Raw genomic sequence first — 81,875 nt, forward strand, 5'->3', positions numbered from 1 at the left:
CGGCGTCCCCGCCCGCCGGATCGGCTGGGTGGGACGGGCCGGCGTCCGGCTGGCCGAGCGGCCGGACCGGCCCGGCACCTGGGAGTGCCCGCAGACCGGCGAAGTCTATGTCGAGGCGCCCGCCGGGGACGGCCCGGAACTGACGCCCCTCGTTGAGAAGGAAGCATGAATCTCAAGATCCTCAGCATCGTCGGCGCGCGCCCGCAGTTGGTGAAGCTCGCGCCGATCGCCGCCGCGCTCACCGCGGAGGGCCACCGGCACGTCATCGTCCACACCGGTCAGCACTACGACGCCGACCTGTCCGACGTGTTCTTCACCGGGCTCGGCATCCCCGACCCGGACGTCCATCTGGGCGTCGGGTCCGGCAGCCACGGAGTGCAGACCGGTGCCGTCATGGCGGCGCTGGACCCCGTCCTGGAGGCCGAGCGTCCCGACTGGGTGCTCGTCTACGGCGACACCAACTCGACGCTGGCGGGCGCCGTGTCGGCCGTCAAGCAGCACCTTCCCGTGGCGCACCTGGAGGCGGGTCTCCGCTCGTTCAACCGGCGCATGCCCGAGGAGCACAACCGGGTCCTCACCGACCACGCCGCCGACCTGCTGCTCGCCCCGACCGACGAGGCGATGCGGCACCTGGCCGCCGAGGGTCTGGCGGATCGGGCGGTCCGCACCGGGGACGTGATGGTCGACGTGTGCCTGCGGGTCCGCGACGGTGTCCTGGCCGACGGGAGCACCCCGCCGGCCCTGCCCGAGGGCATCGACCCCGCCGAGCCGTACCTCGTGGCGACGCTGCACCGCGCGGAGAACACCGACGACGCGGACCGGCTCGCGATGCTCGTCGACGCGCTCGCCTGCCTGCCCGTGCAGGTCGCGCTGCTCGCGCATCCCCGGCTGCTGTCCCGCGCCGAGACGCACGGAATCAAGCTGGAGCGCGGCGCCGTCCGCGCCGGCCGCCCGCTGCCCTACGCGGGCATGGTCGCGGCCGTCCTCGGCTCGCAGGGCGTGGTCACCGACTCCGGCGGCCTGCAGAAGGAGGCGTTCCTCCTCGCCCGTCCCTGCACGACCCTGCGGACGGAGACCGAGTGGCCGGAGACGCTGGAGAACGGCTGGAACGAACTCATCGCCGATCCCGGCGCGCTCGGCGAGGCCCGGTGGACGGCGATCGCGACGCGTCCGGCGCCGGACGCCGCGCGCGGCACCCCGTACGGTGACGGCCGCGCCGCCGAGGCCGTCGCGGCGATCCTCGCCGAACGCGCCCGCCGCTGACCGCGCCGGGACCGGTCACACCTCGGGTTCGAGGGTTTTGAGCTGCCGCGTCGTCACGGTGAGGTCCGCGTGGCGGCGCGCCAGCCGGTACCCGAGCGGCACCGACACGTCGTCCATCACGATGACCCGCTTGACCTGGGCCATGTCGATGTCGCGCAGGACGCGCCGGCGCGCGATGCGGGCCAGCAGCAGCGGCCGGACATGCCGGTAGAAGGGCAGGAACAGCCGCCGGTGGACGGCGCCCGACACGCGGCGCTGCAGGCCGTCCACGATCGCGCCGGCACGGCCGAGCCTCCGCAGCGGCCACAGCAGGGCGCGCGGCGCCCGGCTCACGACCGTGTGCTCCAGCCAGGGCAGCGGGTGCCTGGCCTCGGCCCGCTCGAGCCGGTGCAGCCGCGCCCGCTCGTCCAGCCTGCCCCAGCCCCGCGCCTCGGCGGTCACCACGTCGACCAGCGCGCCCTCCTCGTCCAGGAAGTGGGCGGCGAGCCCGGCGACCCTCTTGTAGCCGCGCTTGTGGCTCCTCGGGTCCATGGCGAGGATCAGCACCCGGGGGGACGCCTGGTCGTTCACGTCACTCGCTCCCAGTGGGGTCATCGGGCGGCCAGTTCGGTCAGCCGCCGCACCAGCGGCTCCAGCGACACGCTGCGCTCGAAGCGCTGCGCGTAGGCGCGCGCAGCGTCGATCTGCCGCTGGTCGAGCCCGGCCGCGGCCTTCGCGGCGGCCACCATCGAGCCGGCGATGGCCCGCGGCTCCAGTCCGTCCGGGTTGAACCACAGCGGGTAGTCCCGCAGGACCTCCTCGGCCGCCGACCCGGGCGCGTGGACCGACACGATCGGGCGTCCGGCCGCCATGTACTCGAAGATCTTGCCCGAGGTGACGTAGCGGGCGCCTCCGGCGAGGAACACGAGGACGTCGGAGTCCCGGTAGACCTCGTGCAGCTCCGTCTTCGACGCCGGGCCGCGATACCGCACGCCCGGTGCGAGCTCCTGCTCGTCCGCCTCCGGCCCCGCGTCCTCTCGCGCGCCGGCCTCCGGCCCGTCGCCGTCCTCCTTCTCCTGCACGGCCGCGATCCTCTTGCGGAGCTTGCTGTCGGCTCCCCTGAAGAACCCCATGTACCCGTGCAGGTCCAGGACCGCGCCGGACAGATCCGGGTGCTCGCGGGCACGGTCGAACCCGTCGATCATCGCTTCGATGGGCTGCTTGCCGGTGAGCGTGCCGACATAGGAGAAGCGGGGGCGGCGTTCCTCCCGCCCGTCCAGGATCTTCGCGGGCGGCTCGACCGTGCTGGGGAGCGTGTCGGAGTCCCAGCCGTTCGGGACGACCAGCATCCGGTCCGCCACCCTGGGATAGCGCTCGGCGTGCCAGCCCCGCAGCGCCTCGTTCACGAAAACGACGTTGGCCGCCGACTTCAGCACCCGCTTCTCCCAGGCGTAGGCCGGGTGCCCGTCCTCGAACGCGGGCTCCTCGTTGAAGAGGTCGAGGGTCCAGGCGTCGCGGTTGTCGAGGATGTAGGGGGTGCGGGTCAGCTTGTGGAACAGCCACGCCGCCGCGAACGAGGCGAACGGGTTCCCCGTCGCCAGCACGACGTCGAACCTGCGGCGCATGTGCATGCGCAGCGCCTTGCGGACGCTCGCCCGTGCCCAGGACGCGTAGTTCTCGGGAAAGACGTGCCGCTGCCCCCAGTCGTACGCCGAGCGGGCCAGTTCGGGGAACGTCCCGCGAAATCTGCTGTAGCCGCGGAGGTTCTTCTCCCAGGCGAACAGGTTCAGGTACGGCCGCTCCACGGCCACCCGCGGATCGACGGAGTCCAGCAGCTTCTCGTCGAACGAGCCGATGGCGTCGCGCAGGAACGGCAGCGGCGCGGCGAAGACCGTGACGTCCCAGCCCCGCTCGACCAAGAGGTTCGCGGTCGCCCGCGGCCGGTAGACGCCGCTGGCCCGCGACGGAGGGAAGTAGAAGGCGAGGTAAAGCAGGCGTGGACGGCGTTCGGCCATGGTCATCATCCTTTGACGCGGTCGGCCGGAGGCTGCACGTGGGCCGCGGTGTAGGCGAGCGTCGCGCCCGAGCCGACGAACACGTCGCGCAGTTCGGACGCGGTGACCATCGACTCCGCGTCACCGACGACGACGAAGTCGATCGATCGTCGGCCCACGAGTTCGCGGTGGGCGACGCTCCGGCGGACCTTCGCGGGATTCCGCTGGTAGAAGCCCGCCAGCCGGCGGTGGATCGGACGGGTGACGCGGCGCCGGTAGAAGGACTGCAGGCGCGCCCCGAACCCGCGCAGGGGGCCGCGCAGGCAGACGCGCATCAGGAACAGGGGAATCCGGTCCAGCAGCAGCCGGATCAGGGCGGGCCGGTGGCCGCGCAGCAGGCGGCCCCATTCGACCAGGTCGGCCCCTTCGGGCAGCGGATGCTTCCGCCACTTGCCCGGCTTGCCGACGAGCACGGTCGCGGATCCGCCCGCGGCGATCACGTGTTCGGCCTCAGCGACGATCACCTTCTGGCGCGAGCCGCCCAGGGCGAGGAAAAGGACGTTCACTTATCCCGTTCTCCGTTCGCGTCCGTCTCCGGGAACCAGTACCGGTAGTGGGCCTCGGCCACGGCGCGGTACCCGAACCGGGCCTCCAGCACCCGTCTGGCCTCGGTCAGGTCGAGGTCGTAGGGGAACCGCTCGCGCAGCCGGCGATACCCCTCGATGATCGACTCCGCGTCCTCCCTGACCTCGATCATCTCCCCGACGGCGCTCTCGATGCCGGCCAGGGTGCGCTCGGGTCCGCCGCAGCGGGTGACGAGCAGCGGCATGCCCGCCGCCACCGCCTCGATGATCGACACGCCGAACGTCTCCCAGCGCGCGGCGTGGACGAGGAGGTCGTGCTCGCGCATGAGCCGGGTGGACTCGTCGGGAGGAACCGGGGCCATGAACGTCACCGCGTCCTCGACCTGGAGTTCGGCGGCCCGCTGCGCGAGCTCGGCGCCCAGCTTGCCTTCGCCGACCATCGTCAGCGTCAGCTCCGGGTCCTCGGCATGGCACTTGGCGAACGCCTCCAGCAGCCAGCCGACGCCCTTGCGCTCGATGAAGCTCCCCACGTACAGCCAGCGGCGCAGCTCGGTGACCGGCCGGGCCCGGGTCCGCTCGAAGGAGATCGGGTTGGAGATCACCTCGATCTTGTGCGCGAACGCCGGGAACGCCTCCACCAGCTGCTCCCGGAGCGCGTCCGTCACCGCGAAGAACCCCGTGCAGCGGTCCAGAACCCGCTCGTACAGTTCGCGCGAGTCCTCCTGGGCGAGGACCTCGTGAAGGTAGGAGGCATGTTCGGTGACGAAGACGCGCGCGTCCGGGCGGGCGTTCTCCAGCGCGGGCCAGCCGCCCCGCAGCCCGACGTGCGCGTGGACCACCGGTGCCGGGATCGGCTCGCCGTTCAACGCCCAGCCCAGCCCCCTCGCGTGCTCGACGGCCTGGGACGCGAACGTGCGCCCGCGCATGAGGATCGGGACGCGCAGCTGCGTCGCGCCCGCGACCGTCGGGGCGCGGTGGAGGGCCTCCGGCATGAGACGGCGGTGCGCATCCTCGGCCGCGCTGTCGTCCTCCGCCGCTCGCAGCCTCCAGCCGTCGGTGTGGTAGAGGGTGACCTCACGGCATCCCGGTGCGGTCGCCTCGACCATCGCCTGGACGAACGCCCCGGAGTACTTGTGATTCGGGGAGGGATACCAGGGCGTGAGGACGGCCACATCCCTGTCGTCGGCTTTCTTCATCATCACCTCTGCGCACTTTCGGAGACCGGCTTCGCGGCGGCGGGCAGCAGTTCCGTGTAGACACCGTCCAGGATCTCGGCCTGCGCCTCCCAGCTCCACGCGCGGAGCAGGTCCGGCCGGTCGTCGTACACGGCGCGGTACCGCTTCGGGTCGTCCAGCACGGCCTCGACGGCCCGCACGTACTCGTCCTCGTCCTCGGCCCGGAACACCTCGCCCTGCCCGGTGTCCCGCACCACCTCGCTCATCGCCTTGACGTCGCTGACCACGATCGGCAGCCGCGCGTGCGAGTACTCGAAGAACTTGGTGATCAGTGCGATCTCGTGGTTCGGCCAGTGGTGGATCGGGATGACGCCGAGGTCGGCGGCCGAGAGGAACGGAACGACCTGGTCGAAGGGAACATAAGGCAGGATGTGCACCCGGTCGCGGACCCCGAGTTCGTCGGCGCGGGCGAGCAGGCGCTTCACCTCGTCGCCGCCGGGCCTCGGGACGATCAGGGCGACGTGCAGCGCGGGCAGCCGCGGCAGCGTCTCGATCATGATGATCAGGCCGCGGTGCTGGGGGGCGCCGCCGCTGTACACGGCGACCGGCGTGTCCGCATCGACGCCGCACAGTTCCCGCAGGTCCGGGACGGGGTCGTCCGTGGACGGCTCGCCCTCCATGATCGGGGCGTTGAGGACGACGGCGGGTTTGTGCCGGAGGCCGTGATGCTCGACGAGCATGTCGGCGAGAGGCTGCGAGACGGTCACCACGGCATCGGCCGCGCCGGCGTACTCGCGCTCGTGCGCGCACACCGCGGGGTGCCAGCGCGGCTCGTCGTGCCACGGACGGATGCCCGGCAGGAACTCGTGCGCGTCCCACACGAGCTTCACCTCCCGCCCCTTGGCGCGTGCCCGCCACACGGCGCGCGCGCCGACGCCGAGCATCCGGAAGTCGTTGGCATGGATGATGTCCGGCTGGAGCTTGTCGACGGCTCCCCGGTAGGCGCTGTCCCAGTCCCACAGACCGCGGTCGAGGACGCGCCAGGCCCGGTCGCCGAGCAGCTTCTGCCAGAACGCGATGGTGAACCGCTCCACCGGGGAGTTCCGGTCCATCCGGGCCTTGGCCAGGGAGTCCGTCTGCCGCCCCCGCACGGCGATCCAGCGCTGCTGGATCTTCGCCGCAACACGCCGCGCCGTCAGCCACGCCGTCCGCGCCGGACCGCCGAAGCCGGGCGCGAGGCGGCTCGCGGCGATGTCGGCCCGCCGGGTCTGGATGAGCCGCCGCCGGTACGCCGCGACCTCGGGATGCGGGTAGGCGAGCGGGCGCCGGACCGCGGCGCGCACCACGCTGTACCTCGAACCGGTACGCCGGACCGGCTGCGGCACGAGCAGCACGTGCGCCCCGCCGAGCATCCAGCGCTTCTTCTTGCGGCCCGGAACGCACCCGACGAGGTGCACCTCCCACCCCGCGGCGGCGATGGACGCCGCCGCCTTCTGCACCCGAGAATCGCCGCGGACGCCGTTGTCGACCAGCATGACGATCCGGCCGCGCGACTCCGGGGGGTCACTCCCAGCTTCGGTCTGCATCCGGTCTTCTCCGTTCGATTCAGCCGAGGTCATTCGGTATCGAGATGCGGGGTGAAGCGGACATCCCGGTTGTTCAGTCGGCGGGATGCGCCGGAGCGTCCCCATGGTCGGGGGCGCCGATGACGGTGTGGTGGACGCCGGGCCAGCGGGACGGGTCGGTGATGCGGCGGCCGTCGACGAGGGCCTTGACGCCCGGCAGGTCGGCCGCGCCGAGGTCGCGGTACTCGGCGTGGTCGGCCTGGATGATCGCGGCGGTCACCGGCTCGCCCCGGTGCGGGGGCAGGTCGAGGGCTTCGAGCTCCTCCGCCGTGTACATCGGGTCGGACACGTAGGGGACGGCGCCGCGCTTGCGCAGGGACTCGACGGTCGGGAAGACGCCGGAGAACGCCGTCTCCTTCACCCCGCCCCGGTAGGCCGCGCCCAGCACCAGGACCGGGGCGCCGTTGAGGTCGCCGTAGGCGTCGGCGAGGAGGCCGACGGCGTAGTCGGGCATGGCCGCGTTGGCCTCGCGGGCGGCGCGGACGACCGTCGCGGACGGGTCGTTCCACAGGTACATCCGCGGGTAGATGGGGATGCAGTGGCCGCCGACGGCGATGCCCGGCCGGTGGATGTGGCTGTACGGCTGGGTGTTGCACGCCTCGATGACCTTGGTGATGTCCACCCCGGCCGTGTCGGCGTAGCGGGCGAACTGGTTCGCGAGGCCGATGTTGACGTCGCGGTAGGTCGTCTCGGCGAGCTTGGCGAGTTCGGACGCCTCCGCGGAGCCGAGGTCCCAGACGCCGTTGGGGCGGTCGAGGTCGGGGCGGTCGTCGAAGTCGAGGACCTGCTCGTAGAACTCGACGCCGTGCTTCGCGGACGCGTCGTCGATGCCGCCGACGAGCTTGGGGTAGCGGCGCAGGTCGGCGAAGACCCGTCCGGTCAGCACGCGCTCGGGGCTGAACACCAGGTGGAAGTCCTCGCCGGCGGTGAGGCCGGAGCCCTCCGCCAGCATCGGCGCCCAGCGGTTGCGGGTGGTGCCGACGGGGAGGGTCGTCTCGTAGCTGACGAGCGTCCCGGGGCGCAGGCCCTCGGCGATGGCGCGGGTGGCGGCGTCCATCCAGCCGAAGTCGGGGGTGCCGGCCTCGTCCACGAACAGTGGGACGACCACGACGACCGCCTCCGACTCGGCGACCGCTGCCGCCGTGTCGGTCGTCGCCGTCAGCAGGCCCGCCTCGACCGCCTCGCCGAGGTGGAGCTGCAGGTCGGTCTCGCCGGGGAACGGCTCGCGGCCGGCGTTCACGTCGGCGACGACCCGCTCGTTCACGTCGGCGCCGACCACCCGGTGGCCCTTGCGGGCGAACTGCACCGCCAGCGGGAGACCGATCTTGCCGAGCGCGACCACGCAGATCCGCATGTGCTACTTACCTCCAAGGGACGCCGCGCGCTTGATCCGCCGGGCGGCCGCGCGGGCCGGGCGGACCGGGCGCGTTTCGATGACCGTGCCGTACCGGTCGTCGCCGGTGACCGACAGCCGGTGGGGCCTGGCGCGGTGCCAGACCAGCTCGCCGCCCGACTTCGGCAGGTCGGCCGGGACGGCGACGTCGTGCGTCTCGCCGGACGCGGTGAAGACGAGCCGGAGGTCGTGCCGCGTCCGGGCCGGGCCGGTGAGCAGCGCCACGGGGATCCTCGCGGTGAGGTGCAGGCCGTCCTCACGGGCCTCGCGGGTGACGACCGCCTCGTCCAGGTGGACGCGCTCCTTGCCGGCGCCCTTGCCGGTGCGCGGGGCGAGCGCGAGCCGGACGACCGCCGGGTCGTCGGCGTCCGGGCCGGTGAACGGCGTCCGGACGGTCACCTCGACGGTGTCGCGGTCGCGGCGCGCGGCGACCGTCCGGACCTCCTGGGAGAGCCGCTTGCGCATCCCCTTGGTGATCTCGAACAGCTCGTCCGGCAGGTCCAGCTCGGGGTCCTCGAACCCCTGGTAGGCCAGGTAGGTGCGGCCGTTCTTCACGGCGATCGGGTAGGGCCGCTCGTCGACCGCCGCCCGGATCGCCTCGCACAGCAGGTCGATCCGGCCGTGCTGGGCGAGCCGCAGCCGGGCCCGCCGGACGATCGGCAGCGTGTACAGGACGCCGTCGGTCACGTACTCCTCGACGAGCCTCCCGACGCGGGCGCACACGTCCCGCTGGGCGTCGCGGTCGAGTTCGAGGAACCCCTCCCGCGTCGGCATCGTCAGCTCCCAGCGGGTGTGGCGCGTCAGGATCGCGTCCCGCTGCGGCCCGGGTTCGAGGAGGCCCGCGACGACGCCGAAGAGGCTCTCCGCGCATTCGAGGCGGGTGTAGACGTCGACGGCGCCCTGCGTGATGTTGCCGCCGTCCTCGCGCAGCACCGCGTAGTAGCAGGTGTAGTCGGCGAGGACGGAGATCCGCTCGGCGCGGACGCACGCTTCGAGGGTGAACGGCTGGTCGCTGCCGATCCGCATGTGCTCGGGGAAGCGCAGCTTGTACCGCTCGACCAGGTCGCGGCGGAACAGCTTGCAGTTCGACAGCACCCAGGGGAGCACCGAGTCGTACAGGTCGATCTCGGGGCGGTTCTCGGCGAACAGCTCGGGGCGGCGCACGGCCCGCCCGTTGACGCCCTCCATCTTGCCGACGAGGACGTCCGAGCCCCATTCGTCGGCGGCGGCGACCATGCGCTCCAGCGCCTCGGGGCCGAGGTGGTCGTCGGCGCCGACGAAGTACACGTAGCGGCCGGACGCGACGTCCAGGGCGCGGTTGCTCGGTGCGGCCGGGCCGCCGGAGTTCGGCTGCCGCAGCACGGTGACGACGTCCGGGTACTCGGCGGCGAACCGGTCCAGCTCGGCTCCGCTGCCGTCGGTGGAGCCGTCGTCGACGGCGACGACCTCCATGCGGCCGGCGCCGATGGTCTGCCCGACCAGCGACTCCAGGCAGGTGGTCAGGTAGGGCATCGTGTTGTAGACCGCGACGACCACCGTGACATCGGGAGCCGCGGCCTCAGACGGCACCTGCCACCTCCGACGCCCGCAGCGAGACCGTCGTCCCGAGCTTGGCCGACTCCAGCACGGCGGCCGAGACCTCGACCGTCCGCAGGCCCTGCCGCAGCGTCACGATGTCGGCGTCGCCGCCGGGCCCGGCGAGGACCGCGTCGCGGAACCGCTCGTGCTCGGTCAGCAGCGGCTCCCGCTTCGGGATCGCGTACCGGATCATGTCGCCCTCGGACACGCCGCGGAACGCCCGCAGCGCCTCCCACTCGGTGCTCATCTCGCCGTTGGCGTAGAACGTCAGGTCGGCGGTGAGCGTGTCGGCGACGAAGCAGCCGCGGTCGCCGGTGACGACCGTGGTGCGCTCCTTCAGCGGGCTCAGCCAGTTCACCAGGTGGTTCACCATGGAGCCGTCGCTGAGGCGCCCGACGGCCGCGACCATGTCCTCGTGCGGGCGGCCGCTGCGCGCCACCGTGTGCGCGGAGACCGACACGTAGTCCTGGCCGGTCACCCACGCGGTGAGGTCGATGTCGTGGGTGGCGAGGTCCTTGACGACCCCGACGTCGGCGATCCGGTGCGGGAACGGCCCCTGGCGGCGCGTGACGACCTGGAACACCTCGCCCAGCTCGCCCGCCTCCAGCCGGGTCCGCATGCTCTGCAGCGCCGGGTTGTAGCGCTCGATGTGGCCGACGCCGGCGACCAGGTCCCGCGACTCGAACGCCTTCACCAGCCGCTGCGCGGCCTCGACCGACTCGGCGAGCGGCTTCTCGATCAGTGCGCCGACCCCGGCCTCGGCGAGGGCGAGCCCGACCTGCTCGTGCAGCGCGGTCGGGCAGGCGACCACCGCGTAGTCGACGCCGAGCGCCAGCAGGTCGTCGAGCGACTCCAGCAGCGGCACCCCGTGCGGGGCGCCGCCCGGTCTTCCCGCCGGGTCGACCACGCCGACGAGGTCCACGCCGTCCAGCCCGGACAGGACGCGCGCGTGGTTGCGTCCCATCACGCCGAGCCCGACCAGGCCCGCGCGCAGCGGGGCGCTCACGACGCGGCCCCGTTCACGGCGTCGGCGACCCGGGCCAGCTGCTCGCCGGTGAGCGACGGGTGCACCGGCAGCGACAGCACCTCGGCCGCCGCCCGCTCCGTCTCGGGCAGGTCCCAGCGCGGATCCGGCAGGCCGTCCTTCAGGAACGGCCTCAGCCGGTGGACGGGCGTCGGGTAGTAGACGGCGTTGCCGACCTTCCGCTCGTCCAGGTGCTTCTGGACGGCCTCCCGCTCCCGCACCCGGACGGTGTACTGGTGGTAGACGTGCCGGGCGCCGTCCGCGACCGGCGGCGTCACCGCCCCGGTGATCTTCGCGTTGAGGACGTCGGCGTTGGCGCGGCGCCGCTCGGTCCAGCCGTCGAGCTGCGTGAGCTGCACGCGGCCGATGGCGGCGGCGACGTCGGTGAGCCGCATGTTCGCGCCGACGATCTCGTTGGCGTAGCGCTGCTCCATGCCCTGGTTGCGCAGCAGCCGCAGCGTGCGCGCCGTCTCCGCGTCCGCGGTGGTGATCATGCCGCCCTCCAGGGCGTGCATGTTCTTGGTCGGGTAGAAGCTGAAGCAGCCGACGGTGCCCATCGCGCCGGCCGGGGTCCCGCCGAGGGCGGCGCCGTGGGCCTGGCAGGCGTCCTCGACGACCGCGAGGCCGTGCTGCTCGGCGAGCGGCCCGATCCGGTCCATCGCCGCCGGGTGCCCGTACAGGTGCACCGGCATGATCGCCGCGGTGCGCGGCCCGATCGCCGCCGCGACGGCGTCGGGGTCGAGGCAGAACGACCCCGGTTCGATGTCGGCGAACACGGGGTCGGCGCCCACCAGGCGGACGGCGTTGGCACTCGCCGCGAACGTGAACGAGGGCACGATCACCTCGTCCCCGGGGCCGATCCCGAGCGCCATCAGGGCGAGGTGCAGCGCGGACGTCCCCGAGTTGACCGCGACGCAGTGCCGCCCGGCCACCACCTCGGCGAACTCCTCCTCGAACGCGGCGACCTCCGGCCCCTGGACGACCCGCCCGCTGCGCAGGACGCGCACGGCCGCCTCGATCTCGGCGTCACCGATCACGGGACTCGCCGCCGGGATGGGCCCCTCCGATTCCACGGGCATGCACGGACTCCTTATGCCAGCACGGTGTGAGAGTGGGGCTTCCTCGCGTACGGAGCGCGACCACATGCGCACATCATGGCGGAAGCCTCGCCTAACGGACGGATTCTAGCCAAGTCAGTCGATCGTCAGGACGTTCGTTGATCTATCCGCCGCCCATTCGGCCCGCGACCGCCCGTCAGCGGCGCCCTTTGACGCGGAGATGACTCCAGTAGAGGAGCGCGAAGAGGATGAGCCCGGAAAGGATCAGACCCGACCCCGCGCTCCACCCGGAGAACGGCAGTTCGTCCACGATCCCCCAGGCCACCCCGGCCGCGATCAGCGCGAGTCCCGTCAGGATCGAGCCGGTCAGCCGCCACCAGGAGGTGACGCTCTCCTCGGCCGCCTGGATCGCCCGCTCCCGCACCGGTTCGACGTACTTGTCCACGGCCGGGAACTCCCGCGCGAGGATGAGCAGCCCCGCCAGCACCAGCAGCAGCCCCGGCCCCGGCAGGACCAGCAGCGCCACCCCGAGCGCCAGCACCGCGCCGCCCCCGATGAGCACCAGGACGCGTCTCGTGGACCGCCCGTACGACATCCCGCCCCTCCGTCCCCCACACCACCGTGCACCGCCACGCTAGATCTTGCGCACAGCACACCGCCCAAACCCCGGGACGGCCCTTCGGAAAATCTCCGCCGCGGCGCGAGGCCGGGGGCGGGCATGGAGCGGCCCCGTCCCGGGGGCGTGTATCGGGACGGGGCCGCGGGCCGCGCGGGACCGGGCGACGGTCGCCCGCGCGGCGGGTAGGGGGCCGGCCGGATCAGTCCTTGGCGGCCGTTTCGGCGCCCGCTCCGGTGAGGGAGCGGACTTCGATCTCGGCGTACTTCGCCGCGTTGTACTCCTTGCTGAAGATGGTCCCGAGGAACCCGCACAGGAAGCCGATCGGGATCGACAGCAGGCCCGGGTTGCTGAGCGGGAACCAGCTCCAGTCGTGGTCGGTGAACAGGGCCTTCTCGTCGCCGGACACGACCGGCGAGAACGCCACGAAGAACATCGCCGCGCCGAGGCCGCCGTAGATGGCGGAGGTGGCGCCCGCGGTGTTGAACCGCTTCCAGAACAGGCTGTAGAGGATCGCGGGCAGGTTGCCGGACGCGGCCACCGCGAACGCGAGCGCGACGAGGAAGGCGACGTTGAGGCGCTGCGCGTAGATGCCGAGGACGATGGAGACGGCCCCGATCACCAGTGCGGAGATGCGGGCGACGCGGACCTCGTCCCGCTCGGTGGCCTTGCCCCGGCGGAACACGTGGGCGTACAGGTCGTGGGCGAAGGACGAGGACGAGGCGAGGGTGAGGCCCGCCACGACCGCGAGGATCGTCGCGAACGCGACGGCGGCGATGACCGCGAGCAGGATCGTGCCGCCCGCCTCGCCGAACACGATCTCGCCGATGCGTTCGGCGAGCTGCGGTGCCGCGGTGTTGCCGGCCGCGTTGACCTTGGAGATCTCCTCCGAGCCGACCAGGGCGGCGGCGCCGAAGCCGAGCACCAGGGTGAACAGGTAGAACACCCCGATGAGGCCGATGCCCCACATGACGGACTTGCGGGCGTCGCGGGCGGTCGGGACGGTGTAGAAGCGGATCAGGATGTGCGGCAGCCCGGCGGTGCCGAGGACGAGCGCGAGGCCGAGGCTGATCAGGTCGAGCTTGCCGGTGAGGCCGGAGTCCTCGGTGGCGTAGCGCTGGCCGGGCTGCAGGAACTTGTCGCCCTTGCCGCTCTGCTCGGCGGCGTCGTTCAGCAGCGAGGAGAGGTTGAAGCCGAACTTGCCGAGCACCAGCAGGGTGATCAGGGCCGCGCCGGTCATCAGCAGGACGGCCTTGACGATCTGCACCCAGGTGGTGCCCTTCATCCCGCCGAACACCACGTAGATGATCATCAGGACGCCGACCAGCGCGATCGTCGCGCCCTTGGCGAAGTCGCTGGTGAAGCCGAACAGCAGCGAGACCAGGGCGCCGGCGCCGACCATCTGCGCCAGCAGGTAGAAGATCGACACGACGATGGTGGAGACGCCGGCGGCGGTGCGGACGGGCCGCGGGCTCATCCGGAACGCCAGCACGTCCGCCATCGTGAACCGGCCCGAGTTGCGCAGCAGCTCGGCGACCAGCAGCAGCGCCACCAGCCAGGCGACGAGGAACCCGATCGAGTACAGGAAGCCGTCATAGCCGTACAGCGCGATGAGCCCGGCGATGCCGAGGAACGACGCGGCGGACATGTAGTCGCCGCCGATCGCGAGGCCGTTCTGGGCGCCGGAGAAGGAGCGTCCGCCGGCGTAGAAGTCGGTGGCGTTCTTGGTGTTCCGGCTGGCCCACACGGTGATCGCGAGGGTCGCGGCCACGAACACGACGAACAGGGTGATCGACAGGGTCTCGTTGCTCATCGGGCCTCCTCCGCGGTCTCCGCGGTCTTCGCGACTCCGGCGTCCGCGGCGAGGATCTCGGCGCGCAGCTTGTCGGCCGCCGGGTCGAGGCGGCGCTCGGCGTGCCGGGAGTACAGGTAGGCGATGCCGAAGGTCGAGACGAACTGCAGCAGCCCGAAGACCAGGGCCACGTTGATGGAGCCGAACAGCTCGGTGCCCATGAAGCCGCGCGCCCACCCGGACATGACGACATAGAGCAGGTACCAGCTGAGGAACGCGGCGGTCATGGGGAATGCGAATCGGCGGAATCTGCGTCGGAGTTCCTGGAACTCCTCGGTGCCCTGGAACCGTTCATAGACGGTGCCGGCGGTTTTCTTGTCGATGGACACGACCGCCCCTCCTCTTGTGTGACGCCAATCACGCGCCACCGTAAAGACCCAGCTCGGAGGGGACGAGGGGTCGGCGGCAAGGCTGCGGCAAGGTGCCGTCCATCGTCGCCGGGGTGCGGAGACCGTCGCCGAACGGTCCATCTGGCGCGGTGAACGGTCAGACCCGGCGGGGCCGCCAGGTACCGCGATCGACGTTGAGCGACTCCGGAGTGTGCAGGCGCACCATCATGCGGGCGACGCCCTTCGGCACCCGGCGCTGCGTGCACAGCGACACGATGATCATGACGGCGAACGCGATCGGGACCGTCCAGGCGGCGGGCTGGGCGAGCAGGGCGCCGGCGAGCCCGGACGGCGGCCCCGCGGCGATCGTCACGATCACGGCGGAGCCGGCCAGCGCGCCGCCGGTGCCGAGCCCCGCGAGCGCGCCCGGGACGGTGAGCCGCCGCCACCAGACGCCGAGGACGAGCAGCGGGCAGAACGTGGACGCGGCGACGGCGAACGCGAGCCCCACCACGTCCGCGACGGCGAGGGAGCGGGCCGCGATCGCCAGGGCCAGCGGCACGACGAGCGCGAGCAGCGTCGCGACCCGGAACGACCTGACCCCGCCGCGCAGGATGTCCTGCGCCAGCACCCCGGCGACCGACACGGTGATGCCGGACGACGTCGACAGGAAGGCCGCGACCGCGCCGCCCGTCACCAGCGCGCCGAGGAGGTCGCCGCCGAGCCCGCCGATCAGCCGCCCCGGCAGGGTGAGGACGACGGCGTCCGCCCGCCCGGTCATCAGCAGTTCGGGGGTGTAGAGGCGGCCGAGCACCCCGTACAGCGCCGGCAGCAGGTAGAACGCGCCGAGCAGCGACAGCACCATCACGGTCGTGCGGCGCGCCGCACGACCGTCGGGGTTGGTGTAGAAGCGGACGAGGACGTGCGGCAGCCCCATCGTCCCGAGGAACGTCGCGAGGATCAGCGAGTACGTCGCGTACAGCGAATGCTCGCGCCCGCCGAGCGGCATCGCCCATTCCCGGTCGGTGGTGACGGGGCGCCCGCTGACGTGCGGCACATCGGCCCCGGCCGGGAAGGTGATGGACGTGTCCTGGGAGATGCGGTGCGGGCCGGGGTCCAGGGTCAGCGCGGCGCCGGGGTGGTCGCGGCCGTCGACCCGTCCGTCGACCGTGACCCGCACGGGTTCGGTGACGTTCACCGTGACGGCGACGCCGACCGCGACGGTCGTCCGGTCGGCGAACCGCGGCGGAGCGTCCGACGACAGGCCGGGCGCGCCGTCGCCCCGCCAGGCCAGCAGCAGGAAGACCAGCGGGACGGCGAGCGCGGTCAGCTTCATCCAGTACTGGAACGCCTGCACCAGCGTGACGCTGCGCATGCCGCCGCCGAGCACGTTCACGGCGACGACGACCGCGATCAGCACGCCGCCCGTCCACACGGGGGCGCCCGTCACCGTCCGCAGCACGAGCCCGGCGCTCTGGAACTGGGGCAGCAGGTAGAGCCAGCTGATCAGGACGACGAGGACGCTGGCGAGGCGCCGCACCGCCATCGACTCCAGCCGCGCCTCGGCGAAGTCGGGCAGCGTGTAGGCCCCGGACCGCCGCAGCGGTGCCGAGACCAGCACGAGCAGGACGAGGTACCCGCCCGTCCAGCCGACCGGAAGCCACAGCATGTCGGCGCCGTAGGCCAGGATCAGCCCGGCGATGCCGAGGAAGGAGGCCGCCGACAGGTACTCGCCGCCGATCGCGGACGCGTTCCGCAGCGGCGTGACCGTCCGGGACGCGACATAGAAGTCGGACGTGGTCCGCGAGATCCGCACGCCGAGCACGCCGATGAGCACGGTCGCGACGACGACGAGCAGGACCCCGGCCAGCCCGTAGGCGGCGTTCACGGCCGGTCCTCGGCCCGGTCGACGAGGTCGGCGAAGTCGTCCTCGTTGCGCTCGGCCATCCGGACGTACCACCACCCGCACACCACGAACCACGGGTAGATCAGCGCGCCGAGCACCACCCACGGCAGCGGCAGCCCGAGCACCTCCTGCTCGCGGACCTCGGGGACCAGCGCGAACAGCAGCGGCAGCCCGAGCACCACGACCGCCAGCACCAGGCACAGCCGGAGGGCGAGCCGCAGCTGGGTGCGCAGCAGCGACCGCATGTACGCCTCGCCGAGCCCGGTCTGCTCGTCGATCTCGCGGGTCACGGGATAGCGGGGCCGCCGGACCGTCCGGGTCCGCGGCCCGGTCACCAGCGTCCGGCCGGGCGCGATCTCCCGCGGCCGCTCCCCGGTGCTCAGGGGGCCCGCCTCGCCCGCCGCACCAGCAGGTCGCGCAGCTCCCGCACGTGCCGCCGCGCCACCGGCAGCTCCGCGCCGCCGACGACGATCGTGCAGCGCCCCGAGTCGAGCCGCAGCTCCTTGATCGCCGACAGCGCGACCAGATGGCTGCGGTGCACCCGGACGAACCCGGCACCGCTCCACCGCTCGCTCAGCGAGTTCAGCGGGATGCGCACGAGATGGCTGCCGCCGGAGGTGTGCAGCCGCGCGTAGTCGCCCTGCGCCTCCACGTACAGCACCTCGGCCGGCGTGACGAACCGGGTCACTCCCCCCAGCTCGACGGGCATGGGCTCGGGCTCCGCGGGCGCGGCGCTCGCACCGGTGTCCGCCCATCCGGCCTCTTCGGCCGCCTCGGTCACCCGCGTGATCGCGAGGCTGAGCCGCTCCGGGCGCACCGGCTTCAGGATGTAGTCGGTCGCCTTGATCTCGAACGCGTCGACGGCGTGCCCCTCGTACGCGGTGACGAAGACGATCTGCGGGGCGCGGGCGAACTGGGCGAGGACGCGCCCGAGCACGGTGCCGTCCAGGCCGGGCATGCGGATGTCGAGGAAGACCGCGGCGACGGGACGCCCGTCGGCGAGGGCCCGGTCGAGCTTGCGCAGCGCCGCCGCGCCGTCCCGGGCCGTGTGGATCTCGCCGATCCGCGGATCGGCGCGCAGCAGGTGGACGAGGTCGTCCAGTGCGGGCGCCTCGTCGTCCACCGCGAGGACACGCAGGCCCACCGCATCGTCCTTTCCCCGTCCCGTCCGCCACATTTCAGTCAACGGAGCAGGGACAAGTCAAGAGGCCGTCACTCCGGGCCGGTACTTCGGAACGCGCACGATGACCTTCGTCCCGGCGCCCGGCCCCGTCTCGACGGCCAGCCCGTACTCGCCGCCGTACACCTGCCGGAGCCGCTCGTCGACGTTGGCGAGCCCGATCCCGGCCTCGTCGGACGGCGTCCGCCGCTCCCCCGCCAGCAGCCGCCGGACCTCGTCCGGGTCCATGCCGATGCCGTCGTCCTCGACGCTGATGACGCAGTCGGACCCGGCGTCCTCCGCGACGATCGTGATGAGCCCCGGCTCCGACCGGTCCTGGAGCCCGTGCCGGACGGCGTTCTCCACGAGCGGCTGCAGACACAGGAACGGAACCGCCACGGGCAGCACCTCGGGCGCGATCCGCAGCGTCACCCGCAGCTCCTCACCGAACCGGGCCCGCTGAAGCAGCAGGTACCGGTCGATCGACCGCAGCTCCTCGGCGAGCGTCGTGAAGTCTCCGTGGCGCCGGAACGAGTACCGCGTGAACCCGGCGAACTCCAGCAGCAGTTCCCGCGCCCGCTCCGGGTCCGACCGGACGAAGGAGGCGATCGTGGTGAGCGAGTTGTAGATGAAATGCGGCGAGATCTGCGCCCGCAGCGCCCGCATCTCCGCCTCCATCAGCAGCGCCCGCGAATGGTCCAGCTCGGCGAGCTCCAGCTGGGCGTCGACCCACTGCGCGACCTCCTCGGCCGCCCGGATGAGCCCGGCGGGAACGTCCTCCCCGTACGCCGCCAGCGCCCCGACCACCCGGTCATCGGTGGCGAGCGGGACGACCACGACCCGCCGGATGGGGCAGTCGATCCGGTCGCACGCCACGTCGTGCACCTGCGTGCGCCCGTTCCCCAGCGTGACCTCGGCGTGCGAGAGCCCCTCGGCCGCGTGGTGGTCGTGCTCCCCGTCCCAGGCCAGCAACCGCTCCCCATCGGTGATCGCGAGCGCCCGGCAGTCGAGCAGCGCCCGCAGATGCCGCGCCGCCTTCTGCGCCCCCTGCTCGGTCAGCCCGGCCCGGAACGCCGGCGCGGCCCGCGACGCGGTGTGCAGCATCTCGAACGTCGCCCGCCGCGCGGGCCCCCCGAGGTCACCGCCCCGCCCCTGCCTGCGCCACCACAGCAAGGCCGGCACCCAGGTCACCACAAGCGTCGCGACAACGGCGACGACCACGTCCATCCGCCAAACCTATGCCCGCCCCTCCCCGTTCCGGGAGGTCGTCGCGCTCGGTCAGTAGGGGACTCGCAGTCAGTAGGACTTGCAGGTGGTTCCGTCGGCCTTGACGTTGGAGCTGCCCGGGTACTTCCAGCGGCAGAGCTGGGTGATGGTGACGGTCACCCTGCCGGGTGCGCCGTAGCACGAGTAGTTGCCGTCGTACTGGTTGACCGCGCCGGCGTATCCGCGGGACCTGCAGTAGGTGCTTCCGTCGCTCGCCGAGATGGTTCCCAGTGTCTTCGGGGTGGAGGGCGCTTCCTCCTGCCCACCACCGCCGCCGGGCGGCTGGGATGGTCGGGCCGTCCGGGAGCCCTGGTCGCCCGGTGCCTTGCCGGTCGCGGGGGCGCTTCGCCGTCCGGCGTCGCCTGCCGTTGATTTCGAGGGCGCCGGAGTGCGCTCTCCGCTCGGGGTGTCGCTCGGGCTCGCCGTGGGTCCGTCGGTGGGGGCGACCGGGGATATCGCCGCCTCCGGGGTCTCGGACACCTCGGACGTCCCGTCGCCCTTGCCGGACGGGAGCACGGTGTAGGCGCCGCCCGCCATGGCCGTGATCAGCGCCGCCATGCCGGTGCCGATCAGGAGCGCGCGCCGGCGCCTGCGCCGTCCCGGGGCCGTGTCCGGTTGCGGATCCGAGGCCGCCGTTTCGTCGTGCCTCGTGGGGGCGGACCCTTTGGTCTCCCAGGCGGGCGCCGGGAGGGCGCGCAGGCGGTCGCCGACCTCGGCGGCGGTCGGGCGGCGGGACGGGTCCTTGGCCAGGCAGTCGCGGACGATCGCGCGGAGCGGGCCCTGCAGCCCGTCCAGCTCCGGTTCCCCCCGCAGGATCGCCTGCATCACCGCCGGGATCGAGGTGCCGCGGAAGGGGCGCTCGCCGGTGGCGGCGAAGACCATGGTCGCGCCCCAGGCGAACATGTCGGCGGCGGGCCCGACCGCCTCCTCCGCGATCTGCTCGGGCGCCATGTAACCGGGGGTGCCGACGGCCTGGCTCGTGATGATCGACTGGTTGAGGTCCAACGCGCGGGCGATGCCGAAGTCGATGACGACCGGGCCGTCCGGGCCGAGCAGGACGTTGCCCGGCTTGAAGTCGCGGTGGACCACCTCGGCCCGGTGGATCGCGGCCAGCGCCGTCACCGTGTTGATCGCGAGCCGTTCCAGCGCCGCCCCGCCGCGCGGGCCGGCCGCGCGCACCGAGTCCTGCAGCGACGGGCCGTCCACGAACTCGCTGACGATGTAGACGTGGCCGTCCGCGACACCGCTGTCGAGGACCTGCGCGGTGCAGAACGGCGCGACCCGCTCGGCGATCTGCATCTCGCGGACGAACCGCGTCCGCGCGACCTCGTTGCCGATGAGGTGCGGGTGCAGCAGCTTGACCGCCACGGACGCGCCGGTTCCGTCGGCGCCGATGTAGACCGTGCCCTGCCCGCCGGTGCCCAGCCGGTGCCGGAGGCGGTACGGGCCGACCGAGTCCGGATCCGTGGGCAGCAGGTCCGTCCGCTCGGCCACGACCCCTCCTCCTGCGTCCCCCGGGCAGGCGATCATATCGACTCGGGCGGCTTAACGATCTTCCTGGCGCGGGCGGGCGCCCGGCCGGATTCGGTCCCGGCCGGGCGCCGCTCGCCGGTTCAGCGCAGGCCCAGGCCGTCGGCCAGGTTGTCGTAGTGCAGGTCGGCGTCGCCGAAGGAGAGGGACGCCGCCATCGCGTGTTCGGAGAACAGGTGCAGGTCGTGTTCGTGGGTGAAGCCGATGGCGCCGTGGACCTGGTGGCCCAGCGCGCACACCCGTTCGTACGCCTCGCTCACCCACGCCTTGGCCATCGCCACTTCCTGCGCCGCCTCCCGGCCCGCCGACAGGAGCCAGATGGCCTCGTAGGCGATGAAGCGCGAGCCGAGGACGTCGATGGCCATGTTCGCGCAGTGGTGCTGGACGGCCTGGAACGACCCGATCGCGCGGCCGAACTGCTCGCGCTCGGTCGCGTACTGGACGGTCATGTCCAGGACGTGCTGCGCCGCGCCCACCATCTCGGCGCAGGTCGCGGCGGCCCCGAACAGGGAGACCGCGTCGGCGGCCTCCCTGCCGAGGGTGTCGAGCGCCCGGACGCCGTCCAGTTCCACATGGCACGGACGATCGGCGCCGATCGTGTCGAGCGGGTGCAGGGTGGCGTCCGAGGCGTCCACCCAGAAGGCGTGCGGTTCGCCGTCGAGCCGGGCCACCACCAGGATGTTCTCCGCGGAGGCCGCGTACGGCACGAACGTCGCCGTCCCGTCGAGGACGAACGCCTCGCCGTCCCGCGAAGCCGCCGGCCCCTCGCCGGGACGGTCCCAGGCGAGCGGCGCGGCCGTCACGACCCGGCCGTTCGCGATCGCGTCGAGCCAGCGCCCCTTCTGCCCGGACGTCCCGAACCGGGCGACCGGCATGCCGCAGCAGGCCACCGACGCCAGCAGCGGGCTCGGCACCCGGGCGTATCCGAGCTGCTCGAACAGCAGGCACACGTCCAGGAAGTCGCCGCCCACGCCGCCGTACTCCTCGGGGAAGGCGAGGCCCGTCCAGCCGAGTTCGACCATCTCCTTCCACAGCGCGGCGGAGTGGCCGGCCGGGTCGCCGTCCAGCGCCCGCGCCCCGGCGGCGGCCGCCCGGGAGGCCAGGACCTCCCGGGCCGTGGAGGCGATCAGCTCCTGGTCCTCGGTCAGGCTCAGGTCCATCGCGGCGGCACCTTGTCGGAGCGGACCCACACGCCCGGCCGTTCCTCCCAGAACAGCTGGACCAGGACGCCGCCGGTCTTCTTCGGATGGATGAACGTGTGCTTCCAGGCGGCGCCGTCGGTGACGCCCTCCTCGTCGTCGAAGGTCGGCGTGCCGTGGTGCTCGCAGGCCGCCATCGCCGCGTCCCAGTCGGCGACCTCGAACGTGACGTGGTGGGCGCCCGGCCCGCCCTTGGCGAGGAACCGCTCGATGAACGAGTCCTCGCCGCGCGGCATGATCACCTCCCAGCAGATCGCCGACCCGGGGATGTTCAGCACGAGGTCGGCCATGTCGGGATGCTCGTCGTCGGCGGTCCGCCACACCTGCACGAACCCCGCGAGGTCGTGGTACCAGCGGGCCAGCTCGTCCCGGTCGGGGAACGCCTGGCAGATGTGGTCGAGCGCCACGATCCCGAGGGACGGCCCGTCCGGGGAACCGCTCACCGGGACGGACGCGGCGGGCGAATCGCCGCACATGTCCAGGCTGCCCGGCCCGCGGAGCCGCCACAGGACGCCCGGCCCGTGCGAGGGCGGGCTCAGCGACGCCTCCAGCCACCGTCCCCGCACCCCGTCGGTCGCCTTGATGCCGCGCACCTCCAGCTCCGCCTGGACGGCCTCCAGATCGGGCACCTCGGCGCCCACATGGTGCAGCCCGGGACGCCCGCCGTGCTCGTCCAGCCAGGTCCGCAGCGACGAGGCGTCGCCCGAGGGGGAGACGACCTCCCACGCCTGCCCCCGGCTGCCGGGGATCTCCAGCCGGGCGCCGCGCACGCCCTCGTCCGCGTTGTCCCAGCCCCGGACGCGCCGGAACCCGAACAGCCCCTCCAGCAGCGCGACCTGCGCGTCGAGGTCGGGGGCCACCTGCGCGACATGGTCGATCCGATAGATCTGCACAAGTCCTCCTAGCCCTAGCTCGGGTGCGGCTCGATCCAGTCGTAGCCGTAGGTGACGAGTTCCTTGACGAGGCGCAGGTTGTAGCGGTTCATCGCGGCGATCCGCTCGGCCAGCTCGCCGATCCGCTTGTCGAACTCGTCCGCCGGGTACACGTCGTTGACCAGGCCGAGCCGCAGCGCGCGGTCGGCGCCGATGCGGGCGCCGGTGAACAGCAGCTCCTTGGCGCGGGCCTTGCCGATCCGCTCCGGCAGCCGCTTCACCCCGCCCCAGCCGGGCGCGGACCCGCCGAACTCGGGCTGGTCCGGGTCGCCGTCCTCGGTCATCTTCGGCCGGTACGGCGGGCGTGCCGACAGCGTGATCTCGACCAGCCCCATCTTCGCGTCGTCGGAGGCGATGATGAAGTCGGCGGCGAGCGCCAGCTCCAGGCCGCCGCCGACCGCGTACCCGTGCACGGCCGCGATCACCGGCACCGACAGCCGCTCCATCATCGCGAACGTCTTCTCGCCGAGCCTGCCCTGCTCGATCCGCTCGCGCGGGGTCAGCTTCTCCGACCAGGCGAGGTCCATCCCGGCGCAGAACGCGCGCTCGCCGGCGCCGCGCAGCACCACCGCGCAGACGTCCTCGTCGTCGTCGACGCGCGTGAAGATGTCGCGCAGCTCCGTCATCGTCGTCGGCGTCAGCGCGTTGAGCTTCTCCGGCCGGTTCAGCGTCAGCCAGGCGACTCGCTCCTCGATCCGCAGGTCGACGGTCTCGTAGGCGTTCTCGTCGGGCATACGGGTTCGCTCCTCCTCGTGTCCAGGTGCTTCAGCGGGGCAGGTTCAGGCCCCGGGTGGCGATGACGTTGCGCTGGATCTCGGTCGTGCCGCCCAGGAAGGTGGACGCCACCGAGTCGCGGCGCATGTGGGTGAACGCGGCGCTGAGCGGCGCGTCCGCGCGCGCCCAGAGCGCCGCGGACCGCCCGAAGGCGCGGGCGCCCGTGCGGGCCAGCCGCTGGTGCAGCTCGGCCCCGAACAGCTGGTTGATGGACGCCTCGAAGTCGGGTTCGTCCCCCGCCGCCTGCCGCGACACCGTGTAGCGGGCCAGGTTGTACAGCACGCGGATCTCGGTCTGCCGCCGGGCGATCTCCTGCCGGATCGACGGCGTGTTCCGCGCGAACCGGCGCCCCTCCGGGGAGCGCAGGTAGGCGACCAGTTCGGCGAGGGCCTGCTCGTACTTGATCGTGGCGCCGATCCCCGCCCGCTCGAACCCGAGCGCGGACATCGCCACGTACCAGCCGCGGTTCTCCTCCCCCACCCGGTTCGCCACCGGCACCCGGACGCCCTCGAAGAAGATCTCGCAGAACGGCTCCGCGCCCCGGATGTCGGCGATGGGACGGACGGTCACGCCCGGCGCGGTCGCCTCGATGAGCAGGAACGTGATGCCCCGGTGCGGCTTCTCGGCGCCGGGGTCGGTCCGGACCAGGACGAACAGCCAGTCGGCGTACTGGCCGAGGGACGTCCACACCTTCTGGCCGTCCACGACGTAGACGTCCCCGTCCCGGACGGCCCGCGTCCGCAGCGAGGCCAGGTCGGAGCCCGAGCCCGGCTCGGAGAACCCCTGCGCCCAGGTCGCGTGCCCCGAGGCGATCGGCGGGAGGTGCCGGGTCTTCTGCTCCTCGGTGCCGTGCACCAGCAGCGTCGGGCCGAGGAGGAACGCGCCGATGCCGTTCACGGTCGGCACCCGCGCCCGCATCATCTCCTCGTGCAGGACGAACTCCTCCAGCGGCGACAGCCCGGCGCCGCCGTACTCCTCCGGCCAGTGCGGCGCGATCCAGCCGCGCTCGGCCAGCGCCGCCGCCCATTCCCGCGCGCCCTCGCGCCGTCCCGGATCGTCCGCGACCCGGTCGACGGGCCAGTTGTAGCCCGCGACGTCCTCGGGTTCGAGGCTCTGCTCCTCGTCCCCGGCCGGGCGGTAGGACGCGGGGAACCGCTCCGCGATGAACGCCCGGACCTCCTCCCGGAAGGCCGCCTGCTCCGGCGTGTCGTCCCAGTTCACCGGCCACCCGCCTCCCGGTCCCAGGTCGTCTCCGTGATCCCGGACTCGCCCTGCGCGCGCAGCTTGTACTTGGCGACCTTGTCGGTCGGGGTGCGCGGCAGCGCGTCGACGAACTCGACGTAGCGCGGCACCATCGAGCGCGGAAGCCGCTCCTCGCAGTAGGCGACGAGCTCCGCCGGGTCGAGCCCGGTGTCCGGTTGCACGACGATCGACACCTTGATGTCCTCGTCCTCCAGCTCCGAGGGCACGCCGATCGCGGCGCACTCCAGCACCGCCGGATGCCGATTGATCTCGGTCTCCAGGTCGAAGGCCGAGATGTTCTCACCACGCCGGCGGATGGCGTCCTTCATCCGGTCGAGGAAGTAGAAATACCCGTCGTCGTCACGCCATACCCGGTCTCCGGTGTGGAACCACATGTTCCGGAAGCAATGCGTGGTCGCCTCCCAGTTGCCGTAGTAGCCGGTCGTCAGGACGAAGGGCTGCTTCGGCCGCAGCACCAGCTCGCCGGGCTCGCCGGGCCCGAGCTCGCGGTCGTGCTCGTCCACGACCGCGACGTGGAAGCGCTCCTCGTGCGCGCGCCCGCACGACCCGGTCCGCCACTCCCCGTACGGGCTGCCGGTCGCGATGCCCGCCTCGGTGCTCGTGTACGTCTCCACCGACCGGACGCCGAACCGCTCCCGCATCGGCTCGTCGAGGTTCGATTTGCCCATGTAGAACGTCTCCAGCCGGTGGTCGCGGTCCCGCGACGTCGGCGGCCGGTTCAGCAGGATCGGGATCATCGAGAACACGCTCATGCAGACCTGCGCGTCGAAGCGGCGCACGTCGTCCCAGAACCGGGACGCGCTGAACCGCTCGACGATCGCGATCGAGCCGCCGCCGAGCAGCGCCGACAGCATGCCGTCCCACAGGGCCGCCGCGTGGAATAGCGGCAGCGGGCAGTAGATCGTCTTGCCCCACCGGTCGAGGAAGTCGAGGGAGTCGTAGGCGCAGGTCAGCGCCAGTGCGTGCGGGACCATGGCGCCCTTGGACGGCCCGGTCGTCCCGGACGTGTACATGATCGCCTGGAGGTCCCCGAACCCGACCTTCACCCGCACCGTGCCGCCCTCGTCCTGCAGGGAGGCCAGATCCCGCGCGGGCTTGCCCAGCCGGTCGAGCAGGACCCCGGCCCCGGCGGCGTCCCGCACCAGGACGCCCTGGAGCTTCGGCAGCCGTTCCGCGACGTCCGCGACCCGCTCCGCGTACGGCCCGTCGATGATCAGCCAGCCGGAGTCGGAGCTGTCCAGGACGTGCCGCAGCAGCTCGCCCCTGTAGGCGATGTTCACCGGCACGGCGACCGCGCCGAGCCGCGCCAGCGCGAACACGAGGTGGACGAAGTCGGCGCAGTTGGGGAGCATCACGCCGACGTGGTCGCCGCGCCCGATGCCGGCCCCGGCCAGGGAGCGGGCCAGCCGGTCGGCGGCGGCGTCCACCTCGCCGTAGGTGACCTCGCCGTCGCGGAACTTGAGGAACGTCTGCCTTCGATGGACCTGGGCCTGTGACCGGAGGACGTCCCCGAGGACGAAGCTCTCCAGCGTCTCCTTGCGCATCCGGACCCTCCGCTGTCGCTGCATGCGTGCGTCGTCGGTGGCTGGGCTGGGCTGGTCGGCTAGATGGCGGCGGCACGGAATCGGCTGGGAGCGATCCGCAACCGGACAATGTCATAAATAGAGGAACACGAAACGCCATACACGGCAACAGTGGCGAAACAGGAACAAAGTGGTTCTAAGAGTGATCTATTGGGACATCAGGCATTAAGTGTGACTGGGACCACACCTACCCGCCTCGGAGTTTCGGACACGCGCCGCGCCGCTTTCGAGGCACCCGGCATTGGCGTGGAGTGCCAACGATCGGCGCCCAGGATCGGCGGATGTCACCCGCGGCGATCGCGATCGGCGGGCCTATCGTTCTCCCGTCCCCCTGCGGAAGGAACGGGTGCGCCATGCAGAGTCCACAGCCGCGCTGGTGTTCGTGCCGGGTCCCGGACGGTGTCAGCCGCAGGCAGGTCCTCGGCGGCCTGACCGCGGCGGGCGCCCTCGCCGTCGCCGGCTGGCCCGGCACCGCCTCGGCGTCCCCGCACCCGCACCCGCACGGCCGGTCGGTGACGATCACCGTGATGGGCACGTCCGACATCCACAGCCACGCGGTGAACTGGGACTACTACAAGGACGCCGAGTACGCCGACAGCGCCGGCAACACGGTCGGCCTGGCGCGCGTCTCCAGCCTCGTCAACGAGGTCCGCGCCGCTCGCGGACGCGACCGCACCCTCCTGTTCGACGCCGGCGACACCATCCAGGGCACCCCGCTCGGCTTCTACTACGCCACGATCGAGCCCATCACCGAGACGGGCGCGACGCATCCGATGGCGAGCCAGATGAACGCCATCGGCTATGACGCCGTCGCGCTCGGCAACCACGAGTTCAACTACGGCATCCCGTTCCTGGACGCCTGGATCGGCCAGATGCACGCCCCGGTGCTGGCCGCGAACGCCGTCCACGCGGGCACGAACCGGCCCGCCTACCGTCCGTACATCATCAAGACGATGCACGTCCGCGGCTACCCGCCGATCCGCGTCGGCCTCCTCGGCCTCACCAACCCGGGCATCGCGATCTGGGACAAGGCCAACGTCTCCGGCAAGCTCGACTTCCTCGACCTGGTGGAGACCGCGCGCCGCTGGGTCCCGGCCATCCGCGCCCGGGGCGCCGACGTCGTGATCATCAGCGCCCACTCCGGCGACAGCGGGACGTCGTCCTACGGCGACGCGCTGCCCGTCGAGAACGCGGCGGCCCTGGTCGCCGAGCAGGTCCCCGGCATCGACGCCATCCTCTTCGGGCACGCGCACCTGGAGATCCCGGAGCGCTTCGTCACCAACAAGGCCACCGGCCGGACGGTCGTGATGAGCGAGCCCAAGTGCTGGGGCGAGCGGCTCTCCATCTTCGACCTCACGCTCACCCACTCGCGCGGCCGCTGGAAGGTCACCGGCAAGTCGGCGACCACGGTGAACTCGAACACCGTCCAGGAAGATCCGGCCTTGGTCACCCTGGTCAAGAAGCAGCACGACGCGGTCGTCGCCTACGTGAACAAGGAAGTGGCGACCTCGACGGAGGAGATGTCCGCCGCGGAGTCCTGCTGGAAGGACACCGCGATCCTGGACTACATCCACCTCGTCCAGACCGAGAAGGTGAAGGCCGCGCTGGCCGAGTCGGAGCACGCGTCCCTCCCCGTGGTGTCGATCGCGGCGCCGTTCAGCCGGGCCGCGACCTTCCCCGCCGGCAAGGTCACCATCAAGGACATCGCGGGCCTCTACATCTACGACAACACCCTCCTGGCGAGCGTCCTCACGGGCTCGCAGATCAAGGACTACCTGGAGTACTCCGCCCAGTACTTCACGCAGGTGGCGGCGGACGCCCCCGTCGACCCGTCCTCCTGGACGAACGCCAACAACCGTCCCGACTACAACTACGACCAGTTCTCCGGCATCGCCTACGACGTCGACATAGCCAAGGCGGAAGGCTCCCGCATCACCAACATGACCTACGAGGGAGCCCCGGTCGCCGACGACCGGCAGTTCGTGGTCGCGGTCAACAACTACCGCCAGTCGGGCGGCGGCGGCTTCCCGCACATCGCCACCGCCGAGGTCGTCTACAACGCCCAGGTGGCGATCCGCGAGGCGATCGTCGAACACGCCTCCGCCGCCGGCACCATCGACCCGACGTCGTTCCACGCCGAGAACTGGCGCCTGACCCGCGACACCACCCCCGTCTTCTAACCGACTCCCCGCGAGGGGCTGGTCAGACTCGCCGAGGGTCATCCCCGGCCTCGTGCGCATCTCGATACGGCACGGACCCGCGGGGCCGAGGTCGCGGTCAGTGCGATCACCCTGACCGAGGTGCTGCGCGGCGGGCAGCGGGACGCACGCGGCCACCGGTGCGCCATCGACGCGGTGGTGGCCGTGACCGCACTGGAGGCGGCGCGTCCGGTCGTCCTGCTCACGAGCGACCCAGACGACCTCAGCCGCCTCGTCGAGGAGCCCGAGCGCCCCAAGAACCAGCGCGTCGCCGTCCTCCACGTGTGAGAAACGGGTCGCCTCAGCGCGCTGCGGTCGCTGAGGCATGGAACACGGGGAGCGCGGCGCCGGGCGCCGCCGGTTCGAGCAGGCCGTGGCGGAGCGGATCACCCGGGCGGTGCCGGCCGGGTGATCCGTCCCGCCAGGGTCAGGAGTGCGCGGGCACTGGCACGTCCGGCTCGGCGCCGGCGGCGGGCTCGATCTCCGGGCGGGGGGTGTTCATCAGGACGGCGACGATCAGCGCGCCGGCCGCGAGGATCCCGGCGGCCCAGGCGCTGCCCGTCCCGAAGCCCTCCACCAGCGCCTGCTTCGCGGCGCCGGGGCTCCCGCCGTGCGAGGCGAGGTAGTCCGCGGTCGCGGTGGTGGCGATGGTGTTGAGGAGCGCGATGCCGATCGAGCTGCCGACCTGCTGCGCCGCGTTGACGGTCGCCGACGCCACGCCCGAGTCGCCCTGGTCGACGCCCCGGGTGGCGTAGTTCATGGCCGCCGGCAGGATCATGCCCGCGCCGAGCCCGAACATCAGACCCGTGACCAGCACGCCTCCGGCGTACCCGCTGCCGGGTTCGAGGGTGAGCATCCACAGCATGCCGCCCGCGCTGATCAGCATGCCGGGGACGATCAGCATCCGCGGCGGGACCTTGGGCAGCAGCCGGGCGCTGATCCCGCCGGCCGACACCATGACCGTCATGACCATCGGGAGGAAGGCCACGCCCGTCCTGATCGGCGAGTAGCCCTTGACGATCTGCAGGTAGTAGGTCATGAACAGGAACGCCCCGAACATGCCGGCGCCCGCGAGCCCCACCGCCAGGTAGGCGGCGCCGCGGGTGCGGTCGGCGACGACGCGCAGGGGCAGCAGCGGCTCCGGCACCCGGCGCTCGACGAGGACGAACGCGGCGAGCAGCACCGTCCCGGCGGCCAGCAGGCCGATGACGGTCCCCGAGCGCCAGCCGTCCGACTCGGCGCGGCCGGTGCCGTACACGATCGCGAGCAGCCCGCCGGTGACGAGCAGCACGCCGGGGACGTCGAACCGGGCCCGGCCCTCGCGCCGCGACTCGGTCAGCATCGCGTAGCCGCCGACCGCCGCGACCAGGGCGATCGGGATGTTGATGTACAGGCACCAGCGCCAGTCCAGGTACTCGGTCAGCGCCCCGCCGGCCAGCAGCCCGATCGCACCGCCCGCGGCGGACACCCCGCCCCAGACCCCGAACGCCTTGGCGCGCTCCTTCGGCGTGGTGAACATGACCGTCAGCAGCGACAGCGCGGACGGCCCGAGCAGCGCGCCGAACGCGCCCTGCAGCGCGCGGGCGACCAGCAGCATCTCGAAACCGGACGCCGCGCCGCCCAGCGCGGACGCCCCGGCGAAGCCGAGCAGCGCGACCAGGAAGGTCCGCCTGCGGCCGGTGTAGTCGGCGATCCGGCCGCCGAGCAGCAGCAGGCCGCCGAACGCCAGCGTGTACGCGGTGATGATCCACTGCCGGTCGCCGTCGGAGATCCCGAGGTCCCGCTGGACGGACGGCAGCGCGATGTTCACGACCGTGCCGTCCAGGACGATCATGAGCTGGGCCAGCCCGATGAAGAACAGCGCGGTCCAGCGGCGCGGAACGGCCGCGGGCGGTGGCGCCTTCGAGATTGCCATGGCCTTCGTCCTCACTTGTCTGCGTCGCATGCCGTGCGGGTCGTCCGCGCGGCGTCCTGACGACCACGAGATGCCGGGACGGCGGCCGGTTGTGACGGCGCGGCAGTGTGAGGTGGCCCACTGCGGGCCGTCCAGACCTGCTGCTGCCGCCCACCACGAACTGGACGGCGATGAACACGAACAGCAGCCCGGTGACGGCCGGGTACCGCCCCGATCCGCCCCACCAGCGCCGCGACGACGACCTGGAGGATCACCGTGACGGCGGTGCCCGTGGCGTCGTGCAAGGACAGCCGTCGGCACGTGACCTGGGCCACTCGGGTACGGATGTCACAGAACGATGCAGACCGGCGTCTTAATGGCCAGTCGTACTGGTGTGCAGAGCCGAGCGGGAGCCGGGATGAGCGAGCGCAGCGAACGGGTCACGAGCACGGACGGTCAGCCCGGTCACGCCGCCGGCGAGGGCTCTGTGGACTCGGCCACCGAGGTGTTCGTCGCGCACCGCAACCTGCTGTTCACCGTCGCCTACGAGATGCTCGGCTCGGCCGCCGACGCCGAGGACGTGCTGCAGGAGACGTGGCTGCGGTGGGTGGGCGTCGACCTCGCGACCGTCCGGGACCAGCGCGCCTACCTCGTCAGGATCACGACCCGGCAGGCGCTGACCCGGCTGCGCACGCTCGGCCGCCGCAAGGAGACCTACGTCGGCCAGTGGCTGCCCGAACCGCTGCTGACCGCGCCCGACGTGGCCGAGGACGTCGAACTCGCCGACCACGTCTCGATGGCGATGCTGCTGGTCCTGGAGACGCTCACCCCGACCGAGCGGGCCGTGTTCGTGCTGCGCGACGTGTTCGACTTCCCCTACGGCGAGATCGCCGAGGCCGTCGGCAAGACCCCGGCCGCCGTCCGCCAGATCGCCCACCGGGCCCGCTCGCACGTCGCCGCGCGCCGCCCCCGCGACGTCGTCTCCTCCGCCGAGACCCGCGCCGCGCTGGAGGCGTTCCAGCGGGCGGTCGAGACCGGCGACGTGCAGAACCTCGTGGACGTCCTCGCCCCGGACGTCGTCCTCCTGTCCGACGCCGGCGGGCTCAAGCAGGCCCTGCCGCGCCCCGTCGTGGGCGCCCGCAAGGTGGCCCGCCTGCTGTCCCGGGGCCTCGCGTGGGTGAGGGCGGAGGCCGACCTGTCGTTCGAGCCGGTCCAGGTGAACGGCCGGCCCGGCCTGATCGTCCGGATCAACGGCGAGACCGACACCGTCATGGCGGCCCGCGTCGAGAACGGCCTGATCACCGGCCTCTACTTCGTCCGCAACCCCGAAAAACTCACCCGCATAGAACAAGCAACCCCCCTCAGCCGCTGACCCACCAACGCCGCGCGTCAGCGGGGGTTCGGGGGCGGGGGCGTGAAGGTGCGGCGGTAGGTGGTCGGGGGGACGCCTACGGTGCGGGTGAAGTGGTGGCGGAGGTTGGCGGGGCTGCCCAGGCCGGAGCGCGCGGCTATCTGGTCGACCGGGAGGGTCGTGGTCTCCAGCAGTTCGCGGGCGTGGTCGATGCGGATGCCGCGCAGCCAGGCCATCGGGGTCGTGCCAGTGGCGGCGTGGAAGCGGCGGATCAGGGTGCGGGTGGTCACGTTGGCGCGGCGGGCGAGGGTGGCCACGGTCAGTGGTTCGTCCAGGTGGCGGCGGGCCCAGTCGAGGAGCGGGCCCAGTTCGTCCGGGTTCTGGACGGCGTGTGCGTCGATGTACTGCGCCTGGCCTCCCGGACGGTGTGCGGGCATGACGAGACGCTTGGCGAGAGCGCTCGCGACGGCGGCGCCGTGGTCGTTGCGGACGACGTGCAGGCACAGGTCGAGCCCGGCGGCGGTGCCGGCGCTGGTCAGGATGTCGCCGTCGTCTATGTAGAGGACGGACGCGTCCACCATGACGCCGGGATAGTGGGCGGCGAGCTGGTCGGCGTGCATCCAGTGGGTCGTCGCGGGGCGTCCGTCCAGGATGCCCGCGGCGGCGAGGACGAAGGCGCCGGTGCAGAGGGAGACGATGCGGGCACCGTTGGCGTGGGCTGTGCGGACCGCCTTGACCAGGGCAGACGGCTGCTCGTCGATGACGCTCGCGCAGGCCGGGACCACGACCGTGTCGGCCTCGGCCAGGGCATCGAGGCCGTGGACGGTGGACGGCGCGAAGCCGGCGGCGGTGCGGGTTCCGGGCGCGGCGCAGAGGCGGAAGTCGTACCACCAGTCGGCGAGGCCCGGACGCTCGTAGCCGAACACCTCGCACGGGATCGCCAGTTCGAAGATGGGCACGCCTTCCGTGACGGCGACCGCGAGCGTGTGCATGTCACTAATTTAGCGATGATGGTCGTTACTGCCAGTTGGCCCGGTGGGAGTTTCGGCGAGAGGGTCGGCGGCATGGATCAGTTCCCCCTTGGACGGGCTTCCCTCGACCCTCATCCGGCGGCGGCCGAGCGGTTGTGGCGGCACGTCATCGAACTGCTGGAGGACGAGCGCCGGCAGGTCGCCCGGCGGGACGTGAGCGCGCCGGTGGACGTCCGGAAACTGCGGGACGCGATCGGCGCGTACGGCTTCGACCGTCCGGCGGAACCCGAAGCCGTGATCGAGGACGTGGCCGGGCTGCTGCGGGCGACGACCGTCCACACGACCCATCCGCGCTACTTCGGGCTCTTCAACCCGACGCCGACCCTGATGGGCGTCGTCGGTGAAACGCTCGCCGCCGCGTTCAACCCGCAGCTGGCCGCGTGGTCGCACGCGCCGGCGGCGGTGGAGATCGAGGCCCACCTGCTGCGCTTCCTGGGCGGCCGGCTCGGCTATCCGGTCGAGGCCGTCGCCGGGTCGTTCACCAGCGGCGGCGCCGAGGCGAACATGACCGCCGTGCTGCTGGCGCTCACGAGGACGTGGCCGGAGTACGGCGAGAAGGGGCTCAGGGCGCTGGACGGACGCCCGGTCATGTACGCGTCGGCGGAGAGCCACCTGGCCTGGCTGAAGATCGCGCACGCGACCGGCATCGGACGGGACGCCGTCCGGCTCGTACCGGCCGGCCCCGACCTGCGCATGGACACCGGGGCCCTGGCCGGCCAGGTGGCCGCCGACCGCGCGAACGGCGACCGGCCGTTCCTCGTCGTCGCGACCGCCGGGACCACGGCCGCCGGAGTGATCGACCCGCTGCACGCGCTCGCCGACCTGTGCCGTGAGCAGGGCATGCGGCTCCACGTCGATGCCGCGTACGGGGGCGCGGCGGTGCTGTCCGACCGGTTGCGGCCCGCGCTGTCCGGCATCGAGCGCGCCGACTCGGTCACCGTGGACGCGCACAAGTGGATGAGCGTGCCGATGGGGGCGGGCGCCTTCCTGTGCACGGACGAGGAGGGGCTCGCGGAGACGTTCCGGGTCACCACGTCCTACATGCCGGCCGAGATCCCCGACACCGTCGACCCCTACACGTCCAGCCAGCAGTGGTCGCGCCGGTTCATGGGCTTGAAGCTGTTCCTCGGCCTCGCCGTCGCCGGCCGCGAGGGATACGCCGAGCAGCTCGAACGCGACGCCGGGCTCGCGGACGCGCTCCGCGCCGGGCTCGCCGCGGACGGCTGGGACATCGTCAACGACACCCCGCTCCCGGTCGTCTGCTTCGCCGATCCCGGCACCGCGGCCTGGGAGCACCACGACGCGCTCGCCCGGACGGTCGTCCGGAGCGGCCGCGCGTGGATCAGCCCCGTCGACCTGAGCGGACGCGCCGCCCTGCGCGCCTGCGTGATCAGCCACCGCACCGGCCCGGCCGACGTCGAGGACCTCGTCCGGGCGGTGGGTGAGGCGCGCAAGGCGTCCTGACGGCGCGGGGACGGTCACGTGCGGCGGGCCCGGACGAAGTAGTCGATCACCAGGGCGACGGCCGGAAGGCCGGTGACGACGCTGATGGCGATCGCGAGCCACGTGTCCCCCAGCGCGCTGCTCGCGAACGCGTTGATCGCGACGAGGACGATGACGAGAGTCCAGCGGGTGCGGTTGTTCACGGCGGATGCCTTTCAGGAGGTGCGGCGGGGCAGCACGGCCCGCGCCGGGACGAGGATGGCGGCGCCGCCGGAGACGGCGACGGTGAGGAAGATGGCCGCGCAGGCGGCCGGGGAGATCGCGGGCAGTGGGAGGCCGCTGACGGCCATGGCGAACGCCATGAGGGTCACGGCGGCGATGGCGGTTCCGATCACAATGCCGGTGCCGAGCACGATGGCGGCCTCCAGCCGCAGCATCCGCAGGACCTGGCGGCGGGTCGTGCCGACCAGCCGCAGCAGCCGGAGTTCGCGGCGCCGCGCGACCGTGGCCAGGGCGAGCGTCGTGACCACGCCGATGAGGATGAACCCGCCGATGGCCGCGACGACGATCTGGTTGAAGAACCCCTGGAGCCGGATCTCCTGGGAGAGGCTCGCCCCGTAGGCGTCGCGGTCGATCGCCTGGACGCCCGTGTAGGCGGACGTGACGGCGCTCAGGTCGGCCTTGCCGCGCACGAGGATGTGGTCGTCCAAGCCGGTGGACGTGTGGGCGGCGACGAGGTCGTGCGGCAGGAGCACGTCGCCCAGCCCGAGGCCGCGATCGTAGACGGCGACGACGCGGGCGTCGATCCGGGTGCCGTCGCCGAGCCAGAGCGGCACGGACGAGCCGACGTGCAGACCGCCCGCCACGTCGCCGCCGAGCGCGACCGCGTTGCCGCGCAGGTTGCGGAGGCTGCCAGACGTCACGCCGGGATCGAGGGTGGCATCGGCGGACGCGCCGACGCCGCGCGCGGGCAGCGAGGTGAGCGTCTCCTCGCCCAGCTCCCTGACCTTCATCACGACGGTCGTCCGGTTGACGGGCGTGGCGGCGGTGACACCGGGCGCGCGGCGGACCGCCTCGGCGACGTCCGGCGGCAGCCCCGGCCCGGACGACACGACGACTTGGTCGGCGCGATCGGCGGCGGCCGCCTGCGCGGTCGTGGCGTGGACGAGCGTCGTCTGCGCGAACAACTGGGTGCCGGCGAACGCGACCGCCAGCGCGACCGGGGTGATGATCGAGCCGGCGCGCAGGGCCGCGGCGGCGCTGCCGTGCCGGGCGAGGCGTCCGGTCACCGGGGCGACGGCCTGGGCGGCGCCGCCGAGGACGCGGCCGCCGTAGCGGGCCAGCAGCGGCCCGAGGAACGCGGTCGCGACGATCAGCGACATGACCAGCCCGCCGATCGCGGCGACCGCGGCCGGTCCGGACGACGCGGTGGAGAACCCGAGCGCGTTGACCCCGACGACCAGGAACACGACGCCGGTGATGACGCGCCACCGCGGCAGGTCGGCGGACTCGACGGCCGCCTCGCCCAGCGCCTCGACCGGCCGGATCCGGGAGAGCCGCAGGGACGCGACCAATCCCGTTCCGACGGCGGCGAGCAGCGTGATCGCGATCGCGGCGAGGGCGGGCAGCGGGCTGAGCGAGAGCCCGAACCCGTCCGGCAGGACGTCCTCGCGGACCATCGCGGTGTGCATCGCGGCGCCGAGCGCGAGCGACAGGGCGCCGCCGAGCAGCGCGGCGGGCACGCCCGCCTTGAGGGTCTCGCGCACCAACTGCCCCCGCACCTGCCAGGGAGTCGCGCCGATCGCGCGGAGCATCGCGAACTCGCGCCCCCGCTCCCGCACCGACAGGACGACCAGCCCGCCGACCACCACGAACGCGGTCATGACGGCGACGCCGCCGAGCGAGGCGCCGATCTCCAGGATGTCGGGGGCGGCCGCCGCCACGGCGGGATTCTCGACATCGCCGCGCGCCGCGCCCGTGGCGACGTCGAGCCCCGGCACCGCCTTCCGCAGCGCGTTCTCGTCGGCGTCACCGAGCACGGCCAGCGCGTCCGCCTGGCCGGGGTGCCCGTACAGGGCCGCCGCCGTGGCGGGGGTGAAGAACGCGGCGCCGGGGCCATCCGCGACGAGCCCGGAGACCCGATAGGGACGAGGTGTCCCGTTCGTCTGCACATCGACGGTCGCCCCGACCTCGACACCGGCCGACCGGCTCACGACGACCTCGTCCGCCGCACCCGGAGCGCGCCCGGCGCTCAACGCGTAAGGACGAAGGACGGCCGAATCCCAGCCATGCCCGGTCAGCGCCCGCCCCGAGGACAGCACAACAGGGAACGAGACGTCCGCGACCACGCCCCGCACACCCGGGACGGCCCGGAGGCGATCCGCCGCACCGACCGGGACACGGGACTGCTCCGTCAGCGGCCGGCTCTGCTCATCCGGAGCGTCGCCGAGCTGCTTCACCTCGGCGACGACGCTGCGCGGCCCCGTGACGACGGCCGCCGCCGCCCCGTACCGCTCCACCGGGCCGTGCGCCCGCCACGCCGACTCCAGCAGTACCCCGCAGGCCCCGATCAGCGCGGCCGCGAACAGCAGCGACGCGAAGATCCCGGCGAACGCGCCCCTGCTCTTCACAGCGTCTCCCACCGGTCCATGACGGCGGCGGCGGACGGCGCGGCCAGCTCGTCGACGATCCGGCCGCGGCTGAGGAACACGACCGAGTCGGCCCACGCCGCCGCCATCGGGTCGTGCGTGACCAGCACGATCGTCTGGCCGGTCTCGTCGGCGGCCTCGCGCAGCAGCCGCATCACGTCGCGGGCGGTGCGCGGGTCGAGGGCGCCGGTCGGCTCGTCCGCGAACACGACCTCCGGCCGGGTGATCAGGGCGCGGGCGAGGGCGGCGCGCTGCTGCTGCCCGCCCGACAGCTCGGACGGACGGTGCCGCAGCCGGTCGCCGAGCCCGACCCGCCGCACGACCTCGTCCAGCCAGGCTTGGTCCGGGGCCAGGCCGCCGAGCCGGAGCGGCAGCGCGATGTTCTCCTCGACGTCCATCGACGGGATCAGGTTGAACGCCTGGAACACGAACCCGATGCGCCGCCGCCGCAGCCTCGTGCGCTTCGCCTCGCTGAGCCGGCCGATGTCCTCGCCGCCGATCCGGACGGTGCCCGAGGTCGGCCGGTCGAGCCCGGACGCGCAGTGCAGGAACGTGCTCTTCCCCGATCCGGACGGCCCCATGACCGCCGTGAACCCGCCGCGCGGGAACGTCCGGCTGACGCCGTCCAAGGCCCGCACCGAGCCGTAGGTCCGGGTGACCGCGTCCAGGCCGACGGCCTCCCCGGTCGGCCTCGCAGCGGCCCCCGCGGTGGCTCCGGCCGTCATCGTCGTCATGGTCCCTCCGGGTGAAAAGTGCCTCTCACCTGGATGAATCTAGGTTCGGGAGGGTGCCCGGCACATGGGCGCGCTCTCCCGAATCCATGGTGTAGCCCGCTACACCACCGCCCCCCGGGCACCGCTCGTGAACGAATTACTCTCCCGTGTCACTGAGAAGTGCTTATTCGGGCAAGAGTCCAGATCATGGAGAGCCCCAAGCGAGAGGCGGGCGGGGACGACGCCTATCCCGGCTCCGAGCCGCTGTCGCTCGAGAAGCACGGACGCGCGCGCACCGACTGGATCGTCTACGGCGTCACCGCCGTGCTGTCCCTGGGGTTCGTCATCTGGGGCGGGGCGTCCACCGGCACGCTGAGCTCCGCGTCGGAGACGGTCCTGAACTGGCTGCTGCGCAACGTCGGCTGGCTCTTCGTCCTCGCCGCGACCGGGTTCGTCGTCTTCTCCCTGTGGCTGGCGGTCAGCCGGTACGGGCGGATCCCGCTCGGCCAGGAGGGCGACGAGCCCGAGTTCCGCACCGTCTCGTGGATCGCGATGATGTTCAGCGCCGGCATGGGCATCGGGCTCATGTTCTTCGGCGCCGCCGAACCGCTCACGCACTACGTGATGCCGCCCCCGGACACCGACGCGCCGCAGAGCGAGCAGGCGATCGAGACCGCGATGGCCACCACGATGTTCCACTGGACGCTGCACCCGTGGTCGATCTACGCCGTCCTCGGCCTCGCCATCGGGTACGGGCACTACCGGCGGGGCCGCAGCCAGCTGATCAGCTCGGCGTTCGTGCCGCTGCTCGGCCGCCGCCGCGCCACCGGCCCGCTGAGCAAGCTCATCGACATCCTCGCGCTGTTCGCGACGCTGTTCGGGTCGGCGGCCTCGCTCGGCATCGGCGCCCTGCAGATCCAGACCGGCATGCGGGAGGCGGGCTGGATCGAGAGCCTCGGCACCACCGTGCTCGTGCTGACCATCGTGGTGCTGACGATCTGCTTCATCCTGTCGGCCGTCTCCGGCGTCGCGCGCGGCATCCAGTGGCTGTCCAACATCAACATGGTGATCGCCGCCGTCCTCGCCGTCTTCGTGTTCGTGGTGGGCCCGACGGTCTTCATCCTCGAACTGCTGCCCACCTCCATCGGCGTCTACCTGCAGGACTTCGGCGAGATGGCGTCCCGCTCCGGCGCGACGGGCGGCGCGGCGATGCAGAAGTTCCTCGCCAACTGGACGATCTTCTACTGGGCGTGGTGGATCTCATGGGCGCCGTTCGTCGGCATGTTCCTGGCCCGGATCAGCCGCGGCCGCACCATCCGGCAGTTCGTGGCCGGCGTGATCATCGTGCCGAGCACGGTCAGCCTGGTCTGGTTCGCGGTCTTCGGCGGGACGGCGATCAGCCAGCAGCGCGGGGGCCTGAACCCGTACGGGAACGGCTCGGAGGAGCAGATCACCTTCAACATGCTCAGCCACCTCCCGTGGGCGTCCATCACCGCGGTGGTCGTCATGATCCTGGTCGCGATCTTCTTCGTGTCCGGCGCGGACGCGGCGTCGGTCGTCATGGGCACGCTCTCCCAGCGCGGCGCGACCTCCCCCGCCCGCTGGGTGGTGATCTTCTGGGGCGCGCTGACCGGCGCCGTCGCCGCGATCATGCTGGTGATCGGCGGCGACGAGGCCCTCAACGGCATCCAGAACATCACGTTCATCGGCGCGCTGCCGTTCGCGATCGTCCTGATCCTGCTGTGCTTCTCCCTCTACAAGGACGTCCGCGACGACCCGATGATGCGCCGCCAGACCAAGGGCGCCGAGGTCCTGGAGGACGCCGTCGTCGCCGGCGTCCGGCAGCACCGGGGCGACTTCGAACTGGCGATCAGACCCACTGACACCCCCGACGAACCACCCCCCGGTCACTGAGCCGCGGGGCGGTGCCGGGCGAGCTGGTCCAGCTGGCGTATCAGCACGCTCAGCAGGCCGATCAGCTGCTCGTGCGACACCCCCGGTTCGAGGGCGTGCGACACCCGCACCGGATGGACGGGCGGCAGCCACACCCAGCCCCGGTCATGGGTCTCCTTGACCCGCACGGGCACGCACGTGAACGCGGACGCCTCGATGACCCCGACGCTGTAGGCGACCACCTCCTCGAACAGGTGGTGCGACACGATGAGCGCGAAATCGCCCGACGCCTCGGCCAGCCGGTACTTCAGCGGCGCGGCGTCGAGCAGCCGGAAGAGGTGGTTGAGCGCCACCCCGGTCGCCCCGTGCTCGTCCAGCTGCAGGTACCCGGCGTGGACGGCCATCCGCAGCTGGATCTGCGCCTCCCGGTTGGCCAGCTTGTTGTGCCGCCGGACGCCGCCGAGGAGCTGCACCACCAGCGGCTCCAGCAGGACGTCGATACCGGCCTCGGGTCCGGCGATGACGAAGAGCCCGTCCCCCCGGTCCTCGGCGTGGCAGCCGTCCCAGCTCAGCCCGGCCGCCCGGCACGCCTCCCGCACGATCCCGTGGACCGACGACCGCAGGAACCGCTGGACGGCCGGGTCGCGGCGCGCGCTGAACGACGCGATGTCGACGGCGAACATCCCCCGATGCAGCGTCCGCGCGCAAGACGACCGCTCGGGCCGCGTCCGCGGCTCCACGGCGCGGACGGATGAGGCCTCCGGAGTAGGAATCTTCAGCCACCTGCCTCGTTCCGGGGCGGTCGGCTCCGCCCCAGGTGGACGCGTGAACGGTCAGCCCACGATGGAGATCTGCCCCGTGGCCATGGGCCGTTCGGGGACCTCTCCGATGTCGTAGGACGGCCTGTTGCGATCCGCCGCGTACGTGGTGACGGTCAGGCGGATCGGCACGGACGCACTGGTGTAGGCGACGCGGTGCACCACGACGACGGGGATACCGGGCCCGATCTTGAAGAATCTCTTCTCCTCCGGGGTGGGCATCCGCGCGACGAGTTCGTCCCGGTATCCGGACTGCTCGTAGCCCATCTCGGCGAGCGCCCGGATCGTCCCCCGCGGAATCTTCTCCTTGCCCTCGAGCTCGGTGCCGCGCACGAGGTCCATCGCGTAGTAGGACTTCTGCAGCGAGTACGGCGTGTCGTCGATGAACCGCTTCGAGCCGCGCACCACGACCTGGGCGTCCTCGTCGATCTCCAGCCACCCGGCGACCTCCCGGTCCGGGTACTCGATCCGCGTCTCGAAGTCGCGGATGCTCGGCTTGCGCCCCGCCGCGCGGACGCCGGAGCTGTAGGAGTCCAGCGACGAGCCGGTCCCGTCCCCGCCCTCCTCCCGGGAAAGGATCACGAAGAACGGGATGGGCCCCTCCGGGACGAACATTCCGCGCCCCGGCTGGATCTGGATCAGGCCCTCGTGCACGAGGGTGGTCACGGCGATTCTGATCGTGTTCCGGGACGCGCCGAAAAGGCGCTCCAGTTCGGGCTCGGTGGGCAGTCGCCGCCCCGCCGCGAACTCCCCCGACCTGATCTTCTCCCGAAGCTCGTCGGCGATCTCCTTGTGCAGCGCATTCGCCATCGGAAATCCTTTCCGGCCGGTCGGTGTCCATTGTCACCGCGAATGCCCGCGCCGACGCTCCCGGGCGGGACATAGGTACCTCACCTACGGGTCGACCGAGCCGCACCCGCGGCACGCCCGATCGCCCGTGAACTCGGCGCACGCGTCCATCGCCACAGCGGCACGCCGGAGCCGGCCAACGGAAGGCCGGTTACGGGTGTGGTTTTTATCGCCATACAGGGCGCCCGTAAATGCGAGAAGTGGCGTCCTGCTGACGGCGGGCACCGGGAGATGAAAGGCTCTGACCCCTCCACTTCACCCCTGCGGACGCTGGAACATGAGACCCACGAACCGGTCATTCACCTCCCAAGACCAGGCAAGAAGATCGGCACTGCGGCCCGAATTCCGTAGGCCCTCCGGTCGTGGCCGCCGCAGCGGGTATGGACCGCCGCGTACATACCGCGCGGTCTCCGGGGGGAAACGATGACCTTTGCCAATCAGGCGGACATTCAACATGAGGCCATCGGCGAAATCGGGGACAAAGTCCTGATTACGGAAGGCCGTAAGTTCGCCTACTTCGCCTCCGGCTCGCTGGACGACCCGGATCCGCGCTTGCGGGAGGCGGTCATCGTCGTCCACGGCGCTTTGCGGAACGCCGGCGACTACTACCGGTCCATCAAGGGCGCCCCGCACCGGATGACCATCGCACCGCAGTTCCTCACCGAGGACGACGTGCGGGACGACCCGGGGCGAGCCGAATATCTGCACTGGGGCACCGAGGACTGGAAGGGCGGCCTGGGCCGGGTCAGCTCGTTCACCGTCATGGACGAACTGCTGCGCAGGCTGGAGGCGTTCACCGGGCTGCTGCGGGTGACCATCGTCGGCAACTCGGCCGGCGGCCAGTTCGTCAACCGCTACGCGGCGGTCGGCCGCGGCCCCGACGACTTCGCGGTGCCCGTCCGGTTCGTCGTCGCCAACCCGTCGACCTACCTGTACTTCGACCGGGACCGGCGCAAGGGGGACACCTTCCTCCCGCACGAGGACCCCGAGGTCGACCGGTGGAGGTACGGCTTCGGCGCCGGCGTCCCGGAGTACGTCGGCGGCGCGACCTCGGGCGCCGACCACTTCGCGCGCTACATCGGCCGGGACGTCGTCTACCTGCTCGGCGCCGACGACACCGACCGGGGCGCGGCGCTCCTGGAGATCCACCCGGCCGCCGAGGCGCAGGGCGCCACCCGCGTCGAGCGCGGCGAGATCTACCACGACTACCTGCGCCACAAGGCGCAGAAGGACGTCCACGCGCTGGTGCGCGTGCCCGGCGTCGGCCACGACGCCGGGCAGATGTTCGCCTCGCCCCAGGGCAGGGAGCACATCTTCGACCGCGATGCCGGGCGGGCAGCCGGCGTCGGCGGCGGCCGCGGGCGCGTCTTCGGCCGGTACCGGCGCCGCTGAGCGCCGGCGGGCGCGGTGGGGTCAGACGACGGGGCGGCCGGTCTTGATGCGGCGGCGGAAGTCGTAGAGGTAGGCGTTGAAGGGGAACTCGCGGGCCGGGCGCGGTATGGCGCGGTTGGCGAGGCGCATGGCGCGGGTGAAGCGGTCGAAGCGGCGCTGGTGGCCGGGCGTCCAGGTGTAGCCGAGCTCGTCCCGGAACGGTTGCGGCAGGAAGCCGAGGGTCAGGAACGTGTGGTAGCGGCCGAGGGCGAGGCGCACCGGGGCGTGCAGGAAGCGCAGCTCGACGAGGTTCCGCAGGTAGGTGCGGGTGACGTCGTCCATCTGGATCTTGCGCACGCCGTCCTGCCAGTACTCCTCGAAGGCGGCGCGGTCGGCGGGCCACAGCTCGGGCTTCATCTGCAGGGTCGTGCCGAAGCGGGCGCCGTACCGGTACAGCTGCTCGGCCTCCTCGGGGGTCGGCTCGCCGTACAGCATCTCGTAGATCATTTCGAGGCCGACGTACAGGCAGGCGGCGACCCAGAGCTGCAGTTCGGGGTCGAACGCGTTGTAGGCGACGGGCTCCTTGCCGCGGACCTGCCGGTGGGCCCGGTTGACCTCCTGCCGCATCGCCCTGCGCTCGTCGTCGGTGCCGAGCATCGCGACGGCGATGTAGGTGAGCGTGGTGCGGCCGCGCTTCACCGGGTGCTTGTCGACGCGTCCGCTCTCGACCTTGCTCTCGGCCACGCCGTACCCGATGGGCAGGCGGGCGAGCTGCATGACGACGTTCGCCGCGGCTCCGGCGAGCGCCAGCCCGCTGATGGAGTCGAGGACGACCTTCGGGGTCCCGGTCTCCTCCGCGATCGCTGTCATCCCGGCCTCACTCTCTGAGACATAGAGGCGATTTTCGTCTCACTGTGCCAGTGTAAGTGAGTGCTTGCAAGGGCGCCCCGGCGTGGGCGCCCTCACACCCCTCGCCTACCCCTCAGGCGTACGGGTCCTCCCTGGCGCGGACGCGGGTCGCGAACTCCTTCAGCGTGTCGAGCGTGCGCAGGTAGGCCATCGGCCCGTAGGACACGCGGGCCACCCCGGCGGCGGCCAGGTCGCCGAGGGACGTCCCCGGGACGTTGTTCGCGTTGATCGGCCCCGGCAGCCCCTTGACCAGGGCCGGGACGGCGTCCATCGGCGCGGTGATCGGGTAGACGCAGTCGGCCCCGGCCTGGAAGTACAGGCGGCCGCGCTCGATCGCGGCGTCCACCGGGTCCGGGACACCGGCGATGAACGTGTCGACCCGCGCATTGATCACCAGGGCGTCGCCCGCGGCGTCGCGGACGGCGGCGAGGAACTCGGCCTGCGCCTCCGGCTTGGCCAGCTCCCCCGCGTAGGTGTCCTCCAGGTTGCAGCCGGCGGCGCCGATGGCGAGCAGCCGCTCGACCAGCTCGGCGGGCCGCAGCCCGTACCCGGCCTCGGCGTCCACCGTGACGGGGACGGTCGCGGCGCGGATGACGCGCGCGGCGGCGGCGAACATCTCCTCCGCCGGCGCGCCCTCGTGGTCGGGGTAGCCGAGCATGGCGGACACGGCGGCGCTGGCGGTGGCGAGCGCCGGGAACCCGGCCTCCTGGACGATCGTGGCGCTGCCCGCGTCCCAGACGTTCGGCAGCAGCAGCGGATCACCCGGCCGGTGCAGTTCTCGGAGCCGTTGGGCGTTTTCAGACATGCGGGTCTCCTTCCCCTTCGGACGGTTGACGAGCCGGCCCGGCGCAGTGTGACACCGGCGTCCGACGCGCACCCCGCGACCTGGGTTAGCGTCGGAGTGATCATTCACCGCCCAGGGAGTGCCCATGCTGCCATGGTCCGCAGAGTTCGCCGGACGCCTCGAAGAGCACGTCGTCAGCAGTGAGCTGCTGCGCGGCAACCCGCTGAAGGACCCGCACGAGCGGCCCGTCCTCGTGTACGTCCCGCCGGGCTACGACGACGAGCCGGAACGCCGCTACCCCAGCGTGTACGTGATCACCGGGTTCACCGGGCACGTCGGGATCTGGCGCAACCGGATGCCCTACCGGCAGCCGTTCCCCGAGACGGCGGACGCGGTGTTCGCCTCCGGCGAGGCGCCGCCCGCGATCGTCGTGTTCGTCGACGCCTGGACCGCGCACGGCGGCAGCCAGTACGTCGACTCGCCCGGCACCGGCCGCTACCACTCCTACATCTGCGACGAGATCGTCCCCTGGATCGACGCCCGCTACCGGACGCTGGACGCGCCCGAGCACCGGGCGATCAGCGGCAAGTCCAGCGGCGGCTACGGCGCGATGATCACGCCGATGCTGCGCCCCGACCTGTTCGGCGCCCTCGCCACGCACGCGGGCGACGCGCTGTTCGAGTACTGCTACCTGCCCGAGTTCCCGAAATGCGTCCGGCACCTGCGCAAGTACGGCGGCGACATCTTCCGCTGGTGGAACGACTTCAACGCGCGGACGTCGTTCACCGAGCCCGAGGACATGGAACTGCTCAACGTCCTCGGCATGGCGGTCTGCTACTCGGCGCGCGAGGACGGCACGCCGGAGCTGCCGTTCGACCCGGTCACCGGCGTCCTCAGGCAGGACGTGTGGGAGCGCTGGCTCTCCTTCGACCCGGTCCGGATGGTGCCGGGGCACGCGGAGGCGATGCGGTCGCAGCGGGCGATCTGGATCGACGGCGGGACGCGCGACGAGTGGTTCCTCGACGTCGGCGCGCAGGCGTTCCACCAGGCGCTCCTGGACGCCGGCGTCCGGGAGGACGTGATCCGGTTCGAGCTGTTCGACGCGGGCCACGGCGGCATCGACTACCGCTACCCGCAGGCGCTCGCCTGGCTCTGCCGCCGCATCGCGCCCTAGCGGGGGTTTCCATCGGTTTCAGTCCCGGTCGCGGCTGAATTGAAAATCCAGTAGCAAATGGAGTTATTGACACTTTTCACAATTCAAGGTGCACTTCGGGGCAGCTCATCCGGATGAGTCCCCCATCCCTGTCCCCGCCGGGCGAGCGGCGGCCCGCGGAGTGCTCCCACAAAGACCTCCACGTGTCCTCCCCCGCACCGTCCGGCACGTGGAAGGAGCACCCCCGTGCGACACCAGACCGCGATCGGGGCGACGGTGCTGTCCGTCGGCCTCGCCGTGGCGATGTCCTCCCCCGCCACAGGTGCGACCCCGAGCACCGCCCCCGCCAAACCCGACCCCCGCACCCTCGCCGCGGCCTCGGCCGACCGCCTGGTCGCGGCGAAGCCCGCCGAGTTCCAGAAGGCGCCGAAGGACCGGATCGTCCGGCGCGGCGTCACCTCCGGCCTGCGCGGCCTCCAGCACGTCCAGTACGAGCGCACCTACGACGGCCTGCCCGTCTACGGCGGCGACTTCGTCGTCACCACGAACGCGAGCGGCGGCGTGCTCAGCACGTCCGTCGGGCAGACCGAGAAGCTCGACGTGTCGACCACGGCGACGGTCGCCGCGTCGGCCGCCGCGACGACGTCCCGCGCCAAGGTCTCCAAGGTCGAGAGCGCGTCCTCGCCCCGCCTGATGGTGCTGGCCGAGGGCGCGGGACGGCTCGTCTACGAGACCGTCGTCAGCGGCACGCGGAAGAACGCGCCGACGAAGCTGCACGTGCTCGTCGACGCGAGGACCGGCAAGGTCGTCAAGACGTGGGACGAGGTCCGCGACGCCGCCGACGACCGCAGCTACTACCACGGCACCGTCGACCTCAGCACCGCCGCGACGTCCATGACGGACCCGCAGCGCTCCGGCGTCCGGTGCGGCGGCCAGAACGGCGCCACCTACACCGGCACCGACAGCGCCTGGGGCAACGCGAGCGGCACCAACCTGGAGACCGCCTGCGTCGACGCCATGTACGCCGTCCAGAAGGAATGGGACATGCTGCGCGACTGGCTCGGTCGCAACGGCATCAACGGCAGCGGCGGCGGGTTCCCGCTCCGCGTCGGCCTGAACCAGGCCAACGCCTACTGGAACGGCAGCTACACCAACTTCGGCCACAACCAGGCCGGCACGAAGCAGGCCACGTCGGTGGACGTGGTCGGCCACGAGAACGGCCACGCCGTCTTCACCACGACGCCCGGCGGCGACAGCGGCGGCAACGGCAACGAGAAGGGCGGCTTGAACGAGTCGGCCGGCGACATCTTCGGCGCGCTGACCGAGCACTACATGAACGAGCCGGCGAGCCTCGACCCGCCCGACTACCTGGTCGGCGAGGAGGTCGACCTGGTCGGCTCCGGCCCGATCCGCAACATGTACAACCCGCAGGCGCTCGGCGACCCGAACTGCTACTCGTCGGCGATCCCGCGCACCGAGGTGCACTCGGCGGCGGGCCCGCAGAACCACTGGTTCTACCTGCTCGCCGAGGGCTCGAACCCGTCCAACGGGAACCCGGCCAGCCCCACCTGCAACGGCTCGACCGTGACCGGCATCGGCGTCAAGAAGGCCGGCCAGATCTTCATGGGCGGGCTGAACCGCAAGGTCACCAACTGGAGCCACGCCCGCGCCCGCGTCGAGACGATCAACGCGGCGGTGCAGCTGTTCCCCGGCTCGGCGACCGAGTGCAACGCGGTCAAGGCGGCCTGGAGCGCGATCGACGTCCCGGCGCAGAGCGGTGAGGCGTCCTGCGGGACCGGCACGCCGGGGACGACGGTCTTCTCCGACGACTTCGAGAGCGACAAGGGCTGGACGGCGAACCCGAACGGCACCGACACCGCGACCGCGGGCGCCTGGGAGCGCGGCACCCCGCAGCCGACGAGCTGGTCGGGCACCAACCTGCAACTCGCCGCCGCCGGCGGCACCTCCGCCCTGGTGACCGGCGCCGCGGCCGGAACCGACGCCGGAACCTACGACCTGGACGGCGGCACCACGACCGTCCAGTCACCGGCGATCACCCTGCCCAGCGGCACGCTGTCGCTGAGCTTCAACTACTACCTCGCCCACCTCAACAACAGCTCGACGGACGACTACCTGCGCGTCCGCGTCGTCGGCGCGAACGGCTCGGCCACCGCGCTGAACCAGAGCGGCGCCATGGCGAACCAGGCCGGGACGTGGCAGTCGGCCACCTACGACCTGTCCGCCTACGCCGGCCAGTCGGTCCGGATCGTGGTCGAGGCGGCCGACGGCGGCTCCGGCAGCCTCGTCGAGGCCGGCCTCGACAACGTGAAGATCACCCAGTCCTGACCGCCCCCCGCACGCGGCCCGTGACGGGGCCCGCTCCCCCGTCACGGGCCGTTCCTTCCCCCACCCTGGAGGATCGATGAGATCGCGCACCATGGCGGTGCTCGGGGCGGCGGCCCTGACGGTGTCCGCCCTTCTGCCCCTGCCCGCGTCGGCGGCCCCCACCGTGCCCGCCACGCTGGCCGCACCCGACATCCCGCTCACCAACGTCAAGGCGCACTTGTCGCAGTTGCAGAGCATCGCGACCGCCAACGGCGGCAACCGCGCCCACGGACGTCCCGGCTTCCGCGCCTCGCTCGACTACGTGAAGGGCAAGCTGGACGCCGCCGGCTACCAGACGAGCGTCCAGTCGTTCTCGCGCAACGGCGCGACCGGCTACAACCTGATCGCCGACTGGCCCGGCGGTAACGCCAACGACACCCTGATGACCGGGGCGCACCTCGACAGCGTCACCGCGGGGCCCGGCATCAACGACAACGGCTCCGGGACGGCCGCGATCCTGGAGACCGCGCTCGCCGTCGCCCGCACGAACTACCAGCCCGACCGGCACCTCCGGTTCGCCTGGTGGGGCGCCGAGGAGCTCGGCCTCGTCGGATCGACCTACTACGTCAACAACCTGCCGTCGTCCGAGCGGTCGAAGATCACCGGATACCTGAACTTCGACATGGTCGGCTCCCCGAACCCGGGCTACTTCGCCTACGACGGGGACGGCTCGTCCGGCAGCGGCGGCCCGGCCGGGTCCGCCCAGATCGAGCAGGTGCTCCGCTCCTACTTCACCTCGATCAACGTGCCCGTCCAGGACACGGCGTTCGACGGACGCTCCGACTACGGCCCGTTCATCCGCGTCGGCATCCCCGCCGGCGGGCTGTTCACCGGCGCCGAGGGACGCAAGACGTCCCAGCAGGCGCAGCTGTGGGGCGGCCAGGCGGGCGTCGCGTTCGACCGCTGCTACCACTCGTCGTGCGACACCACGTCCAACATCGACGACACCGCGCTGGACCGCAACGCCGACGCCATCGCGCACGCCGTCTGGACGCTCGGCGGCGACGGCGGGACGCAGGAGCCGCCCGGCGACACCGTCTACTCCGAGGGCTTCGAGTCCGCCACCGGCTGGACGGCGAACCCGAACGGCACCGACACCGCCACCGCGGGCGCCTGGGAGCGCGGCACCCCGCAGCCGACGAGCTGGTCGGGCACCAACCTGCAACTCGCCGCCGCCGGCGGCAGCGCCGCCCTGGTGACCGGCGCCGCGGCCGGAACCGACGCCGGAACCTACGACCTCGACGGCGGCACCACCAGCATCCAGTCGCCGGCGATCGCGCTCCCGGCCGGGTCGAAGACCCTGTCGTTCTCCTGGTTCCTCGCGCACCTGAACAACAGCTCGTCCGACGACTACCTGCGGGTGCGGGTCGTGGGGCCGAACGGGTCCACGACCGTGCTGAACCAGGCGGGCGCGGCGGCGAACCGCGCCGGGGCCTGGCAGACGCAGACCGCGGACGTCTCCGGCTACGCCGGGCAGAGCGTCCGCATCGTGGTGGAGGCCGCCGACGCGGGCTCCGGGAGCCTCGTCGAAGCGGGCCTGGACGACCTCAAGATCACAACATAACCGCTGGTCAGCGGCCGGTTTCAGTGTTTCCCACGACCCCGTTCACACAATTGAAAATCCAGTGGCGGATGGATTCGTTGACACCCCACCGGCCGTCGCGGTGCACTGCTGAACAGCCCGTCCCCCACCCCCAGGGCTGAACACCGGCGGACGTACGGGACGAATCTCGGCCCGGACCGTGCGACCGCCACCGGGGTCCCCGCCCCCCGCCGGACCCCCGGGCGTTCCTGCTGAAAGTTCCCAGGCAGGAACGTCCGGGGGCCCATCAATGTCCGAGGCGTGAGTAAGACTGGGGGCATGTGCCGCAGCATCAAGACGCTCCGCCCGCCGTACGCCGAGGACGTCACCGACGAGGACGTGCGGGCGGCGGCGCTCCAGTACGTCCGGAAGATCTCCGGGTTCCGGGCGCCCGCAGCCCACAACGCCGAGGCGTTCGAGCGCGCCGTGGAGGAGATCGCGCAGAGCACGGCGGCCCTCCTCGAAACGCTGGAGGTCCGAGGAGGGCGCGCCCGCTAGGTCGTCCTAGGTCCCGCCAGGCCCTACTCGGCGGCGACGAGCTCCGCGATCTGCACGGTGTTCAGGGCCGCGCCCTTGCGCAGGTTGTCGCCCGCGCAGAACAGGGCGAGGCCGTTGTCCACGGTCTCGTCGCGGCGGATGCGGCCCACGTAGGTCGGGTCCTGGCCGGCGGCCTGCAGCGGCGTCGGGACGTCCGACAGCACGACGCCGGGCGCGCCCGCGAGCAGCTCGCTCGCGCGCTCCGGGCTGATCGGCCGCTCGAACCGGGCGTTGACCTGCAGCGAGTGGCCGGTGAACACCGGGACGCGCACACAGGTGCCCGACACCTTCAGGTCCGGGATCTCCAGGATCTTGCGGCTCTCGTTGCGGAGCTTCTGCTCCTCGTCGGTCTCGGCGAGGCCGTCGTCCACGATCGAACCCGCCATCGGCAGGACGTTGAACGCGATCGGGCGCACGTAGACCGACGGCTCCGGGAAGTCGACGCCGGAGCCCGAGTGGGTGAGCTTGTCGGCGCCCTGCACCGTCTTGGCCACCTGGTCGTGCAGCTCGGCGACGCCCGCGAGCCCGCTGCCCGACACCGCCTGGTAGGTGGAGACGACCAGCGCGGCCAGGCCCGCCTCGGCGTGCAGCGGCCGCAGCACCGGCATCGCGGCCATCGTGGTGCAGTTCGGGTTCGCGATGATGCCCTTGGGGCGGTTCCGCGCGGCGTGCGGGTTGACCTCGGCGACGACCAGCGGGACGTCCGGGTCCACCCGCCAGCCGGAGGAGTTGTCGATCACGACCGCGCCCGCGGCGGCGACCTTCGGCGCCAGCGCCTTCGACGTGGTCTTGCCCGCGGAGAACAGCACGATGTCGAGGCCGGTGTAGTCGGCGGTCTCCGCGTCCTCGACGGTGATCTCGGTGCCGTCCCACGGGAGCCTGCGCCCCGCCGACCGCGCCGAGGCGAACAGCCGCAGCTCGTCGACCGGGAATCCGCGCTCGGCCAGGATTTCGAGCATCTTGGCCCCGACCTGTCCGGTGGCCCCGACGATGCCGACTCTCATGCCGCTCCCTCTGGTAGTTCGCTTGACCCGGGCGAGTCTGCCCAGGTCACTGCAGGACGTCCAGTCAATAACCCTACGCGGAGGGTTCAAGCCCTCCTTAACGGAACGCGTCCAGCCCGGTGACGGCCTTCCCGAGTGTGAGCAGGTGCACTTCCTGCGTGCCCTCGTAGGTGAGGACGCTCTCCAGGTTGTTCATGTGCCTGATCACCGGGTACTCGAGCGTGATCCCGTTCGCGCCGAGGATCGTCCGGGCCTCGCGGGCCACGTCCAGCGCCGCGCGGACGTTCGCGAGCTTGCCGAACGACACCTGCTGCGGCGTCACGGCGCCCTCGTCCTTGAGGCGGCCGATGTGCAGGGCGACGAGGCCAGCCTGGCCGAGCGCGACCTCCATCCAGGCGAGCTTCTCCTGCGTGAGCTGGAACGACCCGATCGGCTTGCCGAACTGCTCGCGGGTCGTGGCGTAGCCGACGGCCGCCTCGTAGCAGGACCGCCCGGCGCCGACGGCGCCCCACAGGATGCCGTAGCGGGCCTCCGACAGGCAGCTGAGCGGCCCCTTCAGGCCCTTCACGCCGGGCAGCACCGCGTCGGCGGGCAGGCGCACGTCCTGCAGGACCAGCTCGGAGGTGACGGACGCGCGCAGCGACAGCTTCCGGTGGATGTCGCTCGCCGTGAACCCGGGGGTGCCCGCCGGGACGAGGAACCCGCGGATGCCGTCGTCCGTCTGCGCCCAGACGACCGCGATGTCGGCGATCGACCCGTTCGTGATCCACATCTTGGCGCCGTTCAGCACCCAGTCGGTGCCGTCGCGGCGCGCCCGGGTGCGCATGTCGCCGGGGTCGGAGCCGCGGTCGGGCTCGGTCAGCCCGAAGCAGCCGATCGCCTCCCCGGCGGCCATCCGCGGCAGCCACTCGCTCTTCTGCTCCTCCGAGCCGAACGTGTGGATCGCCGCCATCGCCAGGGACCCCTGGACCGAGACGAAGCTGCGCAGCCCCGAATCCGCGGCCTCCAGCTCGCGGCACGCCACCCCGTAGGCGACGGCGCTCGTCCCGGCGCAGCCGTAGCCCCGCAGATGCATGCCGAGCAGGCCGAGCTTGCCCAGCTCGGGGGCCAGGTCGCGGGCCGGGAACGCCCCGTCCTCGAACCAGCCGGCCAGGTGCGGCATGACCTTCTCCGCCGTGAACGCGCGCACGGTGTCGCGGACCATCCGCTCCTCGTCCGCGAGCCGGTCGTCCACACGCAGCACGTCCATGCGGGTCTCCTTCGTTCCGGGGCCGTCCGCCCACGAGGGTACGTCGGGGACGGCACCCTGAACCCCGGGGGATGTACTCAGGGGCGAATCAGGGCGAATCCCGATGTCCGATCTCCGCCGGACTGGGCATGATCGAGGCATGGACATGGAGAAGAGCACCACCAAGCAGCTGCGCCGCATCCGCGACGGCCGGATGGTCTCCGGCGTCAGCGCGGGCGTCGCCCGGTTCCTCGACATCGACGTCAACATCGTGCGGCTGGGCTTCGCCGTCCTCGCGGTGTTCGGCCCCGGCGTCCCGATCTACATCCTCGCCTGGATCCTCATCCCGGAGGAGGGCCGGCCGACCTCGATCGCCGAGGACATGTTCCAGAAGGCGAGCGACTCGCCGAAGGTCCAGGAGGTCATCCAGAAGACGAAGGACGGGATGAACAAGAACCGCACCAGCGCCTAGGCCGGACGGCTGGCACCGGACATCTCGTCCTCACCCCGGCCGGGCGGCGGGGTGGCGGCGAGCGGGCCCCCGCGCGTCCCGGCGATCAGCCCGCCGCGGACCTGGTTCCAGCCCAGCGTCAGCATCGCGGCGGCCGACAGGCCGGCGGCGCCCGCGAGCGCCACCACCGTCTCCGGCCCGAGCACCTGCGCCGCCGCGCCGCCGACCAGGATGCCGACGCCCTGCCCGGCGAGGATGCCGGACTGGGCGAGCCCGAACGCCTGCCCGCGCCCGGACGCCGGCACCGCCGCCACGAACGCGGTGTTCGCCACCAGCTGGTAGGCGCTGCCGACGCCCGACAGCGCCCACAGCGCGACCACCCACCACAGCGGCGGGTGGACGCCCGCGCCGACCAGCGGCAGGCAGGCGAGCATCGACATCCACCCCATCGCGTGCAGCCGGTTCGCCGGGCGGACGAACCGGCTGAACAGCAGCGAGCCCACCACCATCCCGGTCGGCATCGCCGCCAGCAGCAGCCCGGCGGTCACCGCGCCGCCGCCGAACGTCGCCGCGTACGGGACGGCCAGCCCCTCGGGGATCACGTAGAACGCGCACAGCCAGGCGAACAGCACCAGCGACCGCAGCACCGGGTCGCCGAACACCAGCCGGGCGCCGTCCCGCGTGCCGCGCAGCAGGCCCAGCGACTCGCGCTCGCGGCGGCGCGGCGCCGGCCGCCGCCGCAGCCCGCCGATCAGGATGACCGCGGACGCGCCGAACGTCAGCGCGTCCAGGGCGAGGGTCTCGTACGTCCCGATGACCGCGACGATCGCGCCGCCCGCCAGGAAGCCGAGCACCTGCGTGATCTGGTGGGTGATGTTGGCGATCGCCGAGCCCGCCACATATCTGTCACCCTCCAGGACGTCCGGCATGACGGCGGCGCGCGCGGCGGAGAACGGCGTGCCCAGCAGCACCACCAGGAACACCAGCCCCGACAGCACCCCGACCGGCATCGCCACGACCGCCATGGCCGCCACCAGACCGCCCCGGAGCACATCGCAGACGATCATGACGGTGCGGCGCGGGAACAGGTCGGCCAGCCCGGACAGCACCGGCCCGCCGAGGATCGGCGGCAGGTAGGTCAGCGCGTAGACCAGCGCCGTGAGCAGCGTCGACCGCGTATGGTCGTACACCAGTACAGCCAGCGCGACCTGCGCCAACTGGTCCCCGATGTACGACAATGCCTGCGCCAGCCAGAGAGAACGGAACTCCCCGACCGCGAACACCTCGCGGTAGGTCGCCTGCTCCTCCGGCGGACGACGATGCCGGCCGGTCTGCCTTCCCGCCACGCACGCTCCAGTTCAGCCCGCCCGGGACCGGGCGCCCTCCCCTATTAACTCACGCTGCGTGGCAGTCGCGTGACCGACAGTGCGCAATTCCTTGCGTCAGTATCCGAGTTCGTGCAACTTCCCGTCGTCGATCCCGAAGTGGTGCGCGATCTCATGGACCACCGTTATCCGGACTTCTTCCACCACATCCTCCCTGGTGTCGCATATCTGGAGAATCTCGTGGCGGTAGATCGAAATGTGATCGGGCAGGACGCCTGCGTACCAGTCGCCCCGCTCGGTCAGGGGTACCCCTTGGTACAGGCCGAGCAGGCCGCGCTCGGGCGCGTCGTCCTCGACGACGATGACGACGTTGCGCATATGGGCGGTCAGCTCGGGTGGGATGGTGTCGAGGGCCTCGCCCACAAGGTCCTCGAACTCATCGCGCGACAACTCCATCACACGGTCGATTCTGCTCGATAGAAGGGGAAAACGTGCCCAAGGTCCGCGCCGCGTCGACCAAGGCCCTCGCATCGCTCCGCGCCCTCGTCGCCACCACCGCCGACCGGGCCCGCCGCCTCGGCTCCCCCCTCGCGCCCTTCCTCACCAGCCGGTGGACGCGCCTCGCCCTCGTCGCCGTCATCGGCCTCGGCGCCGGCTACCTCGGACTCATCGCCGGCGGCCGCTACGTCACCCCGGTCGGCCCCACCGACGTCCAGCTCACCCTCCAGCCGTCCCTGCACGGCGGGACGACCCTCAAACTGCCGCCCCTCGGCTCCCTCCGGCTCGACACCCACGAGGGCCCCGTCTCGCTGGAGGCCCGCCTCACCGACCTGCGCCCCGAGCAGGCCAAGAAGCTGATCGAGGACGACACCGAGCTCGACCGCCTCACCGACCGGATCGCCGGCCAGATCCGGCACGGCCTCATCGAGCTGCTCGTCCGCGCCGTCCTGATCGCCCTGGCGGCGAGCTTCGTCGCGTCCCTCGTCCTGTTCCGCTCCTGGCGCCGCGCCCTCATCGGCCTCGGCTCCACCACCGCCGGGCTGACCGCACTGGCCCTCCTGACCTGGTCGACGTTCAACCCCCAGTCCATCGCCGAACCCCGCTACACCGGCCTGCTCGCCAACGCCCCCCAGATCGTCGGCAACGCCCAGAGCATCGTCGAGCGCTTCTCCGCCTACCGCGCCCAGCTCGCCCGCCTCGTCGGCAACGTCTCCGAGCTCTACACCACCACCTCCACCCTCCCGACCTACGAGCCGGACCCGTCCACCATCCGCGTCCTGGACGTCTCCGACATCCACCTCAACCCCGCCGCCTGGAACGTCATCAAGTCCGTCTCCACCCAGTTCAAGGTCGACCTCATCATCGACAGCGGCGACCTCATGGACCACGGCAGCAAGGCAGAGGACAAGTTCGCCGACTCCATCTCCGACCTGAAGGTCCCCTACGTCTACGTCCGCGGCAACCACGACTCCATGGGGACCCAGAAGGCCGTCGCCCGCCAGAAGAACGCCATCGTCCTGGACGGCACCACCCGCGAGGTCGCGGGCCTGCGCGTCTACGGCCTCGGCGACCCCCGCTACACCCCCGACAAGAGCACCCGCGACGACTTCGTCGGCGCCGACCAGCTCCGCGCCGAGGGCCTCCGCCACGCCGCCGAACTCCGCGCCTCCGGCACCACCCCCGACATCGTCGTCACCCACGACCCCAGCGAGGGCGAGGCGTTCTCCGGCGTGACGCCCCTCGTCCTCGCCGGCCACACCCACGCCCGCTCCACCAAGCTCCTCCCCACCGGCACCCGCCTCTTCGTCCAGGGCTCCACCGGCGGCGCCGGCCTCCGCGGCCTCGAACACGAGCAGCCCACCCCGATCGAACTGTCCGTCCTCTACTTCAGCCGCGCCACCCACCGCCTCCAGGGCTGGGACGACCTGCGCCTCGGCGGCCTCGGCCTCACCTCCGCCCAGATCGAGCGCCACCTGGAACCCGCCCCCGACCGCACCATCAACCCCACGCCCCCGGCCTCCTCGCCCCCGGCCTCGCCGACGTCCCCCTTCCCCTCGGGCTTCCCCTCCGACTGGCCGTCCCGCAACCCGTCCCCCACCGAGAGCGCCCCGGGCGCCCGCCTCCCGTCCCCCACCCGCACCGGCTAACCGTTTGCACGCCGCCCCACCCCGTCCTCTACACTGGCGAAGTCGAGTGGCGACCATCTCCGCCACACCCGGGCCCCCTTCGTCTAGCGGCCTAGGACGCCGCCCTTTCAAGGCGGTAGCGCCGGTTCGAATCCGGTAGGGGGTACGTCACAGATAGGTGCGTGTGCGTCGAGCGCCGCTCACGCGACCCTGGGTGGACAACTGGTGATCAGCAGCTCGTTCGAACTAGGCACTTGGTGATCGTCACGGTTTCGAACGCGGATCCCGCCTTCGATGACCAATCCCCCTCTCGCCAGGCATCGCTCTTGGGATAACCGCCAAATGTAGGGATGCTGCCGACACCGGCGTGTTGTGTGGAATAAGTAACACAACAGACCTCTACTAGAGTGCGGAAGGTGACGGTGACGGGCTTGATCTGGCGTGGGTCGTCGGGGTACTTCCGGAGTGAAGTTTGAGGAACGTCCGCAGTTTGATCTTGGTTCGCGTGGTGATCGATCATTATGTCAGTCCTGGAACACAGACCGCGGCCAGCCGGGATGCTGCCCGGTCAGCCTGTTGACCTGCGGACTGGGTCGTTGTGACAGTACCAGCGGGCATGTACATCAACGCCTACCCTGTGACGATTCCACCCACCCAGACGGTGGTGCGGATTCCAGTGCCTGATCCTGCTACTTCGCGCCGCGAGTTGGAGCGTCGCCATCGGGCACGGCTTTTCCTGCATGAGGGGGCGGCTTGGACCGCTCAGCCGATTGACGGTCAGGGGACGGTGGAGCTGGCCGCAGAGGAACACCTGCCAGTGCACCTGTTCAACCTGCGGGAAGCGTTGCGGCTGCGCGCTAGGGAGCTGGGCTGGGAGTTTTGGATCAGCAAGGGCGAGATGAACACGGTACGTCCGGGTGTGCGCGAGACTGTGGGCCCGTTCGTGATTCAGTCTGTGCTCAAAGCGCGCGCCGTCTGGGAGGGGACGCAGGTCCGGGAGCTGTTGTTGGTCGCGTCCTCGTCAGTGCGGTGGCTGGTCGACCAACCGTTGACTGATGATCCTGGGCGCGGAGTCGCTGTCGGTGAGTCCGTATTGCGTCGCGCCGGTACCAGTGGTGGGCCGCCCCGCGGCCGGGTCGCCGGGTTTGATGGTGACAAGGTTTTGTTGGCCGACCGTGATGGCGGTCTGGACAGGGCTTTCCCCGCATCGGATTACCAGCTGGTCGCTCGGCCCAGCCTGGTGTTCAAGCTGCTCTTGCAGCGGCAGAGCTATCAAGACGCCTCGCGCGTGTACGCTGAGTTGCTCGCCGCGTCCGGCACGCTGCGACGCGAGGATCGCCGAACTCCTAACCAGTACGCGGCCAAGGAGCGGTTCGTCGAGACCGAGCAACTCCTGAACGATTTCGGGCGCGAGCTCAGGTTTGCCAACGACGCGCCCGCGAAGGTCGCCACCATGCCGCGGGAGATCTTCGTCATCAGCGGGCCTGCCCGCGAGCCCTGGTCAGCTACGGTCATGAGCGAGCCTCGCTTGCGGTTCGACGCTGCTATCCCGTCTCGTTCTGACACCCACGCCTACAAGGGACTGCGCAAATTCGGGGCCTACCGGCTGCCTGGGTTGAGACACGAACCGCAGCTTCTGCTCGCCTATCCCAGCGCTATGCACGCTCAGGCCGAGCGGTTCGGCAGCAAGCTGCTGTCTGGCTCCGGGAACTACCCAGGGTTCAAGCGCCTGTTTGGGATGCCGGACGAAGCGGCGCCGGCGCTGTCGCACCTGCGGCTGCCGTCCGGCGAGCAGTCCCGCGACATGCAGCGGCTGCGTGCGGCACTGGACCGTTGGGCCGCTGAACCGCGAGGATGCGAGCCGGATCTAGCGATCGTGATCGTCCCGCACACCGACCGGTGGGTGACGGATACCCCGTATTACATCGCCAAAGAGTTTTTTGCCGCACGCGGGATCCCGAGCCAGATGGTCACGGAGGAGTTGCTAGCGGACACTGGCCGGCTGGGTTGGTCGTTGGCGAACATTGCGCTGGCGGCCTTCGCCAAGCTAGGCGGGTATCCCTGGGTCGTCGACGCACGAGGCTATGACAGCGATCTGGTGGTTGGTGTCGGCCGCGCCGATATCGCAGCCGTGGACGGGGAGCGGCGCCGCTGCTTCGGCTATGCGGTGGCGTTCGTGTCCAACGGCGCATACCTGGCCACCCACGCCTCACCCCCTGCTACCGACGGCGATTACGAGCGGCAGCTGACCCAAGCGATCACTGCTGCGCTGCGCGAAAGCCGCACCGCCGATCTGCCACCGACTCGGGTGATCATCCACCTGGCGCGCCGCACCGGCGAACGAGAGATCCGCGCCGCAGTGCGGGCGTTGGCCAGCAGCGGGATGCAGTCCCTCCCCGTAGCATTCTTGCGTATCGACGACTCCTCGCTGTTTGAGTTCCTTGATGGTGAGAAGGCGACGTTCGCGCCGCCGAAGGGGCTGACGCTGCGTTTGGCGGAGCGGCGCGCGTTGGTCCAGGTGGAAACCGCTGGAACTCTCGGCCCCGCCCGCCGCCCGTTGCTAATCGAGCTCGACGAGCGCTCCACGATCGGCCCCGAGGACTTCGGCGGCCTGGTGTTGCAGGTCTACCGGCTCGGCCACGCCAACTGGCGCGGCTTCAACGCCCGGTCAAAGCCCGTGTCGCTATTTTACGGCGAACGACTCGCAGAACTGATCGGTTACATGGATGAACGGGGCGAGTGGAACCCGATGACCATGCGCGCCGACCTGCGGTCCCGACCTTGGTTCTTGTGACGATGTCGATCGAGGGGACGAACGTCGCCTTGGACGCCTCGCGGCTGCACGATAGCGCCCATGCAGCCATTTTGCGTCGACGGGACGAGGCCGAAGGGGCGCATCCGTTGGAGACTGCGCTGGTGGCCGTCGCGGATTCGCAGCATCCGGTCGGCTCGCGGCGCATGGCCGAGTCGGCGTATGAGCAAATGCTGGTATGGCTTCAGGGCAACCAGGCCCGGACACTCGGCGATGATGCCGCAGCAATCGCGCTCACTGCTCGTGCGGCCTTCCAGCTACGCGGTGGCGACCGGGAGGTGGCCGCCCGGGCAGTTCAGGTGGTCGCGGCCACCTGCAGCTCGGGAGGGGCGCCGCTGGCACCATTGCATGTTGCGCTGATCGCCTGGGCACTTGATCCGGTCATCCCGGATCGTGGAGATACCCCGTGGGATCAGGTACGCCTCTCGTTGGCCGGTCTGTCGACGACCGGTGTCAACGGTGCGCTAGTGGCGCTTGCCCGTCAACTCGCGTACCAGACCCGCCCAGGCCCGGATCCGCAACTGGCCAACGCAACGCCCCTGGATCGGAGCGAGGAATGCCTGCTGTTGTGGGCGCTGACCGCATCGCTTGCCGCTGCAGCAGAGGGGGAACCCACGGACACTGAGACACTGGAAGCGTTGCGGCGCAGGCGCACCGAACTACTGGTGAGCTTGACGAGAGAGCTGAGCACGCAGGATGCGCACCCAGTCGTCTACCAGGACTTCGATCCGTTCACCGAGCCTGCCGACGAGCCAGCAGTGGCCACGCTTGGCCTCTTTGAAGCGACGATCCTGGACCTTACTCTGAGCGGACGAGAGCCGCATCAGGCGTTGATCACACTCGCTGAGGCGGACCGTCTCGATGAAGTAAGGAAACATCGCCGATGCCGCTGGTACGCGGCAGTGGCCACTGCCGCCACGATAATTGTCACAGCTATGGCATGCACGATCAGTGTGCTTGCCGATGGATCGGGCCGCCTCACCACAGGTTTGGCGATCATGCTGCTGTCAGCGGGGTCCGCCGGATCACTACTGTTTCTCCGCGGCGCGGCCATCCGCTGGAACGTCACCTACCTGCTAACAGGCTTGGCACTGGAGTCGCCGTTGGGGGTTGTGCTGATCATGACCGGCGTCACAGGGAAGCAGATCGTCGACGACGAGGCTGCTCTGTTGTTCGGCCTCGCCAGCGTCGGTGCCCCACTGATCATTCAGCCGATAGTAGAGCGGCTGCTGCACAACAGGTAGCGCCCGGGATACGCGGTGGATGCCCCGGACGCATTCGCATCAAACCTACTTCGCAGCCTGTCAGAAACGAGGTCAGCCGGCTGAAGGTGACCTACGGGGCCGTACGGAGACTAATCAAAGTTAAGGTCACGTCGAGACCGAGGGCGATCACTCGATGATTATCCTACGTGTATGCCCTCGGTGGCCCGCTGCGAAGTCCTTCGCCGACTCCAACAGGTGGTCACGGCCGCCAGTTGCCACACCACGCGCCGTAACGCCCTTTCAGCCAGCGCATTCGCTTTCAGCGTCACGATAGAGCGTCTCCGTGGCCGGATGTCACCCGGATCGCTGTTGCGCCTTTTCGCGGATGCCGGTCTCTTCGAGTGCGCGCTGTGCCCTTACATTGCAGAGAGTATCGCTAGCCGTCCGGTGGAAGGAGAAGCCGTCTCCGAACGAGGCGTAGCGGAATCCGAGCTTGGCGAGCTGGGCTTCCTCCTGCCGCTTGGATCCCACGAGGAGCTCGTTCAGATCGGCATCGCTGATGGGGTCCAGCGCCGTTGGTACCGACTCGTACAAAACGACGCGTGAGTCCCAGGTGGAGCCGATGTAGTCTTCCCAGTTCTCCTTGGCGTGGGTCGATAGTCCGGCAAGCCCGGGCTCGGTGGCGTCCGACCGGAAGGCGGCGAGATAAGCGAGCTGCTTGGCCAGCCAGTCGTGGGTCTTCATGATCGACTGGCTGAACGTCATGATGTCGGCGCTTGCCGGGTCGAGAAGCGCGTCAACGACCTCGACGTTGAGGCAATATAGAGCGTTCTCGGCGTAGGCCATCGTCCCGGCGTTGGCCGTGGGGTAGCCGAGGTCGGCCAGGCTGCGCTCTATCCGTAGCTCGTCGAGGGCCAGACCGCCGATGCACAGCAGCCACCACTCCCAGTCCGCGCCGACCAGTCGGCGGCGCCCTTCCAACCTTTCCTTCCGCTCGTTCAGCCAGATGTGGCCGGCCTCATGGGCGAGAAGCCGTTCGATGAGCTGGGGAGACCGATTCCGTGTCTCCGGTCCGTTCACCACGATCGTTGACCCGTCGTCGCCGGGGATGGTCCGCGCCGCTACCACACCAGCGCCGCGGCCGGTGGAATAGCTCTGCTGCGAGGTCAGATCATTCACTGTGGAGACGAAGTCGTCCGCGACGATCACCGAAGCGTCGGCGACTCCCATGACTGCCAGGCCCGCATGCATGGCGTCGACCCGGTCCGCGGTGAGTCCCTGGCCGATCACTGTGAGGTTCATGCCACTCATCTAACAGACATCCTTCCCTCGTGCGGCTAGGCCTGTCCGCGGCCCATCCCAGGCTCCGATGGCTGGGGCCTCAAACCACAATCCCGCAGGACGAGGACATCTACACGCCACTACCGGCGTGATCTCGGTCGAGTCCAGATCAGTCAATTAGGTAGTGGGCTTCGATGTAGGCGACGGTGGAGTCGTACGGTTCCCCTACCGGTTTCAGCATGTAGCGGCGGAAGACCGCGGCGGTGGCGCGGCGTACGCCTCGGTTGCGTGCGTCGGCGTTGTCCCAGGAGCCGGCGAGGGTTCGGGTGACCACCTGGTCGATCTCCTCGGCCAGGTTCCTCTCGGTGACGGTGAGCCCGGGTGGTGCGTGGTCGTGGATGATCCGTGACAGGACACCCACGTGGTCGTCGTCGAGTACGACCGCTTCGTCGGGGTGCTTTTCTGCGTCCACGATGGCGCGGGCGATGCGGAGTGCTTCGGACAGGAACTCCAGTGCGTCCTGGGCGTTCTGGATGATCCGGTCGCGCAGTAGCCTGATCCGCTCGGCCAAAGCGGTGTACCGTGCCGAGCCCGGTTCGACGCCTTCGTCGAGAGCGGCCTTGATGCGGTCCAGGATCTCCGCCGCGGACGGCGGCGTCTCATCCTCATCGTCGTGCCCGCCGGGCTTGCGGCGGACCAGTCCCAGCAGTTCTTTGAGGATGGCGATGCCCTGGGCGTCCAGGATGAGGGGTTCCTCCTGTGCGGCGACTGCGGTGAAGGAGTGGACGTGGGTGTTGATGATTTCCAGGACCATCGGCCCCAGCTCGGTCAGTCGCTCCTTGCGCTCCTGGTCGGAGGACTTCTTGAACAGGGTCGTGTACACCGACCCGAACAGTGCGAAGCCGTCCCGGTACTTGGCGACCCGCTTGTCGGTGCTGATGAGCGGATACAGGCGGGCCAGGAGCCGGTAGTCCCTGCTGAAGACCTCGGCGGCGCCGGGGTTGGCGTCTAGGAAGACGTTGATGGCGCGCACGGACTCGTATCCGTGGACGGTGAGGTCCAGGTCGTCGACGTCGGCGACGAGGTCCTCGATGCGGGCGAAGACGGTGCGGAACTCGGCGACCAGCTCCGACAGGTCGGTGACGAACCCGCCGCCGCGGCCGGCCGTCCCCGGGGACGCAGGGTCGACCACGGACCGCTGGACCTCTTCGGCCAGGCCGATGTAGTCCACGACCACCCCGGAGGTCTTGACGAACCCGGCCGGGGACACCCAGGTGCGGTTGGGTCGGGTGATCGTCTGGAAGAGGGTGTGTGCCTTCAGTGGCTTGTCCAGGTAGAGGACGCCCTCGTTGGGTGCGTCGAACCCGGTCATCAGTTTCGCGGTGACGACCAGGAAGCACAGCGGGTCGTCGGGGGTGAGGAACCGCCGCTTCTGCTCCTCCTCCTCAGTCTCCGTGAGCCGGAACGGCCGCAGGGCGGGGTCTTCGTCCTTGGCGTTGGAGACCGAGATGTTCACCTCGGCGGTGATCCGGTCATGCGTGCCGACCTCGGCGAGCACCTGGGACGCCTCGAACCCGGCCAGGAGCTCGTTGAGCTTGTCGGTGTAGGCGACGGCCAGCTCGCGGTTGTAGGTGACGACCTGGGCCTTGAGGCCGTTGCGGTAGGCGCCGGCCAGGTAGTGGTCCACGATATCCTGGCAGACCGCGTGAATGCGCTCGGGATTGGCGAACACGCTGGTCAGGCGCCCGAACTTGCGGGAAAGGGTCTCACGGTCGGGGTCGTCGAGGTCGAACTCGTCGGCGAACTGGTCGAACTCGGCCTGCAATGCCTGATCGTCCATCTCGAACGCGACCGGATGCGGGTCCAGCATCACCGGGACGGTCGTCTCGTCCTGCAGCGACCGCGACACCGAGTACCGGTGCAGCACACGGCCCGGATCGCTCTCCTCGCCGAAGAGCGCGAAGGTGTCGGTGGCGAGATTGCGGACGGGGGTGCCGGTCATGCCGAAGAACTTCGCGCGTGGCAGCGCCGCGCGCATCTGCCCGGCCAGGGAGTTGGCCCGGGCGGACTGGGTGCGGTGCGCCTCGTCGACCATCACGATGATGTTGTTCCGACGCGACAGGATCTTGCCGGCGTCGGCGAACTTGTGGACGGTCGTGGAGATGACGCCGCGCACGTCGTCGGCCAGCAGGGTCCGCAGCTCCTGGCTGGTGGCGGGCTGGTGGAAGTAGGCGTCGCCCATCGCGGAGGTGAACACCCCGGAGGTCTGCCGGACCAGGTGGGTCCGGTCTGACAGCAGGATGATCGTGGGTGAATCGGTGCGGGGGTCGGTCAGCAGCAGCGAGGCGGCGAACACCATCAGCAGCGTCTTCCCGCTGCCTTGGTGGTGCCAGATCAGGCCCTTCGACCCTCCCGCCAGAACCCGCTGGTGGATCAGGTGCGCGGCCTCCATCTGCGGATAGCGCGGCAGGTACTTCTTGTCCGCCCCGCCCCCGGAAGTGTCGAACAGAGCGAAGTTGGCGAGCATATCCAGGATCGTCGCCGGGTTCAGCAGAAGTTCGAGCGAACGCTGCACGTCGGCCTGGCCGGACAGGTTCTCGTCGTCGGCAGTGGACCGGAACGGCTGCCACAGGTTCGTGGGCGCGCCGGCGGCACCGAACCGCAACTTCAGCCCGTCGGAGGCGACGGCGAAGACGTTGGGGGTGAAGAACCACGGGTACTCGGTGGCGTACACGTCATTGATCTCGCGGGCCGCATCCACCCACGCGGACTTCGAGGTCGGGGACTTCACCTCGACCACCACCAGCGGCAGGCCGTTGACCCAGTACACCAGGTCAAACCTGCGGGAGGTCTTGCCGGGGACGGTGATGGTCACCTCGTCCGACACCACCAGCGTGTTGGCGGCCGGATGCTCGAAGTCGATGACCTTCAAGGCATGCCACACCCCGTCGGCGTCCCGGAACTCCTTGAGCCCGCGCAGCAGGCGCAGCACCTGCTCGTTGGCCCGCACCAAGCCGCCTTCGACGGCGTTAACCGTGGCGACGATCTCCTCGACCACCGCGTCCACGTCGAACCCGCCGATCAACTCAGAGTTAAGCCGGATGATGGCGTCCCGCAATTGACCGGCAAGCACCGTCTGCGTCACCTCACGCGGCAGCGACCTGCCCGCGGTGAAGCCCCAGCCCATCGGGAGAGACCACTGGATCATCAGGTTCTGGAACTCGCGCTCCCGGATGCCCTTCGCCATGGCTCAGACCCCCAGCGCAGCAGACTCGATGCCGATGGTGCGATCCAGCAGACCCGAAAGCAAGGCTGCCCGGGTGGTGCGAAGCTTGGCAGCCTCAGCCGCCAGCACACGAGATTGGGCTCGGAGCGCGCCTAGCCCGGCCCCAAGCGACTGGTTTTCCGTCCAGCTCCAAGGCACCTTCGTCGAACGGATCAGGCCCATGTTCAACGAAGGGACGGCGCCCGATCGGACCAGGCTCGAGAGTGCGAAGCTATCCATGACCGCCAGTAGGTACTCAGAATGTGTCCCCTCCACAGGTGTGATGACGAGGTGGTTCTCATCCAGCGCTCCGGGGGTGTCCACGATCCGCTTCTTCTCGGTGAGAACTGCCGCTCCCACCCTCGGGAATGTCACCGCGCCAGCCTCCACCACAACACCGCCCAGTTCAGCCACCTCTGAAGGCGTGAGCCGCGTATCGGCAAGGGTGTAGCCGAACTCATTTCCGGGGCCGGTCATGTCCGCAATCTTGTACCAAGAAACCTCGCCCGTTCGCTTGCCCTGGAAATCCTTCGGAAGCCCCTTCCCCTGCGACACAACCCCCAGGCTTCCGAGGGGCACCTGCTCGATATCGGCAGACCTTCCGACCAGGCCCGTACGGACTTTGACGAGGGCATAGACCTCAGCCTCGAGCGCGGCGATCTGGTCATCGACCGCGCCGATGACCTCGACGATCCGCTCCTGCGTCGGCAACGGAGGCAAGGCGAACGGGATGGCGCGGAACGAAGCGTCGGAGATGGTCTTGCGGCGCAAGACCGTTCCCGAGGCGCGGTTCTGCATCTCGTCCCAGAACACTGGCGTCTGAAAGTACAGCCTCAGGAAATCCGGGAGTGCTCTCTGGTCCACTTGATAGGTGATGAACACGCCGGAGACGTGGGTACCGTCGTGCTCCGCCTGTGCGACGCCTACAGGGGCCTCGAACGCCGTGATCGTCCGAAGCACGACGTCGTTCTCTCGCACCGTGTTCAGCGTCGTGTATTTCGAGAGACCGCCGACGAATGGCTCCTTTTCACCAAGGCCGCGCCCGTACATCTGAACACTGGCTGCGGGGTAGGTGACGCCATCCTCCACGGCAACCTTGCGGCGCACGCGGGTCAGCAGGTCGCCGAGTGTGATCTGCTGCCAGTCACTCATCGAAGCCCTCGATCCCTGCGGCTGTGAGGAGAGCAAGCATCCGCTGCTCGGTCTTCTGGCGCTCTGCTCGGGCGAGGTTGTAGGCGTCAATGAGGGTGCCCAGGTCTTCGGTCTCGGCGGCGGCCTGCTTGATGTAGCTGCCGATGTTGAGGTTGTACCCGTTCGCCGCGATCTCCGTGGTGAGGACGAATCGCGCCGCGAGACCGCCTTCTCCGTCGGGGTCCACCGGGTTGCCGTCGATGTCGAGTTTCGAGTGGTAGGCGGTCACGATGTCGGTGATGTCGGCGCCGGTGAGGAGGTTGCGATTCTTGGCCTTGGTGAACCGTTTGGAAGCGTCGATGAACAGCACGCCGTCCTGCCGCTCCGGGACCTTGGTGCCGGGTGCACGGAACACCAGGATCGCAGTGGGGATGGTGGTGTTGTAGAAGAGGTTGGCAGGCAGGCCGATGACCGCTTCGAGTAGATCATCGTCCAGGACGCGCTGGCGGATGGCCGCTTCCTGGCCGCTGCGGAAGAGGACGCCGTGGGGTAGGACGACGCCGGCGCGCCCTTTCTTCAGGCCCATCGAGGCGATCATGTGCTGCACGAACGCCCAGTCCGCCGACGACTGCGGGGCGACCCCGCCGAGGGCGCGCGGGTCGTTGGTCCAGGGCTTCCACTTCAGGCTGTAGGGCGGGTTGGCGAGGATCACATCGAACTGCGCGACCGACCCGTCCGGCTTTTTGAAGCGCGGATCCTTCAGGGTGTCGCCGACCTCGACCTGGAACTGCGTGAGGTTATGCATGAAGAGGTTCATGCGCGCCACACCCGCAGTGTCCGCTACGGCCTCCTGCCCGTACAGTCTGAGCGTGTAGCCACGCCCACCGCGAGCCTTCAGCAGGTTCGCGGAGGCGATGAGCATGCCGCCAGACCCGCAGGTCGGGTCGTACACCGACTCGAAGCTCTTGGGGTCCAGGACCTCGACGATCAGCTCGACGACCTCGCGCGGGGTGAAGAATTGGCCTGCTCGGGTACCGGACCCGTCGGAGAACCGCTTCAGCAGGTACTCATACGCCCCACCGAGCACGTCGTGGGACATGTTGCCCTCGTGCATCTTCGGCGTGCGGTCCATCGCCTGCATGACCGCCGCCAGCACCTCCCGCGGCAGCACCTCTTCAGAGGTCCAGGTCATGGCCCCGAACAGGCGGGAGAACTTGTCAGGGTTGGCCGTCTCGATGGCCTGCAGGGAGGCGCGGACGCGCTGGCCGAGGCCGGGCTGGGTGATGGTAGCGAGGATGGATGACCAGGAGGCGCGACGCTCTTGGACAGTACCGGAGTGGATGAGCGGGATCTCGAACGACTGGTAGTCGCGGTACTCGATCTCGCGGGCTTCCACGGGGGACAGGTTGTTCAGGCCCTCGTTGTCAGCTAGGAACTCCTGGTGGTTGTGCTCCCAGGTGTCCGACAGGTACTTCCAGAACATCAGCGGGAAGACCACAGAGGAGTACTGCGCTTCGGGCATCGCCACGCGCAGCTCATCAGCTGCATCCCACAACCGGTTCTCGATCTCCTGCTGCGTCACTGCCATCAGTCGGTGGTGTCCTTCTAGTCAGAGAGGTGACGGCCAGACGGCCGTACTGTTTCCGCTGGTGACCCCATTTCGGGCAGCCTCAGCATGGGCTGTGCGTGTCCTCAAAGGGGGAACCCACGTGGTGGGTCAAGTTCCTGGTGGTCGACTCGTCAACGATAGTCGCCCTGTACGACGAAATACGGGTAGTGCGTGCCCTCGGATGCCTCTGCCGGGGCTGACTGGCCCGGATGACGCGTGCCCAGGTGGGGAGAGCAAGGAGGGAACTCGAGGTTTGCTCATCACACCTCACCGGAGCGAGCGGCGCCGTCAACGTTGCGGACTCTCCGTGCGAAAGCGCCCACAGAAGTACCTGGCTCCGCTCTGGAGCTCAGCCTTCGGCGACCGACCCGTCCCGCAGCGTCCCGGAACGATGCACGCCACCCCGGCAACGCCTAGAGGATCCGGCCGCGAGTCTGCTCGTTGAGTAGCGCTTCGAAGCGCAGTCTGGAGAGCTAACGCCAGGACACGCGATTACAAGATCGATGTCGCAGAGCGCGGCAAGATACTGTCTCGCGACGTTTGTCAGAAAGCATTGACGAAGCAGCGTTGAGTGACGTAGATCTCCTGTAGGTGTGGGTTGAGCGAGGGGGATCGATGGCAACAGGTACATCTGGTGGCCTGCTGGAGAACCGAGACCGGCATGCGCAGTCGATCTTCAAGCATGCGATTCTCCGGCAGTACCTGCCGCGCTTCATCGCCATGCCTGGCAGCACGGCCACCGGAGGGAAACTAGTGGTTCTTGACGGCTTCGCCGGGCGTGGCCGCTACCCCGACGGTACCCCTGCATCGGCCGAACTCATCCTCCGGGCGATTCGGTCTTTCAGTAACTCCAGGGACGTCTCGTCCGTTTTCGTTGAGAGAGAACAAGAAAATTACGTCGAACTCAAGGTCGTCGTCGACGAGTACGTCAAGCAAGGCCTTCGGGCTCGGTCCTGCCCGGGGAATGTCGAGGACCATCTGGACGTCGTCGTCCAGCAGGCCACCGGCTTGCCGCTCTTTCTCTTCCTGGACCCCTGCGGAGCAGGCCTACCATACGTCCGGTTGCGGGATCTTCTTTGCGGGCCGCGGCAGGGCCGGCGTCCGCAGACGGAGGTGCTGCTCAACTTCAGCGCGCACCTTACGAGACGTGCGACCGGTGCTTTGAACAAGGGGATGCTTGATGAGTCGATTATTCCCCGGATGGACACCACGTGCGGCGGGACATGGTGGCGAGAGACGGCGTTGGGCACCTTGCGTTCTCCCCAGGGCAAGACCTTCGAAGCGGCCGCGCACGCTGTGGCGCAGGAGTACGCCGAGCGGATTGCCCGCCACACGTCCATGACACCGGTGGTCATCCCGGTGAGCCGACGGCTGGGGCAGCAGCCGATCTATCACCTGGTGTTCCTGACGCGGAGCCCGGTGGGCTTGTGGGAGTTCGCTGACGCCGTGGGGAGAGCACGGCGAGCGTACCTGGAGCACCTGGGCGCTCTGGACAGTGACAGCGTGCCAGGGCAACAGGGATTGTTCGGGGAGGCCGAGGACAACGACATGGAGTGGCTGATCAAGCAGGAGCACGACGAGGCCGTGAGGATCATCACGGCCAACCTGCGCGCTCTCACCCGTCGCTGCGGTGACATCAAACTCGTTGAGCACGCGCGCGATCTGTTCGGTGAGGCGTACGGCTTCGCTATCGAGCCAGCCGTGACTCAGGCGGTCAGGAGCTTGCGAGCCACTGGCGAACTCGTGCTCAAGACCAACGATAAGAAGCGCCGCAACCAGGTCTTTGGGCCTGCTACGCCCTAGCGCGCCGCGGCCAGTGCGGGCATCTGGTCCCAGTGGCGGCCATCAAGTTCACGGCCGGCCGCCTTGGGGGTTCGGCCGCCCCACTGTTTGAAGAAGAACGGCACCTTCGCGGTGAGGCAATCATCTCGTATCTCCTCCACCCAGGCGGAATCGAGCGGCCGGTGCCCAGGCCCCGATTCGCCGCCCGCGATGACCCAGCCGATTCCGTCCAGGTTCAGCCCGGTTAGTGGTCCGATGAGCGGCTCGCAAGACAGGAAGCGCACGGCGGCCGGCACGGTCCGCAGATCATCCACGCGGGACATGGCTTCGGCGTTCTCGACGGAGACACCCATCCATAGGTTCTCTGGCCAGTCGAGTTGACAGGCGATCTTGCGCAGCCTGGCTGATCGTTTAGTGAGCACCTGATAGGTGTGCTGCGGGGTATCGGCGATCACGCCGAACACTTGGCGGACGAACGCCAGCGGTACCCGAGCGTGGAACAGATCGGACATCGAGTTCACGAACACCAGGCGAGGTGACCGCCAGGTGTAGGGCTGCCGGAGTGAGTCCGGGTGCGTAGTGACTCCGAACCCCGGCCCGGACGTCCGGGGGTCGCCATCAGCCTGGTACTTCTCGACGCCCATCGCCTTCAGGCGCTTGGCCAGCGCCAACGCGTAACAGTTGTCGCAACCGTCGGAGATCTTGTCGCACCCGGTTGTGGGGTTCCACGTCACCTCTGTCCACTCGATGGCTGAACGTGTCGCCATGATCTCGCCCTCCTCGCGTGCGGGGCCCGAACTTCCTGGCTTCCTACCCTGGCATAGTGATAAATTTATAGCAGTAATAATTTATCATCTGGATCGGAAAAATGGCAGGTATCCGGGGGCGTCGGAAGAGATCTGAGAGTCGCTACACGGCAGAGGCGTCAAGGCTAGCCGCCAGGCTTCGGCAGGCTCGTGAGCAGCGTGACCTGACGCAGGAACAGTTGGCCGTACGCGCTGGCGTCTGTGTATCGACCGTCCGGAAGATCGAGCGCTCAGAAGTCGTGGAGCCGGGTTACTTCACGATCGTGGCCATGGCGAAGGCTTTGGGCCTGTCGCTCGTGGATATCGAGAGTTGAGAGCTGACTCAACCCAGATTGCCGGCGCCGCCGTGTTTGCGGGGCCGCTCGGTGCCAGGGTGCCCCCGCACCTACGTCGTAGCAGCCCTTATATAAGCCGATCATGTAGACCATCGGCCTGGTATCACCAGCGCCCAACTTGCCTCTCAGCCGGGATTCCCTCAGCCGATCATGGCCGCAAGCCCCGCAGCGATATCAACGCCGCCAGCGGGGCAAGCCAGGGAACGCTGACCTGGAACCAGGCTCTAGCAGGTCTGGATAATGTCAGAGGTCGCCGCGGTACCAGGCCTCGATCTCGGCGTCGATCTGACCGGTGTCCGGCGGGGGGACGCTGATGGAGTCGACCCAGGCCGCGATGAGTTCGGCGGCCTGGGTGACGGTGTCGTCATCGACGCGGCCGTGGACGTGGAAGAACGTGATCAGCGGCCCGCCGGTCGGGTGGTCGGCGTCGCAGGACGGGCACAGCACCACCACGGTCGTGCCGTGGATGCGGTGCCCGTCCGGCCGGTCGATGGTGTGGGGGATACGGGCAGCCAGTAGGCCCTCCGCGCCGCAGCGCGGGCACGTAGGGGCCTTGGCGGAGGACACGACGTCGATCGGTCCTCCGTGGGGTGGCTCCTGACCGCTCGGTGTCATTGGTGCTGGTAGATCGCGTTCGCGCCGAACAGGCTCTTGACGTCCCCGAAGAAGGCCGGGTCGGGCCGTACTTGGAAGAGTTCCAGGTTGTAGAGGGTGCCCCGGCCGCCGTGGGTCATGCACGCCAGGTGAACCGGGACATCGCCCGGGTGGGCCTGCAGGATCCGCTTGAGCTCCCGGATGTTCTCGGGGTTGATCTTGGTGGTGGGGACGCTGATGACCACGGGCGGTTCGGTTCCGGTGGCCGATGACACGTCGAGGACCTGCATCTCCTGAGCGTTGACCGAGACGCTCCCGTCGCGTTCGTTGACCTTCCCCATCACGCTGACTACGACGTCTTCGGCCAGAGCCGCCGAGTACAGCTGGTAGGAGGAGGGGAAGAACAGCACCTCGATCGAGCCGTCGAGGTCTTCGAGCTTGATGATCGCCCAGGGGTTCCCTTGTTTGGTGACCTTGCGGGTCAACCCAGAGATCAGACCGGACAGGCGGACCATGCCCTGCCGGCCGCCCTCGCTGACTTCGGCTGTGGTGGCGTCCCGGTTGCGTTCCAGGATCCGTTCGGCGCCGTCCAGGGGGTGGCTGGAGACGTAGAGGCCGAGCATCTCCCGCTCGAAGGTCAGCAGGGTGGACTTGTCCCATTCGTCGCCGTGGGGAATGGTGATCGTCAGGGCCGTGGCTCCGGCGCCGTCGTCCATCCCGCCGAACAGGCTGTCCTGGCCGTGCGCGGCGTTCTTCTTCTCGCTGATCACTGACTCGACGGCCTGCTCGTGGATGAGTATCAGCGCCTTGCGCTCGTGGCCGAGGGAGTCGAACGCGCCCGCCTTGATCAGCGATTCGATGGGGCGCTTGTGGCACACCTGCATGGGGGCCTTGTCCAGGAAGTCGGTGAAGTCGGTGTAGGCGCCCTTCTCCTTGCGGGCGGCGACGATGCCGTCCACGACGTTGTCGCCGACGTTGCGGATGGCTTCCAGCCCGAACCGGATGTCCTCGCCGACGGCGGCGAACCGGCCGACCGACTCGTTGACGTCCGGCGGCAGAACCTTCACTTTCATCCGGCGGCACTCGCCCAGATAGACCGCCATCTTGTCCTTGTTGTCGCCAACCGAGGTCAGCAAGGCCGCCATGTACTCGGCCGGGTAGTTGGCCTTGAGGTAGGCGGTCCAGTACGACACCATCCCGTACCCGGCGGTGTGGGACTTGTTGAACCCGTACTGGGAGAAGGGGACCAGCACGTTCCAGACGGCGTCGGCGGCCTCGGCCGAGTAGCCCTTGTCGGCCATGCCCTTGGAGAAGATGGCCCACTGCTTGTCCATCTCCTCCTTCTTCTTCTTGCCCATCGCGCGGCGCAGGATGTCGGCGCCGCCGAGGGTGTAGCCGGCCAGCTGCTGCGCGATCGCCATGACCTGCTCCTGGTACACCACCAGGTGGTAGGTGTTGCCGAGGATGGGTTCCAGTGCGTCCTTGAGTTCGGGGTGGATCGGGGTGATCTCCTGCTGCCCGGCCTTGCGGAGCGCGTAGTTGGTGTGAGCGTTGGCGCCCATCGGCCCGGGCCGTCCCAGGGCCAGGACGGCGGAGACGTCTTCGAACCGGGTCGGGGCCATGAGCTTGGTCAGGTCCCGCATCATGGACGAGTCGAGCTGGAACACCCCTAGCGTCCACCCGGCTTGGAGCAGCTTGTAGGTCTTGTCGTCGTCCATCGGGATCTCGGTGAGTTTCACTTCGATGCCGCGGTTGGCTTTGACGTTGTCGATGGCGTCGCCGAGGATCGTCAGGTTCCGCAGTCCCAGGAAGTCCATCTTCAGCGCGCCCAACTCCTCACAGGAGGGGCCGTCGAACCCGGTGATGCGGGCTCCGTCGTCGGGCCGCTGGTGGATCGGCATGACGTCGATCAGCGGTTCGGAGGACAGGATGACGCCGGCAGCGTGCACGCCGGTGCCGCGGGTGAGTCCCTCGATACCGACGGCGGTGTCGATGACGCGTTTGACGTCCACGTCGTCGCTGTAGAGCTGCCGAAGTTCGGTGGCCTCGCCGTAGCGGGGGTGCTTGTCATCGAAGATCGCCGACAGCGGGATCTCCTTACCGGCGGCGGCGGGCGGGAACGCCTTGGTGATCTTGTCGCCCACCACGAATGGGAGTCCGTGGATGCGGCAGGAGTCCTTGACCGCGGCCTTGGACTTGATGCTCATGTAGGTGATGATCAGCGAGACGTTGTCCTCGCCGTACCGGTCGGTGACGTAGCGGATCATCTGGTCGCGCTGCCGGTCGTCGAAGTCGAGGTCGACGTCGGGCATGGAGACGCGTTCGGGGTTGAGGAACCGCTCGAAGATCAGGCCGTGCTCGATGGGGTCCAGGTCGGTGATGCCGGTGACGTAGGAGACCATCGACCCGGTCGCCGACCCGCGGCCCGGGCCGAGCCAGATCCCGTTCTCGCGGGCGTAGTTGCAGATATCGGCCACGACCAGGAAGTAGCCGGGGAACCCCATCTCGTCGATGACCGACAGCTCGTAGTCGATGCGCTCCAGGACCTCGGCGGGGACCGGGTCGCCGTAGCGTTTCACCGCGCCGCGCGCGGCCTCCTTGCGCAGCCAGGACGACTCGGTCTCCCCTTCGGGAATGGGGAACTTGGCGGCCAGGTCCCGGCGCTCGAACACCGCGTCGTAGGGCTCGACCATCTCAGCCACGAGCAGGGTGTTGCGGCACCCCTCCAGCCAGGCGTCGGAGGAGTCGACCGCGCGCATCTCCTCGGCGGTCTTGAGGTAGTAGCCCGACCCGCCGAACCGGAACCGGTTCGGCTCGCTGATCAGCGCCTGGGTGCCCACGCACAGCAGCGCGTCGTGCGCCTCGGACTGGTCCTCGGTGACGTAGTGGGAGTCGTTGGTGACCAGCGGCGGCAGCGCCAGCTTCTTGCTGATGTCCAGCAGGCCGTCACGGACCCGGCGCTCCAGCGGGAGCCCGTGGTCCATCAGCTCCAGGAAGTAGTTCTCCCGCCCGAAGATCTCCTGGTACTTCGCCGCCGCGGCCAGCGCCTCATCGAACTGGCCGAGCCGCAGCCGGGTCTGCACCGCGCCCGATGGGCAGCCGGTGGTGGCGATGATCCCCTTGCCGTGCTCGGCGAACAGCTCGTCGTCCATCCGCGGCCACTTGCGGAAGCGGCCCTCCAGCGACGCCAGCGAGGACAGCCGGAACAGATTCCGCAGCCCGTCGGCGTCGCGGGCCCACATCGTCTTGTGGAGGTAGGCGCCCGACGCCGAGACGTCACCGCCCTCGCCGGTCTTCTCGTTGGTCTTCTTCTGGTGCGGTTCGCCCCACAGGATCGGCTTCTTGACGTGGCGGGACTCGGGCGCCACGTAGGCTTCAATGCCCAAGATCGGCTTGATCCCGGCCTTGCCGGCAAGCTTGAAGAACTCGTAGGCCCCGAACATGTTGCCGTGGTCGCTCATCGCGACCGCGGGCATCCCGAGTTCCGCAGCTCTGGACACCAGCGGCCCGATCTTCGCCGCACCGTCCAGCATGCTGTACTCGGTGTGAACGTGCAGGTGAGCGAACTGATCCGACAACGCTGAGGGCCCTTTCGAGGTGGCCGCCAAGGGGGTGCGGCGGCGCTGTGGTGGAGACCGGTCCCCTGAGCCTACGGCGATCACCGTGGCTCGTGTGACAGACTCCCCGCACCGGCCGGCACCGGCGGCCGGTGCCGGGCCCGAGCAGACCGGCGCCGCCGCACCGTCCACGGCCGGGAACGGTCAGGAGCCGATGACCGATCGGAGCGCCGTCTCCATCATCAGCGGCCGGGACAGGCCCTCCACGGGCCCGCCGGCGCGGGCGTCCTGGCAGGCGTCTAGAACCGCGGCCGGGTCGATGACGCCCAGGTCGCCCAGGATCGTCCCGCCGCGGACCAGTTCGGTGAGCAGGGGGACGCCCCAGCGGCGCATGGCAGTCTCCATGACGGGCGCGAAGTTCTCCCGCAGCACCGGCCACACCGTCGCCTCGGCCATGCCGCGGCGGGCCAGGTAGGTGCGCAGCAGCAGCTTGCGGCGCCGCCATTTCAGCGGGAGCTGCTCGGTGAACCGCAGCAGGTCCGGGGTGGCCAGCGGCGACACCGGCCACAGCCCCTGCCGCATCGTCTGCGGCCACCGCGGCTCCAGCCCCGCCAGGATCGAGTACATCAGCACCGGCGCCGGTGCCGGATCCTGGTCCAGACGCTCGACCGCGTCCCGCCCGGCCGGCCCCAGCCAGCCCGGCATGGGCCGCAGCGTCCGCGGCTGCCCGAGCCGCTGCCGCTCCTCGGGCCGAAACCCCATCAGGTCGTCGCCCGCCGCGCCGGTGAACACCGTGGTGGCCCCGGCCTCGACCAACTGCTGCTGCATCACCAGAGAACCCTCGGCAGTGTTGCCGTCGCGGGGCGTGAACGGCACCCCGGACCGGCGCGCCCCGCCCGGCCGGAACGGAGCGTGCTCGGCGATCGGCACGACCACGTCAGCCCCCAACTCCAGAACGTCGATCATGTCCGCGCGGCGGGACATCTGCTGCTCGCCCGGTTCGCCGGGCAGCCGCAGCACCCCCGTGCGGATACTCCAGCTGCCTCCGGGCCCGCGCAGCTCGGCCAGAGCGACCGCGACGGCCGCAGAGTCCATCCCGCCCGACAACTCCACCGCCACGCCCCCAGACGTGGCCGCCGCCCACCGGCCGGTCACCTCGACCAGCATCCGCTCCCATACCTCGACCGGGTCGGCTCCGGGCCGCAGCTCACGCGGCAGCGCGTGCTCGGCGGGCGGCGGGTAGGTGATGGCCAGGCCGGTCCCGTCGAACCGGGCCGTCGCGCGTTCGGTGAGGGTCAGCACGTCCCGCAGCAGCGTCTGCGACGAGTACAGGGCGCGCATCACCACGAACCGGGTGACGTCGTCGAGGTTCAGCCGGTCGGCCGACCAGAACGCCGACAGGTCCAGCAGGTCCCACGAGCCGTGCAGGACACCGCCGGCGGCGGCGAGTTGCAGCGGCGCGGCGCTGACCGCACCGCAGGTGACCTCCACACCGCCCCGGGCGCCGGCGCCGTTGTGGTTTCCGGTCTCGGTCAGGTCGATGACGGTGAAGCCCAGCGGCCAGCTTTCGGCCTCGGCGCGGCGGTCCCGATACCGGTCCGGGGGGAGGACCAGCGGGCCCGTACCGGCCCGCGGCGCGGGAAAGTCGTCCGGCTGGTGCGTGAACCCGGCGGCGCGTTCACGCACCACCAGAAACGCCCCACGGCCGTCCTGACGGGCCACCATCTGGTGCTCCAGGGCCTCGTGGGGGAAAGGCTCGAACCACCCGCTCGGCGCCGTCCACCGCTTCCCATCGAACTCCCATCCGGCCGCCACCGAACCGGCACCGGCCTCCCCGGCGGGGACGGTGATCTGCAACTTCAGCATCCTCACTCACTTCCTTCCGGCATGGGTGCGGCCCCCGGCCGGGGGGCGCGAGCGGTGTGTGTAGGCCGGGGGCCGCGTGGGTTGTGAACGGGGGTCAGTCCTCTTCGGTGTAGGTGTCGGAGTCTCCCGTCTCCTTGCTGTTGAGGGCTTCGGCCGACGGGACCTCCACGGTCAGCGGGCCGACGAACAGTTCGTCGGCCGCCTGCAGGGTCCTCGCCGACACTGCCGGACTCGTACCGTTCATGGCGACGTTCCTCTCTCCCCGGGCCACGGACGGACCCGGTGGTCTTGGGTTGCGGCGCTCCTCACTCAAACGCAGCCGCACGGCGATGGCTATGGGGGCGGTGTCACCTGCCGGGATAGGTCACGGTGCTTGGCCGTGAGGCCGGGCTAGACGTCGACCGTGACCGGGATGCGCTTGTGGTCGGGGCCGGGGTTGTCGGGGTTGCGGAAGTCGTGGACGCCGTCGATGACCTGGCAGTGGCGACCGCCAAATCCGAGCGTCTTATTTGATCTCCCAGGATTCGATGAGCTTCAGCGCTTTTTCCTCGTCTACCTCTTCGAGGTCATCCACGCTGGAGCAGCGATTCCACTCGGCGATGATCCCTGTCCTGCGCCATGCCGGGCGGTCTCGATAGAAGACCTCATCCACAACGCCTATTTCTGCCGATTTGCGCTGCCGGGCGATTCCGTGCGGATCATCCACTGTCTTTCCGCGACCTGTTATCGCGAAGTATCTGGTGGTGGTTTCTTCGGTCATCCTCAACCCCCTTTTCGTCCGCGGATGGACGTCGCACGGTGCCGGCTAGATGTCGACCGTCAGGCTGATGCGTTTGTGGTCGGAGTCGGGGTGCTCGGGGTCGCGGAAGTCGTGGACGCGGTACGAGCCGGGCACGTAGGCGTCACGGAGCGGGTCGTTGAGGAGGATGCCGTCGATGACCAGGCATTGGCGTCCGTTGGGCCGCTCGATCTGCGTGGGGGTGTAGTCCTGGGCGAGTTCGGCGGCGTGGTGGAACCCAACGCCGCCGACACGCCGTCCCGGACGGCGGCGCAACCAGGCCCACCGCCAGTCACGCGGTGCGTGCCACCATCCGACCAGGGCGTCCAGGGCGCGGGTGTCGTAGATGTGCGGGCCGGCCTGCCTGGGGCCGCCTTGGAACTGGACGCGGTAGTTGATCCCGCGCGGGTTGTGGACGCCGGGCGTGTTCATGTCGGTGGGCTCGAAGTGGGGGCCGGAGGGGACGGTGTTCCAGTCGCCGAGGAGCGCGCAGGGGATGGCGGGGTCGGCGAGCCGGTCGAACCGCCGGTTGTCGGCGAGGCGGGTGTCGCCGGAGTAGATGTCGCCGTGTGTGGCGGCGATCCGGATGGGGTCGGTGCGGCCGGGGAGGGTGAACAGCATCAGGTTGCGGTTGCGGGCGGCGAAGTCGGGGAGCCGGTGGGAGTAGAACCGCCGCACCACGACCTTGGTCGGGTCGACGTAGATGACGGGGGCGAACATCCCCCACTCGCGGGGCAGCGAGCACGGGTGCGGCACGTAGGCCGGCCCGCCCGCGTCCCGCAGCGCGGCGGCGGCCTCGAACGCGCCTTCCATGCCGTTCAGTTCGTACCGGTCGCCCTCGCCGATCACGGCGATGTCGGGCCAGTCGCCGTCGTGGAACATCCCGGTGACCTTGCTGTAGTCGTAGGGGCCGCCGTCGCCGGAGTAGGAGGAGTAGCCGGCGTCGGTCCGGCCGCCGTGTTCGACGTTGACGTAGCTGATCCGAAGGTGCGTCATGCGGTCCTCTCGTTGTCGATGTTGGCCGGGGCCCACTGGGCTACTTCCAGCCGCCTCCGCCGTGGCGGCGGCGCCTCATCTGCCCGACGCGGGCGGGCTTACTGACCGTCCCTGTGATGTGGTAAAGCCCGCACGTGTCGCAGTACTGGACGGAGATCGGCAGCCGCTCGTACCCGGTCTTGGCCTTCCGTGACCGGTACTCCTCCAGGTGCTGCTGGGCGTCGTCGTAGGTGTCGAAGCCCGGCTTGTCGCAGCGCGGCGCACGGTCGCGGCGCCGTCCACTGGAGTTCCGGCCGCCCCAGCTGTCCGAGCGGTTACGCCGTCCCACGTCGGCCCCTCCCGGTCAGTCGGCCCGGCAGCGGCCGGCGGCATGCGCGGGGGGCGGCGGTGGTCCGGTCGCCGTACTCGACGCTGACGAAGCAGAGCCGCAGTTCGGTCATCGCGCGTGCCGTTCCAGAGTGCGGTCTTCTTCGTTCGGGTGGCTCGGTTGTGGGGGCGGGTCGTACTTGGCGGCTGCTTCCAGTTGCCCGCGCAGGGTGTTGAGGGGGACGCCCAGTTCTCGGGCCAGGCTGTGCAACGGTTCGCCCGCTTCGACGCGTTGCAGCACTTGCTCTACCGGAACCGGCAGCTCCGGCGGCTGTGATCTGGCCGGTCCGCCGACCGGCCGCATCTTGGTTCCCGCTTCCAGTAGCCGGTGCCTGATCGTCCCGATGGCCACTGCCAGTTCTTCGGCGAGGTCGTAGAGGGATTCGCCGGCCTCGTAGCGTTGGCGCAGGACGGGTGAGGGCACTGGCAGTTCCAGCCGTTGACTGCCCGGGGCCTCGCGGGATCGCAGGGTGGCGCCCGACTCTGCGAGCCGCATCTTCACGGTGGTGGGGGAGACATCCAGCTCCCTGGCCAGGCCCCTGATCGTCTCGCCCGCCTCATACCATTCCCGCAGCTCCTGCAGTTCGATGGGGAAGGTGTCCCAGGCTGGTCCGCCGGGCGGCCGCCGGTTGACCCTCTCGTGCCGCATCCAGCGGTAGACCTGCCGCGGGGTCAGTCCCATCCGCCGCGCGATCGAGGGCACTGACTCGCCTGCGCTGTACCGTTCGCGCAGGACCTCGACTGACATCTCCAGCTCCGCCGGTTCCGCTCGATGCGGCGACGGCTTCGGAAGATACGACCCGGCTTGCGGCTCGGGTTGCGGTCCTGTGGGCGTTCGTTCGGCGGTCGTCGCTGTGCTGGGTGCCTGTCGCCCGGAGTCTGCCCCTGGTGAGAGGGCGAGTTGGTGCGGATCGATGGTGCCGTTGGCTGGGCGGGCGGCCGGGTGTTGGGGTCCGACCGGTTCTTCCCTGCCGTGGCTGGGCGGCGGGATTGGTAGCGGGCCGCCAGCGTCGGGTGTCGCATGCTCGGCCCCGGGCGCGGACTCGGATCCGGGCGTCGGCTCGGTGCTGATGGCGAGTGCGTCCACGACGGCGTCGGCGGTGTCGGTGGTGTCGGTCCAGGCGATTCCGGCGGCGAGATCGGCGGGCGCAGTCACCCTGACAACGCCGGCGGCGTGCAGCACCAGGTCGGCGTAGACCTCCAGGTCCTCCGCGCACAGCTCGTCGAGCACCGCACAGAAGTCGTTGAGTTCGGCGCCGACGCGCTTCCACTCGTCCGCGGTCAGAGCACGCCCCAGATGGCGGGTGAACCACGGGCGGTCGAGGTAGGCGATGGCGATGCCATACCGGCCCGCGAGCTCCAGCAACGCCGCCACCGCATCACCACCGAAGTGGTCCTCGATCAACGCGTTGATCGGACCAGAGCTCGGGCCCGGTATCGGTCTGGGGGCGGTACCGCCCTGGGAGGCGTGCGTGGCCGCTGCCACTGGGGAGCGCTCGTCTTCCACGTCTTGGTCGTCAAACGCTTCGTCGGGCAGCCCCTCCCGCAGAAGCCGGTCTACCTCTTCACAGGGGAACCGCCGGTGACCGCCGAGGGTGCGGATGCTGAGCAGCCACCCCCTATCCGCCCATCGCGTGACGGTCCTGGTGTCGACCCGGAACAAAGCGGCGACTTCTGACGGCATGTAGTGCGAGGGCTGCACGTCGGATCGCTTCCCGGTTGTTGGGCTCATTCGGGCTCTCGGTTGTGAGGGAGGAACGGTCGATTGTGTTCGGTGTCGGAGAGGGCGAGTGGGTGTCCTCCTCGCCCCGCGCCGGGCGGGGAGGACATGCCGGAACCGGGGGGTTAGGCCGCGGGCTCGCGGAGCTTGGGCTGGGGGGCCAGAGCGGTCAGGTGCGCGAACCGCACGGACCATTGGGGGCCGTGGTCGATGCCGAGGGCGCTCTCGGCCAGGCGATGCAGCTGGATGTCGGCGGGCCCGGCGGGCGGGTCGACGCAGATGGCGTCGCGGTAGTAGCGCCCGACCCGGCGGTCGGCGCGCAGCCCTGCGCCGCCGTGGATTCGTACCGCGTCGGCGGCGGAGGTGATGGCGGCTTCGACCGCGCCGTACTTGGCGTCGAAGAGGTCGGCGTCACACGGCTTGCCGTGGTCGAGTAGATGTGCGGCCTGGTAGACCGCCGTGTGAGCGGACCGCAGCCGGTGTTCTAGCTGCCCGATCCGCTGGCCGATGACCGGATGGCGGCCCAGCTCCCGGCCGTAGCGGTGTCGTTCCTTGGCGAAGGCGACGGTGTCGGCGACGGCGGCGGCCAGGATGCCCAGGGCGACCGCGGCCAGGTTGAGGCGCCCGTACAGGACGCTGGAGGAGTAGGCGACGTCCAGGCCGTCGCCCTCGTCGCCGAGTCGGTTGGCGGCTGGGACCCGCACGTTCTCGAACACGACGTCGCCGAAGGAGAATCCGCGCAGGCCCAGAGCGGGCTGGTAGGGCTCAACCCGGACTCCGGGCCGGTTCGCCTCGACCAGGAACGCCGTTAAGGAGCGGGGCGCCTCGGTTTCGGGCACGGTGCGGAACACGGCGCCGTGCACGTGGCCGACGTGGCTGTTGCCGATGTACTTCTTGCGGCCGTTGAGGATGTAGTGGTCGCCGTCGCGTTCGGCGGTGGCCTGCATCGCCAGGACGTGCGCGCCCGAGCCTTCTTCGGTGGTGGCGATGGTGGGCAGGCAGGCGCCGGCGGCGATCGGCGTAAGCCACTGCTGCTTTTGCTGCTCGGTGCCGAAGTGCAGGATTTTGGCGACGCCGAGCTGGGACGCCTGCGCGATCGCGCCCGCAGCACCGCTCACCCGGGATAGCTCCTCAATGATGATCGTTTTGGCGACATGGCCGGCGCCCATGCCGCCGTATTGGCGGGGGATGGTCACCCCGATCCATCCCTGCTGCGCGATGAGGTCGGGCAGGACGGTGTCGACGGCGGCGGAGGATTCCATCTCGGCAACCCGGGGTGCGACCTCGGCGAGCGCGAAGGCGCGCGCTGCCTTACGCAGGCTCTTGTGATCGTCGGTCTCGAACACGGGCACCATCCCTTTCCAATCGGGCCCACTGCCGGACGGTCGGGTCCGGCAGACGTCGTCACCGCGGCCAGTCAGCCGCTCGTGTCGCCGGAGCTGTGGCGGCCGCGAGTGCCGGCCCGCTGTGCGAGCGCGTCCATGAGTGCGTCGCGGTGCCGCTTGATCAGTGCGAGCGAGGTTTGCCCGGTGTCTCTGGGGAGCGGGTCGGTGCCGATGACGCACACGGTGCCCAGCACGGTCCCGGTGGGCTCGTGGATGAGCGGTGCGCCGGCGTAGGTGCGGACCCCGAGCTTGTCGACGACCGGGTTGGAGGCGAAGTGCGGGTTGGCGCACACGTCGGAAAGGATCAGCGCCTTGGTGCGGTCGAGCATCTCGGGGCAGAACCCGTGGTCGGGCCGCATGGTCCGGTCCACCGCGCGCATGCCCGGCGGGATGTACAGCCCGAGGAACGTCTGCTCCTTCTTGGTGAAGAAGTTCACCATCGCGTACAGGTTCTTGCCGTGGTCGCCGAGTTCGGCGGCGAAGGTGCCGGAGATCTGGGCGGCGAACCGGTCGAACTCGGTGTCCGGGGCGCCGTCGAGGCCGAGTTCGGCGAGCAGCTTCATGCGCTGCTCGGCGGTGTCGTGCCAGGTGGGGAGGGACACGCCGGCGTCG

At 70.4% G+C, this 81,875-nt stretch carries 68 protein-coding genes, 1 tRNA gene and 1 pseudogene (1 of these 70 running past the window's edge); 19 read left to right on the forward strand and 51 right to left on the reverse strand.

Annotation, left to right across the window (positions count from 1 at the left end; translation table 11 throughout):
• Positions 1-169: the 3' portion of an acyltransferase gene (locus tag ABFX46_RS29250; RefSeq protein ID WP_346047054.1), read on the forward strand. The gene continues 455 nt to the left of window position 1, outside the view; 169 of the gene's 624 nt are visible here — the last part of the coding sequence; the start codon falls outside the window, past its left edge; its stop codon occupies positions 167-169.
• Positions 166-1,263: a non-hydrolyzing UDP-N-acetylglucosamine 2-epimerase gene (gene wecB / locus ABFX46_RS29255; protein ID WP_346047056.1), complete on the forward strand. Its 1,098-nt coding sequence runs from the start codon at positions 166-168 to the stop codon at positions 1,261-1,263. Before ABFX46_RS29250 ends, wecB begins: the two co-directional genes overlap by 4 nt.
• Before the next feature lie 15 nt (positions 1,264-1,278).
• Here wecB and ABFX46_RS29260 read toward each other — a convergent pair whose 3' ends face one another.
• The 22 genes from ABFX46_RS29260 to ABFX46_RS29365 form a co-directional block, all read right to left on the reverse strand.
• On the reverse strand, positions 1,279-1,833 hold the full coding sequence (locus tag ABFX46_RS29260) for a hypothetical protein (protein WP_346047058.1): 555 nt from the start codon (positions 1,831-1,833) through the stop codon (positions 1,279-1,281).
• A 20-nt stretch (positions 1,834-1,853) separates the two neighbouring features.
• Positions 1,854-3,257, reverse strand: coding sequence for a glycosyltransferase (locus ABFX46_RS29265; protein ID WP_346047060.1), 1,404 nt, complete (start codon positions 3,255-3,257; stop codon positions 1,854-1,856).
• 5 nt (positions 3,258-3,262) lie between these two features.
• The gene (locus ABFX46_RS29270; RefSeq protein WP_346047062.1) at positions 3,263-3,802 is read right to left on the reverse strand and encodes a hypothetical protein; all 540 of its coding nucleotides are present in this window, start codon (positions 3,800-3,802) and stop codon (positions 3,263-3,265) included.
• On the reverse strand, positions 3,799-5,019 hold the full coding sequence (locus ABFX46_RS29275) for a glycosyltransferase (protein WP_346047168.1): 1,221 nt from the start codon (positions 5,017-5,019) through the stop codon (positions 3,799-3,801). The genes ABFX46_RS29270 and ABFX46_RS29275 overlap by 4 nt, the downstream gene beginning before the upstream one ends.
• Positions 5,019-6,581, reverse strand: coding sequence for a glycosyltransferase family 4 protein (locus tag ABFX46_RS29280; RefSeq protein ID WP_346047064.1), 1,563 nt, complete (start codon positions 6,579-6,581; stop codon positions 5,019-5,021). Before ABFX46_RS29280 ends, ABFX46_RS29275 begins: the two co-directional genes overlap by 1 nt.
• 73 nt (positions 6,582-6,654) lie before the next feature.
• The gene (locus ABFX46_RS29285) at positions 6,655-7,974 is read right to left on the reverse strand and encodes a nucleotide sugar dehydrogenase (RefSeq protein WP_346047065.1); all 1,320 of its coding nucleotides are present in this window, start codon (positions 7,972-7,974) and stop codon (positions 6,655-6,657) included.
• A 3-nt stretch (positions 7,975-7,977) separates the two neighbouring features.
• Positions 7,978-9,582, reverse strand: a complete 1,605-nt coding sequence (locus ABFX46_RS29290; protein ID WP_346047066.1) for a glycosyltransferase family 2 protein — start codon at positions 9,580-9,582, stop codon at positions 7,978-7,980.
• A complete protein-coding gene (locus tag ABFX46_RS29295) occupies positions 9,572-10,597 on the reverse strand; it encodes a Gfo/Idh/MocA family protein (RefSeq protein WP_346047068.1) in 1,026 nt (341 codons plus the stop codon). The genes ABFX46_RS29290 and ABFX46_RS29295 overlap by 11 nt, the downstream gene beginning before the upstream one ends.
• Positions 10,594-11,694, reverse strand: a complete 1,101-nt coding sequence (locus ABFX46_RS29300) for a DegT/DnrJ/EryC1/StrS family aminotransferase (RefSeq protein ID WP_346047069.1) — start codon at positions 11,692-11,694, stop codon at positions 10,594-10,596. The genes ABFX46_RS29295 and ABFX46_RS29300 overlap by 4 nt, the downstream gene beginning before the upstream one ends.
• Before the next feature lie 175 nt (positions 11,695-11,869).
• Positions 11,870-12,268, reverse strand: coding sequence for a PGPGW domain-containing protein (locus tag ABFX46_RS29305; RefSeq protein ID WP_346047070.1), 399 nt, complete (start codon positions 12,266-12,268; stop codon positions 11,870-11,872).
• Between the two features lie 223 nt (positions 12,269-12,491).
• Positions 12,492-14,102 carry a solute symporter family protein gene (locus tag ABFX46_RS29310; protein ID WP_346047071.1) on the reverse strand — a complete coding sequence of 537 codons (1,611 nt, stop codon included), beginning with the start codon at positions 14,100-14,102 and terminating at the stop codon, positions 12,492-12,494.
• The gene (locus tag ABFX46_RS29315) at positions 14,099-14,464 is read right to left on the reverse strand and encodes a DUF485 domain-containing protein (RefSeq protein WP_428831325.1); all 366 of its coding nucleotides are present in this window, start codon (positions 14,462-14,464) and stop codon (positions 14,099-14,101) included. Before ABFX46_RS29315 ends, ABFX46_RS29310 begins: the two co-directional genes overlap by 4 nt.
• A gap of 163 nt (positions 14,465-14,627) precedes the next feature.
• Positions 14,628-16,358: a sodium/solute symporter gene (locus tag ABFX46_RS29320; protein WP_346047075.1), complete on the reverse strand. Its 1,731-nt coding sequence runs from the start codon at positions 16,356-16,358 to the stop codon at positions 14,628-14,630.
• Positions 16,355-16,711, reverse strand: a complete 357-nt coding sequence (locus ABFX46_RS29325) for a DUF485 domain-containing protein (RefSeq protein ID WP_346047077.1) — start codon at positions 16,709-16,711, stop codon at positions 16,355-16,357. Before ABFX46_RS29325 ends, ABFX46_RS29320 begins: the two co-directional genes overlap by 4 nt.
• A 44-nt stretch (positions 16,712-16,755) precedes the next feature.
• Positions 16,756-17,520 carry a LytR/AlgR family response regulator transcription factor gene (locus ABFX46_RS29330; RefSeq protein WP_346047078.1) on the reverse strand — a complete coding sequence of 255 codons (765 nt, stop codon included), beginning with the start codon at positions 17,518-17,520 and terminating at the stop codon, positions 16,756-16,758.
• 57 nt (positions 17,521-17,577) lie between these two features.
• Positions 17,578-18,762 (reverse strand): sensor histidine kinase, encoded by a 1,185-nt coding sequence (locus tag ABFX46_RS29335; protein WP_346047080.1) that lies wholly within the window; start codon positions 18,760-18,762, stop codon positions 17,578-17,580.
• Positions 18,763-18,831: 69 nt separating this feature from the next.
• A complete protein-coding gene (locus ABFX46_RS29340; RefSeq protein WP_346047082.1) occupies positions 18,832-20,295 on the reverse strand; it encodes a serine/threonine protein kinase in 1,464 nt (487 codons plus the stop codon).
• 119 nt (positions 20,296-20,414) lie between these two features.
• Entirely contained in the window at positions 20,415-21,491 is a 1,077-nt protein-coding gene (locus ABFX46_RS29345; protein ID WP_346047084.1) for an acyl-CoA dehydrogenase family protein, read from the reverse strand.
• A complete protein-coding gene (locus tag ABFX46_RS29350; RefSeq protein WP_346047086.1) occupies positions 21,482-22,423 on the reverse strand; it encodes a VOC family protein in 942 nt (313 codons plus the stop codon). The genes ABFX46_RS29345 and ABFX46_RS29350 overlap by 10 nt, the downstream gene beginning before the upstream one ends.
• Before the next feature lie 14 nt (positions 22,424-22,437).
• Entirely contained in the window at positions 22,438-23,196 is a 759-nt protein-coding gene (locus ABFX46_RS29355; RefSeq protein ID WP_346047088.1) for an enoyl-CoA hydratase/isomerase family protein, read from the reverse strand.
• Between the two features lie 31 nt (positions 23,197-23,227).
• Positions 23,228-24,457 (reverse strand): acyl-CoA dehydrogenase family protein, encoded by a 1,230-nt coding sequence (locus ABFX46_RS29360; protein ID WP_346047089.1) that lies wholly within the window; start codon positions 24,455-24,457, stop codon positions 23,228-23,230.
• Positions 24,454-26,043, reverse strand: a complete 1,590-nt coding sequence (locus ABFX46_RS29365; RefSeq protein WP_346047091.1) for an AMP-binding protein — start codon at positions 26,041-26,043, stop codon at positions 24,454-24,456. The genes ABFX46_RS29360 and ABFX46_RS29365 overlap by 4 nt, the downstream gene beginning before the upstream one ends.
• 392 nt (positions 26,044-26,435) lie before the next feature.
• Between ABFX46_RS29365 and ABFX46_RS29370 the strand changes: the two genes are divergently transcribed.
• Together ABFX46_RS29370 and ABFX46_RS29375 are read left to right on the forward strand one after the other, a co-directional pair.
• Positions 26,436-28,262: a bifunctional metallophosphatase/5'-nucleotidase gene (locus tag ABFX46_RS29370; RefSeq protein WP_346047093.1), complete on the forward strand. Its 1,827-nt coding sequence runs from the start codon at positions 26,436-26,438 to the stop codon at positions 28,260-28,262.
• A 120-nt stretch (positions 28,263-28,382) separates the two neighbouring features.
• Positions 28,383-28,568: a hypothetical protein gene (locus ABFX46_RS29375; protein WP_346047094.1), complete on the forward strand. Its 186-nt coding sequence runs from the start codon at positions 28,383-28,385 to the stop codon at positions 28,566-28,568.
• 139 nt (positions 28,569-28,707) lie between these two features.
• Here the strand turns inward: ABFX46_RS29375 and ABFX46_RS29380 are convergent, their stop codons facing one another.
• Entirely contained in the window at positions 28,708-30,195 is a 1,488-nt protein-coding gene (locus ABFX46_RS29380; RefSeq protein WP_346047095.1) for an MFS transporter, read from the reverse strand.
• A 397-nt stretch (positions 30,196-30,592) separates the two neighbouring features.
• On the opposite strand from ABFX46_RS29380, the gene ABFX46_RS29385 reads away from it, so the two are divergent.
• Positions 30,593-31,546, forward strand: coding sequence for an RNA polymerase sigma-70 factor (locus ABFX46_RS29385; protein ID WP_346047097.1), 954 nt, complete (start codon positions 30,593-30,595; stop codon positions 31,544-31,546).
• A 17-nt stretch (positions 31,547-31,563) separates the two neighbouring features.
• Here ABFX46_RS29385 and ABFX46_RS29390 read toward each other — a convergent pair whose 3' ends face one another.
• Positions 31,564-32,517 (reverse strand): GlxA family transcriptional regulator, encoded by a 954-nt coding sequence (locus ABFX46_RS29390; protein ID WP_346047099.1) that lies wholly within the window; start codon positions 32,515-32,517, stop codon positions 31,564-31,566.
• A 72-nt stretch (positions 32,518-32,589) separates the two neighbouring features.
• On the opposite strand from ABFX46_RS29390, the gene ABFX46_RS29395 reads away from it, so the two are divergent.
• Positions 32,590-34,020 (forward strand): pyridoxal phosphate-dependent decarboxylase family protein, encoded by a 1,431-nt coding sequence (locus ABFX46_RS29395; protein ID WP_346047101.1) that lies wholly within the window; start codon positions 32,590-32,592, stop codon positions 34,018-34,020.
• A gap of 14 nt (positions 34,021-34,034) precedes the next feature.
• Here the strand turns inward: ABFX46_RS29395 and ABFX46_RS29400 are convergent, their stop codons facing one another.
• The 3 genes from ABFX46_RS29400 to ABFX46_RS29410 are packed head-to-tail and all read right to left on the reverse strand — an operon-like array spanning position 34,035 to position 37,381.
• Positions 34,035-34,202 (reverse strand): hypothetical protein, encoded by a 168-nt coding sequence (locus ABFX46_RS29400; protein WP_346047103.1) that lies wholly within the window; start codon positions 34,200-34,202, stop codon positions 34,035-34,037.
• 12 nt (positions 34,203-34,214) lie between these two features.
• The gene (locus ABFX46_RS29405) at positions 34,215-36,629 is read right to left on the reverse strand and encodes an FtsX-like permease family protein (protein ID WP_346047105.1); all 2,415 of its coding nucleotides are present in this window, start codon (positions 36,627-36,629) and stop codon (positions 34,215-34,217) included.
• On the reverse strand, positions 36,626-37,381 hold the full coding sequence (locus tag ABFX46_RS29410; protein ID WP_346047107.1) for an ABC transporter ATP-binding protein: 756 nt from the start codon (positions 37,379-37,381) through the stop codon (positions 36,626-36,628). The genes ABFX46_RS29405 and ABFX46_RS29410 overlap by 4 nt, the downstream gene beginning before the upstream one ends.
• Before the next feature lie 186 nt (positions 37,382-37,567).
• Between ABFX46_RS29410 and ABFX46_RS29415 the strand changes: the two genes are divergently transcribed.
• Positions 37,568-39,274, forward strand: a complete 1,707-nt coding sequence (locus tag ABFX46_RS29415; protein ID WP_346047109.1) for a BCCT family transporter — start codon at positions 37,568-37,570, stop codon at positions 39,272-39,274.
• Here the strand turns inward: ABFX46_RS29415 and ABFX46_RS29420 are convergent.
• Positions 39,268-39,936 carry a hypothetical protein gene (locus ABFX46_RS29420; protein ID WP_346047111.1) on the reverse strand — a complete coding sequence of 223 codons (669 nt, stop codon included), beginning with the start codon at positions 39,934-39,936 and terminating at the stop codon, positions 39,268-39,270. The genes ABFX46_RS29415 and ABFX46_RS29420 overlap by 7 nt on opposite strands.
• Positions 39,937-40,086: 150 nt before the next feature.
• Positions 40,087-40,881, reverse strand: a complete 795-nt coding sequence (locus ABFX46_RS29425; RefSeq protein WP_346047113.1) for a GntR family transcriptional regulator — start codon at positions 40,879-40,881, stop codon at positions 40,087-40,089.
• A gap of 462 nt (positions 40,882-41,343) precedes the next feature.
• On the opposite strand from ABFX46_RS29425, the gene ABFX46_RS29430 reads away from it, so the two are divergent.
• Positions 41,344-42,312: a hypothetical protein gene (locus ABFX46_RS29430; protein ID WP_346047114.1), complete on the forward strand. Its 969-nt coding sequence runs from the start codon at positions 41,344-41,346 to the stop codon at positions 42,310-42,312.
• A gap of 21 nt (positions 42,313-42,333) precedes the next feature.
• Here the strand turns inward: ABFX46_RS29430 and ABFX46_RS29435 are convergent, their stop codons facing one another.
• Together ABFX46_RS29435 and ABFX46_RS29440 are read right to left on the reverse strand one after the other, a co-directional pair.
• Positions 42,334-43,161, reverse strand: a complete 828-nt coding sequence (locus tag ABFX46_RS29435) for an oxygenase MpaB family protein (RefSeq protein WP_346047116.1) — start codon at positions 43,159-43,161, stop codon at positions 42,334-42,336.
• A 112-nt stretch (positions 43,162-43,273) separates the two neighbouring features.
• Positions 43,274-44,005 carry an isocitrate lyase/PEP mutase family protein gene (locus ABFX46_RS29440; protein ID WP_346047118.1) on the reverse strand — a complete coding sequence of 244 codons (732 nt, stop codon included), beginning with the start codon at positions 44,003-44,005 and terminating at the stop codon, positions 43,274-43,276.
• A gap of 124 nt (positions 44,006-44,129) precedes the next feature.
• Here ABFX46_RS29440 and ABFX46_RS29445 point away from each other — a divergent pair, with 124 nt between their 5' ends.
• From ABFX46_RS29445 to ABFX46_RS29460, 4 genes are all read left to right on the forward strand, one after another.
• On the forward strand, positions 44,130-45,158 hold the full coding sequence (locus ABFX46_RS29445; protein WP_346047120.1) for an alpha/beta hydrolase: 1,029 nt from the start codon (positions 44,130-44,132) through the stop codon (positions 45,156-45,158).
• Between the two features lie 225 nt (positions 45,159-45,383).
• The gene (locus tag ABFX46_RS29450) at positions 45,384-47,483 is read left to right on the forward strand and encodes a M4 family metallopeptidase (protein ID WP_346047122.1); all 2,100 of its coding nucleotides are present in this window, start codon (positions 45,384-45,386) and stop codon (positions 47,481-47,483) included.
• A gap of 76 nt (positions 47,484-47,559) precedes the next feature.
• On the forward strand, positions 47,560-49,086 hold the full coding sequence (locus tag ABFX46_RS29455) for a M28 family peptidase (RefSeq protein WP_346047124.1): 1,527 nt from the start codon (positions 47,560-47,562) through the stop codon (positions 49,084-49,086).
• Between the two features lie 279 nt (positions 49,087-49,365).
• Positions 49,366-49,602, forward strand: coding sequence for a DUF2277 domain-containing protein (locus tag ABFX46_RS29460; RefSeq protein WP_346047126.1), 237 nt, complete (start codon positions 49,366-49,368; stop codon positions 49,600-49,602).
• Between the two features lie 23 nt (positions 49,603-49,625).
• Here the strand turns inward: ABFX46_RS29460 and ABFX46_RS29465 are convergent, their stop codons facing one another.
• A complete protein-coding gene (locus tag ABFX46_RS29465; RefSeq protein ID WP_346047128.1) occupies positions 49,626-50,645 on the reverse strand; it encodes an aspartate-semialdehyde dehydrogenase in 1,020 nt (339 codons plus the stop codon).
• Between the two features lie 97 nt (positions 50,646-50,742).
• On the reverse strand, positions 50,743-51,894 hold the full coding sequence (locus tag ABFX46_RS29470; RefSeq protein WP_346047130.1) for an acyl-CoA dehydrogenase family protein: 1,152 nt from the start codon (positions 51,892-51,894) through the stop codon (positions 50,743-50,745).
• A 139-nt stretch (positions 51,895-52,033) separates the two neighbouring features.
• On the opposite strand from ABFX46_RS29470, the gene ABFX46_RS29475 reads away from it, so the two are divergent.
• Entirely contained in the window at positions 52,034-52,345 is a 312-nt protein-coding gene (locus ABFX46_RS29475) for a PspC domain-containing protein (protein WP_163055677.1), read from the forward strand.
• Here the strand turns inward: ABFX46_RS29475 and ABFX46_RS29480 are convergent.
• Both ABFX46_RS29480 and ABFX46_RS29485 read right to left on the reverse strand, forming a co-directional pair.
• Positions 52,342-53,670, reverse strand: coding sequence for an MFS transporter (locus ABFX46_RS29480; protein ID WP_346047131.1), 1,329 nt, complete (start codon positions 53,668-53,670; stop codon positions 52,342-52,344). The two genes, ABFX46_RS29475 and ABFX46_RS29480, sit on opposite strands and share 4 nt — an antisense overlap.
• Positions 53,671-53,766: 96 nt before the next feature.
• Positions 53,767-54,108, reverse strand: coding sequence for a metallopeptidase family protein (locus tag ABFX46_RS29485; RefSeq protein ID WP_163060970.1), 342 nt, complete (start codon positions 54,106-54,108; stop codon positions 53,767-53,769).
• Positions 54,109-54,140: 32 nt separating this feature from the next.
• Here ABFX46_RS29485 and ABFX46_RS29490 point away from each other — a divergent pair, with 32 nt between their 5' ends.
• The 4 genes from ABFX46_RS29490 to ABFX46_RS29505 all read left to right on the forward strand — a co-directional run bounded on the left by ABFX46_RS29490 (position 54,141) and on the right by ABFX46_RS29505 (position 59,831).
• Positions 54,141-55,796, forward strand: coding sequence for a metallophosphoesterase family protein (locus ABFX46_RS29490; protein WP_346047133.1), 1,656 nt, complete (start codon positions 54,141-54,143; stop codon positions 55,794-55,796).
• Between the two features lie 72 nt (positions 55,797-55,868).
• Positions 55,869-55,941 (forward strand) — tRNA-Glu (locus ABFX46_RS29495).
• A 450-nt stretch (positions 55,942-56,391) separates the two neighbouring features.
• A complete protein-coding gene (locus ABFX46_RS29500; RefSeq protein ID WP_346047134.1) occupies positions 56,392-58,569 on the forward strand; it encodes a Piwi domain-containing protein in 2,178 nt (725 codons plus the stop codon).
• The gene (locus tag ABFX46_RS29505) at positions 58,566-59,831 is read left to right on the forward strand and encodes a hypothetical protein (protein WP_346047135.1); all 1,266 of its coding nucleotides are present in this window, start codon (positions 58,566-58,568) and stop codon (positions 59,829-59,831) included. The genes ABFX46_RS29500 and ABFX46_RS29505 overlap by 4 nt, the downstream gene beginning before the upstream one ends.
• Positions 59,832-60,146: 315 nt before the next feature.
• Here ABFX46_RS29505 and ABFX46_RS29510 read toward each other — a convergent pair whose 3' ends face one another.
• The 4 genes from ABFX46_RS29510 to ABFX46_RS29525 form a co-directional block, all read right to left on the reverse strand.
• Positions 60,147-61,103 carry a hypothetical protein gene (locus ABFX46_RS29510; protein ID WP_346047137.1) on the reverse strand — a complete coding sequence of 319 codons (957 nt, stop codon included), beginning with the start codon at positions 61,101-61,103 and terminating at the stop codon, positions 60,147-60,149.
• Positions 61,104-61,242: 139 nt separating this feature from the next.
• Positions 61,243-64,320 carry a type I restriction endonuclease subunit R gene (locus ABFX46_RS29515; protein WP_346047139.1) on the reverse strand — a complete coding sequence of 1,026 codons (3,078 nt, stop codon included), beginning with the start codon at positions 64,318-64,320 and terminating at the stop codon, positions 61,243-61,245.
• A gap of 3 nt (positions 64,321-64,323) precedes the next feature.
• Positions 64,324-65,490, reverse strand: a complete 1,167-nt coding sequence (locus tag ABFX46_RS29520) for a restriction endonuclease subunit S (protein WP_346047141.1) — start codon at positions 65,488-65,490, stop codon at positions 64,324-64,326.
• A complete protein-coding gene (locus ABFX46_RS29525) occupies positions 65,483-67,057 on the reverse strand; it encodes a type I restriction-modification system subunit M (protein WP_346047143.1) in 1,575 nt (524 codons plus the stop codon). Before ABFX46_RS29525 ends, ABFX46_RS29520 begins: the two co-directional genes overlap by 8 nt.
• A 636-nt stretch (positions 67,058-67,693) precedes the next feature.
• On the opposite strand from ABFX46_RS29525, the gene tcmP reads away from it, so the two are divergent.
• A complete protein-coding gene (gene tcmP / locus ABFX46_RS29530; protein ID WP_346047145.1) occupies positions 67,694-68,881 on the forward strand; it encodes a three-Cys-motif partner protein TcmP in 1,188 nt (395 codons plus the stop codon).
• On the opposite strand, the gene ABFX46_RS29535 is transcribed toward tcmP, so the two are convergent.
• Positions 68,878-69,627 carry a DUF5131 family protein gene (locus tag ABFX46_RS29535; RefSeq protein WP_346047147.1) on the reverse strand — a complete coding sequence of 250 codons (750 nt, stop codon included), beginning with the start codon at positions 69,625-69,627 and terminating at the stop codon, positions 68,878-68,880. The two genes, tcmP and ABFX46_RS29535, sit on opposite strands and share 4 nt — an antisense overlap.
• A gap of 101 nt (positions 69,628-69,728) precedes the next feature.
• Between ABFX46_RS29535 and ABFX46_RS43595 the strand changes: the two genes are divergently transcribed.
• Positions 69,729-69,980, forward strand: a complete 252-nt coding sequence (locus ABFX46_RS43595; RefSeq protein WP_428831324.1) for a helix-turn-helix domain-containing protein — start codon at positions 69,729-69,731, stop codon at positions 69,978-69,980.
• Positions 69,981-70,244: 264 nt separating this feature from the next.
• On the opposite strand, the gene ABFX46_RS29540 is transcribed toward ABFX46_RS43595, so the two are convergent.
• From ABFX46_RS29540 to ABFX46_RS29590, 11 genes and pseudogenes are all read right to left on the reverse strand, one after another.
• Complete coding sequence (locus tag ABFX46_RS29540) at positions 70,245-70,568, reverse strand: DUF6300 family protein (RefSeq protein ID WP_346047149.1); 324 nt, start codon at positions 70,566-70,568, stop codon at positions 70,245-70,247.
• A gap of 44 nt (positions 70,569-70,612) precedes the next feature.
• On the reverse strand, positions 70,613-74,173 hold the full coding sequence (gene dnaE, locus ABFX46_RS29545) for a DNA polymerase III subunit alpha (protein WP_346047151.1): 3,561 nt from the start codon (positions 74,171-74,173) through the stop codon (positions 70,613-70,615).
• A gap of 183 nt (positions 74,174-74,356) precedes the next feature.
• Entirely contained in the window at positions 74,357-76,018 is a 1,662-nt protein-coding gene (locus tag ABFX46_RS29550) for a hypothetical protein (RefSeq protein ID WP_346047153.1), read from the reverse strand.
• 94 nt (positions 76,019-76,112) lie between these two features.
• Positions 76,113-76,262, reverse strand: a complete 150-nt coding sequence (locus ABFX46_RS29555) for a hypothetical protein (RefSeq protein ID WP_346047155.1) — start codon at positions 76,260-76,262, stop codon at positions 76,113-76,115.
• 261 nt (positions 76,263-76,523) lie between these two features.
• Positions 76,524-76,778 (reverse strand): hypothetical protein, encoded by a 255-nt coding sequence (locus ABFX46_RS29560; protein ID WP_346047157.1) that lies wholly within the window; start codon positions 76,776-76,778, stop codon positions 76,524-76,526.
• A gap of 45 nt (positions 76,779-76,823) precedes the next feature.
• A complete protein-coding gene (locus ABFX46_RS29565; protein WP_346047159.1) occupies positions 76,824-77,792 on the reverse strand; it encodes a hypothetical protein in 969 nt (322 codons plus the stop codon).
• Between the two features lie 40 nt (positions 77,793-77,832).
• Positions 77,833-78,120, reverse strand: coding sequence for a hypothetical protein (locus ABFX46_RS29570; protein WP_346047161.1), 288 nt, complete (start codon positions 78,118-78,120; stop codon positions 77,833-77,835).
• A gap of 108 nt (positions 78,121-78,228) precedes the next feature.
• Positions 78,229-79,563, reverse strand: coding sequence for a helix-turn-helix domain-containing protein (locus tag ABFX46_RS29575; protein ID WP_346047170.1), 1,335 nt, complete (start codon positions 79,561-79,563; stop codon positions 78,229-78,231).
• Positions 79,564-79,674: 111 nt separating this feature from the next.
• Positions 79,675-79,842, reverse strand: a pseudogene (locus tag ABFX46_RS29580) (BldC family transcriptional regulator); the annotation flags it as partial.
• Positions 79,843-80,003: 161 nt separating this feature from the next.
• The gene (locus ABFX46_RS29585; protein ID WP_346047163.1) at positions 80,004-81,233 is read right to left on the reverse strand and encodes an acyl-CoA dehydrogenase family protein; all 1,230 of its coding nucleotides are present in this window, start codon (positions 81,231-81,233) and stop codon (positions 80,004-80,006) included.
• Between the two features lie 62 nt (positions 81,234-81,295).
• Positions 81,296-81,875: GAF domain-containing protein (locus ABFX46_RS29590; RefSeq protein WP_346047165.1), on the reverse strand; the 580-nt coding region annotated here is incomplete at its 5' end.

Source organism: Actinomadura chokoriensis (assembly GCF_039529475.1).
Lineage (GTDB): Bacteria > Actinomycetota > Actinomycetes > Streptosporangiales > Streptosporangiaceae > Spirillospora > Spirillospora bangladeshensis.

Bases quoted from the DNA above. Each gene is read 5' to 3' on its own strand.
- ABFX46_RS29445 (WP_346047120.1), top strand. From the start codon at position 44,130: ATGCTGCCATGGTCCGCAGAGTTCGCCGGACGCCTCGAAGAGCACGTC.
- ABFX46_RS29425 (WP_346047113.1), bottom strand. From the start codon at position 40,881: ATGGCGAATGCGCTGCACAAGGAGATCGCCGACGAGCTTCGGGAGAAG.
- ABFX46_RS29280 (WP_346047064.1), bottom strand. From the start codon at position 6,581: ATGCAGACCGAAGCTGGGAGTGACCCCCCGGAGTCGCGCGGCCGGATC.
- ABFX46_RS29275 (WP_346047168.1), bottom strand. From the start codon at position 5,019: ATGATGAAGAAAGCCGACGACAGGGATGTGGCCGTCCTCACGCCCTGG.
- ABFX46_RS29310 (WP_346047071.1), bottom strand. From the start codon at position 14,102: ATGAGCAACGAGACCCTGTCGATCACCCTGTTCGTCGTGTTCGTGGCC.
- ABFX46_RS29585 (WP_346047163.1), bottom strand. From the start codon at position 81,233: ATGGTGCCCGTGTTCGAGACCGACGATCACAAGAGCCTGCGTAAGGCA.
- ABFX46_RS29550 (WP_346047153.1), bottom strand. From the start codon at position 76,018: ATGCTGAAGTTGCAGATCACCGTCCCCGCCGGGGAGGCCGGTGCCGGT.
- wecB (WP_346047056.1), top strand. From the start codon at position 166: ATGAATCTCAAGATCCTCAGCATCGTCGGCGCGCGCCCGCAGTTGGTG.
- ABFX46_RS29440 (WP_346047118.1), bottom strand. From the start codon at position 44,005: ATGTCTGAAAACGCCCAACGGCTCCGAGAACTGCACCGGCCGGGTGAT.
- ABFX46_RS29265 (WP_346047060.1), bottom strand. From the start codon at position 3,257: ATGGCCGAACGCCGTCCACGCCTGCTTTACCTCGCCTTCTACTTCCCT.
- ABFX46_RS29510 (WP_346047137.1), bottom strand. From the start codon at position 61,103: ATGAGTGGCATGAACCTCACAGTGATCGGCCAGGGACTCACCGCGGAC.
- ABFX46_RS29470 (WP_346047130.1), bottom strand. From the start codon at position 51,894: ATGGACGTGCTGCGTGTGGACGACCGGCTCGCGGACGAGGAGCGGATG.
- ABFX46_RS29500 (WP_346047134.1), top strand. From the start codon at position 56,392: ATGTACATCAACGCCTACCCTGTGACGATTCCACCCACCCAGACGGTG.
- ABFX46_RS29525 (WP_346047143.1), bottom strand. From the start codon at position 67,057: ATGGCAGTGACGCAGCAGGAGATCGAGAACCGGTTGTGGGATGCAGCT.
- ABFX46_RS29385 (WP_346047097.1), top strand. From the start codon at position 30,593: ATGAGCGAGCGCAGCGAACGGGTCACGAGCACGGACGGTCAGCCCGGT.
- ABFX46_RS29355 (WP_346047088.1), bottom strand. From the start codon at position 23,196: ATGCCCGACGAGAACGCCTACGAGACCGTCGACCTGCGGATCGAGGAG.
- ABFX46_RS29430 (WP_346047114.1), top strand. From the start codon at position 41,344: ATGACCTTTGCCAATCAGGCGGACATTCAACATGAGGCCATCGGCGAA.
- ABFX46_RS29395 (WP_346047101.1), top strand. From the start codon at position 32,590: ATGGATCAGTTCCCCCTTGGACGGGCTTCCCTCGACCCTCATCCGGCG.
- ABFX46_RS29520 (WP_346047141.1), bottom strand. From the start codon at position 65,490: ATGAGTGACTGGCAGCAGATCACACTCGGCGACCTGCTGACCCGCGTG.
- ABFX46_RS29300 (WP_346047069.1), bottom strand. From the start codon at position 11,694: ATGCCCGTGGAATCGGAGGGGCCCATCCCGGCGGCGAGTCCCGTGATC.
- ABFX46_RS29365 (WP_346047091.1), bottom strand. From the start codon at position 26,043: ATGCGCAAGGAGACGCTGGAGAGCTTCGTCCTCGGGGACGTCCTCCGG.
- ABFX46_RS29390 (WP_346047099.1), bottom strand. From the start codon at position 32,517: ATGCACACGCTCGCGGTCGCCGTCACGGAAGGCGTGCCCATCTTCGAA.
- tcmP (WP_346047145.1), top strand. From the start codon at position 67,694: ATGGCAACAGGTACATCTGGTGGCCTGCTGGAGAACCGAGACCGGCAT.
- ABFX46_RS29465 (WP_346047128.1), bottom strand. From the start codon at position 50,645: ATGAGAGTCGGCATCGTCGGGGCCACCGGACAGGTCGGGGCCAAGATG.
- ABFX46_RS29420 (WP_346047111.1), bottom strand. From the start codon at position 39,936: ATGTTCGCCGTCGACATCGCGTCGTTCAGCGCGCGCCGCGACCCGGCC.
- ABFX46_RS29455 (WP_346047124.1), top strand. From the start codon at position 47,560: ATGAGATCGCGCACCATGGCGGTGCTCGGGGCGGCGGCCCTGACGGTG.
- ABFX46_RS29515 (WP_346047139.1), bottom strand. From the start codon at position 64,320: ATGGCGAAGGGCATCCGGGAGCGCGAGTTCCAGAACCTGATGATCCAG.
- ABFX46_RS29345 (WP_346047084.1), bottom strand. From the start codon at position 21,491: ATGGACCTGAGCCTGACCGAGGACCAGGAGCTGATCGCCTCCACGGCC.
- ABFX46_RS29435 (WP_346047116.1), bottom strand. From the start codon at position 43,161: ATGACAGCGATCGCGGAGGAGACCGGGACCCCGAAGGTCGTCCTCGAC.
- ABFX46_RS43595 (WP_428831324.1), top strand. From the start codon at position 69,729: ATGGCAGGTATCCGGGGGCGTCGGAAGAGATCTGAGAGTCGCTACACG.
- ABFX46_RS29555 (WP_346047155.1), bottom strand. From the start codon at position 76,262: ATGAACGGTACGAGTCCGGCAGTGTCGGCGAGGACCCTGCAGGCGGCC.
- ABFX46_RS29475 (WP_163055677.1), top strand. From the start codon at position 52,034: ATGGACATGGAGAAGAGCACCACCAAGCAGCTGCGCCGCATCCGCGAC.
- ABFX46_RS29370 (WP_346047093.1), top strand. From the start codon at position 26,436: ATGCAGAGTCCACAGCCGCGCTGGTGTTCGTGCCGGGTCCCGGACGGT.
- ABFX46_RS29410 (WP_346047107.1), bottom strand. From the start codon at position 37,381: ATGACGACGATGACGGCCGGAGCCACCGCGGGGGCCGCTGCGAGGCCG.
- ABFX46_RS29380 (WP_346047095.1), bottom strand. From the start codon at position 30,195: ATGGCAATCTCGAAGGCGCCACCGCCCGCGGCCGTTCCGCGCCGCTGG.
- ABFX46_RS29560 (WP_346047157.1), bottom strand. From the start codon at position 76,778: ATGACCGAAGAAACCACCACCAGATACTTCGCGATAACAGGTCGCGGA.
- ABFX46_RS29285 (WP_346047065.1), bottom strand. From the start codon at position 7,974: ATGCGGATCTGCGTGGTCGCGCTCGGCAAGATCGGTCTCCCGCTGGCG.
- ABFX46_RS29305 (WP_346047070.1), bottom strand. From the start codon at position 12,268: ATGTCGTACGGGCGGTCCACGAGACGCGTCCTGGTGCTCATCGGGGGC.
- ABFX46_RS29415 (WP_346047109.1), top strand. From the start codon at position 37,568: ATGGAGAGCCCCAAGCGAGAGGCGGGCGGGGACGACGCCTATCCCGGC.
- ABFX46_RS29535 (WP_346047147.1), bottom strand. From the start codon at position 69,627: ATGGCGACACGTTCAGCCATCGAGTGGACAGAGGTGACGTGGAACCCC.
- ABFX46_RS29565 (WP_346047159.1), bottom strand. From the start codon at position 77,792: ATGACGCACCTTCGGATCAGCTACGTCAACGTCGAACACGGCGGCCGG.
- ABFX46_RS29335 (WP_346047080.1), bottom strand. From the start codon at position 18,762: ATGGACGTGGTCGTCGCCGTTGTCGCGACGCTTGTGGTGACCTGGGTG.